This is a genomic window from Salipiger mucosus DSM 16094, from assembly GCF_000442255.1.
Taxonomy (GTDB): Bacteria; Pseudomonadota; Alphaproteobacteria; order Rhodobacterales; family Rhodobacteraceae; genus Salipiger; species Salipiger mucosus.
Genome location: NZ_KE557282.1, coordinates 98,336 through 207,321, shown reverse-complemented (window position 1 = coordinate 207,321; position 108,986 = coordinate 98,336). Strand labels below are relative to the sequence as shown.

The 108,986-nt window shown below is 69.7% G+C and carries 105 protein-coding genes, 3 pseudogenes and 1 riboswitch (1 of these 109 cut by a window edge); of the genes and pseudogenes, 48 read left to right on the top strand and 60 right to left on the bottom strand.

The window, feature by feature from the left end; genetic code table 11:
* Positions 1-234 precede the first annotated feature (234 nt).
* From cobU to SALMUC_RS22340, 16 genes and pseudogenes are all read left to right on the top strand, one after another.
* Positions 235-753, top strand: a complete 519-nt coding sequence (cobU, locus tag SALMUC_RS22415; RefSeq protein ID WP_020039413.1) for a bifunctional adenosylcobinamide kinase/adenosylcobinamide-phosphate guanylyltransferase — start codon at positions 235-237, stop codon at positions 751-753.
* Positions 750-1,766 carry a nicotinate-nucleotide--dimethylbenzimidazole phosphoribosyltransferase gene (cobT, locus tag SALMUC_RS22410; RefSeq protein WP_020039412.1) on the top strand — a complete coding sequence of 339 codons (1,017 nt, stop codon included), beginning with the start codon at positions 750-752 and terminating at the stop codon, positions 1,764-1,766. The genes cobU and cobT overlap by 4 nt, the downstream gene beginning before the upstream one ends.
* Positions 1,763-2,521, top strand: a complete 759-nt coding sequence (gene cobS / locus SALMUC_RS22405) for an adenosylcobinamide-GDP ribazoletransferase (RefSeq protein ID WP_020039411.1) — start codon at positions 1,763-1,765, stop codon at positions 2,519-2,521. The genes cobT and cobS overlap by 4 nt, the downstream gene beginning before the upstream one ends.
* A gap of 163 nt (positions 2,522-2,684) precedes the next feature.
* Entirely contained in the window at positions 2,685-3,116 is a 432-nt protein-coding gene (locus SALMUC_RS22400; protein ID WP_021120832.1) for a MarR family winged helix-turn-helix transcriptional regulator, read from the top strand.
* 207 nt (positions 3,117-3,323) lie between these two features.
* Positions 3,324-5,247 (top strand): annotated as a pseudogene (locus SALMUC_RS22395) (FAD-dependent monooxygenase).
* 161 nt (positions 5,248-5,408) lie between these two features.
* Positions 5,409-5,870: a (R)-mandelonitrile lyase gene (locus SALMUC_RS22390; RefSeq protein ID WP_020039408.1), complete on the top strand. Its 462-nt coding sequence runs from the start codon at positions 5,409-5,411 to the stop codon at positions 5,868-5,870.
* Positions 5,860-6,891: a PQQ-dependent sugar dehydrogenase gene (locus SALMUC_RS22385; protein WP_021120830.1), complete on the top strand. Its 1,032-nt coding sequence runs from the start codon at positions 5,860-5,862 to the stop codon at positions 6,889-6,891. Before SALMUC_RS22390 ends, SALMUC_RS22385 begins: the two co-directional genes overlap by 11 nt.
* A gap of 77 nt (positions 6,892-6,968) precedes the next feature.
* Positions 6,969-7,865, top strand: coding sequence for a LysR family transcriptional regulator (locus SALMUC_RS22380; protein ID WP_020039406.1), 897 nt, complete (start codon positions 6,969-6,971; stop codon positions 7,863-7,865).
* A gap of 103 nt (positions 7,866-7,968) precedes the next feature.
* The gene (locus SALMUC_RS22375; protein ID WP_156883618.1) at positions 7,969-8,733 is read left to right on the top strand and encodes a carboxymuconolactone decarboxylase family protein; all 765 of its coding nucleotides are present in this window, start codon (positions 7,969-7,971) and stop codon (positions 8,731-8,733) included.
* A gap of 96 nt (positions 8,734-8,829) precedes the next feature.
* Positions 8,830-9,465: an NADPH-dependent F420 reductase gene (locus tag SALMUC_RS22370; RefSeq protein WP_020039404.1), complete on the top strand. Its 636-nt coding sequence runs from the start codon at positions 8,830-8,832 to the stop codon at positions 9,463-9,465.
* A gap of 29 nt (positions 9,466-9,494) precedes the next feature.
* Entirely contained in the window at positions 9,495-9,890 is a 396-nt protein-coding gene (locus tag SALMUC_RS22365; RefSeq protein WP_020039403.1) for a (R)-mandelonitrile lyase, read from the top strand.
* A gap of 189 nt (positions 9,891-10,079) precedes the next feature.
* The gene (locus SALMUC_RS22360) at positions 10,080-10,784 is read left to right on the top strand and encodes a dihydrofolate reductase family protein (RefSeq protein WP_020039402.1); all 705 of its coding nucleotides are present in this window, start codon (positions 10,080-10,082) and stop codon (positions 10,782-10,784) included.
* Complete coding sequence (locus tag SALMUC_RS22355) at positions 10,777-12,144, top strand: MFS transporter (protein ID WP_020039401.1); 1,368 nt, start codon at positions 10,777-10,779, stop codon at positions 12,142-12,144. Before SALMUC_RS22360 ends, SALMUC_RS22355 begins: the two co-directional genes overlap by 8 nt.
* 166 nt (positions 12,145-12,310) lie before the next feature.
* Positions 12,311-12,757, top strand: a complete 447-nt coding sequence (locus SALMUC_RS22350) for a (2Fe-2S)-binding protein (RefSeq protein WP_020039400.1) — start codon at positions 12,311-12,313, stop codon at positions 12,755-12,757.
* A gap of 3 nt (positions 12,758-12,760) precedes the next feature.
* Positions 12,761-14,956, top strand: a complete 2,196-nt coding sequence (locus tag SALMUC_RS22345) for a xanthine dehydrogenase family protein molybdopterin-binding subunit (protein ID WP_020039399.1) — start codon at positions 12,761-12,763, stop codon at positions 14,954-14,956.
* A 191-nt stretch (positions 14,957-15,147) separates the two neighbouring features.
* Positions 15,148-16,041: a sulfotransferase domain-containing protein gene (locus tag SALMUC_RS22340; protein WP_020039398.1), complete on the top strand. Its 894-nt coding sequence runs from the start codon at positions 15,148-15,150 to the stop codon at positions 16,039-16,041.
* 131 nt (positions 16,042-16,172) lie between these two features.
* Here the strand turns inward: SALMUC_RS22340 and SALMUC_RS22335 are convergent, their stop codons facing one another.
* Positions 16,173-17,036: an aldo/keto reductase gene (locus tag SALMUC_RS22335; protein ID WP_020039397.1), complete on the bottom strand. Its 864-nt coding sequence runs from the start codon at positions 17,034-17,036 to the stop codon at positions 16,173-16,175.
* Positions 17,037-17,358: 322 nt separating this feature from the next.
* Between SALMUC_RS22335 and bktB the strand changes: the two genes are divergently transcribed.
* Positions 17,359-18,543, top strand: coding sequence for a beta-ketothiolase BktB (gene bktB / locus SALMUC_RS22330; protein WP_020039396.1), 1,185 nt, complete (start codon positions 17,359-17,361; stop codon positions 18,541-18,543).
* A 10-nt stretch (positions 18,544-18,553) separates the two neighbouring features.
* Here the strand turns inward: bktB and ligD (SALMUC_RS22325) are convergent, their stop codons facing one another.
* Genes ligD (SALMUC_RS22325) through SALMUC_RS22275 form a run of 12 tightly spaced genes read right to left on the bottom strand, consistent with a single transcriptional unit; the run spans position 18,554 to position 27,977 of the window.
* Positions 18,554-19,444 (bottom strand): non-homologous end-joining DNA ligase, encoded by an 891-nt coding sequence (gene ligD / locus SALMUC_RS22325; RefSeq protein WP_020039395.1) that lies wholly within the window; start codon positions 19,442-19,444, stop codon positions 18,554-18,556.
* Positions 19,441-20,433, bottom strand: coding sequence for a non-homologous end-joining DNA ligase (ligD, locus tag SALMUC_RS22320; protein WP_020039394.1), 993 nt, complete (start codon positions 20,431-20,433; stop codon positions 19,441-19,443). The genes ligD (SALMUC_RS22325) and ligD (SALMUC_RS22320) overlap by 4 nt, the downstream gene beginning before the upstream one ends.
* Positions 20,430-21,035 carry a DNA polymerase ligase N-terminal domain-containing protein gene (locus SALMUC_RS22315; protein WP_020039393.1) on the bottom strand — a complete coding sequence of 202 codons (606 nt, stop codon included), beginning with the start codon at positions 21,033-21,035 and terminating at the stop codon, positions 20,430-20,432. Before SALMUC_RS22315 ends, ligD (SALMUC_RS22320) begins: the two co-directional genes overlap by 4 nt.
* A gap of 54 nt (positions 21,036-21,089) precedes the next feature.
* Complete coding sequence (locus tag SALMUC_RS22310; RefSeq protein ID WP_020039392.1) at positions 21,090-21,485, bottom strand: CBS domain-containing protein; 396 nt, start codon at positions 21,483-21,485, stop codon at positions 21,090-21,092.
* A complete protein-coding gene (locus SALMUC_RS30655; protein ID WP_020039391.1) occupies positions 21,478-21,654 on the bottom strand; it encodes a hypothetical protein in 177 nt (58 codons plus the stop codon). Before SALMUC_RS30655 ends, SALMUC_RS22310 begins: the two co-directional genes overlap by 8 nt.
* A gap of 4 nt (positions 21,655-21,658) precedes the next feature.
* Positions 21,659-22,645 carry an FAD:protein FMN transferase gene (locus SALMUC_RS22305; protein ID WP_020039390.1) on the bottom strand — a complete coding sequence of 329 codons (987 nt, stop codon included), beginning with the start codon at positions 22,643-22,645 and terminating at the stop codon, positions 21,659-21,661.
* Positions 22,646-22,648: 3 nt separating this feature from the next.
* Positions 22,649-23,869, bottom strand: a complete 1,221-nt coding sequence (gene nqrF, locus SALMUC_RS22300; RefSeq protein ID WP_020039389.1) for an NADH:ubiquinone reductase (Na(+)-transporting) subunit F — start codon at positions 23,867-23,869, stop codon at positions 22,649-22,651.
* Positions 23,866-24,477, bottom strand: a complete 612-nt coding sequence (nqrE, locus tag SALMUC_RS22295; protein WP_020039388.1) for an NADH:ubiquinone reductase (Na(+)-transporting) subunit E — start codon at positions 24,475-24,477, stop codon at positions 23,866-23,868. Before nqrE ends, nqrF begins: the two co-directional genes overlap by 4 nt.
* Complete coding sequence (locus tag SALMUC_RS22290) at positions 24,474-25,139, bottom strand: NADH:ubiquinone reductase (Na(+)-transporting) subunit D (RefSeq protein WP_021120829.1); 666 nt, start codon at positions 25,137-25,139, stop codon at positions 24,474-24,476. Before SALMUC_RS22290 ends, nqrE begins: the two co-directional genes overlap by 4 nt.
* A 3-nt stretch (positions 25,140-25,142) precedes the next feature.
* Positions 25,143-25,943, bottom strand: coding sequence for an FMN-binding protein (locus SALMUC_RS22285; RefSeq protein WP_020039386.1), 801 nt, complete (start codon positions 25,941-25,943; stop codon positions 25,143-25,145).
* The gene (locus SALMUC_RS22280; protein WP_020039385.1) at positions 25,936-26,712 is read right to left on the bottom strand and encodes an RnfABCDGE type electron transport complex subunit D; all 777 of its coding nucleotides are present in this window, start codon (positions 26,710-26,712) and stop codon (positions 25,936-25,938) included. The genes SALMUC_RS22285 and SALMUC_RS22280 overlap by 8 nt, the downstream gene beginning before the upstream one ends.
* Positions 26,709-27,977: a hypothetical protein gene (locus SALMUC_RS22275; RefSeq protein WP_020039384.1), complete on the bottom strand. Its 1,269-nt coding sequence runs from the start codon at positions 27,975-27,977 to the stop codon at positions 26,709-26,711. The genes SALMUC_RS22280 and SALMUC_RS22275 overlap by 4 nt, the downstream gene beginning before the upstream one ends.
* Positions 27,978-28,093: 116 nt before the next feature.
* Between SALMUC_RS22275 and SALMUC_RS22270 the strand changes: the two genes are divergently transcribed.
* Complete coding sequence (locus tag SALMUC_RS22270) at positions 28,094-29,281, top strand: hypothetical protein (protein WP_020039383.1); 1,188 nt, start codon at positions 28,094-28,096, stop codon at positions 29,279-29,281.
* An 81-nt stretch (positions 29,282-29,362) separates the two neighbouring features.
* On the opposite strand, the gene SALMUC_RS22265 is transcribed toward SALMUC_RS22270, so the two are convergent.
* Together SALMUC_RS22265 and SALMUC_RS22260 are read right to left on the bottom strand one after the other, a co-directional pair.
* Entirely contained in the window at positions 29,363-30,427 is a 1,065-nt protein-coding gene (locus SALMUC_RS22265) for an FAD-binding oxidoreductase (protein ID WP_020039382.1), read from the bottom strand.
* Positions 30,428-30,432: 5 nt separating this feature from the next.
* Entirely contained in the window at positions 30,433-31,665 is a 1,233-nt protein-coding gene (locus SALMUC_RS22260; protein WP_020039381.1) for an aromatic ring-hydroxylating oxygenase subunit alpha, read from the bottom strand.
* A 146-nt stretch (positions 31,666-31,811) separates the two neighbouring features.
* Between SALMUC_RS22260 and SALMUC_RS22255 the strand changes: the two genes are divergently transcribed.
* The gene (locus SALMUC_RS22255) at positions 31,812-32,693 is read left to right on the top strand and encodes a LysR substrate-binding domain-containing protein (protein ID WP_020039380.1); all 882 of its coding nucleotides are present in this window, start codon (positions 31,812-31,814) and stop codon (positions 32,691-32,693) included.
* Here SALMUC_RS22255 and SALMUC_RS22250 read toward each other — a convergent pair.
* Positions 32,618-33,361: a TetR/AcrR family transcriptional regulator gene (locus SALMUC_RS22250; protein WP_084514055.1), complete on the bottom strand. Its 744-nt coding sequence runs from the start codon at positions 33,359-33,361 to the stop codon at positions 32,618-32,620. The two genes, SALMUC_RS22255 and SALMUC_RS22250, sit on opposite strands and share 76 nt — an antisense overlap.
* A 114-nt stretch (positions 33,362-33,475) precedes the next feature.
* Between SALMUC_RS22250 and SALMUC_RS22245 the strand changes: the two genes are divergently transcribed.
* Positions 33,476-35,512, top strand: a complete 2,037-nt coding sequence (locus SALMUC_RS22245; protein ID WP_020039378.1) for an NADH:flavin oxidoreductase — start codon at positions 33,476-33,478, stop codon at positions 35,510-35,512.
* Between the two features lie 16 nt (positions 35,513-35,528).
* Here the strand turns inward: SALMUC_RS22245 and SALMUC_RS22240 are convergent, their stop codons facing one another.
* Together SALMUC_RS22240 and SALMUC_RS22235 are read right to left on the bottom strand one after the other, a co-directional pair.
* Entirely contained in the window at positions 35,529-36,347 is an 819-nt protein-coding gene (locus SALMUC_RS22240; RefSeq protein ID WP_020039377.1) for an alpha/beta hydrolase, read from the bottom strand.
* 38 nt (positions 36,348-36,385) lie between these two features.
* On the bottom strand, positions 36,386-38,491 hold the full coding sequence (locus tag SALMUC_RS22235) for a TonB-dependent siderophore receptor (protein WP_020039376.1): 2,106 nt from the start codon (positions 38,489-38,491) through the stop codon (positions 36,386-36,388).
* Positions 38,492-38,620: 129 nt separating this feature from the next.
* On the opposite strand from SALMUC_RS22235, the gene SALMUC_RS22230 reads away from it, so the two are divergent.
* The 6 genes from SALMUC_RS22230 (at position 38,621) to SALMUC_RS22205 (ending at position 44,448) form a co-directional block, all read left to right on the top strand.
* Positions 38,621-39,553: a helix-turn-helix transcriptional regulator gene (locus tag SALMUC_RS22230; protein WP_020039375.1), complete on the top strand. Its 933-nt coding sequence runs from the start codon at positions 38,621-38,623 to the stop codon at positions 39,551-39,553.
* Between the two features lie 152 nt (positions 39,554-39,705).
* Positions 39,706-39,813: riboswitch (guanidine-I (ykkC/yxkD leader) on the top strand.
* A 97-nt stretch (positions 39,814-39,910) separates the two neighbouring features.
* The gene (locus tag SALMUC_RS22225) at positions 39,911-40,975 is read left to right on the top strand and encodes a putative urea ABC transporter substrate-binding protein (RefSeq protein WP_020039374.1); all 1,065 of its coding nucleotides are present in this window, start codon (positions 39,911-39,913) and stop codon (positions 40,973-40,975) included.
* A gap of 68 nt (positions 40,976-41,043) precedes the next feature.
* On the top strand, positions 41,044-41,856 hold the full coding sequence (locus tag SALMUC_RS22220) for an ABC transporter permease (protein WP_020039373.1): 813 nt from the start codon (positions 41,044-41,046) through the stop codon (positions 41,854-41,856).
* Positions 41,853-42,644: an ABC transporter ATP-binding protein gene (locus SALMUC_RS22215; RefSeq protein ID WP_020039372.1), complete on the top strand. Its 792-nt coding sequence runs from the start codon at positions 41,853-41,855 to the stop codon at positions 42,642-42,644. Before SALMUC_RS22220 ends, SALMUC_RS22215 begins: the two co-directional genes overlap by 4 nt.
* A gap of 90 nt (positions 42,645-42,734) precedes the next feature.
* Positions 42,735-44,000, top strand: coding sequence for an agmatinase family protein (locus SALMUC_RS22210; protein WP_021120827.1), 1,266 nt, complete (start codon positions 42,735-42,737; stop codon positions 43,998-44,000).
* Positions 43,990-44,448: a hypothetical protein gene (locus SALMUC_RS22205; RefSeq protein WP_020039370.1), complete on the top strand. Its 459-nt coding sequence runs from the start codon at positions 43,990-43,992 to the stop codon at positions 44,446-44,448. Before SALMUC_RS22210 ends, SALMUC_RS22205 begins: the two co-directional genes overlap by 11 nt.
* Before the next feature lie 45 nt (positions 44,449-44,493).
* Here the strand turns inward: SALMUC_RS22205 and SALMUC_RS22200 are convergent.
* The 10 genes and pseudogenes from SALMUC_RS22200 to SALMUC_RS22155 form a co-directional block, all read right to left on the bottom strand.
* Positions 44,494-45,578: pseudogene (locus tag SALMUC_RS22200) on the bottom strand (ABC transporter ATP-binding protein).
* Positions 45,579-45,581: 3 nt separating this feature from the next.
* On the bottom strand, positions 45,582-46,367 hold the full coding sequence (locus SALMUC_RS22195; RefSeq protein WP_020039368.1) for an ABC transporter permease: 786 nt from the start codon (positions 46,365-46,367) through the stop codon (positions 45,582-45,584).
* Positions 46,364-47,350 (bottom strand): ABC transporter permease, encoded by a 987-nt coding sequence (locus SALMUC_RS22190; protein WP_020039367.1) that lies wholly within the window; start codon positions 47,348-47,350, stop codon positions 46,364-46,366. The genes SALMUC_RS22195 and SALMUC_RS22190 overlap by 4 nt, the downstream gene beginning before the upstream one ends.
* A 94-nt stretch (positions 47,351-47,444) precedes the next feature.
* Complete coding sequence (locus SALMUC_RS22185; RefSeq protein WP_020039366.1) at positions 47,445-48,551, bottom strand: ABC transporter substrate-binding protein; 1,107 nt, start codon at positions 48,549-48,551, stop codon at positions 47,445-47,447.
* Between the two features lie 41 nt (positions 48,552-48,592).
* A complete protein-coding gene (locus tag SALMUC_RS22180) occupies positions 48,593-49,693 on the bottom strand; it encodes an NAD/NADP octopine/nopaline dehydrogenase family protein (protein ID WP_020039365.1) in 1,101 nt (366 codons plus the stop codon).
* Positions 49,690-50,277 carry a peroxidase-related enzyme gene (locus tag SALMUC_RS22175; RefSeq protein WP_020039364.1) on the bottom strand — a complete coding sequence of 196 codons (588 nt, stop codon included), beginning with the start codon at positions 50,275-50,277 and terminating at the stop codon, positions 49,690-49,692. Before SALMUC_RS22175 ends, SALMUC_RS22180 begins: the two co-directional genes overlap by 4 nt.
* The gene (locus tag SALMUC_RS22170) at positions 50,274-50,753 is read right to left on the bottom strand and encodes a hypothetical protein (protein WP_020039363.1); all 480 of its coding nucleotides are present in this window, start codon (positions 50,751-50,753) and stop codon (positions 50,274-50,276) included. The genes SALMUC_RS22175 and SALMUC_RS22170 overlap by 4 nt, the downstream gene beginning before the upstream one ends.
* Positions 50,750-52,222 carry an NAD(P)-binding domain-containing protein gene (locus SALMUC_RS22165; RefSeq protein WP_020039362.1) on the bottom strand — a complete coding sequence of 491 codons (1,473 nt, stop codon included), beginning with the start codon at positions 52,220-52,222 and terminating at the stop codon, positions 50,750-50,752. The genes SALMUC_RS22170 and SALMUC_RS22165 overlap by 4 nt, the downstream gene beginning before the upstream one ends.
* A 38-nt stretch (positions 52,223-52,260) precedes the next feature.
* On the bottom strand, positions 52,261-53,598 hold the full coding sequence (locus SALMUC_RS22160) for an MFS transporter (protein WP_020039361.1): 1,338 nt from the start codon (positions 53,596-53,598) through the stop codon (positions 52,261-52,263).
* A 2-nt stretch (positions 53,599-53,600) separates the two neighbouring features.
* Entirely contained in the window at positions 53,601-55,052 is a 1,452-nt protein-coding gene (locus SALMUC_RS22155) for an aminotransferase class V-fold PLP-dependent enzyme (RefSeq protein WP_020039360.1), read from the bottom strand.
* Between the two features lie 122 nt (positions 55,053-55,174).
* Between SALMUC_RS22155 and SALMUC_RS22150 the strand changes: the two genes are divergently transcribed.
* Positions 55,175-55,639, top strand: a complete 465-nt coding sequence (locus SALMUC_RS22150; RefSeq protein WP_020039359.1) for an Lrp/AsnC family transcriptional regulator — start codon at positions 55,175-55,177, stop codon at positions 55,637-55,639.
* A 9-nt stretch (positions 55,640-55,648) separates the two neighbouring features.
* On the opposite strand, the gene SALMUC_RS22145 is transcribed toward SALMUC_RS22150, so the two are convergent.
* The 8 genes from SALMUC_RS22145 to SALMUC_RS22110 all read right to left on the bottom strand — a co-directional run bounded on the left by SALMUC_RS22145 (position 55,649) and on the right by SALMUC_RS22110 (position 66,098).
* Positions 55,649-57,124 carry an aldehyde dehydrogenase gene (locus tag SALMUC_RS22145; protein WP_037372669.1) on the bottom strand — a complete coding sequence of 492 codons (1,476 nt, stop codon included), beginning with the start codon at positions 57,122-57,124 and terminating at the stop codon, positions 55,649-55,651.
* A 37-nt stretch (positions 57,125-57,161) separates the two neighbouring features.
* Positions 57,162-58,319 carry an acyl-CoA dehydrogenase family protein gene (locus SALMUC_RS22140; RefSeq protein WP_020039357.1) on the bottom strand — a complete coding sequence of 386 codons (1,158 nt, stop codon included), beginning with the start codon at positions 58,317-58,319 and terminating at the stop codon, positions 57,162-57,164.
* Between the two features lie 39 nt (positions 58,320-58,358).
* Entirely contained in the window at positions 58,359-60,443 is a 2,085-nt protein-coding gene (locus tag SALMUC_RS22135) for a hydantoinase/oxoprolinase family protein (protein WP_020039356.1), read from the bottom strand.
* The gene (locus SALMUC_RS22130; RefSeq protein ID WP_020039355.1) at positions 60,440-62,074 is read right to left on the bottom strand and encodes a hydantoinase B/oxoprolinase family protein; all 1,635 of its coding nucleotides are present in this window, start codon (positions 62,072-62,074) and stop codon (positions 60,440-60,442) included. Before SALMUC_RS22130 ends, SALMUC_RS22135 begins: the two co-directional genes overlap by 4 nt.
* Positions 62,071-63,021, bottom strand: coding sequence for an aminotransferase class IV (locus SALMUC_RS22125; protein ID WP_020039354.1), 951 nt, complete (start codon positions 63,019-63,021; stop codon positions 62,071-62,073). Before SALMUC_RS22125 ends, SALMUC_RS22130 begins: the two co-directional genes overlap by 4 nt.
* A 1-nt stretch (position 63,022) precedes the next feature.
* Positions 63,023-64,549 (bottom strand): tripartite tricarboxylate transporter permease, encoded by a 1,527-nt coding sequence (locus tag SALMUC_RS22120; protein WP_020039353.1) that lies wholly within the window; start codon positions 64,547-64,549, stop codon positions 63,023-63,025.
* A gap of 17 nt (positions 64,550-64,566) precedes the next feature.
* Positions 64,567-65,085, bottom strand: a complete 519-nt coding sequence (locus SALMUC_RS28490; protein WP_020039352.1) for a tripartite tricarboxylate transporter TctB family protein — start codon at positions 65,083-65,085, stop codon at positions 64,567-64,569.
* A gap of 62 nt (positions 65,086-65,147) precedes the next feature.
* Positions 65,148-66,098: a Bug family tripartite tricarboxylate transporter substrate binding protein gene (locus SALMUC_RS22110; RefSeq protein ID WP_020039351.1), complete on the bottom strand. Its 951-nt coding sequence runs from the start codon at positions 66,096-66,098 to the stop codon at positions 65,148-65,150.
* A gap of 146 nt (positions 66,099-66,244) precedes the next feature.
* Between SALMUC_RS22110 and SALMUC_RS22105 the strand changes: the two genes are divergently transcribed.
* Together SALMUC_RS22105 and SALMUC_RS22100 are read left to right on the top strand one after the other, a co-directional pair.
* Positions 66,245-67,063 carry a putative hydro-lyase gene (locus SALMUC_RS22105; protein WP_020039350.1) on the top strand — a complete coding sequence of 273 codons (819 nt, stop codon included), beginning with the start codon at positions 66,245-66,247 and terminating at the stop codon, positions 67,061-67,063.
* On the top strand, positions 67,060-67,827 hold the full coding sequence (locus SALMUC_RS22100; protein WP_020039349.1) for an HpcH/HpaI aldolase family protein: 768 nt from the start codon (positions 67,060-67,062) through the stop codon (positions 67,825-67,827). Before SALMUC_RS22105 ends, SALMUC_RS22100 begins: the two co-directional genes overlap by 4 nt.
* 16 nt (positions 67,828-67,843) lie before the next feature.
* On the opposite strand, the gene SALMUC_RS31915 is transcribed toward SALMUC_RS22100, so the two are convergent.
* The 4 genes and pseudogenes from SALMUC_RS31915 to SALMUC_RS31595 form a co-directional block, all read right to left on the bottom strand.
* Positions 67,844-68,161, bottom strand: coding sequence for a thiamine pyrophosphate-dependent enzyme (locus SALMUC_RS31915; RefSeq protein WP_425414326.1), 318 nt, complete (start codon positions 68,159-68,161; stop codon positions 67,844-67,846).
* A 37-nt stretch (positions 68,162-68,198) separates the two neighbouring features.
* Positions 68,199-69,446 (bottom strand): annotated as a pseudogene (locus tag SALMUC_RS29220) (thiamine pyrophosphate-binding protein); the annotation flags it as partial.
* Between the two features lie 231 nt (positions 69,447-69,677).
* Complete coding sequence (locus tag SALMUC_RS31600; protein ID WP_281168877.1) at positions 69,678-70,253, bottom strand: amidase family protein; 576 nt, start codon at positions 70,251-70,253, stop codon at positions 69,678-69,680.
* Positions 70,202-71,077, bottom strand: a complete 876-nt coding sequence (locus tag SALMUC_RS31595; protein ID WP_021120819.1) for an amidase — start codon at positions 71,075-71,077, stop codon at positions 70,202-70,204. Before SALMUC_RS31595 ends, SALMUC_RS31600 begins: the two co-directional genes overlap by 52 nt.
* A 116-nt stretch (positions 71,078-71,193) precedes the next feature.
* Here SALMUC_RS31595 and SALMUC_RS22080 point away from each other — a divergent pair, with 116 nt between their 5' ends.
* A complete protein-coding gene (locus SALMUC_RS22080) occupies positions 71,194-71,877 on the top strand; it encodes an SDR family NAD(P)-dependent oxidoreductase (RefSeq protein WP_245584732.1) in 684 nt (227 codons plus the stop codon).
* Positions 71,878-71,906: 29 nt separating this feature from the next.
* Here SALMUC_RS22080 and SALMUC_RS22075 read toward each other — a convergent pair whose 3' ends face one another.
* A complete protein-coding gene (locus SALMUC_RS22075) occupies positions 71,907-72,674 on the bottom strand; it encodes a maleate cis-trans isomerase family protein (protein ID WP_020039346.1) in 768 nt (255 codons plus the stop codon).
* A gap of 70 nt (positions 72,675-72,744) precedes the next feature.
* The gene (locus tag SALMUC_RS22070) at positions 72,745-74,862 is read right to left on the bottom strand and encodes an acetate--CoA ligase family protein (RefSeq protein ID WP_020039345.1); all 2,118 of its coding nucleotides are present in this window, start codon (positions 74,860-74,862) and stop codon (positions 72,745-72,747) included.
* Between the two features lie 183 nt (positions 74,863-75,045).
* Between SALMUC_RS22070 and SALMUC_RS30650 the strand changes: the two genes are divergently transcribed.
* Entirely contained in the window at positions 75,046-75,810 is a 765-nt protein-coding gene (locus SALMUC_RS30650; protein WP_020039344.1) for a GntR family transcriptional regulator, read from the top strand.
* Here SALMUC_RS30650 and argE read toward each other — a convergent pair.
* Both argE and SALMUC_RS22055 read right to left on the bottom strand, forming a co-directional pair.
* A complete protein-coding gene (argE, locus tag SALMUC_RS29205) occupies positions 75,717-76,994 on the bottom strand; it encodes an acetylornithine deacetylase (RefSeq protein WP_021120818.1) in 1,278 nt (425 codons plus the stop codon). The genes SALMUC_RS30650 and argE overlap by 94 nt on opposite strands.
* Positions 76,995-77,018: 24 nt before the next feature.
* A complete protein-coding gene (locus SALMUC_RS22055) occupies positions 77,019-77,504 on the bottom strand; it encodes a flavin reductase family protein (protein WP_020039342.1) in 486 nt (161 codons plus the stop codon).
* A gap of 91 nt (positions 77,505-77,595) precedes the next feature.
* Between SALMUC_RS22055 and SALMUC_RS22050 the strand changes: the two genes are divergently transcribed.
* Positions 77,596-78,543, top strand: a complete 948-nt coding sequence (locus SALMUC_RS22050) for a LysR family transcriptional regulator (protein ID WP_020039341.1) — start codon at positions 77,596-77,598, stop codon at positions 78,541-78,543.
* An 18-nt stretch (positions 78,544-78,561) separates the two neighbouring features.
* Here the strand turns inward: SALMUC_RS22050 and SALMUC_RS22045 are convergent, their stop codons facing one another.
* The 9 genes from SALMUC_RS22045 to SALMUC_RS22005 all read right to left on the bottom strand — a co-directional run bounded on the left by SALMUC_RS22045 (position 78,562) and on the right by SALMUC_RS22005 (position 87,368).
* Positions 78,562-79,236: a DUF1028 domain-containing protein gene (locus SALMUC_RS22045; protein ID WP_020039340.1), complete on the bottom strand. Its 675-nt coding sequence runs from the start codon at positions 79,234-79,236 to the stop codon at positions 78,562-78,564.
* 4 nt (positions 79,237-79,240) lie between these two features.
* Positions 79,241-79,666 carry a RidA family protein gene (locus SALMUC_RS22040; protein WP_020039339.1) on the bottom strand — a complete coding sequence of 142 codons (426 nt, stop codon included), beginning with the start codon at positions 79,664-79,666 and terminating at the stop codon, positions 79,241-79,243.
* Positions 79,667-79,694: 28 nt separating this feature from the next.
* Positions 79,695-80,993, bottom strand: a complete 1,299-nt coding sequence (locus SALMUC_RS22035) for a flavin-containing monooxygenase (RefSeq protein WP_021120817.1) — start codon at positions 80,991-80,993, stop codon at positions 79,695-79,697.
* Positions 80,994-81,112: 119 nt separating this feature from the next.
* Positions 81,113-81,721 (bottom strand): 3,4-dihydroxy-2-butanone-4-phosphate synthase, encoded by a 609-nt coding sequence (locus tag SALMUC_RS22030; RefSeq protein WP_020039337.1) that lies wholly within the window; start codon positions 81,719-81,721, stop codon positions 81,113-81,115.
* Positions 81,705-82,229: a flavin reductase gene (locus tag SALMUC_RS22025; protein WP_020039336.1), complete on the bottom strand. Its 525-nt coding sequence runs from the start codon at positions 82,227-82,229 to the stop codon at positions 81,705-81,707. Before SALMUC_RS22025 ends, SALMUC_RS22030 begins: the two co-directional genes overlap by 17 nt.
* Positions 82,230-82,345: 116 nt before the next feature.
* Entirely contained in the window at positions 82,346-83,080 is a 735-nt protein-coding gene (locus SALMUC_RS22020; protein ID WP_020039335.1) for a class II aldolase/adducin family protein, read from the bottom strand.
* Positions 83,081-83,084: 4 nt separating this feature from the next.
* The gene (locus tag SALMUC_RS22015) at positions 83,085-84,848 is read right to left on the bottom strand and encodes an ABC transporter permease subunit (RefSeq protein WP_020039334.1); all 1,764 of its coding nucleotides are present in this window, start codon (positions 84,846-84,848) and stop codon (positions 83,085-83,087) included.
* A complete protein-coding gene (locus tag SALMUC_RS22010) occupies positions 84,841-86,205 on the bottom strand; it encodes an LLM class flavin-dependent oxidoreductase (protein ID WP_020039333.1) in 1,365 nt (454 codons plus the stop codon). The genes SALMUC_RS22015 and SALMUC_RS22010 overlap by 8 nt, the downstream gene beginning before the upstream one ends.
* Positions 86,206-86,300: 95 nt before the next feature.
* Complete coding sequence (locus tag SALMUC_RS22005; RefSeq protein WP_020039332.1) at positions 86,301-87,368, bottom strand: ABC transporter substrate-binding protein; 1,068 nt, start codon at positions 87,366-87,368, stop codon at positions 86,301-86,303.
* 384 nt (positions 87,369-87,752) lie between these two features.
* Here SALMUC_RS22005 and SALMUC_RS22000 point away from each other — a divergent pair, with 384 nt between their 5' ends.
* Positions 87,753-88,841, top strand: coding sequence for an ABC transporter ATP-binding protein (locus SALMUC_RS22000; protein WP_020039331.1), 1,089 nt, complete (start codon positions 87,753-87,755; stop codon positions 88,839-88,841).
* Between the two features lie 105 nt (positions 88,842-88,946).
* Complete coding sequence (locus SALMUC_RS21995; RefSeq protein WP_020039330.1) at positions 88,947-90,098, top strand: muconate cycloisomerase family protein; 1,152 nt, start codon at positions 88,947-88,949, stop codon at positions 90,096-90,098.
* Positions 90,099-90,101: 3 nt separating this feature from the next.
* Here the strand turns inward: SALMUC_RS21995 and SALMUC_RS21990 are convergent, their stop codons facing one another.
* Positions 90,102-90,992, bottom strand: coding sequence for a LysR substrate-binding domain-containing protein (locus SALMUC_RS21990; protein ID WP_020039329.1), 891 nt, complete (start codon positions 90,990-90,992; stop codon positions 90,102-90,104).
* A 100-nt stretch (positions 90,993-91,092) separates the two neighbouring features.
* Entirely contained in the window at positions 91,093-91,968 is an 876-nt protein-coding gene (locus tag SALMUC_RS21985) for a dioxygenase family protein (protein WP_020039328.1), read from the bottom strand.
* Positions 91,969-92,164: 196 nt separating this feature from the next.
* On the opposite strand from SALMUC_RS21985, the gene SALMUC_RS21980 reads away from it, so the two are divergent.
* Genes SALMUC_RS21980 through SALMUC_RS21970 form a run of 3 tightly spaced genes read left to right on the top strand, consistent with a single transcriptional unit; the run spans position 92,165 to position 94,220 of the window.
* Entirely contained in the window at positions 92,165-92,551 is a 387-nt protein-coding gene (locus SALMUC_RS21980; RefSeq protein ID WP_020039327.1) for a hypothetical protein, read from the top strand.
* Entirely contained in the window at positions 92,548-93,384 is an 837-nt protein-coding gene (locus tag SALMUC_RS21975) for an alpha/beta fold hydrolase (protein WP_020039326.1), read from the top strand. The genes SALMUC_RS21980 and SALMUC_RS21975 overlap by 4 nt, the downstream gene beginning before the upstream one ends.
* Positions 93,381-94,220 (top strand): 3-oxoadipate:acetyl-CoA acetyltransferase, encoded by an 840-nt coding sequence (locus SALMUC_RS21970; protein ID WP_020039325.1) that lies wholly within the window; start codon positions 93,381-93,383, stop codon positions 94,218-94,220. Before SALMUC_RS21975 ends, SALMUC_RS21970 begins: the two co-directional genes overlap by 4 nt.
* Here the strand turns inward: SALMUC_RS21970 and SALMUC_RS28475 are convergent.
* Entirely contained in the window at positions 94,208-94,939 is a 732-nt protein-coding gene (locus tag SALMUC_RS28475) for an IclR family transcriptional regulator (protein ID WP_020039324.1), read from the bottom strand. The two genes, SALMUC_RS21970 and SALMUC_RS28475, sit on opposite strands and share 13 nt — an antisense overlap.
* A 121-nt stretch (positions 94,940-95,060) precedes the next feature.
* On the opposite strand from SALMUC_RS28475, the gene SALMUC_RS21960 reads away from it, so the two are divergent.
* The 11 genes from SALMUC_RS21960 to SALMUC_RS21910 all read left to right on the top strand — a co-directional run bounded on the left by SALMUC_RS21960 (position 95,061) and on the right by SALMUC_RS21910 (position 105,036).
* Positions 95,061-96,617, top strand: coding sequence for a 4-hydroxyphenylacetate 3-hydroxylase N-terminal domain-containing protein (locus SALMUC_RS21960; protein WP_020039323.1), 1,557 nt, complete (start codon positions 95,061-95,063; stop codon positions 96,615-96,617).
* 66 nt (positions 96,618-96,683) lie between these two features.
* The gene (locus SALMUC_RS21955; RefSeq protein WP_020039322.1) at positions 96,684-97,313 is read left to right on the top strand and encodes an FAD synthetase family protein; all 630 of its coding nucleotides are present in this window, start codon (positions 96,684-96,686) and stop codon (positions 97,311-97,313) included.
* The gene (locus SALMUC_RS21950) at positions 97,300-97,794 is read left to right on the top strand and encodes a flavin reductase family protein (protein ID WP_020039321.1); all 495 of its coding nucleotides are present in this window, start codon (positions 97,300-97,302) and stop codon (positions 97,792-97,794) included. Before SALMUC_RS21955 ends, SALMUC_RS21950 begins: the two co-directional genes overlap by 14 nt.
* A 230-nt stretch (positions 97,795-98,024) precedes the next feature.
* Complete coding sequence (locus SALMUC_RS21945) at positions 98,025-99,023, top strand: ABC transporter ATP-binding protein (protein ID WP_020039320.1); 999 nt, start codon at positions 98,025-98,027, stop codon at positions 99,021-99,023.
* Between the two features lie 54 nt (positions 99,024-99,077).
* A complete protein-coding gene (locus SALMUC_RS21940) occupies positions 99,078-100,340 on the top strand; it encodes an ABC transporter substrate-binding protein (RefSeq protein WP_020039319.1) in 1,263 nt (420 codons plus the stop codon).
* Positions 100,337-101,284: an ABC transporter permease gene (locus SALMUC_RS21935; RefSeq protein WP_020039318.1), complete on the top strand. Its 948-nt coding sequence runs from the start codon at positions 100,337-100,339 to the stop codon at positions 101,282-101,284. Before SALMUC_RS21940 ends, SALMUC_RS21935 begins: the two co-directional genes overlap by 4 nt.
* 6 nt (positions 101,285-101,290) lie before the next feature.
* The gene (locus SALMUC_RS21930) at positions 101,291-102,166 is read left to right on the top strand and encodes an ABC transporter permease (protein WP_020039317.1); all 876 of its coding nucleotides are present in this window, start codon (positions 101,291-101,293) and stop codon (positions 102,164-102,166) included.
* Positions 102,166-102,873, top strand: a complete 708-nt coding sequence (locus SALMUC_RS21925) for an aspartate/glutamate racemase family protein (protein WP_020039316.1) — start codon at positions 102,166-102,168, stop codon at positions 102,871-102,873. The genes SALMUC_RS21930 and SALMUC_RS21925 overlap by 1 nt, the downstream gene beginning before the upstream one ends.
* Positions 102,870-103,709 carry a GNAT family N-acetyltransferase gene (locus SALMUC_RS21920; protein ID WP_020039315.1) on the top strand — a complete coding sequence of 280 codons (840 nt, stop codon included), beginning with the start codon at positions 102,870-102,872 and terminating at the stop codon, positions 103,707-103,709. Before SALMUC_RS21925 ends, SALMUC_RS21920 begins: the two co-directional genes overlap by 4 nt.
* A 23-nt stretch (positions 103,710-103,732) precedes the next feature.
* On the top strand, positions 103,733-104,152 hold the full coding sequence (locus SALMUC_RS21915) for a nuclear transport factor 2 family protein (protein WP_020039314.1): 420 nt from the start codon (positions 103,733-103,735) through the stop codon (positions 104,150-104,152).
* Positions 104,149-105,036 carry a polysaccharide deacetylase family protein gene (locus SALMUC_RS21910; RefSeq protein ID WP_020039313.1) on the top strand — a complete coding sequence of 296 codons (888 nt, stop codon included), beginning with the start codon at positions 104,149-104,151 and terminating at the stop codon, positions 105,034-105,036. Before SALMUC_RS21915 ends, SALMUC_RS21910 begins: the two co-directional genes overlap by 4 nt.
* A gap of 17 nt (positions 105,037-105,053) precedes the next feature.
* Here the strand turns inward: SALMUC_RS21910 and SALMUC_RS21905 are convergent, their stop codons facing one another.
* From SALMUC_RS21905 to SALMUC_RS21890, 4 genes are all read right to left on the bottom strand, one after another.
* Complete coding sequence (locus tag SALMUC_RS21905; protein ID WP_020039312.1) at positions 105,054-106,121, bottom strand: ABC transporter ATP-binding protein; 1,068 nt, start codon at positions 106,119-106,121, stop codon at positions 105,054-105,056.
* Between the two features lie 52 nt (positions 106,122-106,173).
* Entirely contained in the window at positions 106,174-107,013 is an 840-nt protein-coding gene (locus SALMUC_RS21900; protein ID WP_020039311.1) for a carbohydrate ABC transporter permease, read from the bottom strand.
* On the bottom strand, positions 107,010-107,885 hold the full coding sequence (locus tag SALMUC_RS21895) for a carbohydrate ABC transporter permease (RefSeq protein WP_020039310.1): 876 nt from the start codon (positions 107,883-107,885) through the stop codon (positions 107,010-107,012). The genes SALMUC_RS21900 and SALMUC_RS21895 overlap by 4 nt, the downstream gene beginning before the upstream one ends.
* 79 nt (positions 107,886-107,964) lie before the next feature.
* Positions 107,965-108,986 carry the 3' portion of an extracellular solute-binding protein gene (locus SALMUC_RS21890; RefSeq protein ID WP_021120814.1) on the bottom strand. The gene runs 223 nt beyond the window's last position, so only the last 1,022 of its 1,245 coding nucleotides appear in the window; its start codon lies beyond the right edge, outside the window — the gene reads right to left on this strand; it ends in the stop codon at positions 107,965-107,967.

The following is a 108,986-nucleotide window of genomic DNA, read 5'->3' as shown; positions in this document are numbered from 1 at the left end:
CGGCAGCGCCGCGCCGGGCTCGAAACCGCGATGCACCCCGCGAGCAGCGCCCGCAGCGGCGCCAGTTCGGCCGCCCCCGGAACCTGCGCGGCCACGTCCCGCCGGCCGCAGAGCCGCCCGCCGTGATCGGCCGGCGCGTGGCGGATCAGCAGCAGTTCGCCGCGCGCGATCTGGGTCAATTCCCTCGTCCTTCCCTCTGGCATCCCTTCGGGTTTTCTGGAATGTCATGGGGCCATGGGAAAGTCGATCATGATTACCGGCGGCGCCCGCTCGGGCAAGAGCGGGCTTGCGGAGGACATGACCCTGTCGCTCGGGCGGCCCGCGATCTACATCGCCACGGCCGAGGCGCACGACCCCGAAATGGCCGACCGCATCGCCCGCCACCAGGCCCGCAGGGGCGCCGAATGGCAGACCCTCGCCGCGCCGCTCGACCTTGCCGGCGCGCTGCGGAACAGCGACACCGACGACGGCACGCCGCGGCTGGTCGATTGCCTGACGCTCTGGCTCAGCAACCTCCTGCTCGCCGGGGAGGACTGGGAAGCCGCGGCCGACGCGCTGGTCGCGGAGCTGGCCCGGCAACGCGCCCCGGTCGTCTTCGTGACCAACGAGGTCGGCGCCGGCATCGTGCCGGAAAACCGTCTCGCCCGGACGTTCCGCGACGCCGCCGGGCTGGTCAACCAGCAGGTCGCGAGTGCCTGCGACGAACTCTGGCTCTGCGTTGCAGGCCATCCGCTCAAGGTGAAACCGCAATGACCCGTACGCCCGTTCCCGACAGCCTCGGCGCGATTGCCGCGCTGGCCGAAACGCTCCCGCAGCGCGACGACGCAAGCGCACGCGCCGCCCGCGCGCGGCAGGACCAGCTGACCAAGCCGCCGGGCTCGCTGGGGCGGCTGGAAGAGCTCGCCGTCTTCCTCGCCGGCTGGCAGCAGCGCGAGCGCCCGGCCATCGCGCGGGCCCAGGCGCTGGTCTTCGCGGGCAACCACGGCGTCTGCGCCCGTGGCGTCAATCCCTTCCCGCAGGAGGTGACCGCGCAGATGGTCGCCAACTTCGAGGCCGGCGGCGCCGCGATCAACCAGCTCTGCCGCGAGGCGCAGGCCGACCTCTCGGTCGTCGCGCTCGACCTCGACCGCCCGACCGCCGATTTCACCGAAGGCCCCGCCATGTCCGAGGCCGAGACCCTCGAGACCATGAACCGGGGCGCGGCGGCGGTCGATCCGGGCGCCGACCTGCTGGTGCTGGGCGAAATGGGCATCGGCAATTCCACCGTCGCGGCGGCGCTGGCCAACGCGGCCTTCGGCGGCGCGGCCGGGGACTGGGTCGGGCATGGCACCGGCTCGGACAGCGCAGGCCTCGCGCTCAAGGCCCGCGTCGTGGCCGAGGGAGTCGCCCGCCACGCGGCCCTGCCCGCCATCGCGCAGCTCGCCGCGCTCGGCGGCCGCGAACAGGCGGCGATCTGCGGCGCGGTGCTGGCCGCCCGCACCGCGCGCATCCCTGTTCTGCTGGACGGTTTCATCTGCACGGCCGCCACCGCGCCGCTGCACGCGACGGCGCCCGCGCTGCTGGATCACTGCCTCGTGGGCCACGCCAGCCGCGAGCCCGGCCACGCCCGCCTCTGCGATGCCATGGGCAAGGAGCCGGTGCTTTCGCTCGACATGGCCCTTGGCGAGGGCTCGGGCGCGGCGCTGGCCCTGATGATCCTGCGCGGCGCGCTGGCCTGCCACGACGGCATGGCCACCTTCGCCGAAGCCGGCGTCGCGGGCGGATGAGCCTCGGGCACCGGGTCGACGAGGCGCGCCTCGCGCTGGCGATGCTCAGCCGCCTGCCGGTGGGCCGCCTGCGCGACCCGGCACCCGGCCTCGGGCAGGCCAGCTGGGCCTATCCGCTCGCCGGACTGCCGCTCGGGCTGATCGGCTGGGCCGTGCTGCACGCGGCGCTGGCGATCGGCCTCGCCCCGCTGGCGGCGGCGCTGCTCTGCGTGCTCGCGATGGTCATGGCGACCGGGGCGCTGCACCACGACGGGCTGGCTGACTTCGCCGACGGCATCTGGGGCGGGCACGACCGCGCGCGGCGCCTCGAGATCATGCGCGACAGCCGCATCGGCAGCTACGGCGTCATCGCCCTCGCCCTCGCGCTCGGGCTGGAGGCCGCGGCGCTCGGTCAGCCGCATGCCCCGTCGCTGGCGACCTTCCTCCTGGTGGCCGTCGCCAGCCGCCTGGCGATGCTCGCCCTGCTGCTCCGCCTGCCGCCCGCGCGCAGCGACGGGCTGGGACACATGACGACGCAGGCCTCTCCGGCGGCCATCCTGCCCGGCGCCCTGCTCGTCCTTGCCCTCGCCTTCGGCGCCGGACCGGCCTCGCCCGTGATCCTGGCCGTCATGGCCCTGCCGCCGCTGATCGTCGCCCGTCTGGCGATGCGGCGACTCGGCGGACAGACCGGCGACGTCCTCGGGGCCGCGCAACTCGTGGCCGAGGTCGCGGGATGGCTGGCATGGTCCGCGCTCCTCGCCGGACCGGCCACCTGATCCCGCAGGACATGCGCCGCCTGTCTCCCCACGACCGGCAAATGTGCATCCCCGCTTCCGGCCCGCCGGAAAGGTAGCATGACATATCATTTGCCCTGCCGTGCCGGCGGCGAATGACCTAGGATGGCGGCCAGCGCGTAGAGCCGGCGAAGGGGACAGCGACGTGGAAATCTACGACATGGCGGGCCACCTGATCCGCCGGTTGCACCAGAGCTCGACGCATGTCTTCGCCCTGCGCACGAAGGAGGCGGGGCTCGACGTCACGCCCGTCCAGTTCGCGGCCCTGAACGCCATCCGCGAGACCCCCGGCATCGACCAGGCCGGTGTCGCCGCCCGGATCGCCTACGACCGCGCCACCATCGGCGGCGTCATCGACCGGCTCGAGCAGAAGGGCTGGATCACGCGCGAGATCAGCCCGCGCGACCGGCGCGCCCGCGTCCTCGCGCTGACCGAAACGGGCGCCGCGATGTACGGCCGCATCCTGCCCGTCGTGCGCGAGCTGCAGCCCGAGATCCTGCCCGGCCTCACCGACGAGGAACGCGCCGCCTTCCTCGCGCTTGCCCGCAAGGCGACGGACCAGGAGCCCCGCTCCTGAACGCCGACCGGCGCGTTTTCAGAATCGCCGCTGCATCGAGATCGCGCGCCGCACCTTGATCCGCACGCGAACAAACTCAAAATATCTCAGACTGTTACGCCTCATAATATGTATACATATTTATTCGTTGACCGAAAATAATAAGCATAGATATTATACGCCCTGGCCGAGCAGGCCCTCACGCCTGCGTGGCAAGGAGGAGCGACGATGCAATACTACCTCGACGGCTTTCGCGGCGGCGATCCCGACCTCGCCGATGCGGCCCCCTGCCGCCGCGAATATGGCCCCCTCGCGCCGCTGCCGGACAAGGTCGACGTGCTCATCGCCGGCTGCGGCCCGGCGGGCCTCTGCCTCGCCGCGCAGCTTTCGCGTTTCCCCGAGATCGACGTCATGATCGTCGAGCCCAAGCCCGGCCCGATGGAAAAGGGCCAGGCCGACGGCGTGAACACGCGCACGATGGAGATATTCCAGGCCTTCGGCTTTGCCGAGCAGGTCAAGCGCGAGAGCTACTGGGTGAACCAGACCGCCTTCTGGACGCCGGACCCCGAGACGCCCGGCCACATCCGCCGCATCGGCCGGGTGCAGGACGTTGCCGACGACTCCTCCGAGATGCCGCACACGCTCATCAACCAGGCCCGCATCCACGAGCTCTTCCTCGACGTGATGCACAAGTCGCCCCGGCGGATCGAGCCCGACTACGGCTGGGCGGTTCAGGACCTCGTCATCGACGCGACCACCGACGATCACCCAGTGACCGTCACGCTGGAGAACACGGGCGTCAACGCGGGGACCACGCGCACGGTCCGCGCCAACTACGTCGTCGGATGCGACGGCGCCCGCTCGAAGGTGCGCAGGGCCATCGGCGGCGAGCTGCACGGCGACGCGGCGCACCAAGCCTGGGGCGTCATGGACATCCTCGCCAACACCGATTTCCCCGACGTCCGCCAGAAGTGCATCGTCGCCTCCGCGACCGCGGGCAACATCCTGATCCTCCCGCGCGAGGGCGGCTACCTCTTCCGCATGTACGTCGAGCTGGACAAGCTCAATCCCGACGAGCGCGTCGCCAGCCGCAACCTCACCTCCGGGCACATGATCGCGGCGGCGAACCGCATCATGCGGCCCTATACCATCGACGTGAAGGAGGTCGTCTGGTGGTCGGTCTACGAGATCGGGCACCGGCTGACCGACCGCTTCGACGACGTCCCCGAGGCCGGGAAGCAGACCCGCGACCCGCGCGTCTTCACCGCCGGCGACGCCTGCCACACGCACAGCCCCAAGGCCGGCCAGGGGATGAACGTCTCGATGCAGGACAGCTTCAACCTCGGCTGGAAGCTCGCACATGTCTTCCAGGGCCGCGCCGCGCCCTCGATCCTGCGCAGCTACTCCGCCGAACGCCGGACCGAGGCCAAGCGGCTCATCGACACCGACCACGCCTGGGCGCGCATCATGTCGGCCCCGCCGGGCGAGTCCGAGCTCGACGGCTCGGACATGCCCCGCCGTGCAGAAGCAGTTCATCGAGAACCTCGAGTTCACCGGCGGCCTCGCGGTGAAATACGACCGCTCGGCGCTGGTGGGCGCGCCCACACACCAGGCGCTGGCGCGTGGCCTCGAGATCGGCCGCCGTTTCCACTCGGCCCCGGTGGTCCGCCTCGCCGATGCCATGCGCATGCAGCTCGGCCACGTCGCCGAGGCAGACGGCCGCTGGCGCATCTACGCCTTCGCCGGCCGCGACGACAGCTCCGCCCCGGGCTCGGCGATCCACGCTCTGGCGGATTGGCTCGAGACCGACCCCGCGTCGCCCGTGCTGAAATACACCCGCAAGGACGAGGACATCGACGCCCTCATCGACCTGCGGGCCATCTTCCAGCAGACCTTCGACGCCCTCGCCGTCGAGGAGATGCCCGCCCTGCTGCGGCCCGCAAAGGGCAGGCTCGGCCTGCGCGACCACGAGAAGGTCTTCTGCATCGACCACAAGGGCGCGGGCGACATCTTCGAGATGCGCGGCATCGACCGCGCGCGCGGCTGCATGGTGGTGGCCCGCCCGGACCAGTACATCGCCCAGGTCCTGCCGCTGGACGGCCACCGCGCGCTGTCGGAGTTCTTCGCCGGCATCCTGCGCCCGGCCACGTGACGCACCCGCGTCCACGCGCTCATGAGCCAGTTTCATGAACGCGTCCCGGCCCCCGGGCATTATTCGCGGGCTTCGCGCACCTATCTCCTGTCGCACCGGCCGGGAACGCGTCCCGGTCGTGGGCCGCATGGCCGCCTCACTGCGAAAGGAGACGACCCGACATGAAACGCACCCTCACAGCAGCCGCCCTCGTGCTGGCCGCCGCGCCCGCGGCCATGGCACAGGAGATGACCGTCACCAAAGCCGAGGATCTCGGCGGACAGCTCGGATCCGAGGATGTCTTCACCGGCACCGCCTACGTCGCGCCGGTCTTCGGCCCCGACATGAACGACGTCAGCGCCGGCCACGTGACCTTCCTGCCCGGCGCCCGTTCGGCCTGGCACACCCACCCCGCCGGCCAGAAGCTGGTCGTGACCTCGGGCACCGGCTGGACCCAGGAACGCGGCGAGGAAAAGCACATGATCCAGGCCGGTGACGTGGTCTGGTGCCCGCCGGGCGTCGAGCACTGGCACGGCGCCACCGACACCACCGCGATGTCGCACTACGCCATCCAGGCCAACGTCGACGGCTCCGCCGTGACCTGGGGCGAGCATGTCACCGACGAAGAATACCATGGCGACTAAGCGCGCCATGGTGCGGCGCGGCCTCTACGGGGTCGCGCTGGTTTCGGTCGTCGCCGCCGCCTCCTCCTTCTCCCGTGCGGTGGCGGCCGAAACCGTTCTGGACGGGCTGAACTATCCCTGGGACATCGAGGCCCACGACGGCGAGATCTACCTCACCGAGAAGGCCGGCACCCTGGGCGTTTTCTCCGGCGGCGCCTTCACGCGCCTCCCGGTCGAGACCTCGGCCCCGATCCTCGACGACCGCGGCGGGGGCCTGCTGGGCCTCGCGCTGCGGCCCGACTTCGCCGAGAGCCGCCGCGTGGTGCTCTACCAGCACACCGGCACACCGCAGGCCCGCGAGAACCGCGTCATCGAGGCCGAGCTGCGCGACGGCGCCTGGCACGAGACGCGCGTCCTGCTCGACGGCATCCCCGGCCATCCGCTCTACAACGGCGGCCGCGTGGCCTTCGGGCCCGACGGCATGCTCTACGTCACCACCGGCTGGACCGAGAACCGCGACCGCCCGCAGGACATGGACAGCCTCGCGGGCAAGATCCTCCGCCTCACGCCGGACGGCGCCGTGCCCGAAGACAACCCCGTCGCGGGCTCGCCGGTCTGGTCGCTGGGCCACCGCAACCCGCAGGGCATCGCCTGGGACGACGAGGGGCAGCTCTACGCCGCCGAGCACGGCCAGTCCGGCCACGACGAGGTCAACCGCATCGATCCCGGCGCCAACTACGGCTGGCCGCTCATCCAGGGCGACGAGACGCGCGGCGACATGCGCCCGCCCCTCGCCCACTCCGGGCGCAGCACATGGGCACCCTCCGGCCTTGCCTGGGACGGCGACCGCCTGCTGCTCGCGGGGCTGCGCGCGGGCGCGGTGCTCGAGGTCGCGCCGGACGGCACGGTGACCGAGGCCTTCGATGTCGGCGAGCGCATCCGCGACGTGCTGGTCACCGACGGCGGCGTATTCGCCATCACCACCAACCGCTCACCGCGCCGCGACGGCGCCTCGCGCGACCGTCTCATCAAGATCCGGTGACGGGCCCGCATAATACGTGGAATGCATGAGCACGGCGCATATATGCTGTGGGGAGACCACAACATCGGCGCCCGCTCATGCTTCGCGAAAACATCAACGACCTCATCGCCCTCGCCGCCGTCGCCGAAGAGCGCAGCTTCACGCGTGCGGCGGCCCGGCTCAACGTCTCGCAATCGGCGCTGAGCCACACCATCAAGAGCCTCGAGACGCGGCTCGGCCTGCGCCTGCTCACCCGGACCACCCGTTCGGTCGCACCGACGATCGAGGGCGAGGACCTGCTCGCCACGATCAATCCCTGTTTCGAAACCATCGAGGCGCGGCTGCGCGCGCTCAACGACTCGCGCGACGAGCCCACCGGCACGGTGCGGATCGTCGCCGTGGAATACGCCATCGAGTCCATCCTCTGGCCCAAGCTCTCGCCAGTGCTGACGCAGTACCCAGCGGTCAACGTCGAGTTCGTGATGGACTACGGCTACACCGACCTCGCCGCCTCGCAGTGCGACGCCGGGGTGCGCTACGGCGACCAGGTCAGCGACGGCATGATCGCCATGCGCATCGGCCCGGACGAACGCATGATCTGCGTCGGCGCGCCGGACTACCTCGATGCCGCCGGCACGCCCGAGACCCCGCATGACCTGAGCGAGCACCGCTGCGTGAACCTGCGCCTCTCGACCCACGGCGCGCTCTACTCGTGGGAATTCGAGGACGCCGAGGGCAACGAGATCCGCGTCAAGGTCGGCGGCCAGGCCTGTTTCAACACCATCAACCCGGTGCTGCGCGCCGCGATCGACGGGCACGGCCTCGCGCTGGTCCCCGAACGGCTCGCCACCGAGCACGTCGAGGCCGGCCGCCTGCGCACCTGTCTCGACGGGTACTGCCCCTACTTCTCGGGCTTTCACCTCTACTACCCCAGCCGCCAGCGCCCCTCCTCGGCCTTCCAGGTCGTGCTGGACGCGCTGCGCGAACGCGGCTGACCATTGATGAGGGCAGATCATGAGTGGGTTCGATCACGCCGCCATTTTCACGGCTGACGTCGGGGCCACATGAGTCGGGCGAAGACAGCAAATGGAGACTCTCGTGAAAAAGCATCTCGCCGCATCCGCTCTCGCCCTCACCGCAAGCGCCGCCTCGGCGCAGGACGCCTCCGAAACCCTGCCCTCCGCAATCGGCCAGGTCGCGCCCGCTCTCGAATCCTACTCCACCGACGGCCTTGTCGGCTCGGTCTGGGAGGACGAGGCGCTCTCGATGCGCGACCGCGCGCTCGTGACCTTCGCCGCGCTGATGACCCGGCACGAGACCGAGAACCTCGGCCCCTACGTCGAACTCGCACTCGACGCCGGCGTGACCCCTGCCGAGCTGTCCGAGACCATCACCCATCTCGCCTTCTACACCGGCTGGGGCAACGCGACCGCCGCCGCCGAGGCCATGGCCCCCGTCTACGAAGAGCGCGGCATCACCGAGGACCAGCTGCCCGCCACCGATCCCGAGCTGCTGGACTACGACGAGGAAGCCGAGGCCAGCCGCCAGGAGTTCGTGCAGAGCACCTACGGCAACGTCAGCCAGGGCGTCGTCGACAACACCGAGCAGATGCTCTTCCTCGACCTCTGGCGCCGCCCCGCGCTCGAGCCGCGCGACCGCAGCCTCGTGACGGTGGCCGGCCTCATCGCCGGCGGCCAGCCCGAGCAGATGACCTTCCACCTCAACCGCGCGATGGACAACGGCCTGAGCCAGGAAGAGGCCGGCGCGATGCTCTCGCACCTCGCCTTCTACGCCGGCTGGCCCAAGGTCTTCTCGGCCATGCCGGTCGCGAAGGACGTCTTCGAAAGCCGCGCCGGCGAGTAAGCCGCGCGGCACCCCGGCGGGCGCCCGCGCCCGCCGCACGACTGGCACCACCCCGGCCGGGCACGCGCCCCGGCCGGCGACGACAAGGAGAGACAGATGAAGATCGGCATTCTCGGATCGGGCCTCATGGGCGGCAAGCTCGGAAGCCACTGGGCCGCCTGCGGTCACGACGTCACCTTCTCCTACTCCCGCAGCGCATCGAAGCTCGACCGCCTCGCCCGCGAAAGCGGCGGCACCGCCGGCTCCGTCGCAGCGGCGGTCGAAGGCGCCGACGCCCTGCTGCTCGCCGTCCACTGGTCGCGCGTCGACGACGTGCTCGAGCAGGCCGGCGATCTCGACGGCCGCGTCGTGCTCAATTGCTGCGTCCCGCTCGACGCGCAGGACCGCGACCTCGTGGTCGGCACCACCTCCTCGGGCGCCGAGGAACTGGCCCGCAAGCGCCCCGGCGCACGCTGGGTCTCGTGCTTCAACACCACGCCTTCGGAAAGCTTCGCACCGGTCTTCGCCCGCAAGGGACAGTCCCCGGCGCCGCAGGTGCTGACCTACGGCGACGACGCCGGCGCCAAGGAGATCGCGGGCGGGCTCATCCGCGACATCGGCTTCGAGCCGCTCGAGTGCGGCGGCCTGCGCAACGGCCGCTACGTCGAGCCCTTCGCGATGGCCACCGTGGAACTGGCCTACGTCCAGCCCGGCGGCCCCGCCCTCACCTACCGTTTCGACAAGCTGCGCTAAGACGCGCGGCAGGCAGAAGGAGACCCACCATGAAGATCACCCGCGCAGGCACCAATCCCTCGGGCCCCGGTCCCGAGGACTACTTCACCGGCACCGTGCGCATCGACCCGATGTTCGCCGCCGAGGAACCGGGCCGCACCAGCGGCGCCCATGTCACCTTCGAACCCGGCGCCCGCACCGCCTGGCACACGCACCCGGCGGGCCAGACGCTCATCGTCACCTTCGGCCGCGGCCGCGTCCAGCGCCTGGGCGGCCCGGTCGAGGAGATCAGCCAGGGCGACATCGTCTGGTTCCCGGCCGGTGAAAAGCACTGGCACGGCGCCGCGCCCGACACCGCGATGAGCCACATGGCCATCCAGGAGAGCATCGACGGCACCCCCGTCACCTGGATGGAAAAGGTCTCGGACGAAGACTACAACGGCTGACCGGCCCCCGCCCCGCGCCGGATCACGGCGCGGGGCCCGCCAGCCCCCCGACCGGCGCGCTCATGACGCCCGTTCATGAGTGGATGCCGAGACCGGGGCATTCCGCCGCCGCCCGCCCCGCGGTAGCGAGGCGGCGCAGGCCAGGGGCCTGCACCCTCCCCCGACACAACGCCCGCCCCGAAGGCCCCCATGACACAGCGCCCCGAAATCATCTGCCACATGATCACCTCGCTCGACGGACGGCTCCTTACCCAGCGCTGGCCCGCCGCGCCGGACGAGCTGCTCGAAGTCTACGAGGGCACCGCCGACCGGCTCGGGGCCGACGGCTGGATCGTCGGGCGCAACACAATGGCCGACTTCCTCCCCTCGGGCGAGCCGCAGCCCGCCGAGCCCGCGCGCGAGCGCGCGGACCGCATCGCGGGCGCGCCGGGCCGGCCGCTCGCCATCTGCTTCGACCGTGCCGCCCGGCTGCGTCCCGAAAACGGCGAGATCGAGGGCGATCACCTCGTCCTCGTCCTGCCAGAGACGACCCCCGAGGCGCATGTCGACCAACTCGCCGCGCGCGGCGTCTCGGTCGTCTTCGGCGGCCCCGACGGCATGGCCATCGCCCCGGCGCTCGCCCGCATCGCGGCGGCCTTCGGCACCTGGCGCCTCCTTCTGGAAGGCGGCGGGCAGATCAACGGCGCCTTCCTCGCGGCGGGCGTCATCGACCAGGCCAGCACGCTGGTCTTCCCGGTCGTCGACGGCCAGGGCGGCGTCGCCGCGATCTACGACCACGGCGCGACGATCCCGGCGCGCCGTCTCGACCTGCTCTCGGTCGAGACGCTCGACTGCGGCACCGTCTGGATGCGCCACAGCCTGCGACGCGCGAACGAGACGACCGCCGATGCCTGAGCGCGCGCCCTCGCCGATGCCGCTGGCCATCGTCGCGGCGGCTACCTGCCTCGCGCTGGTGATCTTCACGGCGCCGCTCACGACGCTCGAGCCGATGACCGCGGGGCTGGGGCTCGGCCCCGCCCTTCAGGCCTGGGTCATGAGCGGCACGCCGCTGGGCTCCGCCTGCGGGCTGCTCACCGCCGGCGCCCTCGGCGACACGCTCGGCCGCCGCCGCACCTTCGTGGGCGGGCTCTGGCTTGCGGCGCTTTCCTCGGTGCTGGCGGCGCTCTCGCCCGACGGGCTGATCCTCGTCGCCGCGCGTATCCTGCAGTGGCTGGCCAGCGCCGGAATCATGGCCTGCGGACTGGGCCTGCTGGGACAGGTCTACTCCGGGCCCGCCCGGCGCCGCGCCTCGGCGATCTGGGCGGCGGCCCTCGGCGGCGGCGTCGCCGCCGGCCCGCTCATCGCGTCGGGCATGCTGCCGCTTGCGGGCTGGCAGGGCATCCACTGGCTCCTCACCCCGGTCTCGGCCGCGCTCGCGCTCGCCGCCACCGCACGGCTGCCCGAAAGCCCCCGCACCGGCCAGCGCATCGACGTTCCGGGCAGCCTGCTGCTCATCACCGGGCTGGGCTGCCTGCTCTCGGCACTGATCGAGGTCCGCGTGGGCGGCCCCGGCCTCGTGGCCGGCCTCCTCGCCGCCGCCGTCCTGCTCCTCGCGGTCTTCCTCCGACAGGAGGCCCGAAGCCCGAACCCGATTCTGCCGCTGGACCTCTTCCGGCACGCGGACTTCTCGGGCGCGACGCTCGCGGCCTTCGCCTCGGGCGCAGGGGTGCTGGCGCTCATGTCGATGGTGCCCACCGTGCTGGTGCGCGGCCTGGGCCTCTCTCCGCTGGGCGCGGCCGTCATCCTGCTGGCCTGGTCCGGCCTGACCGTGCTCTCGGCCCTCGGCGCCGGCCGCCTGCCCGACGCCCTCTCGTCCCGCACGCGCATCCTCGTCTCGATCTGCGGCTGCGCGGCGGGGCAGGCCCTCATGCTGCGGGCCGACGCGGGCGCGGGCTGGGCGGCGGTGCTGCCCGGGCTGCTCGTTGCCGGTCTCTCAAACGGCGTCCTGAACGCCGCGCTGGGACACGAGGCGGTCCAGACCGTGCCGCCCGAACGCGCGGCCATGGGCTCGGCCGCCAACAACACCGCGCGTTACACCGGCTCGGCGCTGGGGATCGCCCTAGTCTCCGTGCTGATCGCCCGCGCCCCGGGCGACGGCTTCTTCGCCGGCTGGCACCAGGCCGTCGTCGCCTCGACCGCGCTCAGCCTGCTCGGCCTCGCCGCCATGCTGCTGCTCTCACGCGGCAGCCGGGGGCACGCGCCCACCCGTCCATGACGCGCCATTCATGAAACCCGATCATGAAACCTATCTGGAACTGACCCTATGAATCGGCCTCCCCCATGCCGATACTCGACCCCATGACGCAGGCCCGCCGGTTTCCCGAGGCAGCGGCCGCGACCCCGCAACAGCCACACAGACCCTGTCCGACAAGGAGCAGACCATGCAGCTTAACATCAATGGAACGACGCAGGACGTCGACGTCGAACCCGATACCCCGCTTCTGTGGGTGATCCGCGAGGAACTGGGCCTGACCGGCACGAAATTCGGCTGCGGCATCGCCCAGTGCGGCGCCTGCACGGTGCTGGTCGACGGCGTGCCCACGCGCTCCTGCCAGACCCCGGCGGACAGCGTCACCGGCACCGAGATCCGCACCATCGAGACCGTCGAGGAGACCGAGACCGGCCGCCGCGTCGTCGAGGCCTGGGTCGCCAACCAGGTCCCGCAATGCGGCTACTGCCAGTCGGGCCAGGTGCTCTCGGCCACGGCGCTGCTGACCGACACGCCGAACCCCAGCGACGAGGACATCGAGTACGCGATGGTGAACCTCTGCCGCTGCGGCACCTACAACAAGATCCGCGCCGCGGTGCGCGATGCCTCGGAGGCCTGATCCATGACCCTGATGCAGAAACTCTCCCGCACCCCCGTCAACGTCTCGCGCCGGGGCTTCCTGCGCGGCGCCGGCGCGCTGGTCCTCTCGACCACCCTGCCCGTGCGGCCCGGCCGCGCGCAGCAGGACGGCGAGGCCGCCTCCGGCCCGGCCGTGCCCGCCTTTCTCGAGTTGCACGACGACGGCACCGCGAAACTGCTCAGCCCCTTCATCGAGGGCGGCCAGGGCATCTACACCACCTTCGCCCAGACCGTGGGTGAAGAGCTCGACCTCGCGCCCGAGAACTTCTCGGTCGAGATCGCGCCCGCCGGCCCGCCCTACGACGTGATGGGCGGCTTCCGCCTGACCGGCGGCAGCGCCTCGACGCGGACCTCCTACAACCTGATGCGCCAGCTCGGCGCCTCGGCCCGCGCCATGCTGATCGAGGCCGCCGCCCGCGACTGGGACGTGCCCGCCTCCGAGCTGACCACCGAGCCCGGCGTCGTCCTGCACCCGGCCACCGGCCGCAGCGCGCCCTACGGCATGCTCGCCAAGGCCGCGATGGACCTGCCGGTGCCCGCCGACGTGCCCCTGCGCGATCCCGCCGACTTCCGCTGGATCCGCACCCCGGTCCCGCGCATCGACGTGCGCGACAAGTCGACCGGCCAGGCCAAGTACTCGATCGACTTCGAGGTCGAGGGCATGCTCCTCGCAGCGGTGCGGCACGCCCCGCGCCTCGGCCTCGCGCCCGCCTCGGTGAGCAACCAGGCCGAGATCGAGGCCATGCGCGGCGTCGACTCGGTGCACCTGCTGGACGGTGCCGTCGCGGTCGTGGCCGAAAAGTACTGGCAAGCCGTACGAGCGGTACAGGAAGCGCAGATCGAGTGGACCGAGGGCGAGGCGCAATACCCGATGCCCGCCGACTTCTCGTCGGACGCCTTCCGCGAGACGCTGGCCGCCACGCAGGGCGACCTCGCCGAGGTCGAATCCACCGGAGACGCCGAGGCTGCGCTGCAGTCCGCCGAGACCGTGATCGAGGCCACCTACGACGCGCCCTTCCTCGTGCACGGCCAGATCGAGCCGCCGTCGGCCACCGCGCGCTTCAACGAGGACGGCACGCTCGACGTCTGGACCACCTGCCAGGCCCCAGAGATGTACCAGGGCACGGCGGCGCAGGTCGCAGGCCTCGAGCGCGACCAGGTCAACATCCACTCGCAGATGCTGGGCGGCTTCTTCGGGCGGCACTTCCTCTATGCCACGGCCAATCCCTTCCCGCAGGCGATCCAGCTTGCCAAGGCGGTCGGCCGGCCGGTCAAGCTGATCTGGACCCGCGAGGAGGACTTCCTGCGCGACGCCCCGCGCCCGCTGGGCCTTGCCCGCTTCCGCGGCGCCGTGGGCCCCGACGGGCCCGTCGCGCTTTCGGCCGAGGTCGTCGGCGAAGGCCCCACCGGCCGCTGGTACGACGCGCCCGCCGGGCAGGACGCCTCGGCGACCGAGGGCATCTCGGGCAAGAGCTATGCCATCCCGAACACCTTGATCGGGCAGGTCTTTCACCCCAACCCGGCGGTGATCGGCTACTGGCGCGCCGTGGGCCACTCGATGCATGACTTCATGTACGAGGGTTTCCTCGACGAGATGGCCGAGGCCGCGCAGCAGGACCCCTTCGAGATGCGCCGCGCGCTGCTCTCGGGCAACGAACGGCTGAGCACCCTGCTCGAGGCGGTCGGCACGCTGTCCGGCGGCTGGCAGCCCGGCCCCTACGCGGCCGAGGACGGCAGCCAGCGGGCGCGCGGCGTGGCCATGGCCTCGCCCTTCGGCTCCGAGGCGGCGGCGATCTCCGAGGTCTCGGTCGACGGCGGCGAGGTGCACGTGCACCGCGTCTGGGTCGCCATCGACCCTGGCCAGATCGTGAACCCGGCCATCGTCGAGGCGCAGGTGCAGTCGGCCGTGGCCCTCGGCGTCTCGCAGACGCTGGTCGAGGAACTGACCTACGAGAACGGCGAGCCCACCGCGCGCAACTTCGACCGCTACTCGATCCTGCGGCCGGACCAGATGCCCGAGGTGCAGGTCGAGATCGTCGAGAGCGGCGCCCCCATGGGCGGCGTGGGCGAGCCCGGCCTGCCGGCCGTCGGCCCCTCGATCGTCAACGCGGTCGCACGTCTGACCGGCCAGCGCGTGCGCAGCCTGCCGCTCTCGCGCCACGACTTCGGCGGCGCCTGACCCGGCCCGCCCCCGACCCCGCCCGTCCCGGGCGGGGTCATGCGCCGGCAGCGCGGCACCTGCCTCCGGACCCCTTTCAAATCAAAATCTTACCCGACCCCGCCGGCATCCGATCTCGGTCTCGCCGGTCGGTGGTTGACGCCATCCCGCCCGGCCCGCGATACTCCCGGGCAACCGCAAGAGGCGTCATCATGGTCCACGACATCGCACCCGCCGCGACGACCTACCGGGGCGCGCTGACGACGCCCGAGCGCTGGGAGACCTGGCACCCGCGCGAGGGCGACATCCTGGTCTGCACACCGCCCAAGAGCGGCACGACCTGGACCCAGACCATGCTGGCGATGCTCCTGAACGGCGGCCCGGAGCTGCCGGACACGCTCGGCGCGATTTCGCCCTGGGTGGACGCCGACCTCGGCGTCGGGGCGGACGAGGTCGCCCGGACCATCGCGGCCCTGCCCGGCCGCCGCGTGCTGAAGACTCATACCCCCGCGGACGGCTTTCCGATCCGGGACGGGGTCACCGTCGTCGCGGTCTACCGGCACCCGCTCGACATCTTCTTCTCGCTGCGCAAGCACATCGCCAACCGGCACGTCGACGATACACACCCGATGAAGGCGCCTCTCCCCGAGGCGCTCGCCGCCTTCCTCGCGGCGCCCATGGACCGCGACGCCTTCGACAACGACTCGCTCGCGACCATCGCCCATCACTACCGGCAGACCGCCTGCTCGGGCCGTGTGCCCGGCCTCGTGCTGATGCACTACGCCGACATGATCCGCGATCCGCGCGCCACGCTGCGCCACCTCGCGGAGCGCGCGCGGATCGAGGCCGGCGCGGCGCTTGTCGATGCGGTCGCCCGGGCCAGCGACATCACCCGGATGCGCGTCCGGGCCGACCGATACGCCCCCGTCGGCGGCACCGGTTTCTGGAAAGACGATGCGGCCTTCTTCGCCACCGGGGGCACCGGCAACTGGGAAGGCAGCCTCGCCGAGGCCGACCTCGCGGCCTACCGGAGGCGGCTGGCCGAGCTGGTGCCCGACCCGGACGCATGCCGCTGGCTCGAGGAGGGAACGGGCAAGGCGCTCTGATCCGCGCCCCGCTCTTGACCCGTTCTTCCCCGGAGCAGACACGAAAAAGGCCGCGAACACCGTCCGCGGCCTGTTCCCTGCCAATGCGCCGGCCCGCCGCCTGTGGCGGCGAGAGGCCGGGCGATATCGTCTCAGGCCTGCTTTGCGTAGACCGGGAAGACGCTCGCGTCGCCGTAGTCCTTGATGGTCTCGACGTTCTTGAGCGCCTCCATGTCGGCCTCGGAGATCTCGAAGTCGACGTCCGCGTTGGACTTCATATGCGCCGGGTTGCCGGTCTTGGGCAGCGCTGCGAGGCCCAGCTGCAGCACGTAGCGGATGCTCAGCTGCGGGACGCTCACGCCGTACTTCTCGGCGATCGCCGCGATCTCGGGGTTGTCGAGGATCTTGCCGTGACCGATGGGCGAATAGGCCTCGGCCAGCAGGCCCTGCTCCTTGATGTAGTCGATCAGCGCGAAGGGCGTGTTGCTGACGTGGGCCAGGATCTGATCCACCATCGGCTTGACCTTCGCGTTCTCGATCAGGTTGGCAAGGTCCTGCATCTCGAAGTTCGACACGCCGATCGAACGGACGACACCGGCCTCATAGGCATCTTCCAGGGCGCGCCATGCCTCGAGGTTGCCCTCGAAGAAGCGCTCGTTCGTGTCGAAGTGCTCCCAGGGCTGCGGGCTGTGGATGATCATCAGGTCGATGTAGTCCAGCCCCATGGTCTCGAGCGACCCTTGGATGGCCGCCTTGGCCTCGTCGTAGCTCTTGATGCCGGCGTCGAGCTTGGTCTGCACGAAGAGCTCGTCACGCGCCACGCCGCAGTTGCGGACGCCTTCGCCGACGCCGCGCTCGTTGCCGTAGGCCTGCGCGGTGTCGATGTGGCGATAGCCGAGCTTCACGGCCTCGACCACGGCTTCGGCGACCTTGTCGTCGTCGATCATCCAGGTGCCAAGGCCCAGCTTCGGGATCGCCACGCCATTGGGGAGGGTATAGGTTTCTTGCAGGATCATTGGTCTCTCCTTTGCGTTCTCGGCTCCGAAGAGCCGTGGGGTCCGGATCCGGCCCCCTGGGGCCCGTTCCGATCCGTCATGGGCGATATCTAGGATCAGGCCCCGGGCGAGACTACCGGCGCCATATTGCAGGCACTCATGAACAGGCTGCATGAAACCTGCCGCGACCCCGGGCCGCGGCGTCGCGGCGTCGCGCTTGCGCCCGCCGCGTGAAGAGCGGACATTCAGGTCCGAGTGGAACGGCGCTGGCCTGCCGACAGGGACGGCGCAGAGACGACAAAGCCCCGCGGCGGGACGGCCGCGGCGACACCCGGAGGACCCCATGACCAAAGACATCGTGATCCTGAGCGCGGTCCGCAGCGCGATCGGCACATTCGGAGGCTCGCTCGCCGGCATCGCGCCCTGCGACCTCGCCACCGGCATCGCGGGCGAGGCGATCTCGCGCGCAGGGATCGAGGGCGCCGAGATCGGCCAGACCGTGATGGGCAACGTCATCCATACCGAGCCGCGCGACATGTACCTCTCGCGCGTCACCGCCATCGGCGCGGGCGTGCCCGAGACCAGCCCCGCGCTCACGCTCAACCGGCTCTGCGGCAGCGGGCTGCAGGCGGTGGTCTCGGCCAGCGAGGCGATCATACTGGGCCACTGCGAGGCCGCGCTCGCCGGCGGCGCCGAGAGCATGAGCCGCGCGGGCCACCTGCTCTCGGCGCGCTTCGGGGCCAAGATGGGCGACGTCAAGGCCGTCGACATGATGATCGGCGCGCTCAGCGATCCCTTCGGCAACGGCCACATGGGCATCACCGCCGAGAACGTGGCCGAGCGCGACGGCATCTCCCGCGAGGCCCAGGACGAGATGGCCGCCGCCTCGCACCAGCGCGCGGCCAGGGCCCAGGCCGAGGGCCGTTTCGACAGCCAGATCCTGCCAATCGAGGTGCGCAAAGGCCGCAAGACGGAAGACTTCGCGCGCGACGAGATGGTCCGCGCCGACGCCACCGCCGAGGGTCTCGCGGGCCTGCGCCCGGCCTTCCGCAAGGACGGCTCGGTGACCGCGGGCAACGCCAGCGGCATCAACGACGGCGCCGCCGCGCTGGTGCTCGCGAGCGCCGACAAGGCCGCGGCGCAGGGCCTCGCGCCCATGGCCCGCATCGTCGCCTCGGGCCTCGGCGGCGTCGCCCCCGAGGTCATGGGCCTCGGCCCCGTGCCCGCCACCCGGCAGGCGCTCGAGCGCGCGGGGCTGTCTGTCTCGGACCTCGACGTGATCGAGAGCAACGAGGCCTTCGCCGCGCAGGCCTGCGCGGTGACGAAACAGCTCGGGCTGGACCCGGCGAAGGTGAACCCCAACGGCGGCGCCATCGCGATGGGCCACCCGATCGGCGCCTCGGGCGCGATCATCCTGACCAAGCTGCTCCACGAGCTCGAGCGCACCGGCGGCCGCTACGGCCTTGCCACAATGTGCATCGGCGGCGGCCAGGGCATCGCCCTCATCGTCGAGAACCTCAAACGCTGAGCCCTACGCCCTACTCCGCAAGCCGGGCCGCCTCCAGCGGCTCGGCGTCGATCCCGGCCCAGGGGTCCTCGACCTGCGCGAGCCGGCGAAAGATCGTCGCGACGGTGTAGCGGTCGGGCGCCATGTCCGAGCCGAAGGCCTCGTCCCAGCGCAGCGGCGTCGCGACCGGGGCGCCGGGCCGGGCCCGCACCGCGTAGGGCGCCACGGCGGTCTGCGCATAGGCCGTGCGGAAGGTGTCCGCCAGCACGCGGTCGCCGCGCTGCGCCTTGCGCTGCTCGACGGTGGCGAGCTTCGGATGCGCCTCGGCCACCTCGGCGGCAAGACCGCGAGCGAAGGGCCGCAGCGCGTCGATCTCGGCCGAGGCATCCAGCGACAGCACGATGTGAAACCCGCGCGAGCCGGTGGTGGCGACGAAGCTGGGCAGATCCCGCGCGTCGAGCGCCGCCTTCACCGCGCGGGCGACCTCCTGCACCTTGCCGAAGTCGTCGTCGGAGGGGTCGAGATCGAAGACCATCCGGTCCGGGTAGCCCGGCCGGTCGGCACGCGACAGCGCAAGATGCGGCGTGATGCAGCCCTGGTCGGCGAGATAGACCAGCGTCGCGGCTTCGTTTGCAAGGACATGCGTGACGGTGCCGCCCTCCTTCGGCAGCTCGACCCGCTTGATCCAGTCGGGGAAATGGTCCGGCACGTTCTTCTGGAAAAAGCCGTCCTCGCCGATACCGTCGGGAAAGCGCTGCATGGTCAGCGGCCGGTCGCGGTAGTGCGGCAGCGCGGTCTCGGCAATGCGGGCGCAGTACTGCGCGAGGTCCAGCTTGGTGATCCCGTCGTCGGGGAAAAGCACCTTGTCGGGGTGCGAGACCTCGATATTCCGCCCGCCCGCGCTGACGATCGTTCCGCTCATGATCCCTCCGCCCGTTCGCGCCGCACCTCACTGGCGGGCTTGTCGCGCCGCAAGCCGAGGAACCGCGGATGGCGCAGCTTGCCGGCGCCCGTCCACTCGGTGAAGCCGATCTCGGCCACCTGGTCAGGCTCGACCCAGGTCGCCGCCTCGTCCACCGGCTCGTCGAAGGGCGAGGTCTCGCGCCGCCGCGCCTCCAGCGTCTCGCGGAAGCTCTCGAGAAAGGCGTCGTCGAAACCGGTGCCCACCTTGCCCGCGTAGCGTAGCGCGCTGTCCTCGTAGTAGCCCAGCAGCAGCGCGCCGAAGCCCTTCCGCGTGCCCTCGGGCGCGGTGAAGCCGCCGATCACCAGTTCCTGCCCTTTGCCGCACTTGAACTTGAGCCAGTCGCGCGAGCGGCCGTGGGTGTAGCCCGCTCCGGCATCCTTGGCGATCAGCCCCTCCCAGCCCTTGCCGCAGGCCTCTTTGAAAAAAGCCTCGCCATCGGCGTTGCGGTGGGGCGTGTAGCGCAGCGGATCCTCGAACCGAAGCGCGCGGCGCAGCGTCGCCTTGCGGTCCCGCAACGGCAGGCCTGCCAGGTCGTGCCCGTCGAGGCGCAGCAGATCGAAAAGGTAGAGATAGACCGCGATGCCGCTCTCGCGTGCCTTGGCGGGATCCTTGACGTGCATCCGCCCCTGCAGCCGCGAAAAGCTGCTCACCGCGCCGTCGAAGGCCACGACCTCGCCATCGGCCACGAGTTCCTGCGCCGGCTGGCCGGCCAGCGCCTCGGCCAGTTCCGGGTAGGTGTCGTTCACCACGTTCCGGTTGCGCGTCATCAGCCGCAGGCGGTCGCCGTCGCGGAAGATCAGCAGCCGCTCACCGTCGAGCTTGCGCTCGAAGACCCAGTCCGGATCGGAAAAACGGTCGTCGGTCAGCACCGCCAGCATCGGCGACATCCAGTCGGGATGCCCGCTTTTCGGCAATGCGTCCACTGCCTCGATGCCCGTGCCGCTCATGATCCCTCCTCCTTCGCGATCTCGTCCAGGTCGCGGCCAGAGACGGCAGACAGCGGTTCGGTCGAGACAGGGTTGCGCCGGGCATCGGCCGCCTCGTCGTCCATCTTGACCATGAGCCACTGGTCCTTCTCGTCATCGATCCGCTGGAAGGCATAGCCACCCGAAAGCTTCTCGCCCTCGAGCCACACCAGCGCGTGCCCGGCCTCCAAAGCCTCTGACATCGGGCGCAGGCCGTCCTCCTTCTCGGTGATGTTCTCGTAGGGGCCGCGATCCCAGATCAGCACCGTGCCGCCGCCGTAGTCGCTTTCGGGGATGACCCCCTCGAAGTCGGCGTAGTCGAGCGGATGGTCTTCGGTCGCGATCGCGAGGCGCTTTTCGCGCGGGTCGGTGGACGGGCCCTTGGGCACCGCCCAGCTCCTGAGCACGCCGTCCACCTCGAGCCGGACATCGTAGTGCAGGCTGCTGGCGTCGTGCTTCTGGATCACGAAAAGCGGGCGGTTCGACCCGCCACCCGCGCTGCCGCGCGGCTCGGAGCTGCGCGAGAAATCCCGCTTGTCGCGGTAGCGCGAGAGTTTGTCGTCGTCGTCGGATGCCTTGCCCATGGGTCAAGTCTATGCCGCGCGGCCATCGGGGCAAGGCAACCGGCCGCTCTGGCGCTACCCGAAGGCGATGAACGCGGCGAGCAGGTCGGCGCGGCTGAGCATGCCGACGAGGCTGCCGCCCTGCGTCACCGGGAAGGCCCGGAAGGGCTCGCCATGAAAGATCTCGGCCGCCGCGATCAGCCCGCAATGCGCGTCGAGCGTCCGCACCTCGGCGGTCATGAAGCGCGCGACGGTGTCGGGCCAGCTCTGGTAGTAGGCCGATTGCAGCGCCGGGGCGAAGCAGTCCTTCTGCGTGAAGATCCCGACCAGGTGCCCCGAGTCGTCGACCACGGGCGCGGCGGACTCGCCGCTCGCCAGCAGTTCGGCGATGGCGCGGCGGATCACCGTGTCGGGGTGCAGGCGCAGGAACTCGGTGCGCATGTAGGGCTCGATGGTGCCGGCGTCAGTCATCGCTCCGCTCCCTTGCTGCCGCGCGCTTCGGGCAGGCGTCGCAGCGCCCGCCGCCGACGCAGGCGATCCCGTCGCAGGCGGTTCGCGGCGGGCGGCCGGTCAGCAGCAGCCCGGCGCAGAGCCCGCCGACGGCGAGCAGCACGATGCCGATGCCCAGGAGCAGCTCCATCCGCCTACCCCCGCTCGAGCGCGAAGCGCCCGGCCACCTCGGCGCGCAGGGCACCCGCGCCGCCGAAGAGAAACAGCGCATCCACCCCGTTCTGCCGCGCCACCCCCGGCCCGCCGTCTCCTGCGGCCATCAGCGCGGTCGCCCAGCCGTCGGCCTCCATCGCGGTGCGCGCACGCACCGAGACCGAGAGCAGATCACCCGCCACGGGACGCAGGGTGCCACTGTCGATGATATGGCTGTAGCGCCGCGCGCCCAGGAGGTAGCTGTTCGCCTTGATCCCCGAGGTGGCGATGGCCGCATCGGCCAGCGCGACCCGGCCGTAAAGCCCTGCGTCTCCGGGCAGCGGCTGCTCGACACCCACGCGCCAGGCCCGGCCGGATGGGTGACGGCCCGCCGCCAGCACCTCGCCGCCGAAGGCGATGAAATGCGCCTCCGCCCCCTCGGCCGCCAGATGCGCGCCCATGCGGTCCAGCGCGCGCCCCTTGGCGATGCCGCAGAGGTCGAGCGTCAGTGCGCCCTCGGCCTTGTGCAGGTCCTCGCCGTCCAGCAACAGGCCGCGCCAGCCCGTTTCGGCCGCCGTGTCGATGGGCCCGAAGCCCCAGCGGGCCACAGCCGGCCCGAGGGTCGGATCGAAGAGCCCGCCGGTCGTCTCGGCCAGGCTCAGCGCGGCGCCGGTCACGGTGGCAAGCTCCGGGCCGATCCCCTGCGCCCCTGCCCCGGCACGGTTGAGCGCGCTCAGCGTGCTGTCCGCCCGCCAGGGCGACATCTCGCGGTCGATCCCAGCCAGCAGCGCCGACAATTGCCGCCCCAGCCCCGGACGGGCCGCCCCCCCTGGCAGGCTCACCGACCAGTCGGTCCCGAAAGCCCGGCCGCGCAGCGTTTCCGTGGCCGGCGCCCCCGCGATCAGCGGCGCGCCGAGGCCGGAAGCCAGCGCGGCGCAGCCGCCCAGCAGGACGCGGCGTCTATCGGGGTGAGATCCAGCCTGTGCCATGGCTCATGCTCCGAAATCGTCGTTGAAGATCGACTGGCGCTCGACGCCCAGCCTGTCCAGCATCGCGAGCACCGCCGAGATCATCATCGGCGGGCCGCAGAGGTAGTATTCGCAGTCCTCGGGCGCCGGGTGCTTCGAGAGCGCCGCGCGCACCGTCTCGTGGATGAAGCCCGTGGCCCCCGTCCAGCGGTCGCCCGGCGCGGGATCCGACAGTGCGGGCGTCCAGGTGAAGTTGGGATGCGCCGCGGCGATGGCGTCGAATTCCTCGGTATAGAACAGGTCGATCCCCGAGCGCGCGCCGTAGAAGTAGGACATGCGCCGCGTCGTCCCCAGCGCGATCTGCTCGTGGATCATCGCCCGCAGCGGCGCCATGCCCACGCCGCCGCCGATGAAGACCATCTCGCGCTCGGTCGGCTGCACGCGGAAGTCGCCGAAGGGACCCGAAAGGTCCAGCCGGTCGCCCGCCGAGAGCCCGAACAGGTAGGAGGAGACCAGCCCCGGCGGCACCTCGTGCTCGCGCCCCGGCGGCGGTGCGGCGAGGCGGATGTTGAAGACCGCACGCCCGGCGTCCTCGGGGCGGTTGGCGATGGAATAGGCGCGCGTCACCGATTTTGTCGCGCGCGCCTTCATCATCCGCCAGCCGGCGTCGGTCCATGTCTCGGCAAAGGCCTCGGGAACCTCGATGTCGCGGAAGTCCAGCTCGTAGGGCGGCACGGTGATCTGCATGAAGCTGCCCGCGCGGAAATCCATGTCCTGCTCCTCGGGCAGATCGACCACGAGCTCGCGGATGAGCGGCGCCACCATTCGGTTCGAGACCACGGTGCAGGCCATGGTCTCGACCGAGAGCAGGTCGGTCGGCAGCGAGACCTCGACCGGCCCGCGCAGCGTGACCTGGCAGGCGAGACGCACGTGGCTGCGCCGCTCGGCAGCCGAGACCACGGCCTTTTCCGTCGCCTGCGGCTCGCCCGCCCCCACGCCCTCGGCGGTGACGCGGCAAAGCCCGCAGGTGCCGCTGCCGCCGCAGCCCGCCGGGATGCCGATGCCCGCGCCATGCAGGACCGAGAGCAGCGTCTCGCCGCGCCGGGCACTGATCTGGCGGCCCTCGTTGACGGTCACGACGACGGCCCCCTGCGGCACCAGCCGCTGCCGCGCGACCAGCAACATCAGGCTCAGAGCCACGAGCAGCGCGACGACGATGATGGACCCCAGCGCGATCTCGATCATGGCGCCACCATCTGTCCGAACGAGGAAAAGCCCATCGACATCATCCCCGCGAGGATGAAGGTGATGCCCAGTCCGCGCAGCCCGGCGGGCATGTCGGCATAGGCCAGCCGCGACCGGATCGCGGCCAGCATCACCACCGCGATGGCAAATCCCGCGCCGCTGCCCAGGCCGAAGACCACCGCCTCCGGCAGGTCGTAGCGGCGTTCGACCATGAAGAGGCTCCCGCCCAGGATCGCGCATTGCACGGTCAGCAGCGGCAGGAAGACCCCGAAGGCGGCATGGATCGCCGGAAAGAAGCGCTCGAGCAGCATTTCGAGCAGCTGCACGAAGGCCGCGATGAGCCCTATGAAGGCCAGCAGCGACAGGTAGGACAGGTCGATGTCCGGCCGCCCGGCCCAGGCCCAGGCGCCGGGGGCGAGCAGCCCGGTGTAGATCACCTGGTTGAGCGGCACCGTGGCGCCCATCACCCCGATCATGGCGACCCCCAGCCCCACCGCCGTCTCCGGCCGCTTCGACAGCGCGAGAAAGGTGCAGAGCCCCAGGAAGAAGCTCAGCGGCATGTTCTCGACGAACATCGCACGGAAGAAGAGGGCCGCCAGATCGCTCACGGGCGCGCCTCCTCGACCTCGGGCGGGGTCGTCTCGCGGGCCTCGGCCTGCTCGGGCAACAGGCTGCGCACCGCCCAGACCAGCCCGCCCAGCAGGAAGAAGGCGCTTGGGGCCAGCAGCATCAGGCTCAGCGGCGTGAACCAGCCGCCCTGGTCCACCGTCTCGAAGACCTGCAGGCCCAGCAGCGTGCCCGTGCCGAAAAGCTCGCGGATCGCACCGATCGTCACCAGCACCAGCGAATAGCCCAGCCCGTTGCCCAGCGCGTCGGCCATGGAGGCCAGCGGCGGGTTGGAGCGGGCGAAGGACTCGGTCCGTCCCAGCACGAGGCAGTTGGTCGTGATGAGCGCCACGAAGACCGACAGCCGCTGGCTGATGTCGAAGAAGTAGGCCTGCAGGAACTGGTCGATGACGATCACCAGCGAGGCGACGATGACGATCTGCACGATCAGCCGGATCGTGCCGGGGATATGCCGGCGGATCGTGCTGACGATGAGCGACGAGAGCACCAGCACCACGGTCAGCGAGACCGCCATGGTCAGCGCCGTGTCGAGCGAGGTCGTCACGGCCAGCGCCGAGCAGATGCCGAGGATCTGCAACGTGATCGGGTTCTTCGCGACCAGCGGCGCGATCAGGGCCGAGCGGAGGCGCGGGTCGGCGGCCATGGCTCAGAACTCCCCGTCGCGGACGGACTCGATCAGCGGGCCGTAGCCCGTCGGCCCCAGCCAGAACCGCACGATCCGCGTCATGGCGTTGCTCGTGCGGGTGGCGCCGGTGATGCCGTCGACCTCGTAGTCGCTGGTGCTTGGGCCGTGCGCGACCGCAAAGCGCATCTCGCCGCTGTCGTCGACATAGCGGGTGCCGGCGAACTCCGCCTGCCATGCCGGTTCCTCGATCCGCGCGCCCAGGCCCGGCGTCTCGGACTGGTCGGTGACCGTCATCCCGGCGATGGTTTCCATGTCGCCGCGCAGCGCGATCAGCGCCTCGATGCGCCCGTTGTAGCCCGCGCCGAAGATCGGCAGCACCAGCAGCTCGACCTCGTCCGCCTCGCGCAACATGTAGACCCGCACGAAGTCGGGCCGGTTGCCGATGTCCGCGAGGTCCTGCTCGGGCGTGAGCGCGGTCCAGTTCGCCGTGTCCAGCAGCGCGGTCTCGAGCGTCTCGGGCGTGACGTCCTTTGCCGCGTGGCCCGTGTCGAGGTTCACCACGACCGAGACCAGCGTCGCGTCCTCGGCCTCGTCCAGCAGGTCGGCCATGCCCGGGATCGCCGTCAGCAGCGCCTCGAGCCGGACCTGCACCTCGGCGGCGCGGTTGGCCGCCTGGATGGGTCGCAGGATCACCGTTGCCGCGCTCACTACCACGGCGCAGACCACCGCCGTCAGGAAAGCGACGAACAGCGTCTTGGTGCGGCTTTCGTTTGGCAGCACGAGCAGGCGCCGCCAGGCCGAGATCGGGTTGAGATCAGCCAAACCGTTTCCTCCGTCGTCTGACCCAGAGCGCGATGGACAGCTCGTCGAGCAGCGGCGCGGCGAGCGAGGCGAGCAACGCCGCCGAGACCATCGCCTGCACAGGCGCCGCGCCGCTCCAGTGTGCCGTGAAAGCCGCAGCCAACGCGCCGAAGAGCGCGCCGTTCAGCCAGCGGCCCAGCCGCGTCGCGGCGCTGGCCACGGGATCGCAGACCAGCAGCACCAGCACCACGGCGACTGCGGTGCCGGTCTCGGCATAGTCGACACCCAGCACCGCCCCCACCGCAAGCGCCAAGACGGTCGAAACCACCAGCGGCGCCGCGATCACGCCCGTTGCCATGCCGATCAACGCCGCGGGCGCAGCGGCCCAGCCCAGCTGCACCGCGAGATCCGGCCAGGGCGCCACCGGGTAGCCGAAGCCCATGAAGGCCAGCGTCACCGTCGCCGGGTTGAGCACGTTGCGCCCCCAACCGCCGAAGGCGAGCTCGGCCATGACCACGCCGAAGCTGGTCGAGAGCAGCAGCGCCACCAGCCCCAGCTCGCGCGGCGCTAGCATGGCGAGGCAGATGGCCGTCATCGCCCCCGCGATCGAGGGCGGCTGCGCCCGCGCCAGCATCCAGATCACGTGCCAGACGCCCGCGACCACGAGGAAGAAGAGCAGCCGCGCGACGGCCTCCAGCCCCTCGGCCATGACCCAGAGCGCGACCACGGGAAAGATCGCGATCAGTAGCATCATGGCGACGGTTTCGCGGTCCCAGAGCCCCCGGATCATGCGATGCCCTCCGCCTCGATCCGCTCCAGCAGGCTGTCCAGCATTCGCGAGAGCCGCGGCTCGGCGCGGGTGACGTAGTCGGCCAGGGCGAGATCCTCAGCGAGCAGCGACAGCGCGCCCAGCCGGATCAAGCCCTCTGCGTCGCCCGCCGAAAGCGCGCGCAGCAGCGGCACCGCCGGGATCTCGCCGCCGAGCGCCCGGTCGAGCGCCGCGCTGGGGATGAGCGGCAGCGGGCGCGAGGCGCCGCGCAGGGCCCGCAGGAACCAGTGATCCACCGGCGCATGGTCTTCGGGCGTCAGCACCGCCGCCTGACGGTCGCCCGGCCGCAGCCAGCGGGCCTTGCGGCCGTCGAGCGCAGAGCCCGACAGGATCACATGCGGACCGGGCCGGACGTGGCCCTGCGCCAGCCCGCGCAGATCGGCCCAGGGCTGGCAGCGCACCAGCACGGGCGTGCGCATGGCGCTGCCGGTGACGGAAACCAGTCGCGTGTCGCGCAGGTAACCGGTCCCGAGCAGCTCGCCCAGTGCGGTCACGTCCTCGGCGGCGACGTCCCAGACGGGCCGGCCCGGCGCGGCGGGGAAATTGCGATGGATCTGCAGCCCGGCAAGCCCCCAGGGATGCACCGCCTTGCTCTCGAGGATGCGCAGACCTTGGACCGCCTCGCTCGCGGGAAGGAGATCCGCCCCCTGCTCCTGGCAGAGGAAGACCGCCTCCGAGGCCAGCGCTCCCAGCGCTCGCAGGCCCCTTGCGAAAGCAGCCTCGTCGCCCGCGAGGGCCGTGGCGGGCGATGGCGCCCCGGGCCGCGTGTCGAGCGCCATGACGAAGATCGCCGCAGGCCTCTCGTCGGGCGCGGGCACATGACCGAAAGGGCGCGAGCGCAGGCTGCGCCAGAGCCCGCTGGTCTGCAGCAGGGCGCGCAGGGCGGCGGCGTCCGTCTCGTCACCGGGCGGCTCGTGGCGGTGGCGACCGGCGTCCGGCTCGTGAAACAGCTCGATCCGCTCCAGCCGCTGCCCCGGCCCGAGGTCGAGATGCGCGATGCGTCCCGGCATCGGTGCGGTGATGACCAGCCCATGCGCGCGCCGCAGCCGCAGCAGTGGCGCGCCCTGCGCCACGGTGTCGCCCTCGGAGACGAGCGGTTCGACGCGCAGATCGTCCCGCGCGGTGGCCGTCAGCGTTGCCTCGGCAGTGATGACCCGCTCCGGGGCCGACGCCGCGTCGGCAACTCGGCCCTGAAGGGGCAGGCCGGTCGTCCAGAAAGCAGACACGGTGTATCCTCTACCGCTCGATATGCCGCCCGTTTTGCTCACGACGCTTGCGAGACTCACGAGGCGCCCATACGATCACGATATCGTGTGAAGCCAATTCATCAAGCCAGATCGCCATGTCCAGAATTCGCCATTTCGTCACATGCCTCTTTCATGGTCTCGCCGTCGCGGCGGTGACCACCATCGGGCTGACCGCGGCTCCTCCGGCGGCCGCTCAGTCCTCGAACAGCATCGACTCGGTCGAGGGCCTGCCGACCTTCGTGATGCCGCCGAGCGGGCCGTTCTCGCCAAACGAGATCACCATTCCCAACGCCCGCGCCATCGCGGCATGGGTGCGCTCGGGCCACTCGGATGCCTCGTCCGAGGCCTTCACGCACTGGGACGAGGAGGGCAGCATCCCGCCGGTCTGCGCGACCTGCCACTCCGGCGCCGGATTCCGCGCCTTCCACGGCCTCGACGGCAGCGCCCCGGGCCTGCCCGAACAGCCCGTGCCGACGGGCGGCGTGGTCGACTGCGAGACCTGTCACAACCGCAACCTCGGCGCGGTCGAGCAGATCACGCTGTCCTCGGGGGTCGATCACCCCGTCATCGTCGGCGAAGCGGCCTGCGTGACCTGCCACCAGGGCCGCGCGGCGGGCAGTTCCGTGACGAAGGCTGTGGACGAGCTGCCCGAGGATTCCCCGAACGAGGACCTGGGCTTCGTCAATCCGCACTACGCGCTCGCCGCGGCCAGCTCGCTGGGCGGCTACGGCGGGCTTGGCTACCAGTATCCGGGCAAGACCTACACGGGCCGCTTCCTGCACGCCAAGCCGGTCTCGACCTGCCTCTCGTGCCACGATCCGCACAGCCTCGAGGTGACGCAGGACACCTGCCTGATGTGCCACCAGACCGGCGATCCGGCCGAGATCCGCATCTCGCGCCAGAGCTATGACGGCAGCGGCAACACATCCAAGGGCATCCGCAGCGACATCGAGGCGAACTCCGAGCTGCTGATGTCGCTGATCTCGGACTACGCCGCAGAGGTGGCGGGCACGCCGATCGTCTACGACGGCGGGCACTATCCCTACTTCTTCGCCGACGCCAATGGCGACGGGCTGGCCGACGAACGCGACGGGTCGCGCATCAAATACGCAAGCTGGACCCCGCGCCTTCTGAAAGCCGCCTACAACTGGAAATTCGTGAACGCCGATCACGGCATCCACGTGCACAACCCGCACTACGCGCTGGAGTTGATCTACGACTCGGCCGAGGACCTCGCCGGTCAGCTCGACACGGACTTCGCCTCGCTCAACCTGCTGCGCTGAAAGGACCCCGCCGCCGGCTTCTCACGTGCCGGCGGCGGGTGTCGCGGTGCCGCGCCCGCCTTGTCGGCAGGCAAGAGGCAGTCAGGCCTCGATCTTGACCTTGCCCATCGGGTTGGAACAGCAGGCGAGGATGTAGCCCTCCTCGATGTCCTCCTCGGTGATGCCGCCGTTGTGCACCATGTGCACCTGCCCTTCCGTCTTGCGCACCTTGCAGGTTCCGCAAACGCCGAAGGTGCAGCCCGAGGGGATCACCAGCCCGGCCGAACGCGCGGCCGCCAGCAGCGTCTCGGTCTCGGCACACTCGATGGTGAGACCCGACGCGGTGAACTCGACCTGCGCCTTGATGTCGTCGTCGAGCGTGATGCCCTCGGGCACCTCCTCGGTCGACCCCACGGGGGCGTGGAAGCTTTCCTGGTGGTAGCGGTCCATGTCGTAGCCGAGACCCGCCAGCGCCTCGCGCACCGCCGTCATGAAGGGCTCGGGCCCGCAGCAGAAGACCTCGCGGTCGAGGTAGTCCGAGGCCGCAAGCCCCAGCAGAAGCTGGTTGAACTGGCCGCGGAAGCCCGTCCAGGGCTGGTAGCGGTCGGTGTCCTGCACGACCCAGGCGAGCTCGATCCCGGTGATGCGCGAGGCCATGTGCTCGAGCCGCTGGCGGAAGATGATCTCGGAGGGGCGCCGCGCGCAGTTGATGAAGACGATGTCCGGATCGCGGCCGCCGTCGAACATGTAGGTCGTCATCGACATCATCGGGGTGATGCCCGAGCCGGCCGAGATGAAAAGGTATTTCTCGGACGGGTGGTTCAGGTGGGAAAAGGCCCCGCCCGGTCCCGTCGCCCGCAGCCGCACGCCGGGACGCAGGTTGTCGAGCATCCAGCGCGTCCCGAGCGAGCCCTCCTGCGCCTTGACTGTGATCGTCAGCGCCGTCGGCCGCGAGGGCGAGGACGAGATCGTGTAGGTCCGGTGCAGCGGCCCGCCCGGCACCGGCAGCTCCAGCGTGATGAACTGCCCCGGCTTGAAGCGGAACAGCGCGCCCGAGGGCGCCTGGAAGGTGAAGGTGACGACGTTGGGCGCCTCGGGCAGCGACGAGACGCATTCCAGCGGCTCGTCGTCGGTCCAGAACGCAAGCGTGGGGGTCATGGCGGTCATCGCGTTCACTCCGCCGCGACGGCGCGCGGCGCCAGCCGGCTCTGCATGGTCCGCACGTACCAGTCGATGAACTGCTCGACGCCCGATTCCTGCTCGGGGCTGTAGGGGCCCGGCAGGTAGGCGGGCGAGTTGATGCCCTGCTGGTTGCCCTCGACGATCTCGCGGTCCTCGTCGTTGGTGGCGATCCAGACCTCGGTGAGGCGCTTCAGGTCGTAGTCGACGCCCTCGACGGCGTCCTTGTCGACCAGCCAGGTGGTCGTCACCTCGGTCTCCTGCGGGCCGATGGGCGTGACCCGGAAGGTCAGCGAGATGTCGGGCAGGAAGTGGTTCCAGGTCGACGGGTAGTGGAACTTCAGCAGAGAGCCGGCGTCGGGCAGCGCGACACGGCCCAGCGGGCGGCGCACGGCGGCCTTGCCGTCCATGGTGTAGCTGACGGCGGTCTCCTGCAGTGGCATCCGCGCCAGCCGGTACTGCCCGGCAAAGCCCGCGAGCTGGAACTGCGCGGGCGCACCCGCCGCCGCGCAGCGGTCGAAATGCGCCTGCAGCCGCGGCGAGATGCTGCCGTCGGCCGACACGCCCGCCACCTCGGGATCGAGCGGGAAGGACCGGCAGAGCGCAGGGTGCGTGCCCCCGCAGTGATAGCATTCGCGGTTGTTCTCCCAGACCAGCTTCCAGTTGCCCTTCTCGACGATGGACGAGCTGTAGGCGACCTTGGCGCGCTGCAGGTCGTGCACCTCGAGATAGGGGCGCGCCAGCTCGGCGAAGGCCTCGAAGTCCGGAGCCTCGTCGGCAAGGCAGATGTAGATCAGCCCGCAGAGGTTGCGCAGGTGCACGGGCCGCAGGTTGTATTTCGCCGGATCGAATTCCGCCCCCATGTCGCGGGCCCAGATCAGGCGGCCGTCGAGATCGTAGGTCCACTGGTGATAGGGGCAGACCAGCTTGGCGACCTGCCCGTCGCGCGCCTTGCACAGCACCGAGCCCCGGTGCCGGCACGAGTTGTGGAAGGCGCGGATCTCGCCGTCGGCGCCGCGCACGACGATGACGTTGTAGGCACCAACCTGGATGCGGGCATAGGCGCCGGTCTTGGTCAGCTGGCAGGCCGGGATCGCGTAGAGCCAGTCGCGGTAGAAGATCTGCTCGAGATCCTGCGCGTAGATCTCCGGGTCGGTGTAGAAGTCGCGCTCGAGCGAGAACCCGGGTTCGCGGCGGGCGAGCATATCGGAAAGAAGGTCGGTCACGATGCGGCCTCTCTGGCGTGGACGGCGTGAATTCACCTGAGGCATTGCGCGTCGAATCGGCTTGCCTCAACGGCAAAATTTCTCACCTTAGATTAGCTGAATTCACCTGTCGCCTTTGCGACTCCTGCTGGACGGAAAACGACCGCATGGCCCGCCCCTACGATCTTCCCTCGATGACCGCGCTCGTCTGCTTCGAGGCGGCTGCCCGAAATTTGAGCTTCAAGGCCGCCGCCTCCGAGCTCAACGTGACCCCGGCGGCGATCAGCCACCAGGTCAAGGCGCTCGAGGCCGAGCTGAGCGTGCCGCTCTTCCGCCGCCAGCACCGGGGCGTCGATCTGACGGAAACCGGGGCCTATCTCTTCGTGGCGCTGCAACGCGGGTTCGAGGGGATCTCGGACGCGGTCGGCGAAATTCGCGGCCCCGCCGAGACCGAGGACGTGATCGTGCAGGCCACCACCGCCGTCAGCGCCTTCTGGCTCACGCCGCAGATCGCCGCCTTCTGGCAGACCCGCCCCGAGATCGTCGTCTCGCAGATCGTCAGCGATATCGCCGCGCCCTCGGGCCGGGCCGATCTCAGCATCCACTACGGCACCATGCCGGCGGACGACCCCGACTGCCGGCTGCTCTTCCACGACGAGATCGTCGCCGTGGGCACTCCCACCTACGCCCGGGCGCAGGGCATCGCCTCGGTCGAGGACCTGCTGCCGGCGCCGCTGATCCACATGCAGGCGGACGAGACCGACTGGACCGGCTGGCCCGACTGGCTGGGCGCGCTCGGGTGGCCGCCACCGGGCGGGCGGCGCATCGCGGTCAACAACCACATGATCGCCCTGCAACTCGCCCGCGACGGGGCCGGGGCCGTGCTGGGCTGGACCGGCCTCATCGGGCCGCTTCTCGACAGCGGCGAACTGGTCCAGCTGGTGCCCGAACGGGTGCCCTCGCCGCAAGTCTTCTACCTGCGCACCCATCCGCGCGCCTCCGGCCGGGCCCGGATCTTTCGCGACTGGCTGGTGGCCGCGCACCGCTGAGCTAGCCCTCCGCCCCGCCCCGGGGCTCGTAGCCCCAGCCGGGCGCGGAACCGCGCCAGCTCCGACTCGGTCGCCGCCTGCCCTGCGAAGGTCTTCACGTAGGCCGGGATGCGCACCATACGCTCCTCGAGGCTCTCCTGCGTCTGCAGGGAGATATAGCCGACCTGCACGAGATAGACGGTGCGCGCGCGCACGTCGGCCTCGGCGGCATCGAAGCCGAAGCGCGCGAACATCGCCCGGATCGCGTCGAGCCGGCGAGCATCCGCCGCCGCCACCCGCGCCATCACGGCGTCCGAGCGATGCGCCCAGCCGCGCACGGCAAGATCGAAACGAGGCTCGAACCGCGTCTCGTCGAGGAAGACGCCGATCACGTTCAGCACCGCCTCGGAGACGGTCTCGGCATAGGCCTCGCAGCCCGCGACAAGCGCCTCGGTGTTGGTCTCGTCCCAGCTGTCCAGCAGCGCGCCGAGGATCGCCGCGCGGTCCTTGAAGAACCAGTAGAAGCTGGTGCGCGACAGGTTCAGGCGCGCGGCCAGCGGCTGGATCTTCACCGCCTCGAGTCCGCTGTCGAGAAAGGCCGCCTTGGCCGCATCCAGCCACAGCTCGCGCGAGCCGCGCCAGCCCTTGCGGTCCTCGGTCTCCGCGTCCTGTGCATCCGTTGTCGTCATGGCCGCATCCTATCGCCGCGCCCACCGGGCGACAACAGGAATATACATCGATGAACGCATACTTGACACCGATGAACATTTTGTGGAATCCGGAAGGCGACAAGGGAGACCGCCATGACCAACGATCCGCTCCTCCAGCCCTACCGGCTGAAACATCTGACCCTGAAAAACCGGCTGATGATCTCGAGCCACGAACCCGCCTACCCCGAGGACGGGATGCCCAAGGAGCGGTACCGGGCCTATCACGCGGAGCGGGCGCGCGCCGGCGTCGCGCTGACCATGACCGCCGGATCGGCCAGCGTCTCGCGCGACAGCCCGCCGGTCTTCAACAACATCCTGGCCTGGAAGGACGAGGTCGTCGGCTGGATGAAGGCGCTCACCGACGAATGCCACGACCACGGCTGCGCGGTGATGATCCAGCTCAGCCACCTTGGCCGCCGCACCCGCTGGGACAAGGGCGACTGGCTCCCGGTCGTCTCTGCCGGGCACGAGCGCGAGGTGGCGCACAGGGCTTTCCCGAAGATGGCCGAGGACTGGGACATCGCCCGCATCATCGAGGACTACGCCGATGCCGCCGAGCGGATGCAGGCCGCCGGGCTCGACGGGATCGAGCTCGAGGCCTACGGGCACCTGATGGAGCAGTTCATGTCGCCGCTGACCAACGCGCTCGACGCGCCCTGGGGCGGCGACCTGGACGCGCGGCTGCATTTCACGATGGAGGTGCTGCGCGCCATCCGGGCCCGCGTGGGCGACGACTTCATCGTCGGGGTGCGCTACTCGGGGGATGAATGCCTGCCCGGCGGCAACGGCCCCGAGGAGGGCATGGCCGTGTCGCACCGCCTGAAGGACTGCGGCATGGTCGACTTCCTCAACGTGGTACGCGGCCATATCGACACCGATCCCGGCCTGACCGACCTGATCCCCGTGCAGGGCATGCGCAGTGCCCCGCATCTCGATTTCGCGGGCCGGATCCGCGCCTCGACCGACTTCCCGACCTTCCACGCCGCCAAGATCCAGGATGTCGCCACCGCCCGCCACGCCATCGCGAGCGGCAAGCTGGACATGGTCGGCATGACCCGCGCCCACATGGCCGATCCGCATATCGTCGCCAAGATCATGCGCGGCGAGGAAGAGCGCATCCGCCCCTGCGTCGGCGCCAACTACTGCCTCGACCGCATCTACCAGGGCGGCATGGCACTCTGCCTGCACAACCCCGCCACCGGGCGCGAGCTGGAGCAGCCGCACGAGGTGCCCGCCGCCGCCGGGGAACGCCGCGTGGTGATCGTGGGCGCCGGGCCCGCCGGCCTCGAGGCGGCGCGTGTCGCGGCCGCGCGCGGGCACGAGGTGATCGTGCACGAGGCCGCCAACGACCCCGGCGGCCAGGTCCGCCTGACCGCGCAGACTCCGCGCCGCCACGAGATGATCCAGCTGATCCAGTGGCGCTTCGAGGAATGCACCCGGATGGGCGTGACCTTCCGCTTCAACAGCTTCGCCGACGCCGAGACCGTCGCGGCCGACGCGCCGGACGTTGTCATCGTCGCTACCGGCGGCCTGCCCCATACCGAAGTGCTGGAAAAGGGCAACGACCTCGTGGTTTCGGCCTGGGACATCCTGTCGGGCGACGCGCGGCCCGGATCGAACGTGCTGATCTACGACGACGCGGGCGACTACCCCGCGTTGCAGGCGGCCGAGGCGATCGCCGCCACAGGCGCCTCGGTCGAGGTCATGACCCGCGACCGCGCCATCTCGCCCGAGGTCATGGCGATGTCGCTGACGCCTTCCATGCGCGAGCTGCAAAAGCAGGACGTGACCTTCACCGTCTCGTGGAAGCTCGACGCCGTGCACCGCGAGGGCAACGCCCTGCGCGCCACCATCGGCAGCGACTACGGCGGCGTGACCCGCACGCGCGAGGTCGACCAGGTGGTGGTGAACCACGGCACGCGCCCGCTCGACGACCTCTACTTCGACCTGCGCCCCGCCTCGTCGAACCTTGGCGAGGTCGACTACGAGGCGCTGATCGAGGGCCGCCCGCAGGCGGCCACGCGCAACCCCGAGGGCACCTACAGGCTGTTCCGCATCGGCGACGCGGTCGCCGCGCGCAACACCCATGCGGCGATCTACGACGCGCTGCGGCTGGTCAAGGCGATCTGAGCCGCGCGGGTTGGGATCACCCGGCCTGCCAGAGAAAGGCCACCGCCCGCGCGAGGAAGGCGCTAACGGACGAGCCATGCGTTTCGCCCGGGAAGGTAACGAATTTTGCCCCCAGCGCCTCGGCCATTTGCCTCGCGCGGCCCGTCATATCGCGCTCGCGCAGCCGCGCGACGCGATCCGGGGGCTGGTTCGCGGCCTCGGCCGCCGCCGGGGCCTCGAGCCCGCCGATGGTGACGAGCACCTCGGCCCCGTTCGGGTCCGGCTCGCCGAGCAGGCCTTCGGGGTCCGTCCAGATCGAGGGGCTGCCCGCCGCCACGTGCGAAAAAAGGCCCGGCCGCCGCGCATGCGCCGCCAGCGCGAAGGCGCCGCCGAAGCTGTGACCCAGCAGCATCCTGCGGGCGGGATCGACGGGCAGACGGTCCTCGATGGCCGGGATCAGCTCGGTCTCGATCACCTCCAGCGTGGCCTCGGGCCCGCCCCCCTGCGGCGGCCGTGCCACGAGGTCCGGGCCGCGACGGTCGAGGTCCACGAGGCTCGCACCCGGCCAGCCGATGCCGACGATCACTGTCGGGGTCGCCGTGCCCTGCGCGCCGCCGAGCGCACGCAGCCCGACCACGTCGCGCAGCGTGCCGAAGGTCCAGCCCGCGTCGAGCGCGTAGATGACGCCGTAGCCCTGCGCCGGCGGCTCGGCCGAGGGGACGGAGACGAGCACCCGGAACCGGTGCTCCGGCGGCCCCACCTCGAACTGCGCGGTGTCCGCCGGTGTCCAGGCCGCGCCGAGGTCTTCGGCGCGCGGGGCGGGGTCGGCAACCGCCGCGGCACCGAGGCTCAGCATCGCGACACAGGCCGCCGTGGCTGCAAGGCCCGGACGCATCAGAACGAGCGGGTCAGCGACACGTTGAAGGTGCGCGGCTCGCCCCGGAAGTTGAACACCGTCGTGCCGCCGACGCGGCTGTAGTAGTCGCGGTCGAAGGCGTTATCGATGCCGACCCGCAGTTCGAGGTCGTTGGCGAAGGTCCGCGAAGCCGTCAGGTCGACGACGCCATAGCCCGGCGCCTCGATCCCGCGCGAGGAGAACTCCGACATCCAGGTCAGCCGGCCGCCAAGGCTCCAGCCTTCGAGCGCGCCGGAGGTCACGTCGTAGGCGCCGGTGAGCTTGAACATGTGCTCGGGCGTGTAGGTCGAGAAGGCATCGCCCTCGTTGTCGCCGTTGAGATACTCGGTATCGGTGTAGGTGTAGCCCGCCGCCAGGTGGACATCCGGCGCCACCTCGCCCGCGACCTCCAGCTCGAACCCGCGCGAGACGACCTCCTCCTCGGCGACGTAGTAGTCCTCGCCCACGACGGAGACGGGCCGGTTAACCTCGCGCAGGTCGAAGAGCGCGGCCGAGACATCCAGCCCGTAGCCCAGCCGGGCCTTGGCCCCGATCTCGACCTGGCGCCCCTCGACAGGTTCCAGCAGGTCGCCGTCGTCGTCCAGTTCGGACTGCGGGATGAAGATTTCGGAATAGCTGGCGTAGAGCGTCGCGTTGTCGGTGATGTCATAGGTCAGGCCGGCAAAGGGCGTCACCTTCGCCTCGACATCGTAACGCGCGGTCGAGACCTCGCCGGTGGCCAGCGTCCTGGAGTCGACGGTGCCGTCATACCAGCTCAGCCGCGCGCCCCCGATGAGCGTCAGCGCATCCACCGGCGACAGGCGCACCTGCGAGTAGAGCCCGGTCGAGGTCGTCTCGGTGTCGGTGCGGCTGGTGTAGCTTGCATCCGGCCGGGCAACGCCGCCGTCCCAGTCGTCCAGATCCCAGCTGCCCGAGATCGCCCCGCGCGCCTGGTGCCGGGTGCTGTCGACCTTCTGCCAGTCGGCGCCGAGGATCGCGGTGCCGGTCCAGCCGGCCAGCGCGAAAGGCATCTCGGCGTGCACGTCGAAGGCAAGGCTGTCCTGTTCGAAGTCCTGCGCCAGCCAGGACAGCCGCGAGATCATGTTGTTCTCGTCGGCGGTGGACCCGGAATAGCCGTAGAGGAAATCCGCTTCCTGCCGCGACTTGCGCATCGAGAACTTCACCCGCGCGCCGTTGGCGAGGAAATGCTCGGCCGCCAGCACGGCGTCGGTCGTGGCGTTCTCGAAATCGTTCCAGTCGGGCCCCGTGGTGGCAGAGACATCGGTCCAGATCAGGTCGCCGTCGTCATCGGTCGGCAGTCCGTTGAAAGGCGCGATGTCGCGCTGCATGTGGCTGAGCGAAAAGGTCAGCTCGGTGTCCGGCGTCACGTCCCAGGCCAGCGTGCCGTAGAGCGAGCGCACGCCGTTCTCCACGCCGTCGACGAAATCACCGCCATCGCCATAGGCCCCCACCACGCGGCCGCGCAGCGTGCCCTCCTCGTTCAGCGCGCCCGAGACGTCGACCTCGGCCCGTGCCTGCCCGTTGGAGTCGCCCGACAGGGTCGCGTAACCCTTGGGCTCGGTCGCCGTCGCCTGCTTCAGACGCATGTTGATCGACCCCGCAGGCTCGCCCGTGCCGATGAAGAGGCCAGCGGGGCCCTTGAGCACCTCGATGTGGTCCACGATCGAGAGATCGGGCTGCGTGCCGTAGATCGAACTCACCGGCGCCGGCAGGCCGTCGAAGTAGAGGTAGTCGAACTCGTAGCCGCGCGAGAAGATCGACGACCGGCCGGTGTCGTTGTTGAGGATCATGATCCCCGGGGTATCGGCCAGCGCCTCTTCCAGCGCGGTGTAGCCGCCGTCGTCGATCTGCTTGCGCGTCACCACCGAGGTGGACTGCGGCACCTCGCGCGGGCTCATCGTGGCCTTTTCCCCGACCGAGACCAGGTCGGTCGAGTAGCTGTCGCTGTCCTCGGTCTCGTAGCTGGCGCCGTCGATGGTGATCTCGCCAAGGTAGACGGGCTCGTCCTGCGCCAGCGCGGGGCCGGTGAGCGCGGTGGTGACCAGAAGGGCCAGGCGTGTCGGGCGGGGCACGGAGGGCGTCATGCGCGGGATCCTCTTTAAATCTGACTATTTTTATAGATTTTTATCGGGTAGAGAGGGGCCGAACCAGCCAGCGACCTTCGCACGCCGTTCGGAAAGCTTTTCGAAAACGCCAAAATGCGGAGAGAGGCCATGGCGCCGGCCGGAATCAGCCTTCAAGACATCACGCGTTCGCTGCGCACGGGAATCCGGGATCACGGCGCCACGCTGCCGCCGGACCGCATCGTCCTGCACGGCGGTCGCGCCACGGCCACGCTGCCCTCGGGCCTGACGGTCAACCTGCAGGACACGCGCGCCGCGGCGGATTTCGAAACGTACATGACGCGGCCCGCAAACGTACTGCTGCACGTCGTGCTCGAGGGCCGGGTCAGCGCCCGGCTCGGCGACGAGGCGCTGGAGATCGGACGCCGGCCCGGCGCGCCCGTGCGGATCGTCTTCAGCGCGCTCTCCAGCCCGCTGCCCTTCCGCCGCAGCGCGAGCCGGGGCGAACGCCTGCGCAAGCTCACGGTGGGGCTGTCCTGGGACTGGCTCGCGGCGCGCGCCGTCACGCGAGAGGACATCCTGGCGGGCCGCACCCACCGGCTGGAAAGCTGGGTGGCTCCGCCCGGCGTCATCGCGCAGGTCCGCGCGTTGCTCGATACCCCGGACCCGGGGCCGTCGGGCACCTTCGCCAAGGAGGCCCTCGCATTGGCGCTGCTGCGGGATGCGATCGAGAGGCTCGTGCCGCACGGCAATGGCCTGAGGCCGGACGAACGCGACCGGCTGGCCCGGATGGAGGCCCTCGCGGACCGGCCCGGGCCCATCCCCGCCTTGGAGCGGATCGCCGCCGCCGGGGGCACGAGCGTCTCGACCATGCGGCGACTCTTCCGCCGGGCCTATGGCGAGCCGGTCATGACCTGCCTGCGACGGCGGCGGATGGAACAGGCGGCGGCGGCTCTGCGGCGCGGTGCCACGGTCTCCGAGGCGGCGCGGCTGGCGGGATACGAGACCCCCACCGCCTTCGCGACCGCCTTTCGGCAGGCCACCGGCGACAGCCCCTCGCGATTCCGTCGGCAGGCGGGTTGAGCCTCCACTGCGCGCTCGAGGCGACTGCGGGAGCATGAATTCGGGGGTCCGCGCCCGCCCTGGCTGCACAATTCGAGTGCATTCCCGGCGGGCATCCCGAGCAGGCTCACATTTTTCTTTGCCATGATCGCCGCCGCCGGGGCTGACTGAAGGGGCAGCGTGCTTAGGGTTCCGTTCGCCACGGCGAAGCCTGGTCCGAGAAGCACAACCTGCCCGGCAAATTCCGGGCGGGCACACGGCGGGCCAAAATCCCGGGAGATACACTGCGCAGGTCTCGTCCGCGCCCTTGTCTCCTTGTTCCGCCAGCGGGCTGACCGAAAACCAATATCGGCGGGACGCTTGCCAACGGGGAAGACCATGACCAGACAGACCCTCCTGACAGCCACGGCGCTCTCTCTGGGCGTTCTCGCAGCCACCGGCCCGGCGATGGCGCAAGAAAAGACCGACTTCCGCCTCGCCTGGTCGATCTACGTGGGCTGGATGCCCTGGGGCTATCTCGACGACAGCGGCATCATGGACAAGTGGGCCGAGAAGTACGGCATCACCGTCGATATCGTGCAGATCAACGACTACGTCGAATCCATCAACCAGTATACCGCGGGCGAATTCGACGGTGTCTCTGCCACCAACATGGACACGCTCTCGATCCCTGCGGGCGGCGGCGTCGACACCACCGCGCTGATCATCGGCGACTATTCAGACGGAAACGACGCGGTCATCCTGAAGGGCGAGGGATCGCTCGAGGATCTCGCCGGCAAGCCGGTGAACCTCGTGGAGCTCTCGGTCTCGCACTACCTGCTCGCGCGCGGGCTGGACAGCGTGGGCCTGTCCGAGGCCGACCTCGACGGCGTGGTCAACACCTCGGACGCCGACATGATCGCCGCCTATGCCGCGCCCGAGGTCGAGGCCGTGGTGACCTGGAACCCGCTCGTCTCGGAAATCCTGTCCTCGAACCCGGATGCGACCAACATCTTCGACAGCTCTCAGATCCCGGGCGAGATCCTCGACCTCATGGTGGTGAACACCGAGACGCTCGAGGCGAACCCCGACTTCGGCAGGGCCGTCGCGGGCGCCTGGTACGAGGTCATGTCGCTCATGGCCGAGGGCGACGAGGAGGCGCTGACCGCCATGGCCGAGGCCTCGGGCACCGACCTCGAAGGCTACAAGGCGCAGCTCGCGGCGACGGAAATGTTCTTCGACCCGGCCGATGCCGTGGCACAGGCCGCCTCCGGGGACCTGCCCGAGACCATGACCAACGTCGCGAACTTCCTGTTCGACAAGGGCATCCTCGGCGTCAACGCACCCTCGCCCGACTTCGTGGGCATCGCCTACCCGGACGGGTCGACCACGGGCAACACCGACAACGTGATGTTCCGCTTCGACACGACCTACATGCAGATGGCCGCCGACGGCAGCCTCTGAGACCGGAGACCCGCGCGGCCCCGGCATGGCCCGGGGCCGCCGCGCCCCTTTCCGCGAAAGGCCCGACGATGCGCCTCATCAACCGACGCCCCTCGCGGCCGATGGCCGTCTTCCTCGCAGCGCTGCCCTTCGTGCTGTTCGCGGCGGCCTATGTCATCGGCTCGGACATCCGCCTCAGCGCGAACCCGCAGGACAAGCTGCTGCCGGCGCCCTCGACCATCGGCGACACGGCGCTGCGCCTCTTCACCGAGGGCGACCGCCGCACCGGCGCGATCCTGCTCTGGCACGACACCGCCGCCAGCCTGCGGCGGCTGGGCCTTGGCGTGGGCATCTCAGCGCTGATCTCGCTGGTGACGGGGCTGCTCATCGGCCTGCTGCCCTACGCGCGGCGCACCTTCTCGGACTTCGTGGCGGTGCTGTCGATGGTGCCGCCGCTGGCGCTGCTGCCGATCCTCTTCATCGTCTTCGGCCTGGGCGAGACCTCGAAGGTCGTGCTCATCGTGATCGGCATCACGCCCTTCCTGATCCGCGACCTCAGCCAGCGCGTGCTCGACATCCCGCACGAGGAGATCGTCAAGGCGCAGACGCTGGGCGCCTCGACCACGACCATCGCCACCCGCGTGGTCCTGCCGCAGATCCTGCCGCGCCTCATCGCCGCCGTGCGCCTCTCGCTGGGCGCCGCCTGGCTGTTCCTCATCGCCGCCGAGGCGGTCGCCGCCGACACCGGGCTGGGCTACCGCATCTTCCTCGTGCGGCGCTATCTCGCGATGGACATCATCCTGACCTACGTCATCTGGATCACCGCGCTCGCCTTCCTGATCGACTGGGGCCTCAAGACGCTGTCGCGCCGGGCCTTTCCGTGGATGGGGGCGGGACTATGAGCTTCGTATCCGTCCGAGACGTCTGGCAGAGCTACGGCGGCCGCCCGATCATCGAACGCGTGAACATCGACGTGGCCGAGGGCGAGTTCGTCTCGATCGTCGGAGCCTCGGGCTGCGGCAAGTCCACCTTCCTGCGGCTCCTGCTGGCCGACGAGCAACCCACCCGGGGCAGCATCACCATCGACGGCGGCGCGCCGGCCCGCGAGCCGGGGATCGAGCGCGGCGTCGTCTTCCAGCGCTACTCGGTCTTTCCGCACATGAGCGTGCGCGACAATATCGTCGCCGGGCAGAGCTTCCAGCGTCCGTTGGGCCGTTTCTTCGGCGCGCGGCTGCGGCAGGCGCGGGAAGAGGCCGACGCGACCCTCGCCCGCATCGGGCTGTCGCATGTCGCCGACAACTACCCCGCGACGCTCTCGGGGGGGATGCAGCAGCGGCTGGCCATCGGGCAGGCGCTGACGGCGCGGCCGCGCGTGCTGCTGCTGGACGAGCCCTTCGGCGCGCTCGACCCGGGCACGCGGCTCTCGATGCACGACTTCCTCACCGAGCTGCGGGCCGAGACCAGCATGACCGTCTTCATGGTCACCCACGACCTCGAGGAGGGCTTCAAGCTGGGCGACCGCGTGCTGGTCTTCGACAAGCCGCGCTGGGACCCGCAGGACCCGGGCCTCTATGGCGCCACCATCACCTACGATTTCGACGCCCGCGATCGCGGCATCCCGTATCAGAACATCCTCGACGGGCTGCCCTCGCTGGGCCCGGCCCCGGTGCCGGCCGACGCCACGGGCTGAGGCCGGCGCCTTCGCCGCGCGCGCCGCCGGGCCCCGCGCGCAGGCCGTCACCAAGGCCCGGAAGCCCCGGCCGTGCGCCGGACACGACACATGGAGACAGGAATGTTTTCGGAGTTCAGACAGAGGCCCTCGCACCATCCGCGCGATGCCGCCGCCCGCCATGCCCTGCGCGAGCGGCGCCAGCACCACCCGGACCTGACCAAGCTCGCCGGGTGGAAGGCGTTGCAGAAGGAGGGCGAGCTGCCCGAGGGCCGCTGGGACGAGGAGCGCCGCTGGGCGCTGCGCATGGGCCTGACCGGCGCCGAGAGCATCGACGACAAGTCCATCCCGACCTTCGCCCGGGGCGAGCTGCCGCACTACGCGGGCATCAACACCTTCCTCAAGGCGCCCTACGCCGAGGACGTGCTCGAGGTGGCCAACTACGACGCCACCGTGCTGGGCATCCCCTTCGATGGCGGCACCACCTACCGGCCGGGCACGCGCTTCGGCCCGCAGGGGGTGCGCAAGATCAGCGCGCTCTACACGCCCTACAACTACGAGATCGGCGTCGACCTGCGCGAGCAGATGACGATGTGCGACGCGGGCGACGTCTTCACGATCCCTGCCAACATCGAGAAGAGCTTCGACCAGATCAGCCGCGCTGTAAGCCACGTCTTCTCGTCGGGCTCGCTGCCCATCATGATCGGCGGCGACCACTCGATCGGCTTCCCCTGCGTGCGCGGCATCGCCGAGTGCACGAGCAAGAAGATCGGGATCGTGCACTTCGACCGCCACGCCGACATTCAGGAAAAGGATCTCGACGAGCGGATGCACACGACGCCGTGGTTCCACGCCACCAACATGCCCAACGTGCCGGCCAAGAACCTCGTGCAGGTGGGCATCGGCGGCTGGCAGGTCCCGCGCGAGGCGGTCAAGGTCGCGCGCGAGCGGCAGACCAACATCATTACCATGTCCGACATGGAGCGCATGGGCATCGACAAGACCGCCGAGATGGCGCTCGAGATGGCCTGGGACGGTGTCGACATCGTCTACATGTCCTTCGACATCGACAGCATCGACTGCGGGTTCGTGCCCGGCACCGGCTGGCCCGAGCCCGGCGGCTTCCTCCCGCGCGAGGCGCTGGCGCTGGCCTCGAAGGTGGCGGCACAGGGCATCTGCGGGATGGAGCTGGTCGAGGTCTCGCCGCCCTACGACACCTCAGACATCACGGCGCTCATGGGCACGCGGGTCATCGTGGACGTGCTCGGGGCCATGGTCTCGAACGGCACGCTGGGCAAGCACAAGCAGTTCATCGACAAGCCCGTCTCGGTGCCGCACGGCGAATTCGAGGGAAAGAGGTGGTCCAATGCCACATGATCACGGCCCGCACGGGCACCACCACCATCATCACCATCACCACCCGCACGACCACAACCACCCGCAGGACGGCGAGCACCTGCACAGCCACATGCACCACGCCGACGAGGCGGCGGACCTGCAGGTGCTGGCGACGCAGTTCATCGACGGCTTCCTGCAGGCCAAGGACAAGACGAGCTATCTCAAGCTCGCCGGCGTGCCCTTCGAGCGGGCCTCGGCCTCGGGGGCGACGGCACTGAAACTGGTGGATGTCGAGCTCACGACGGACTGGCAGGTGGGCACCGCCTCGCCGTCCTTCGGGTCGCGGGAGCTGAGCTACCTGCCCTTCCCCGGCGAGATGGTCCGCGAGCGCACCAACATGTCGCTGGTCTATGTCTCGATGGATGAAAAATCGGCCCTCGACATCCGCGACTTCCTGCGCGCGCGGAAGCACGAGATCGAGGGCTGAAGGGCGATCCCGGGCCGTCCGAAAGGGCGGCCCGGGCAACGGATCTCAGTCGCGCAGCACCGCCATGCTGTCTTTCCGTCCCAGCCGATCCAGACCGGGGCGTCGCCGACCGACTGGCCGGTTTCGGCATCGACATAGGCCTTGAGGTGCGCGCCCTGCGCGTCCTCGACCGTGAGGTCCACGGCCATGCGGCTGCCGAGGAAGGTCTTGCCGACCACCCGGCCCTGCACCGCGTTGGCGGTCGCCGGGCGCTCCTTGTGGAAGTCCAGCTTTTCCAGACGGACCGAGGCGGTGATCGGCGCGCCCTTGGGCGGCACGCCGGCCGGCGCGTGGCCGCGCAGGGTCTGGCCGAACCAGTCCATCACCACGGCATCGCCGTCGGTCCCGCGCAGCTCGCCGTTCAGCAGGTTCGTCTCGCCGATGAACTCTGCCACGAAACGGCTCGCGGGGTGGAAATACAGCTCTTCCGGCGTGCCGTCCTGCTCGACCCGGCCGTTGCTCATCACGACGATGCGGTCGGACATGGTCAGCGCCTCTTCCTGGTCGTGGGTCACGAAGAAGAAGGTCTTGTTGGTGCGCCGCTGGATCGACTTCAGCTCCTGCTGGACCTGCGCGCGCAGCTTGGCGTCGAGCGCGCCCAGAGGCTCGTCGAGCAGCAGCAGCGCCGGGTCCGGCGCCAGCGCCCGCGACAGCGCGACGCGCTGCCGCTGACCGCCCGAAAGCTGCGCCGGGTAGCGGTCGCCGAAGGCTTCGAGTTCGAGAAAGGCCATGATCTCGTCCTGGCGGGCGCGGATCTCGGACTTGCCCATGCCCTTGAGTTCAAGGCCGAAGCCGATGTTCTGGCGCACGGTCATGTGCGGGAAAAGCGCGTAGTCCTGGAAGACCATGTTCACGTTGCGCTTTTCCGGCGGACGCCTGGTCACGTCTTCGCCGCGAAGCAGGACGCGCCCTTCGCTGGGCTGCTCGAAACCGCCCAGGATGCGCAGCGTGGTGGACTTGCCGCAGCCCGAGGGCCCGAGGAAGGTGACGAATTCGCCCTGCGCGATGTCGAGCGTGAGGTTGTCCAGCGCCACGGTGTCGCCGAAACGCTTGGTGATGCCGTCGAGACGGACGAGAGGATCGTTGGCCATGGCTCAGCTGTCCTTGTTCATGCGGCGCGTGAAGCGCTCGGCCCAGACGCCGATCACGGCGGTGAGCACCAGCGCCACGGTCGCGATGGCGTTGATTTCGGGCGACATGCCCGACTTCAGCTTGGCGAAGATCAGCACCGGCAGGGTCGGCTCGTAGCCGCCGAGGAAGAAGGACCGGACAAAGTCGTCGAAGCTGAGAAGAAGGCAGAAGATGCTCGCCCCCATGATCGCGGGCACGAGGTAGGGAAAGGTGATCCGCAGAAAGGCGATCAGCGGGTCGGCGCCCAGGTCGCGCGCCGCCTCGATCTGGCTCTTCGGCAGGGTCGAGAGCCGCGCCATGACCACCAGCACCACGAAGGGCACGTTGTGCACCGCGTGGGCCCAGATGATCGCGCCCATGCCGGGCTCGATCCCGAGGTAGCGGGCATAGATGCGGAACGCGATGGCCGAGATGATGCCGGGGATCAGCGCCGGCAGCACGGTCATGCCGAAGACCACGGCGCGCCCCCAGAAGCTGCGCCCCTCGAGCAGCACCGCGATCCAGGTGCCGACGAGGATCGAGATCACCGTCGAGAGCACCGCGATGGCGACCGAGTAGACGAAGGCCGAGATGGTCTCGGCGTCGTCGAAGACGCCGGTGTACCACTCCAGCGTGTAGCTGCGGATCGGGAAGCCGATGAAGTTGCTGTCCTTGAACCCCATGAGCACCATGAGGATCAGCGGCACGAACACATAGGCGACGAAGGCCCAGTAGACGCAGGACAGGATGATGCGGTTCTTCCGGTTCATTTCGTGTCTCCCTTGCGCAGGGCGCTCATCAGCCGCTGGAACGCGGCCGAGATCCCCAGCGCGGCGAGGAACATGATCACGGCGAAGGCCGCACCCGTCGGCCATTCGTCACCCGCGACGTGGAAGAAGCCGGCGATGGTTTCGGCGAAGACCGTGGTCGAAGGGCCGCCCAGCAGCACAGGCGTCGCGTAGAAGCCGGTCGAGATCAGGAAGACCAGCGTGCACCCCGAGGATATGCCCTCCAGCGTCAGCGGCAGCGTCACCCTTCGGAAGCGCGTCCATGCGCCCGCGCCGAGGTCGGCGGCGGCCTCGTTCATGGATTTCGGCAGCTTTTCCAGCGCCGAGTAGAGCGGCAGCAGCATGTAGAGCGCGGTCAGGTAGACGATGCCGACACCCATGGAAAAGCTCGTGTACATGAAGGGGATCGGCCGGTCGATCAGCCCGATCCAGCGCAGCACGAGGTTCACCGCCCCGGTGTTGCCGAGCAGGATCATGATGGCATAGGTCCGCACGATCTCGCCCACCCAGAAGGGGATCAGCAGCAGCAGCAGGAAGAGCATCTGGTTCTTGCGGCTCACATGCCGGGCCAGGAAGTAGGCCACCGGGTAGGTCAGGATCAGCGTGCAGAAGGTGAACACCCCTGCAAAGATCAGCGTGCGGAAGAAGGGCATCCAGAACAGCGGGTCCTGGAAGAAGCGCAGGTAGCTGTCGAAGGTGAAATGCTGTTCGACGCCGGGCGCGACCGGGTAGGCATCGGTCAGCGACACGCGCAGCATCTGGAGCATCGGGCCAAGGTGCTGCGTCAGCACCCAGAGAATCGGGAAGATCGCGAGGATCAGGAACTGGCGCCGCGGCGAGGCGGTCGCCATTGCGGCGAGGGCCCGGTAGGGCGCCCAGGCAGAGAGCCGGCCCCAGAAGGTGCGGTCGGCCGGGGCCTTCTCGGCGGCGCCGCGTTCTTTCCGCGCGGATGCCTCGTAGGTCATTGTGTCGCCCTTTCGGAAGGAGACGTCGGGAAGGTGTCACAGCCCCTGCCCGGCCGTGTGGCGGCCGGACAGGGACGAAGGCGGGTCGGCCGGATCAGGCGGCCTTGATTGCCTCGACCGCGGGATCGACGAGACCGTATTTCATCTCGTTCGCCTCGGCGCGGAAGAACTGCAGGTTCGCCAGCTGCTCGTCCGGGAAGGAGGTCGAGGCCTTCTCGAGGTCGGTCAGGTATTCCGACGCGCCCTTGTAGGTCGAGATGAAGCCCGAGGCCTTGGTCATCGCCGCGCCGATCTCGGGCGATGCGAGGATCGCGTCGAGGAAGGTATAGGCGTTGTCGGGGTTCGGGCAGTTCTTGGCGATGTTGTAGGTGTAGACGAAGCCGTAGGAGCCTTCGTTCGGGATCGCCATGCCCAGCGGGAAGCCGTCGTTGATGAGCGCCGCGGCGGGGCCGTTCCACGAGTGGCCCAGCACGATGTCCTGGTTGACCATCATCTGCTGGAACTCGGCGCCGCCGTCATAGTACTTGCGCACGAGCGGCTTGTGCTCGATCAGGAAGTTCTTGGCCTCCTCGACGATGGCCGCGGCCTTGTCGGGGTCGTCCATGTATTCGACCATGTTGCCGTCGTAGCCCATCATCAGCATCACGATCGACATCATGTCCTGGATGATATAGGCGGTCCGGCCGCTGTATTCCTCGGAGAAGAGGGTGTTCCAGGTCAGCGCCTCCTCGGCCGAGACGTAGTCGGTGTTGTAGGCCAGCACCTCCATGCCGGACAGGATCGGCGCGCCCCACTTCTCGCCCTGGATGGTCGACCAGTCCGACTCCGAGAAGGTGGGGTTGATGTTGCCCCAGTTGCTGAGGCGGTCGGTGTCGAGCGGCGCCAGCAGGTCGCTGTCGATGAACTGCAGGAAGCGGTGGCCGGCCACCGTCATGATGTCCACCGAGGGGTTGGGCTGCTCGGCCGCCAGCAGGTTGAACTGCTTGCCCTGGTCGTCGACGAGGCGGACGTTGATCCTGATGCCCGTTTCGGCCTCGAACTGCTCCTTGAAGGCCTCGGGCACGAAGTCGTTGTAAGTCCAGACGTTGACCTCGCCGCCCTGGGCGTTGGCGCGGCGCAGATAGGCCGGGCTGGCCAGCGCCACGCCCGAGGCGGCGGCGGTGGTGAGCAGCTTGCGGCGGTTGAGGATGAGTTTCGACATGATCGCGTCTCCCTGTGGGTTTGGTCCGTATCTTTTTTGGATCACGACGCCGGTTCGGGCGTCTTCCGCAGCAGGCCGGTACGGGCGGCCTGGCGCAGATCGTCAAGGCTGAAGCCGTCGAGCTCCAGCGCGTTCAACAACTCGTTCTCGGCGGCGAAATCGCGACCGTACATGGCGGAAAAGATGCTGATGCCCGCCTCGTGCAGCTCGGCCCGGTGGCCGGTCAGCCGGCCAAGGACGGCGGTCAGCTGCAGCCCGTAGGGCACGTCCTCGGTGACGTAGCGGCTGTCGGCCGTGGCCGGTCCGGTGCCGCCGTTGCCCTGCGCGTGCATCTGCTGGTTCATCTCCGAGACGCTCGCCTCGGGCACGTGGAAGCTGAGGCTGAAATGCTCGAAGATCGTCTTGGTCTGCAGGCTCAGCGACTCCGCGATGGCCAGCCGCTCGGCGTCCAGCGCCTCGAGCAGCGCGCCCACCTTGGGGGTCACGTTCTGGCCCTGGCTCCAGGTCTCGCCGCGCTCCATCCGGGTGATGTTGCCCAGGGCGATACCGAGATGGTTCTGCGGGTTGAGATTCGACAGCGAGATCGCCAGCAGCCCCTCGCGGGGGACGAAGACATCGCCGAAGAGCCGCGTGCAGACCGCCAGCGCGCAGTCGCTGCGCGGCTCGGGCACGGTGCACAGATCGACCTTCTTGCGCACGGTGTTGACCTTGACGGTCGCGCCCTCGCCCCGGCGGCCGGTGACGGCGGTCGTGCCCCAGGCGGTGATCGGCGCCTGCACGCCGCGCGCCTCGAGCAGCTGCATCAGGTAGAGCGCGCCCAGCGAGGCGTGGCTGCTGACGATGATGTGCTGCCCGTCCCGGATGTGCGGCGCCAGCGCGTCGAAGACGGCTTTGTGCCCGTAGGCGGGCAGCGCGATCAGGATCGCGTCGTTCTCCTCGGCCAGCTGCTGCGCCGAGGTGGCGACGCGCGGCGAGAACTCCGCCTCGATGGCGCCCGTCGCGGTGAGCGGCGCGTCGGCCAGCACCCTGGTCGAGGCGCCCGAGGGCGACCAGAGCATCGGGTCGTGCCCGTTCTGGTGCAGCAGGGCGGCCGAGCCGAAGGCGATGGAGCCCGCGCCCGCGATGCCGACCTTGCAGCTCATGCCGGCACCTCTTCGCGGACGGGATCGCCAAGCACATGCATCAGCCGGTTCGCCCAGCCGAAGAGCGAGGACGACAGGATCAGGTCGAGGATCTCCTCCTCGGTCAGGCCCGCCTCGCGCAGCGTCGCCATGTCGTCCTCGGTCGCGCCGGTCGGCGCCTCGGACAGCTTGCGCGCGAAGTCGAAGATCGCGCGGTCGCGCTGGCTCAGGTCGGCGTTCTCGCCCTTGGCGAAAAGCTCGTCGGTGACGGTGGTGTCTTTCTCCAGCTTGGCGTGCCGGTCGGCGTGGACCGCCGCGCAGTAGATGCAGCGGTTGACCATGGAGGCCGCCAGCGCGCCGATCTCGCGCTCGGCGCGGGACATGCCGCCGGAGTCGTACATGATCGCGTTGAAGAGCGGCGAGCGCACCTTGAGGCTTTCCACGTCGTGCGCCAGCGTCAGCACATAGGCCGAGACCTTGGTGTTGGACGGCGTGACCTGGAGCGCCTCGAGCTGTTCCTTCGTGGCCTGCTGCAGGTCGACCGGCGTCACGCGCGGCTGCCAGGTGGGGACGGTGCGGGTGAACTTGTGAACGACGCGGCTCATGCGGCGGCTCCCTGCATCAGGCGCAGGCCGGCGACCACGCGCAGTTGGTAGGCGACGAAGGCGACCAGCTCGCAGATGCGCACGATGTCGGCATCCGCGACCCCGGCCGTCTGCAGCCCGGCGATGTCCTCGGCCGCGATGTTGCGGGTGTCGTTGGCGACCTTGTCGACGAAGGCCACGAGGTGTGAGAGCCCCTGGTCGGTGCCGTCCTGCGCCGGGTCGGCCAGCGCGGCGCTGGCGCCGGCACGGGCGGCGTGACGCTCGGCCAGCGCGGGCTCGCCGCCCAGCGCGGCCACGCGGGCGGCCAGAGCGGCGCGCAGCGGGTGCGGAAACGCGCCCGGATCGTTGGGCGCGAGCACGGCATCCTCGGCGGCCTGGGTCGCCTCCATGATGTTGGCCCGGGTCTCGACGGCGGCGCCGACGCGCCCGCCTGTCACACCGGCGGCGCCAAGGGTGGTGGTGTCGTAGATGGTCATGCGACCTGTCCTTCTTTCTTCTGTTGCGCCGGCTCCAGTTCGGTGGCTGTCCATTCGCTGCCGTCGAGCTCGGGCGTTTCGTAGTCCAGCATGGCCTGCCAGTGCGCCTCGAGGTCCTCCTGGTAGAGCGTCGCGGCCATCGAGCGCGCGAGCCACGAGGCCCCGTCCGAGACGCCCGGGATGTCGCCCGAGACTTTGCCCAGGCTCGCCGAGGCGCCGTAGTTGAAGCAGTAGACATTGCTCAGCCAGGGGTCCATGCCCGGCTCCTTCGGGCGGAAGGTGAAGTCCGGGTTCAGGTAGGGGAAGCGCCCCAGGTCGGCCTGCTCCTCGCCCTCGGGCGGGGTATAGACATCCTGCCACAACTGGATGCGGCCGGCGACCTCTCCGAACTCGGTGCGTGCCATCGGATCGATGACGAAGCCCGTGCCCAGGATCACGAAGTCGCAGACGTAGGAAGTGCCGTCGGCGAAGAAGATCTCGATCTCGTCGCCACGATCCTCGATCCGCGTGGTGGCCTTGCCGAAGTGGAAATACGCGTTGGGATGACGGCTGACGCGCAGGGTCGAGCCGTGCGGCGAGGGCGTCTGCGTCGAGAAGCTGTACTGCATGAAGCGCCAGCGCCATTCGTCGGGCAGTTCCGCGAAGCCGGCGGTGAAGCCGTAGCTGCCGATGCCCATCATCTTGTTGACCGTCGGCATCTCCTTGCGGCGCACGAGGTGGCGCACCTCGGCCGCGCCGTGCTCCAGCGCCTCGGCGGCGTTGTCGACGGCCGAAGCCCCCACGCCGATCACGCCGACGCGCTTGCCCTTGAGGCTGTCGAAGTCGATGTCGTCCGCGCTGTGCGCCCAGAAGCGGCGCGGCAGGTCCTGCACGAAGCCGGGGATGTTCGGCCCGCCGGTGCCGTCACGGCCGGTGGCGAAGACCAGCTTGCGGCAGAGGATGCTGTCCTCCTCGGCGCCGGACAGGTGCAGGCGCAGCAGGTCGCCCTCGGGTTCGACGCGGTCGACCGAGACGCCGTTCTCGACCGGCACGCCCAGTGCGTGGCGATACCAACGCAGGTAGTCCATCCACATCGCGCGCGGGATCTTGTCCAGCTCGTCCCAGGCGTGGGCGCCGAACTGCGCGCGGAACCAGGCCTGAAAGGTCAGCGCCCCGTGGCCGAAGGCCGGGCCGGTGAGCGTCTTGGGCGAGCGCAGGGTCTGCATCCGGGCGTAGTTGAGCCAGGGGCCCTCGTAGCCCTCAGGGCTGCGGTCGAGCACGCGGATGTTGCGCACGCCGCCGGTGGTCAGGCCCAGCCAGGCGACCATGCCGCACATGCCGCCGCCGATGATGACCACGTCGGTCACGCCATCGCGCTGCGGCACCCAGTCCTTGCCGGGGTAGCACAGGAACTCGAGATCCTCGCGCAGGCGGGCTTCGAGGGCCGGCAGGCCCTGCGCGTCGATGGGGGTGGGGTCATTCGTCTGCATACGAATCATCCTACGGGAAATCGTGTTGCGGTTCAGCATCAAGCGGGGCTGCGAACCCAGCTCGGATGCAGCTCGTCTATGTGGTAGGCATGCGCGTGGCCCTGCCGCGGGCCCTGACCGGGGTGGTCGCGCAGGTGCGGGTGGTCGGCCGGCAGGTCGGGATGCTCGTGAGACAGTTCGACCGGATCGTTCGCGGGCCAGACCCGCGTGGCGATCAGCGCGACCGTCGCCGACATCACGCAGAGCGTCAGCAGCGCGTGCTCCAGCGAAACGAAGCTCGCGAGCCAGCCCGCCAGCGGGTAGGCCACCAGCCAGCCCGCGTGGCTGAGCGAGAACTGCGCGGCGAAGACCGCCGCCCGGTCCGAGCGGTTGGCCGAACGGGTGATGACCAGCCCGCCGGGCGTCAGCACCAGCGAGGAGGCCAGGCCGAAGGCGGCCCAGACCAGCTCCAGCCCCGCCAGCGGCGGTTGCGGCAGCAGCGCAAAGGCCGCCCCTACGGTGGCGAAGGCGAAGATACCGGTGAGCATCGAGACGCGCTCGTTCGTGCGCCGCACGAGGCGCGGGACCAGCACCGCGCCCAGCGCCGCGCCGAAACCGTAGCCCGCCATGAGCAACGGATAGCGCCCCTCGGCATCGCCCAGTCGGGCGCCAGCATAGACCACGGTGTTGACCAGCACCCAGGCCATGGCAAGCGAGAGCGCGAAATTCAGCAGGAACAGCCCGCGCAGGCGCGGGGTGCGAGAGTAGATCGTCATGCCCTTGAGGGCGCGCTTGAGAAACGGCCCCTTGCCGGCGACATGGCCGCGCGGCGGGAAGGGCGTGGCCAGCAGGAAGACCACCGAGCCGACAAAGGACAGCGCCGCGCAGAGGAACAGGGCCTCTGGGGCCACGATCTTGAGCACAGCAGCGGCGATCACCGGGCTCAGCACCGACTCCAGCGTGTAGGCGATGCGCGACCAGGCGAGCGCGCGGGTATAGGTCTCTTCCTCGGGCAGCACGTCGGGAATGACCGACTGGAAGAGCGGCGTGAACCCTGCCGCCAGCACGAAGAAGACGAAGGCCAGCGCGCCGATCTGCCAGGTCTGCGTGACGAAGACCATCGGCAGCAGCAGCAACATGCGCCCGAAGTCCAGCCCGACCATCGCCCGCTTGCGCGGCACCGCCGACAGCAGGCTTTCCGCGAAAGGCGCGAGCCCGACGTAGGCCACCATCTTGAGCGCCAGAAGCAGTCCCAGAACGCGGCCGCCCGCCTCGGGTCCGCCGATGTCGTAGGCGGCCAGCGAGAGCGCCACCGTCAGCAGGCCCACCGCGAGCAGCGAGCAGACCTGCGCCGCAAAGAGCGTGCGGAACGAGCGGTTGGCGAGCGGGCTTGTCACGGTCAGGCGCTTTCCCTTTCGGTGTCATCAGGCGCGAAACGGGCGGTGCTGCCGTCCGCGCGATACTTCGGCCCGTAGTCTGCGGCGTCCCGGGCAAGGTTGTCCACCGCCGCCACGATCATATCAGCCTTGTCGTCTGTCATCAGCGCCGAGAGGTTCAATCGCACCCAGCCGGGTTTGGCAAGCTCGTCTCCGCCCTCAATGGCGGCTTCCGTCGCGGCCGATCCCGTTTCGTCGAGGCCCAGCAGACGGTGGGCGTAGGCCCCCGCACAGGCGCATCCGCCGCGCGCCTGGATGCCGTACACGTCGCTCAGCAGCCGGGTGAAGAACTGGTGGTGCACCAGCCCGCCCTGCCCGTCGCGCACGCGGAAGGAGAAGATCGGCAGCGCGTCGGGCTTCTGCAGCCCCAGCATCTCGATGCGCGGATTATCGCGCCACGCCGTCTCGGCCCGCGCGCGCAGCTCGCGTTGCCGCGCGGCCATCCAGCCGGCGCCCAGCGCTTCCTTGACCAGCATCACCAGCGCGACGCGGATGTCACCCACCACGTTGGGGGTGCCGCCCTCCTCGCGCGCGGCAAGGCTGCCGGAGTAGGTGTGCCCCCAGGGCGAGACGAAGCTGACAGTGCCGCCGCCGGGCAGCGTGGGCGTGTCGCGCCGCGCGATGTCGTCGCGCAGGACCATGGCGCCCGAGGCGCCCGGCCCGCCCGGAAACTTGTGCGGCGAGAAGACGATGGCGTCCTTCGCGGCATCGCCCTGCCCCATGCTCATGGGGATGTAGGGGGCACCGCCGGCATAGTCCCAGACAGCCACCGCGCCGTGGCGTTTCAGCAGGCGCGTCACCGCGTCGGTGTCGGTCAGGATGCCGGTGACGTTCGAGGCGGCCGAGAAGGCGCCGACGATCAGCTCCGCGCCCTGCGCCGCCGTCAGCTCGGCCTCGAGCCGGTCCATGTCGGGGCCGCCCTCGGCGCCCTCGGGGATCTCGATGACCTCGGCGCCGCTCTCGCGCCAGGGCAGCAGGTTCGAATGGTGTTCGTAGGGGCCGATCAGCACCACGGCCCGGCCGCCGCGCGCCACGGTGCCCGCGATGTCCAGCAGCCCCACGATGCGGTTGAGCCCCGCCGTGCTGCCCGAACCGGTGAAGACCACGCTCGTGCCCTCTCCGGCGCCGGTCATGCGGGCAATCTCGGCGCGTGCGGCCTCGCGCAGTTTGGTGCAGAAGGCGCCGCAGAACGAGGCCTGCGTGTGGCTGTTGGCGTAATAGGGCAGCACCCGGTCGCGGATGAAATCCTCGACCTGCGCCAGCGCCCGGCCCGAGGCCACGTAGTCGGCATAGACCAGCGGTTTCGGTCCGAAGGGGCCGTCGATCTCGACCCCGTCTCCGATCAGCCCGGCGCGCAGCCAGTCGAGCAGGTCCGGGCGCTTCAGGGATTGGGCAAAGTCGTCGAGGGGGGCCATGGCCGCTCCGTTGGGTTGGGTCGTTCGTTGCATGAGTTTCCGCAAAGCATGTCACCTCGATCTGAAAAATGTTCACAAATTTTCACCTTCATATTCCCTGAATTGGGTCATATGATCCGAAAATGCCCCGTCATCTCGATCAGACTGATTATCGCATCCTGCGCGAACTCCAGCGCGACTCGTCGCAGTCCCAGCGCGCCCTGAGCGAGCGTGTGGGGCTGTCGCAGAACGCCTGTTGGCGCCGGCTCAAGGCGCTTGACGCGGCGGGGATCATCGTCAATCACACGGTCACGCTCGACCGGAACCAGCTCGACGCGGGGCTTGTCGTCTTCGTGATGGTCAAGACGCGGCACCACTCGGCCGACTGGCTCAAGCAGTTCCGCAAGCATGTCTCGTCGATCCCCGACGTGATCGACTTCTACCGCATCGGCGGAGAATACGACTACCTGCTCAAGATCATCACCCGTGACATGAACAGCTACGACGAGGTCTACAAACGCCTCATCGAGGAGATCGAACTGGAGACCGTGACCTCGTACTTCGCGATGGAAGCCATCGAGGAGCAGCGCCCGATCCCGATGGGATGACGGACCCGGTCAGCGCCGGATGAAGGGATTGGCCACGACCTGGGGTTCGGCCAGCCAGACCGATTTCGGCTGCAGGTATTCCATGATCGCCTCGCGGCCGTTCTCGTGCCCGAGCCCGCTGCGCTTCCAGCCGCCGAAGGGGGTGGTGTAGCTGGTGGAGCGGTAGGTGTTCACCCAGACCGTCCCGGCCTGCAACCGGCGCGACATGCGCAGCGCGCGGTTGAGGTCGCAGGTCCAGACCCCCGCGGCGAGCCCGTAGAGCACGTCGTTGGCGATGGCGACCGCCTCGTGCTCGTCGCGGAAGGTGAGCACGCTCAGCACGGGGCCGAAGACCTCTTCCTGCGCGATGCGCATGTCGTTGCGCACGCCGTCGAAGATCGTGGGCTCGACGAAATAGCCGCCCGACCCTGCGGGCCGCGCCGAGTTTCCGCCAAGCACGCAGCGCGCGCCCTCGCCGCGCGCGGTCTCGATACAGGACAGGATCTTGTCGTGCTGCGCGGCGGTGGCCACCGGCGAGATGTTGGTCTCCGGGTCCATCGGATCGCCGAGCCGCGCCGCCTTGGCCAGCCCGACGAGGCGGTCGAGGAATTCGTCGTGAAGACTTTCGTGCAGCAAGAGCCGCGATCCGGCGATGCAGGTCTGCCCCGAGGCCGCGAAGATGCCCGAGACCGCACCCGGCACCGCCGCGTCGAGATCGGCGTCGTCGAAGACGATGTTGGGGGACTTGCCGCCAAGCTCGAGCGTCACCTTCTTGAAGTCGCGGGCCGCCGCCGCGTTGATCTCGCGCCCGGCCGCCTCGCCGCCGGTGAAGGCCACCTTGCGCACCAGCGGATGCGTGACGAGCGGCATTCCGGCCTCCTGGCCGAAGCCGGTCACGACGTTGACGACGCCCGGCGGGATGCCCGCCGCCTCGACCAGATGCATCAGCTCCACCGTCGAGGCAGTGGTGTATTCCGAGGGCTTGATGACCACGGTATTCCCCGCCGCCAGCGCCGGGGCGAGCTTCCATGCAAGCAGCAACAGCGGCGAGTTCCAGGGCGTGATGAGCGCGCAGACGCCCACCGGCTCGTAGGTCACCATGTTGACCACGCCGGGCTTGTCGATGGGCGGCACGCGCCCCTCGACCTTGTCCGCCATGCCGCCGTAGTAGGCATACCAGTTGGCCATGTATCGGCACTGGTTCGACATTTCGGCCAACAGCTTGCCGTTGTCGCGGACCTCGATCTCGGCCAGCCGGTCGGCATTCTCCGCGATCAGGCCCGAAAGACGCACCAGCGCCGCACCGCGCGCACTGGCGGTCCATCGCGGCCAGTCGCCCTCGGTGAAGGCCGCGTGTGCGGCCTGCACGGCGCGGTCCACGTCGCGGGCGCCGGCGCGCGGGAACCGGGCCCAGTCCTCGCCGGTGTAGGGATTGGCCGAGGCGAAGGTCTCGCCGTTTTCCGCGGGGAGCCAGTCGCCCCCGATCCACATACGGTAGTCCTGCATCAATGCCTCCGTCTGTTTCGCGCCGCGCCGGCCGCGCTCATCGCACGACCTCGGGGCGTTGCGGGAAGCGGCGCTCGAAGATTCCCTCGGCGATCCGGTTGCGCATCATCTCCAGCGACCCGCCCGCGATCTGCCAGCCCCGGGATTTCCGGAAGCAGTACTCGACAAGGCTTTCGTCGCAGAACCCGAGGCCCCCCATCGCCTGAAGCGCCTCGTTGCAGGCCTCGAACCCCGCGAGGTTGCAGGCCAGCTTGGCGAGCGCCGTCTGCTGCGCGTCGGGCAGGCCCCGGTCCGCACCGGCAGCGGCACGAAAGAGCAGCAGGCGCGCGGCCTCGAGCTTCATCAGGCTATCGGCGAATTTCCATTGCAGGCCTTGGAACTCGGCCAGCGGGCGGCCGAACTGCCGCCGCTCGTGCACGTAGTCCCGCGCCGTGTCGAAGGCGAAGCGCCCCAGCGCCTGGGCCCGTGCGGCGTTGCCGATCCGCTCGGCGTTGAAGCCGCTGATCTGCTTCTTGAACCCGCCGGGGCCGAGCAGCACGTTCTCGGGCGGCACGTAGACCTCGTCGAAGTAGAGCGCGCACCAGCGCTCTCCGTTCATGTAGGACGACGGCTCGCCGAAGAAGAAGCCCTCCATGCCCCGCTCGAGGATGACCGACCCGATGCCGCCCGTCCCGGGCCCGAACCGAAGGTAGACGAGAAAGGTGTCGGCATCGGCGGAGTGGCTGGTGAAGACCTTGCCGCCCGTGACCCGGTAACCCGCGCCGTCCGGTCGCGCTGTGGTCTGAAGGTCGGTCACGGCCGAGCCGGCGCCTGCCTCGGTCATGCCAAGTCCGATGACCGTCTCGCCCCGAAGAAGCGGGGCGAGGTACTTCTCGCGCTGCGCCGCCGTGGCGTATTCCGCGAGGGTGCGGATCGCGCCGAAGTTGCCAGCCTGGATGATGTCGGCGCTCTTGGGACAGACCAGCGCGATCTGCTCGATGGCGATCACGGCATCGAGCAGCGTGCCCCCCTGTCCGCCCTTCTCTTCGGGGATCGTGATCCCGAAAAGGCCGTTTTCGGCAAAGAGCCGCGCCACGTCGAAGGGATAGTCCGGCGCTCTCACGCGTGCGAGCGCGCCGTCCTTGAGATGCTGTTCGGCCAGTTTGCCGACGGTGCTCTGAAAGAGCCTGCGTTCCGTGTCGAGTTCAAAGTCCAAGGTCGTCTGCCTTCCAGGGGTCGTTAGGTTTCGGCGCGGTCAGCCGTCGAGGTCGATGATGAGGTTGCCGTGGTCGTCGACCGTGGCCGTGGAGTCCGGCGGCACGATGATGGTCGACTCCCGCTCTTCGAAGACCGCCGGACCGGCGATCGGCAGGCCCGGGACCACGCGGTAGCGATCGTGCACCGGGGTCTCGACAAAATCGCCGGCCTCGCTGAAATACACCTGGCGGCGGCCGGTCAGGCTGTCGCCCCCGCGCGGGGTCGACCGGGGCTCGAGGGCCGGCCGCGGCCCGGCGACGACGACCCGCCAAGAGATGATTTCGGGCTGCATGGTCTCGGCACGTCCGAAGAGGACACGGTAGCGGTCCTCGAAAAGACCGCGCAGGGCTGCGGTATCGCCCGCCTCGATCACCGACAGCGGCATGGCGACCTCGACCTCGAAGCCCTGCCCCTCGTAGCGCATCAGCGCGCTGATCGTGGTAGTGGCCGTCTCGGGCAACACCCCGGCCGAGGCCACGAGCGACAGGCCTTCCTTTTCGAGTTCGTCCACCATCGCGGCGACGCGCGCGAAATCGAGCCCCGCCAGCGGCTCCATTGCCGCACGCACGAATTCGAACGAGGTCGGCGAGGCGAGGAACCCGAAGGCCGAGGCCACCCCTGCCCCGAGCGGACAGATCACCCGCCGGACGCCCATGCGCCGGCCAAGGTTCGTGGCGTGCACCGGGCCCGCCCCGCCGATGGCCAGCAGGGCGAAATCCTGCACCTTGCGGCCGCTTTCCAGCGCGTGGATCGTCGCCGCCTGCGCCATGCTCTCGTTGACGGTCTCGTAGACGCCCCAGGCCGCCTCGACCACCGACAGGCCCAGCGGCTCGGCCAGCTCGCGGCGGATCGTCTCCTCGGCGGCGGCCTTGTCGAGTGCCATGTCGCCGCCCAGGAAGGAGCCCGCGTCGAGGTATCCCAGCACGAGGTCCGCATCTGTGACCGTGGGCTGCCGCCCGCCGCGCCCGTAGCAGGCCGGGCCGGGCTCGGAGCTCGCGCTTTCGGGGCCGACCTTCACGAGGCCCAGCTTGTCGACCTGCGCGATGGAGCCGCCACCGGCGCCGATCTCGATCATGTCGATGACGGGCACCTGCAGAGGCAGGCCGCTGCCCTTCGCGAAGCGGAAGACCCGCGCGACCTCGAAGGTGTCGCTCTTGAGCGGCTCGCCGTCCTGGATCAGGCAGGCCTTGGCGGTGGTGCCGCCCATGTCGAAGCACAGCAGGTCCTTTTCGCCCGCGAACTTGCCATAGATCGCGGCCGCCTGCGCGCCGCCGGCCGGACCCGACTGCACGAGCCGGATGGGGAACTCGACCGCCGTGTCGTGCCGCACGGTGCCGCCGTCGGCGAGCATGAGATAAAGGTCCTGCGGCAGGCTGCGCCGCCCCATCTCCGAGACCAGCCGCTCGACGTAGTTGCGGAAGATCGGCTGCACGAAGGCATTCGCGACCGCCGTCGAAGTCCGCTCGTACTCGCCGATCTGCGGCATCACCTCGAAGGAGGTGCAGACTGTCACCCCGGGCAGTTCCTCGGCGAGGATCGCCTTGACCATGCGTTCATTGGCGTCGTTGCGGAAGGCGTGCAGGAAGACCACCGCCACCGCCTCGACCCCGGCCTCCCGGAGATTGGCGGCCAGCGCGCGGATCTCGTCCTCGCGGGGGGCGCGCAGCACCTCGCCGTCGGCCTGCATGCGTTCGTCGATCTCGAAACGCAGGCCGCGCGGGACCAGCACCTCGGGCATGTCGATGAAGAGATCGTAGATCGAGTAGCGAAGCTCGCGCCCGATCTCGAGCACGTCGCGGAAACCGCGCGTGGTGACCAGCGCCGTCCGCACGCCCTTGCGCTCGATCAGCGCGTTGGCGACCAGCGTGGTGCCGTGGATGACGGTGCGGACCTCCTGCGCGGTGACCTCGTTCGCGCCAAGGATGCGCGTGACGCCGTCAAGAACGCCCTCGGCCGGGTCGCTGGGCGTGGTCAGGACCTTTTCGTTGGCCAGCCGGCCCGACCCAGTGTCGAGCATCACGACATCGGTGAAGGTCCCGCCGATATCGACACCGATGCGAAAGTGGGCGTCTACTGCGTTCATGTCTCGTATCCATACTTGGCGGTTGCGTGCTGCGGGCTGACCAGCCCGCTCGCGATATCTGCGCGGATCGCCTCGGGGTCGCGCTCGGAGGGCGCGCCCATGCCGCCCCCGCCTGGGGGCTGGAAGGTGATGACATCGCCGGGGGCGATCCGGGTCTGCGTCTTGGCCGGGATGCGCTCGCCGTTCAGCAGGTCGAGCCCCGCGGCCCCGGCTCCGCCGCCCAGCAGGCCGCGCGGCGGGTTGTCGACCCGCTCGTGCCGGATCGTCACGGTGACCGGCGCCTTGCCGATGTTGCGGAACGACAGGCGCTGCGCGTTGCCGCCGCGGAACCGCCCGGCGCCGCCGGTGTCGGGCACCAGCGCCTTTTCCTCGACCAGCAGCGGGGTCTGGTTCTCGAACTGCTCGATGGCCTGGTTCGACACGTTCGAAGGGAAGCTGAGGCAGCCCGGGCCGTCCTGCGTGGGCCGGGCGCCGTGGCCGCCGTTCATGAAGAACATCTTGACGAAGGGCCGGTCCGCCCCCTCGCGGCGACCCTTGAAATAGACGTTCCAGAGCGGCGAGCCGCAGTCGGCGATGATCTTGTCCGGCGCCACGGCCGAGAGCGCGCCGTAGACCACCGGCGGCATGTAGTGCCCGGTCAGGTGCCGCCCCCAGACCGGCGCCGGCCGCGACGGGTTCACGAGGCTGCCCTCGGGCGCGGTCACCTTGATCGGGCGGAAAGCGCCGTCGTTGATCGGCGTGCCCGGATCGAGCGCGCACTTGATCGCGTAGCAGCTGTATGCCTGCGTGAAGGTCAGGGGCGAATTGACCGGGTGGTCGATCTGGTCGCTGGTGCCGGTGAAGTCGACGGTGATCTCGGAGCCGCTCACCGTCAGGCTGCAGCGGATCGCGAGCGGATGCTCGAAGCCGTCGGCGGTCAGCTCGTCGGTATAGGTGCCGTCCGGCAGCGCCTCGATGGCGCGGCGCAGACTGGCCTCGGAGCGGTCCAGCGCCTCGTCGGCAAACGCCTCGAGATCGCCGAGGTCCTCCTCGTCCAGCAACCGGAAGAGCCGCGCCGCGCAGGTGTGATAGGCCGCGAACTGCGCGCGGATGTCGCCGAGCGTCTCGTCCGGCTCGCGCAGGTTGGCCTTCATGATGTCGACGATCAGCGCGTTCTCCTCGCCCTTCACGAGGATCTTCGAGGGCGGGATGTTGAGCCCCTCCTCGTAGCAGTCCCGCGCCGCCGGCGACGGGGCGCCGCCGATGTCCACCGTATGGAAGATCGACCCGATGAAGCCGAGGTGCAGCCCGTTGCGGAAGAGCGGCTTGATCATGGTGATGTCGTTGAGGTGCCCCGTGCCGAGCCAGCCGTCGTTGGTGATCAGCACGTCGCCGTCGTCCAGCGTCTCGACCGGGAATTTCTCGAGCATCGCCTGAAGGGTGCGCGACATCGTCCCGATGAAGGAGGGCACGCTGCGGCGGCTCTGCGCGATCTGGCGGCCGCGCGCGTCGAGCAGACCGATGGCGAAGTCGTAATTCTCGCGCACGACCGAGGAAAACGACGTGCGCACGCAGGTCTCGCCGACCTGGTCCATGAGGCCGCTCATGCGCGCCCAGACGATGCCGACCTTGACCGGGCTCAGTTCCGTCATTCCGTAGTCTCCCGTTGCGATGCGATAGGGGTAAGCCAGCCCCGGGGCGCGGCGGATGTGCCGCGCACCAGCGCGAAGTAGTCGTCCTGCAGGGCGCGCGAGACCGGACCGGGCCGGCCGTCACCCACCTCGAAGCGGTCGATGCCGACGACGGGGGTTACCTCCATGCCCGTGCCGACGAGCATGACCTCGCTCGCGGCGTGCAGTTCCGTGCGGTCGACCGGCCGCTCGATTACCTCGGAGACCGCCCTGCCCTGCCGCGCGCAGGCCAGCACCGTGTCGCGCGTCAGGCTCTCGAGGATGTCCGCCGTCACCGGCGGCGCGATCAGCACGCCGTCGCGGACGATCAGCACGCAGGCCCCCGGCGCCTCGGCCACCTCTCCGGCCTCGGTCAGCAGCAGGGCGGTGTCGTAGCCGTCCGCCTTCGCCTGGAGCCCGGCGAGGCGACCGTTGAGGTAGTTCGCCGCCGCCTTCACCCGCGCCGGGCTGGCGTTGTCCGAGATGCGCCGCCAGCTCGAGACCTGGCAGCGCAGGCCGTCTTGCAGCCGCGCGGCAAGCTGCGGCCTGGGGCGGGCGATCACGGCCACGCCGGTCGGGCCGCGCGCGGTCATCTCGCCGTCGCCGCCGACGTAGACCTGGATGCGGATGTAGCAGTCCTCCTGCGCGCCGGAACGCTCCAGCACGCCGAGCGTCGCCGCCTCCAGGTCCGCCACGTCCGGTATCTCGTCGAGACACAGCACCTTGCAGGAGGTGACGAGCCGCTCGAGGTGCTCGCGCATCCGGAAAAGCGCGAGATCACCGCCGTCGGCCCCGCGGTAGGCCCGGATGCCCTCGAAGACCGAGGCCGCGTAGGTCACGCCGGGCGCCAGCAGCGGCAGGCGCACGTCCTCGACCGGGATGAAGGCGCCGTCGAGGTAGCCGACGAAATAGGGAGCGCCGCCTGCCATCTCAGCCTCCCGCCATGTCGGCCGCGCGCATCGCCTGCCGGTCCCGCAGCAGACGGCGCAGCACGAGGATCAGCAGCAGCGCCATCGCGCCCAGCAGCGCGATGAAGGCCGGGCGGGCGAAGAAGTAGCCCAGAGGATTGGGCACCGACCCCGCGATCAGCATCGAGATGCGCAGGTTGCTCTCGAGGATCGGCATCAGGATGAAGCCGATGAGCAGCGGCACCGTCGGGAAGGCAAGCTTCGTCAGGCCCCAGCCCAGCAGGCCGAAGAGGAAGACAAGCTGGACGTCGAAGACCGAGCCGCGCATCGCGTAGGCGCCGGCGGCGGCGATCACGATGACCACCGGAAAGAGGATGCGCTTGGGCACCGTGACGACGCGGCGAGCCATGTGGACCAGCCCGTGCCCGAGGACGAGGTTGATCGCGTTCGCCAGCAGCAGCGCGGTGAAGACCGCGTAGATCGGCTCGGGGTTGTCCCGGAAGACCACCGGACCGGGCGTGATCCCCTGGATCAGCAGGGCGGACAGGATCAGCGCCGCGGCGATGTCACCGGGGATGCCGAAGGCCATCATCGGGATCAGGTTCGCGCCCGAAACCGCGTTGTTCGCGCTTTCCGGGGCCGCGATGCCGTCGAGCGCGCCCTTGCCGAAGGTCTCGGGGGCCTTGGAGGTCCGGCGCGCCTCGTTGTAGGCGAGGAAGGCCGCCACCGTCGCGCTGATGCCGGGCAGCGCACCGACGGCCGTGCCCAGAGACGAGGACTTCAGCAGCGTCGGAAGCACGCTGCGGAACTCGGCCCAGGACACGCGCCGGTCCTCGCGCTTCTCCGAGAAGGTCACCGCGCTGGTGGCCAGCTTCTCGACCGGGTGCTCCATCTGGCGCAGGACCTCGGCCACGGCGAGGAAGCCGATCAGCATCGGGATCAGGCCGATGCCCTCTTCCAGCTCGAGAAAGCCCATCGTCATGCGCGGAGTCGCCGTGACCGGGTCGAGCCCGATGATGCCCAGCAGCATCCCCATGCCCATGGCGACGATGCCCTTCCAGATCCGGGCGCCCGAGATGAACCCCATGGTGATCAGCGAGAAAGCCACCAGCAGCGTGTATTCCGCCGGACCGAAGTTCAGCGCAATGGCCGCGAGGAAGGAGGCGCCGAAGATCAGCACGATGTCCGAGAAGCTGTCGCCGAAGACCGAGGAATAGAGCGCCATCTTGCAGGCCTTCTCGCCCTTGCCCTGCTGCGCGAGCGGATAGCCGTCCATCACCGTGGCGGCGGCGGCCGGGGTGCCCGGCGTCTTGATCAGGATCGCCGTGACCGAGCTGCCGAAGAGCGAGCCCTTGAACATGCCGATCAGCATCGGCACGCCGACCCAGGGATCGAGGTAGTAGGTGTAGGGGATCAGGAGCGCGACGGTCATCGTCGCGGTGAGGCCGGGAACGGCGCCCAGGACCTGCCCGACCACGACCCCGGCCAGGACGGCCAGGAGCGATTGCCATGTCAGTGCAAGCTGCGCGCCCGCGATGATGCTATCCATGTGCTTGAACTCTCGATTTAATCCAGAAGGTCACCAAGCAGACCGCCGGGAAGGCGGACGCTCAGGAGACGGCCGAAAAGGAGGTAGACGAAGACCGCGCAGGCGACGCCGGTCAGCGCGACCATCCAGGGGCGTTGCTCGCCCAGGCGGCGGACCAGGTAGGCAACCAGCGCGATGCTGGCGAGGTAGAAGCCCGCGACCGGGATCAGCACGAAGGCGTAGAAATTGGTCAGCAGGTTCATGAAGATCCCGTTCCGGGTCTCGTCCGGAGTCCCGAGGTCTTCGCTGATGTCGTCCGTCATCTCGTCAAGGCCGCCCTTGGCCCAGGCCAGGGCCAACGACAGGATCCGGAGGATCGTCGCCAGGGCCATGATCGCGGCCAGAAGGTAGGGCGCGAAGCGCGGTGAGACCTCGCTGTCCGAGCCGAAGCCGGCCGGCACGTCGATGGAGAGCGGCACGTACCAGAAGGCGAAGGCCGCAAGGAGCAGCAGCATCAGGGCAATGATCAGCAGTTCCCGTTGCAGGTGTCGCGGCATCTTTCAGGCTCCGTCGGCTGGATGTCCGGAGGCCGCGAGGGCCTCCGGAACGGTTGCGGGGATCACTCGGCGAGCCCGTAGGTTTCGGTCGCCTCGCCCATGGCCTCGAAGTCGCCGCGCACCCGCGCGGTGAAGTCGGCCGAGTTCAGGTAGGCACCCTCGGCCTTGATCCGCTCCATGAGCTGGGCGAACTGCTCGGTCTCCGAGATCTGCGCGAGCGTGTCGTCCCAGACCGAGATCACCTCGTCCGGAAGGCCTGCCGGCGCGGCCAGCGCGAAGAAGCTCGCCAGCTCCAGCGGGTAGCCCAGCTCGCCCAGCGTGGGGGCATCGGGGGCCTGCGGGTTCCGGCCCGGGCTGGTCTCGGCAAGGATCTTGATCTCGCCGTTGTCGAGCGCGGGCCCGTAGTCCGAGATCACCGCGAGGTCGATCGTGCCCGAGAGCAGGTTCGCCAGTTCGATCGCGCCACCCTTCGAGGGCAGGAAGGTGGTCACGGCTTCCTCGGCACGGAACATCGCCTCGGTCGCGAGGTGCGGACCGCCGCGCGGCACGGCCGCCGACCATCGCAGCTGGCCCGGGTTCTCCTTGGCGAAGGCGATGACGTCCTCGATGCTGTCGTACTTGCCGTCGTTGCGCACGATCACCGGCTGCTTGGACAGCATGTACTGCCCGAGGTAGGACAGGTCGGTCATGGGATCGTAGGGCGCCTCGATGACATGCGGACGCACGGTGATCGGGCTCGTCGAGATGAAGCAGATCGTGTAGCCGTCGGGATCCGCGTTGGCGCAGCTGTTGATCCCGATGAAGGCCCCGCCGCCGGCGCGGTTCTCGACCACGAAATTCACGCCCAGAATGTCGCTCGCCTGGTCGGCGATGAAGCGCGAGGTGATGTCCCCGTTTCCGCCCGGCGAATAGGGCACGATCAGCAGGATCGGCTCCGATGGATAGTCCTGTGCGGCGGCCGTTCCCGCCGATAGCGCGAGCGCGAGGGCGCCCTTGACAAGTTTGTCGATCATCCTCTTCTCCTGTGCTGGTAGTCGCGCCCCTGGCGCATTTCTTGCGCTGAAGCGGCCCGCGGCACGCTCCGGAACAGCGCTCTTGCAATGCCGGAGGGGGACGGGACTGTCCGTCCGCTCCCGGCACTGAAGACGGAGAGTCCGGCATGGCCGAACCCATTCTCGAAGACCTTCGCAACGAGCTTGCCCAGGGCCCCGCCCGCGCCACCCGCGAGGCGATCCGCGCGGGGCGCTGGACCGGCACGACGCATGGCCTTGCACGGGGTCACGTGCAGGCGAACCTCGCCATCGTGCCCGAGGCTTATGCTCTTGATTTCATGCGGTTTTGCCACCGGAACCCCAAACCCTGCCCGGTGCTCGACGTGACCGACACGGGCAGCCCCGAGTTCGCACAGATCGCCCCCGGATCGGACGTCCGGAGCGATCTTTCGCGCTACGTGATCTACCGCGACGGGCAGCGCGCCGAGGAGGTCCCCGACCTGCGCGAACACTGGCGCGACGACCTCGTCGCCTTCGCGATGGGCTGCTCGCTGTCCTTCGACCAGGTGCTGCTCGAGAATGGGCTCGACGTCGCGCACCTGCGGCGACCGGGCGGACGAATCGCGGTCTACACCTCGGGCATCGAATGTGCTCCGGCCGGCCCCTTTGCCGGGCCGATGGTGGTCTCGCTGCGGCCGATCCCGAAGGATCAGCTCGACCGGGTCATCGACGTGACCCGCCGCTATCCCGCGACCCACGGCGCCCCGGTGCACGTGGGCGATCCCGCCGAGATCGGCATCCACGACGTGAACGCGGTCGACTGGGGCGCCCCGCCCGAGATCGGCGACGACGACGTGCCGGTCTTCTGGGGCTGCGGCGTGACCCCGCAGGCCATCGCGATGGCCGCCGGCATACCGCTGATGATGACCCATGCGACCGGTCATATGCTGCTCACCGATCTGACCATGAAGGACATCGCCCAATGACCGTCAGCCTGCGCGATCGCCTCGCCGAACGTCCCTGCTTCGGGATGAGCTGCCGCCTCACGCGTACCGCGGACATCGCCATGATGCTGCGCGACGCCGGCTACGACTGGATGTTCCTCGACCTCGAGCACGGACCGCTGGGTTTCGACCAGGTCTGCCAGCAGGCTCTGGCGGGCGTCGCTGCCGGCGTGACGCCGATGGTCAGGGTGCCCGACCCGTCGCCCGGACCGATCCACCGGGTGCTGTCGAACGGGGCGATGGGCATCATCGTGCCGCACGTGGACGACCCCGAGACCGCCGCCCACATCGCCCGCCAGTGCCGCTTTCCGCCGCTCGGCGACCGCTCGGTGCCCGGCCTGCTGCCGCAACTCGGCTACACGCCGATCACCTTCCGCGAGGCGGCCGAGAAGCTCGATCCGCTCACACTCTGCACGGTGATGATCGAAAGCGCCCGCGCGGTCGAGGCCGTCGACGAGATCGCCGCCGTGGAGGGCGTCGACATTCTCTTCGTGGGCGCCTCGGACCTGACCTTCCAGCTTGGCGTGCCCAGCGCCTACGACGATCCCCGCGTGGTCGAGGCCATGACCCGCGTCGCGGAGGCCGCGCGCCGTCACGGCAAGATCGCGGGCTTCGGCGGTGTCGCCGACGCCGCCATGGCCCGCCGCTACATCGAGCTGGGCATGCATTTCGTGCTCGCGGGCAACGACACCACGCTCTTCATGCAGGGCGCACGGGCGCGTCTCTCCGCGCTGCGGGACGGATGATCTCGGGAGCATCGCGCTAGCCCCTCGATGCCTTGAGCTGGGCGGCATAGCCCGAGGGATCGACCACCACGTCGATCAGTGCCCGGCCCCTTCGTGGCGCGGGCGGCAACGGAGGGCGGCCTCGTAGTCCTCGGGCGTCTCCCACCCGCCAGGCCGCCGCGCCGAAGCCCCGGGCCACCGCCGCGAAATCCGAGGACGGCCAGCGCACCCCGGCGGTCTTCATCCCCCGTTGCTGCTGCTTGAGATCGATCAGGCTGAGCGCGCCGTCGTTGAAGACGATCACGGTCACGTCGGCGCCATACTGCACCGCCGTCGCCAGCTCGCCGACGCACATCATCAGCCCGCCGTCGCCCAGTGAAGGCCAGGACGGGCCGCTCGGGCTCGGCCAGCGCGGCCGCGATGCCCGCCGGAAGCGCGTAGGCCATGGAGGCCAGCCCGTTCGAGATCTGCACGTCGCAGGGCCGCTGCGCGGGCCAGAAGGCCATGGCGCTCAGCATGTGCGCGCCCGCATCGACCGTCGCGCGCGAGGTCTCGCCAAAGACGCCCGCCGCATGCTCCACGATGCGCTTCGGATCGAGCGAGCCGCGCGCAGGAAAGCACAGCCCCGCGTGCATCGCGTCGCGCAGCGCCGCGATCTCCCCGGCCTCCCAGGCGCCCGCGCGGTTGCGCGCGGCCAGCGCGTCGAGCGCAGGCCCGAGCGGGCCGTAGACGCCCGCCTCGGCCTCGACGTAGTGCGGCCTGTGCGGCACCGTCGCGATGTCGAGCACGGGGATGTCGTAGCGCCAGGGCTGCAGGATCAGTTCCACCGGATCGAGCCCGACCAGCACGACGAGATCCGCCTGCTCGACCGTCGGGGCCTCGGCCGCGCCGCCGGTGAAGAGACCGACGCGCGCGGGATGATCCTCGGGCACGACGCCCTTGGCCTTGTAGGTGGTCAGCGCCGGGCAGCCCAGCGCATCGACGAAGCGCCTGACGGCGTCCGACACGCCCGTCGCGCGCGTCTCGAGGCCCAGGACGACCACCGGCCGTCGCGCCTTCGACAGAAGGTCATGCGCCTCCGCGAGTTCCGGCAGACCGGGCGATCCGGAACCCGAAGCGGCAAGGCCGGGGGCCGCCGGGCGGCGCGCGGCGACGCCGGTCAGCTCGACATGCACCGGCCCCTGCGTCGGGGCCAGGGCAAGATCCAGAAGCCGCTCGATCTCGTCTCCCGGCGCGTCACCATCGAGACGGCTATGCCCCTTCACGACCGGCGCGCTCATCGCCGCCTGGTCGAAGACCTGATGCGTCACGTAGGAGGCGAGCGTCTCGCTGAACCCGTCGGTCACGAGCACCACCGGCGACCGGTCGAGCGCGGCATGCGCGAGCCCGTTCATCGCCTGCGCCAGCCCCGGCCCCTTGGTGGTCAGCGCGGCGCCGGGGGTGCCGGTCATGTCGGCATCGGTCGCCGCCATCATCACCGCCGCGTTCTCGGTCCGGGCCAGCACGAAGGTCATGCCCAGCGCCTCGGCCGCGGCAATCAGGTCGAGGCTGGAGCCCCCTCCGGGCACCCCGTAGATGCGTCGCGTGCCGCGCAGGTGAAGCGCCTCCACGAGCCGCTCGGCGACGGTCCCTTCGGTCATCGGACACCCGGCACGGAGCCGGCCGAAACATGAATCGCAGATACTTGGGCAGTCATACGCATCGGCTCCACCCCAGACAGGTATTGTTTAGATTTAATACAATTCCTGTATTTAACTTGAGTCATATCAAGCAAAATCGGAGGTTTGGCTCTCCCGGGCCGCGCGAAACCGCGAAACTGCCCGCCGCTGCGCCATATTTGTGCTCCGGCCCGCCCCGGGGCCGGCCGCGTCTCAGTGCCGGAGATCCGGCGAATCGCACCGAAGGCGCGCGGTGTCGGCGCGCGGCGCCGGCTCATTGGCGCCGGTCTCGATGACAGGGTTGTCGAATTCCGGCGTCGCGGCCTCGTAGGCATGGGCGATCTTCAGCACCGCCCTGTCACCCGAACGCCGCCCCATCACCTGGAAGGCCGCCGGGAAACCGGCCTTCGAACGCCCGCATCTCACCGAGGCCGCGGGACCGCCGGAGACGTTCGGCGGCACCGACAGCATCGGGCGGCGCAGGTAGTCGAGGGCCCGGATCTTGGCGACGCGCGGCGGGTCGCCCGGCACGGCCGGCCAGATCAGCGCGCCGAACCCCGCCATTGCCGCCTCGGTCGCGCGGGCCAGCGCCTTGCGGGTCTGCCGGGCTTCCTCGCCGTCCGAGGGCCCCAGCCGCGCGCCCATCGCGAGGCGCGTCCGCGTGATGCGGCTGACCCGGCCGATCGCCCGGCGGGCCTGCACGCCGACGAGTGGCCAGGATTCGCTCAGCATCAGCGTCATCTGGCAGCGGGTGAAGGCCGCAAGATCCGGCAACGTGACCTCCCGCACCTCGGCGCCCAGCGCGCGCAGCAGGTCGAGCGCCGGTGGTCCGGCGCGACGCCGCCCTGGTCGCAGAACCCGGCGACGTAGCCCAGCCGCATCCCGTCCAGCCGCTCGGTCAGACCCCGCACATGCCCGCTCGTGCCATCCAGCGCGTCGAGCAGGAAGGCGCAGTCACGCGCGGAGCGCGCCATGGGGCCGACCTGGTCCAGCGAGGGCGCCAGCGGATAGAGCCCCTGGGCCGGCACGCGCCCGTCGGTGGGCTTCAGCCCCGAGACGCCGCAGAAGTCCGCCGGAATACGGATCGACCCGCCGGTGTCGCTGCCAAGCGCCGCCGGAACGAGGCCCCGGGCCAGCGCCACGGCCGCACCGGAGGAGGAGCCCCCCGGCGTGCGCGCAGCGTCGAGCGGGTGGCGCGGCCAGGGAAAGGCATCGTCACTTCCCGGCGCACCGAGGCAGAGTTCGGCGCAGTGCAGCTTGCCCATCAGCACCGCCCCGGCCTCCCGAAGGCGCTGCCAGGCGACCGCGTCGGTCGACGGGAGACGCCCGGCCAGCAGTCGCGAGCCCACCTCGGTCGGGATCCCGGCGGTATCGAGCGCGTCCTTGAGGCCCACGGGGATGCCGTGCAGCGGGCCACGCCATGCGCCCCGCGCGATCTCGCGATCCGCGGCGCATGCCATCTCGCGCGCAAGCTCGAAGGTCGGCGTGACGAAGACGCCCGGCACCGCCTCGGCGCGCGCGATCAGCGCGTCCGTCAGTTCGAGCGCCCCGAGCTCGCGCCGCGAGACGAGCCCTGAAAGCTCGTGGATCGACAGCTCGTGCAGACCGCTCACCGAAGCAGCCCCGCTGCCACGCCATCCGCTTGCGCATCCCCGCGCCCGATCCTAGCCTTCGGCCATTCCAGTGAAAGGACCGCGACTTGGGCAGGCTCGGTGGTAAGACGGCAATCGTGACCGGGGCCGCGCGCGGCATCGGTCGCGCGATCGCGGAGCGGTTCGAGGCGGAAGGCGCGCGCGTCGCCCGCCTGGATCGAAGCGCCGAGGCCGGCATGCTCGCGGTCGACGTGACCGACGAGCGGGCCGTCGAAGACGCCATCGCGCAGGTGCATGACCGCTTCGGCCGGATCGACGTGCTCGTCAACAATGCCGCGGCGCTGTCCACCAATGCCCCGGTTGCCGATCTGACGCTCAAGGACTGGCGCGCCAGCATCGATGTCAACCTCACCGGTGTCTTCCTGGTCAGCCGCGCCGTTCTGCGGCTGATGCGGACGCAAGGCGCGGGCGTGATCGTCAACGTCGCCTCGCAGCTCGGCAGCGTCGCCGTGCGCAACAACGCGGCCTATTGCGCCTCCAAGGGCGGTGTCCTGCAGCTGACCCGCGCGATGGCGCTCGACCATGCCGGGGACGGCATCCGCGTCAATGCGCTCTCGCCCGGTGCCGTGATGACCGAGCGGCTCCGCGCCGCCTACGGCTCGGAAGAGGCCACGAGCGCCGCGCTCGCGCCGAAGCATCCCATCGGCCGCATCGGAGATGTCGCCGAGATCGCGGGCGCGGCGGTCTTCCTTGCCTCGGACGAGGCCGGCTTCATGACCGGCAGCGACATGGTGGTGGACGGCGGCTATACCGCGCAGTGACGGCCGCGCCTGGTCGCGCTCAGGCCGGGTCATGGCCGGCGGTCCCTTGTCACGTAGCGCGCCGCCCAGGCGCTGCCGTCGGTCCAGGAGGCAAGGCTGGCGGGCGTCGGTGTCTCCTGCCGCAGGGTGCAGACGGTCAGCCAGGCCAGCGCGAGGTTCGGCGTCAGCACCGGGACGGCCCCGCCGCGCGCCGCCAGCAGGGTGTCCAGCGTCGGCAGCCCGGTCCCCAGGATCGCGACCGCGTCGAGACCATCGGTGTCGACGGCCGCGAGCCCCTTGCGCGACGCCTCGCCCGACAGGCCATAAATCGCGTGGAAGGCGCTGTCGTCTCCGGCGAGCCGCACGGCCTGCCCGATCTCGAACCCGAGCTTCGACCAGTAGCGCAGGCCCTCCTCGTGCAGTGCATCGCCGTAGGGCGACACGATCCCGATACGCCGCGCCCCGAGCGTCTCGAGCGCGGTGCGCAATGCCTGGGCGGCGGTCAGCACCGGGTAGCCGCGCGCGTCGCAGATCCGCGACGCCGCCTCCGCCTCGCGCGCCGGGTCGACGAGGTAGGACATGCCCGTGCAGGCCACCGCGACGGCCCCGAGCGGCGCGTTGGCAAAGCGGTCCACGGTCTCGCCAAGCCGCTCGGCGTAATCCACGAGCCGCGCCTCCATGCCCGGCTTGCCGCTGGTCATGCGCGCGGTCAGCGGCAGCATGCCCGGCGGACAGAAGACGCGGAACTCGGCCTCGACCGTGGTGTTCGCCTGCGGGGTCAGCAGGCCGAACAGTCCGTCGGGGGCATATTCGGTCATCGCTCACGGTCCTCCCTTCGCCGTGCATGGTCCTGCGCCGCACCGGGCGCGGACATGATCGTGGCCCCGGTCATGGCCGCTCCGCGGCCACGACGAGCGCATCGAGCGCAAGCCCGCCCGCGCCCTCGGCACCGATCAGAAACGGATTGATCTCGGCCTCCGCGACCTCGGGGCAACGGGCCAGGCGCGACAGGGAAACGACGGCCCGGGCGACGGCCTCGAGGTCGCCTTTGGGCGCCCCGCGATACCCGGCAAAGGCCCGGAACATGCGCACCTCCGCGATCATCTCGCGGGCCGTATCCAGATCGACGGGCGCGACGCGAATCGCGATGTCGTCCATGACCTCGGCCAGCACGCCGCCCGCCCCCAGCATGACGAAGGGGCCGGACTGGGGATCACGGCGGAAGCCGATCAGCGCCTCGCCGACGCCGCGGGCCATCTTCTGAATGAGCACACCCCGGAGGTCCGCGCCCGGATGCGCCGCCCGCTGCGTCTGCAAGAGCTGCGCGACCCCGCGCGCGGCCGCCTCGGGCGTGTCGATACCAAGAAGGATGCCGCCGCTGTCGGACTTGTGGGGGATGTCGGGCGACACGATCTTCAGCACCGCCGCGCCTCCCAGCTCGGCGAAGGCCGCCCGCGCCTCGTCCGGCGTCCGGACGCAACGGCCCGGCGGACCCTCGATGCCCAGCAGGTCGCAGATGCGGCGCGAGGTCGGCTCGTCGAGCGCCGCGCCCGCGGCGCCCGCCACCTCTGCCGCCACCCGTTCGGCAAGGCCCTCTGCAGGCGTCGCCGGCACGTCACCCGGCGCGCGGCGCTGCAGCCTCGCGCGCAGGCCCTCGGCGCAGGACTCGGCCGTGCGGAACACCGCCAGCCCCTCGGCGGAAAGCATCGCGCGCGAGCGTTCGGCCGCGGGCACGAGATGGATGGCCAGCGGCTTGGGGCTTTCGGCCAGCCCGTGCAGCGGCGCGACGGCAAGGTCGGGCCGGAACTGCGCCGAGGAGCCGATAACCATGGCAACGGCATCGACGCCCTCAGCGGCCATGAGCAGGTCGAGCACGTCGCGCACGACCTCGGGGCCCGTCCCGGCGAGCGTCAGGTCGATCAGGCCGCTCTGGCCCACCGACACGCCCTGCCGCTCCAGCCGCGCGCGGACCGTGGCCGGAACGGCGGCGATGTCGAGTCCGTTCGAGGCCAGCGCATCGACCACCAGAGCGCCACCGCCGCCGGTCGTGGTCACCACGGCCACGCGGCCGCCCTCGGGCCGACCGGAACCGAAGAAAAGCGGTGGCGCCTCGTAGAGCGTTTCGAGCATGTTCACTCGGGCGATCCCGAGATGCCGGAACAGCGCCTCGGCCGAACGGTCGTCGCCTGACAGCGCGCCGGTATGCGTCGCGGCCAGCGCCTGTCCCGCCGTCGAGCGGCCGAGCTTGCAGGCCAGCACGGGCTTCCCCGCGGCCTCGGCCGCGCGGGCGAATCGGGCCAGCGCCGCGCGGTCGCGGATCGCCTCCAGGAAAAGCAGGATCGCGGTGCAGCGGGGGTCCGCCAGCATGAGCTCGCCGATCTCTCCGACCGAGAGATCGCATTCGTTGCCCACCGAAACGAGGCTCGAGAACCCGATCCCGCGCGCCGCGCCCTGCGACAGCAGCGCTCCGATCATGCTGCCGCTCTGCGAGATCACGCCGTATCCCGCGCGCGGCAGCTCCGGCATCTCGAGCGCGGCGTTGGCGCTGCAGGCAAAGCCGTCGGTATCCACCACGCCGATCGAGTTGGGGCCCAGCAATCTCACGCCGTGCGCGCGGGCGGTCTCGACCAGCGCGCGCTGGCGGGCCAGCCCCTCGGGGCCGGTCTCGGCGAAGCCGTCGCTCAGCACGGTCACGCAGCGCACGCCGGCCTCGGCGCAGGCGCGCACCGCCGCGGGCACGAGAGGCGCCGCGAGCAGGATGAAGGCGTGGTCGACCGGCTCGGGCACGGAGGCGAGGTCCGGATATGCCGTTGTCCCGCCGACCGTCGCGGCGGTCGGATGGATGGGAAAGACCCGCCCCTCGAAGCCGTGCTTGCGGAGGTAGCGCAGCGGCCGCGCCGTGGTCTTGCCCGGGTCGGAGGAGGCGCCGATGAGCGCAACCGCGCGCGGGGCGAACAGCGCACGCGCCAGGCTGCCGTCTCCGAGGACGTCGGCGGCGCGGGTCACGGGCGGCCTTCGGCGGCGCCGAATGCGCCCCGCTGGAGAGTGTCGAAGATCGTCCGCATCCACCTGCCCTTCGCATATTGTCTGGTTGACTTTACTTTAATACAACTTTGTGGCCAGCCATTTCGCCCGCGTCGGATGTTTTTCCTCGCGCAGACTGCCACAGCGCTTAAGAATCGGACTGCCATGCATGACCCGACGCCACTCTACCACCGGATCTACATCGTCCTGCGCGAACAGATCCTCGGCCACCGGTTCCCGCCGGACCGGCCGATGCCCAGCGAGCCCGAGCTGTCGCGGACCTTCTCCGTCTCGCGGGTGACCCTGCGGCGGACCCTCGAGCGGCTGGAAAGCGAGGGGCTGATCCGGCGCGAGCGCGGGCGCGGCACCTTCGCGACGCCGCCGGCCCAGGCCGCCGCGCCGCAGGCCGATATCCGCGGGCTGGTGGACAACCTGCTGGCGATGGGGCTGCGCACGCGTGTCGAGGTGCTGGCCTTCGACTACGCGCCCGCGCCTCACGACATAGCGCAGGACATGAAGATCGCGCCCGGCACTGTCGTCCAGCAGGCGACGCGCCTGCGCTCGGTGGACGGCATCCCCTTTTCCCACGCGATCACGCATGTGCCCGAGGACATCGGGCGGACCTTCGAGGCCGAAGACCTGACCCGCACCCCGCTGCTGCGTCTCATCGAGGCGTCGGGCGCACGCATTTCAGGCGCGCATCAGCGCGTCACGGCCAGCGCGGCCGATGCCGAGGTCGCCGCCCTGCTGCAAATCGGCGTCGGCGCGCCGCTGCTCTGCATCACCCGGGTCGTCCGCGATGCCGACGGCCGGGCGCTGGAGCGCATCCGGGCGCTCTACCGGCCGGACATGTACGAATTCGAGCTCGACCTCGCCCCCGACAAGGGGCCGGAGGGGACCACCTGGCAACCGAGGACCGGCGAGCTCTGACCGCCAATGCGGGCGAGGGCCCGGGCTGCTACCGCATGCGGAGCACCTCGGCGCCGCCGCCGGCAAGCTGCCGGATCAGCCCGAGGATCATCTCGTGCGCGGCCTCGAGTTCGCTTTCGAGGATGTATTCCTCGGGTTTGTGGGCGCGCCCCATGTCGCCCGGCCCGGCAGAGCACCGCCGGCATGCCCGCCGCGCGGAAGAGCCCCGCCTCGGTGCCGAAACTGACGGCGCTCTGCGCCGCGTTGCCGGAAATCCCCTCGACCAGCCGCACGAGCGGCACCTCCGCCTCCTGCGCGAGGGGCGGATAGGCTGCGAGGATCTCGGCCTCGACGTGCTCTGTCGCGGCGACAAGGTCCAGAACGGGCCGCAGCACCTCGAGCGGATCGGCGCCGGGCAGGACGCGCGCCTCGATCCGCGCCTCGGCGTGATCGGGCAGCACGTTCAGCGCCTCGCCGCCGGACATGGTGCCGACCTGCATGGTGTGATGCGGCGGCGCGAAACCGTCGTCGAAGGGGCCCTCGGCGGTCAGCCGCGCGGCCTCCTCGGCGACACGGGCGAGCGCGGGCAGCAGCGCGTGGATCGCGTTGCGCCCGAGGTCGGGGCGCGCACTGTGCCCGGCGATGCCCCTGGCCACGAGCCGCACCGCTGCCTTGCCCTTGTGGCTCAGCACCGGGGCGAGGCCCGTCGGCTCGCCCACGATGCAGCCCAGCGGCGGCGGACAGAGCTCGGGCAGACGGTCGATCATGTGCCCGACGCCCCGGCATCCGGCCTCCTCGTCGTAGGACAGCGCGATGTGCAGGGGCGTCTCCAACTGCGTCTCCGCCATAGCCGGCACCGCCGCGAGCACCGCCGCGACAAAGCCCTTCATGTCGCAGGCGCCGCGCCCGATCAGCCGGCCCGCCTCGGCGCGCAGCACGAAGGGGTCGGCCTGCCAGCCGGGCTCCTCCGCCGGCACCACGTCGAGATGCCCCGACAGGATCAGGCCGCGCCGGTCCTCGGGACCGATGGTGGCGAAGAGGTTCGAGCGGTCGCCCTCCGGCCCAGGCAGGACCTGGACGCGCGCGCCATGCGCCTCGAGATAGTCGGCAACGAAATCGACCAGGGCACCGTTCGGCGTGCCAACCACGGTTGCGTGGGCGACCAGCCGTTCCAGCATCGCGGCGGGGGTGAAATGTGTCGTCATGTGCTCTCCGGGATGTCTTGCGGCTCAGTCCGACAGGAACTTGCCGCGGAAGAAGACCAGCGGCTCGCCCTCGCCGGCGGCGCGGACCGCGCGGACGCGGCCGATGACGACGGCGGTGCCGTCCAGATCGACGACCTGCTCGACCTCGCAGTCGAAGACGCCGAGCGCGGCTGCAAAGACCGGCGCCCCGGTCGCGAGCGTGGTCCACTCCTCCGGCGCGAAGGGCTTTTCGCCCTTGCCGCCGAAAGCCGAGGCCAGTGCCGCCTGCCCCTCGGGCAGGATGTTGATCGCGAAGTGGCGCTGTTCCAGCACGCCGTCCAGCGCAGAGGTCTTGCGGTCGATCGAGACCAGCATCCGCGGCGGGTCGGCCGAGACATGCGCCGCCGAGAGCCCGAGAAAGCCGCGCGGCCCCTCGGCGCTGTCTGCCGTCACCACCGTCGCGCCGATGGCGCGCTCGCCCAGCGTGCGCCAGAAATCGCCCACCGTGATCTCATCCCTTGCGCTGTTCATGCGCCCTCCGTGCCATTGCTGTTGGCGCAGCTCCGCGCGCGAAGCCAAAAGGCCCCTTGCCAGTCACGCGCGACCGGCGGAGATTGGCGTCATGCGATACACGCTGCGCCAGATCGAATACTTCATCGCCACCGCCGAGCTTGGCTCGATCACGCTCGCCTCCGAGCGGATCAACATCTCGCAGCCGTCCATCTCGACGGCGATCTCGCAGCTCGAGACGGAACTGGGCGCGCAGCTTTTCCTGCGCCGCCACGCGCAGGGGCTGTCGCTGACGCCGGTGGGGCGCGAGCTGCTGGTCGAGGCCAAGCAGCTGGTCGACCAGGCCGAGCGGCTCTACCAGTCGGCCTCGGAGGCGACCGAAACGGTGCGCGGCACGCTGGCGCTGGGATGCCTCGTGACCTTCGCGCCGATGGTGCTGCCCGAGATCACGCACAGCTTCGCCTCGGAACACACCGGCGTCCGGGTGCTGCCCGAGGTGGCCGACCAGGGCACACTGCTCAAGAAGCTGGAGCGTGCCGAGCTGGACGTGGCGCTGAGCTACGACCTCGAGGTGCCCGACGAGTTCGAGTTCGTGCCGCTGGCCGAGCTGCCGCCGCACGTGCTGGTGGGCGAAAGCGATCCGCTCGCCGCGCAGTCGGCGGTCACGCTCGAGGAGATGGCCGACCGGGACTTGATCCTGCTCGACCTGCCGCTCTCGCGCGACTACTTCATGGGGCTCTTCGCCCGCGCCGGGGTGACGCCGCGCATCACCGCCCGGCTGCAGCAGCAGGACGTGATCCGCACGATGGTCGCCAACCGCTTCGGCTATACCATCGCCAACATCCGGCCGCGTTCGACCACGGCGCTCGACGGGCGCAAGCTGGTGCGCCTGCGCATCGCGGGCGAGCACAAGCCGATGCGGCTGGGCCTCCTGCGCGTGGCGCGGCAGCAGCCGACGCGGCTGGTCTCGACCTTCATGGACCACTGCGGGACCTTCATCTCGAACAGCTACATCCCGGGCATGGAAGCGCCGATCATGGAGCCTCGCCGGATCTCCTGAGCGCGCGGCACGGCGCATTCACTCGTCGCCCGGCACGCCGTAGGACGGCGCCTCGCGCGGGTCGAGCGCGCGTTGCACGTAGGCGCGCAGCTGCGGCTTGTAGACCTCCCAGGCGGTCGCGACGGCCTCGACCGGGCAATCCTCGGTCCAATCGCAGCGCAGGTCGGCCACCGGCCAGGCCACGTCGTCGACGATCAGCATGCCGGCGGAATGCACCGGCCCGGCCTCGCCGCCCGCCGCCAGCCCGGCGCGCAGGGCCGCGATCAGGCGGTCACCGATATGGCCCGCGGCGCCGAGATAGCCATCGACGATGGCCTGCGGCACGCCCTCGTTGGCCAGCAGGTTGCCCCCCGAGGCGACATCCGTCGCCCGCGCCTCGGTCCAGAGGCCCAGCGAGTTCGGCCCCGAGTGGATCGCGGTGCCGCCACGGGCATCAACCGCCAGCACCTGCCTGTACTCGATGAAGGGCGCGGTCTCGCGGATCTCGGCCACGGCCTCCTCGGCGCTCATGCCGCCCTGCATGAGGTCGAGCGCGCGCGGCCCCAGCGTGGGGTCGGTCACGTTCTGCGAGGAGACCGCCCCCACGCCCGCGCGGACATAGGCGCAGCGCGCCGCCACGGCGGGCGAGGACGAGGAGATGGCAACGCCGAACATGCCGGTGTCCGGGCAGCGGGCGACAAGCGAGAAGGTCATGCGCTCAGCCCTCCTCGTCGGGGATGACGGCTGTGCCGTCGATCTCGACCAGCCACTCGGGCCGCGCCAGGGCCTGCACCACCAGCCCGGTCGAGACCGGGTGCACGCCGCGGATGTACTCGCCCATTGTGCGGTAGACCGCCTCGCGGTGGCGCACGTCGGTGATGTAGACCACCACCTTCACGAGGTGCTCCATGCGCCCGCCCGCCTCTTCGATGAGCTGGCGGATGTTCTGCATGACCTTGTGGGTCTGCTCCACGGGATCGTGGCTCTCGATGTTCTTCGCGTCGTCCAGGTTCTGCGGGCATTGCCCGCGCAGCCAAACGGTGCGCCCCCCGCGCGTCACCACCGCCTGCGCGAGGTCGTTGTCGAGGTTCTGCTCGGGGTAGGTGTGGCGCGTGTTGAAGGTGCGGATGCGTTCGTGGGCCATCTCGGTCTCCGTATTCCTGGGGCCGGGCTCAGCCGCGGCCCTCGGCCAGCGGCGGCACGGCGGTTTCGCGCTGACGGGCCTCGTCGTGGTAGGCGTCGTACTTGCGGCGCCCGGCGATGTGGTCGGCAAGGTACTTGGCGTCGTGCCAGACGCCCCAGATGAAACTCGATCCGCGCCGGGTCTGCCATGGCAGGCCGAGGAAATAGACCCCCGGTTCGGCGGAAATCCCGCGGCTGTGGTTCGGCCGCCCCTCGGCGTCGAAAGCCTCGACCTGGAGCCAGCCGAAGTCGAGCTCGTAGCCCGTGGCCCAGATGATCGTCCGCACGCCCGCCGCCTCGAGATCGAGCGACGCCAGGGGATGCGTCACGCAGGCCGGGTCCGGGCCGAAGCGGCGCGCCTCGGGCTCCTCGGGCAGATCGAGCCCGTAACGCGCGACATGGGCGTCGGCCTCGTCGAGCAGCGAGAGGTAGTTGGCATCGCCCCGCGCGATGGTCTCGGCCAGCGTGTCGGCAAAGCGCACGACCCCCTCGGAATAGCTTTCCGTCCGGCCGACCAGCGTGATGCCCTGCGCCGCGAGCCGGCGGAAGTCGATGGTCTCGCCGCCGCGCGCGCCGCTCACCGCGATGGTGACATGCTCGCTGCCCTGGTCCTGCGTCTCGGCATCCCACTTGCCGAGCACGCCCAGCCACCAGACGAAATCCCGGCCGCGATAGCTGCGCGGGGGCCGGTCGTGCGGCCCGACCGAGAGGTAGACGTCGCGACCCGCGCGCGACAGCTCGTCCGCGATCTGCACGCCGGACGAGCCCGCACCGACCACCAGCACGCCGCCCTCGGGCAGCTGGCCGGGATTGCGATAGCCGCGCGAGTGGATCTGGAGGTAGCCGCTTTCAGCCGGCACGACGGGTGGGATCACGGGCTTCTGGAACGGTCCGGTTGCAGCGACGACATGCGCGGCCTCGATCGTGCCCTGCGAGGTTTCGGCCCGGAAACCGGCACGCCCCTCGAGGCGCTTCACCGACTCGACCTCGACGCCGCAGCGCAGGGGCGCGTCGATCATCCGCGCGTAGGCGGCGAAGTATTCGGCCACCGCCTCCTTGCCGACGAAGGCGTCCGGGTCGGCGCCGGGGAACGCCATGCCCGGGAAACGGTCGTGCCAGGCGGGGCCGTTGGCCACCAGCGAATCCCAGCGCTCGCTGCGCCAGCTTTCCGCGACGCGCGCCTTTTCCAGCACGAGATGCGGCACGCCCATCCGGCCGAGGTGCTCGCTCATCGCGATACCGGCCTGGCCGCCCCCGACGACAAGCGTATCCGTTCGTTCCGTAGTCATCTTCGTTACCTCTTGTTCGCGGTGCAAAGGCGCGCACGCCTCGCCCCGGCCAGTCCCCTTCTACCGCCGCCCAGCATTCGGGGAAATTATAGTTGTATTCATCAGTGATTAGCCTCCGCCTATTCGCCGCCCCCGGCATCGGTGCAGCCCAGGCCAAGGCGATCGGCCAGAGCCCGCGCCGCCGCCGACCCGGCGACGTTGCCGGAGGCGTCGAGCATGGTGCAGATCACGGCCACGGGCGCCCGGCCCGCCGTCTCGACCAGGCGCAGCGCGCAATCGCCGGCCCCGGTGCCGCGCCCGTCGCAGACCTGCGGAAAGATGTGCCCGGGCGTCACGATGTCCGCGGCACCGCCGAAGACCGCGGCGCGGATGGTGATCGCGCGCTCCTCTGCGGAGATGCCGGTGGTCGTGCCCTGCGCCGCCTCGATCGAGAGCGTGTAGTCCGGCCCTGACTTCCAGCCCCGGCGCGGCTGCGGCTCCAGCCCCAGCGCATCGGCGCGCGACGCGCGCAGGGCGATGCCGACGAGGCCGCGCGCATGGGTCGCCATGAGGTTCACCACCTCGGAGGTGACCGTCTCGGCCGCCGCGAGCATGAAGGGGCCGCCGGACACGCCGGTCACGACCACGACTTCGCCGTCCGCGATGCGGTCGGTGATCTCGGGGGCGACGTCGGGGGTCATCGATACGGGGGAAAGATCGTTCGGCATGGCGTCACCCTTCGAGGTCATGGAAAGTCCGGCCGAAGTAGGCCAGCCCGGCCGCGCCGGGGCGGCTCTGGATGCGCAGGATCTCGCAGAACAGCACCTCGTGCGTGCCTTGCGGGCTGCGCTCGCGCACCCGGCAGTCGAAGGACACGACCGCCCCCGCCAGCACCGGCGCGCCCGAGGGGCCGGTGCCCCAGTCGGCCCCGGAGAAGCGCTCGGCCATCGGGGTCTTGCCGCCGAAGAGCATGGCCGTCTCGCGATGATCCGGGCCCACCGTGTTCACGCAGAGGGCCTCGTTCTCGAGGAAGGCAGGGCCAGCCGATGACCCGCGGTTCACGCAGACCAGCAGCGTCGGCGGCTCGTCGGTGACCGCGCAGACCGCCGAGGCGGTGAGCCCCGCGCGCCCGCCCGGCCCGTCGGTGGTGACGATGTTCACCGCCCCGGCAAGGCAGGCCATCCCGTCGCGAAAGGCCTCCCGCGTGATCTCGGTCGCGCTTTCGGCGCCCTGAGGGGCCTCGGCAATTGCTGTCATCTCTCGTCCTTTCCCTGTCCCCGGGGCGCACGGAGGCCCGGCCGTCCCCGCGGGGACAGTCTTCCATGTGCCGTGCGCGGCGCGCGAAAGCCGCGCCCCGCGGGTGTCGTGTCGGTTCAGTCGCGGTAGTCCGGGCACTCGGCGTCGAGGATGCATTTCATCTCCTCGAAGTGCCGGATCGAGAAGTCGCGGATCGACAGCCAGTCCTGCGCCGTCTGCTCGGCGGTCTCGTCGTCGAGCACCTTGAGCGGCCGCCCGGTCGACATCGCCGCCACCACGATCTGCGCGGCGCGGTCGAAGGTGTAGATGTCGTCCCAGGCCTCGCCCATGGTCTCGGCGGCGATCATCACGCCGTGGTTGCCCATCAGCAGCCGCGACTTGTCGCCCAGCAGCTTGGCCAGGCGCGCGCCCTCCTCGTCCGAGTTGGCCATGCCGCCGAACTGCAGGTCCACCGCCACGCGGTTGAAATAGCGCGCCGAGTTCTGGTCGATGGGCGGCATGCCCGGCGGGTCGATCGAGGCCAGCGCCGTGGTCGAGATCGGGTGCAGGTGCATCACGACCCGCGCCGAGGGGCAGAGCCGGTGCACCTGGCCGTGGATCGCCATGGCGGTGCGGTCGACGTTCTCGGGTTCGCCCGCGTTCGTGTCCACCAGCACGAGGTCCGAGGCCCGGACCCGCCCCCAGTGCATCCACTTGGGATTGATGAGGAACCGCGAGCCGTCGGCGCTGAGCGCGATGGAGTAGTGGTTGGCGACCGCCTCGTGCATGTTGGCGCGCGCCGTCATCCGCAGCGCGGCGGCAAGGTCGATGCGCGCCTGCGTCTCGTCGATGGTGTCGGTCTTCATGTCCATTGATTCAGCCTTTCGTTGCGGTCCTGCGGCGCATCTGCGCCAGTTCCATCGCGCCGAAGAACAGCAGCACGATGACCAGCACGAGCACGGATGCCGCCGCGATGATGGGGGTGGCCTGCAGGTTGATGCTGTCCCACATCTGCCGGGGGAGCGTCGTCTTCAGTCCGCCGCCCACGAAGAGCGCCACGGTCAGCTCGTCGAAGCTCTGCAGGAAGCCGGTGACGAAGCCCGCGATCAGCCCGCCCTTCATCAGCGGCAGGGTGATGCGGCGCCAGCTCTGCAGGCGTGAGGCGCCCAGTGTCAGGCTCACGTCGTTGAGACGCCAGTCGTAGCCCTTGAAGGTGGTCAAGAGTACCACGAAGACGATGGGCATGGCGATGACACAGTGGCCGATGATGATCCCGAGGTTCGTGGCCACCAGCCCGATCTGGGCGAAGAGGTAGAACATCGAGACCGCCAGCGCGATCGGCGGAATGATCATCGGCGTCAGGAACAGCAGGAAGATCGGCGTCGCCGCCTTGCCGCGCCCCTGCACCAGGGCCAGTGCCGCCAGCCCGCCGATGACCAGCGTCAGCGCCGCCGTCGCCAGCCCCACGCCAAGCGAGCGCAGGATGGCCGAGCGCCAGACCGGCGCCTCGAAGAGCTCGGCGAACCAGCGGGTCGAGAGCGTCTCGGGCGGGAAGTAGAGGTTCACGCTGTCCTCGAAGGCCATCGGCACGAAGGCCAGCACGGGCACCAGCAGCAGGAAGACCATGACGCCCGCGAAGGTGTTGTGCACCCGCCGCGCCGTGCTTTCGGACATGCCGCCGCCCAGGCGCCGGGCGATCTTGCCCATGCCCTCGCTCATGCGGATGCCGAGCCGGCGCACGGGGTGATCGTGTCGTCGGGGCGCGCCGCTGCCGCCGGTGACCGACGAGATGCCGAACACCCGGTCGAAGACGAAGACCGCCACCAGCGCCGTGACCAGAAGCACCACGGCCAGCGCCGCGCCCTGCTGCCAGTTCTGCAACTGGTTGATCTGCATGATGATGAGCTGACCGATCATGGTCTGCTGCGGTCCGCCCAGCAGCGCGGGCGTGATGAAGAAGCCCAGCGCGGTGACGAAGATCAGCAGCCCCGCGGCCGAGATGCCCCGCATCGAGAGCGGCAGCATGACCGTCCAGAAGCCCTGCCCGCCGGTGGCGCCGAGCGTGGCGCTGGCCTGCAGCACCCGGCGGTCGACCTGCTGCAGCGCGGGCAGCATGGTGATGATCGCCAGCGGCATCAGCGTGTGGGTCATCGCGAAGATCACGGTGGTGTTGGAATAGAGCAGCGCCTCGGGCGAGAGGCCGATGCTCTCGGCCAGCCCCGCGACGAAGCCGGTGCGCCCCAGCAGCACCATCCACGAGAAGTTCTTGATGAGCGGCGAGGTCCAGAAGGGCAGCAGGATGCAGAAGGCGGCGAGATGCTGCGCCCGCCCCTCCATCCGCGCCAGCCAGAGCGCCAGCGGGTAGCCCAGCACCACGCACCACAGCATCACCTGCAGCGAGACCGAGAAGGTCATGCCCAGCACACGGGCGTAGAGCCCGGGCGCCATGGCCTTTTCCATGAAGCGCCAGGTGAATTCGCCGGAGGATTCGTGCACGGAGAGGTGGAAGATCTGCCCCATGGGCATGACCATGAAGAACAGCAGGAAGGCCACCCCCGGCGCGGCGAGCCACACCGGGTTGAAGCGCTTTTTCTCGCGCACCTTGCCCTCGCGGACCGCGGTGGCGCTCAGTTCAGCCATTCGCGACCACCTTGCCGCCGTCGGCGGAGGCCACGACATGACGGTTTTCCGGGCGCGGCAGGCCGAGGTGCTCGCGCAGGGTCGAGCCGGTGTAGTCCTCGCGGAAGATGCCGCGTGCCTGGAGGATCGGCACGACCTTCTCGACGAAGTCCTCGAGCGTCGAGGGGATCACCGGGAAGGTGATCATGAAGCCGTCGCAGGCCTCGCGGTCGAGCCATTCCTGCATCATGTCGGCGATTTCCTCGGGCGAGCCGAAGATCGTGACCTTGGAGCGGGTGTATTGCTGGCAGATCTCGCGCAGCGTCAGGCCGCGGCGGATCATGCCGGCGATCTCGTCGAAGTAGGCGCGGTGATGGTTGGCTTCGGCCGGGATGCGGTCCTCGGGCACCGGCTCGTCGAGCGGCAGGTCCGACAGGTCGGTCTCGATGTCCTGCTTGATGCGCAGCAGGCCCACGTCGGGATGGATGAGCGACTGCCAGTGGTCGAAGCGGGCCTTGGCCTCCTCGGCGCTGTCGCCGACGACGATGGTGGCGCCGGCCAGCACCTTGAGGTGGTCGGGGTTGCGCCCGTAGGCCGGCATGCGGCCCTTGAGATCCTTGTAGAAGGCGATGGCGTCCTCGATCCGCGTCGCCACGCCGAAGACGGCCTCGGCGGTCTGGGCCGCGAACTCCTTGCCGGTCTCCGAGGCGCCGGCCTCGAGGATGACCGGGTATCCCTGCGGCGAGCGCGCGATGTTGAGCGCGCCGTTCACCTTGAAGAACTCGCCCTCGTGATCGACCATGTGCATCTTCTCGGGCAGGAAGTTGTAGCCTTCTTCCTTGTCGTAGACGAAGGCGTCGTCCTCCCAGGTGTCCCAGAGCGCGGTGACGACGTCGTAGAATTCCTTGGCCTTGGCATAGCGCTTGGCATGCGGCGGCAGGCGGTCCGCGCCGAAGTTGCGCGCAGCGTAATCGTTGGCCGAGGTCACGATGTTCCAGCCCGCGCGGCCGCCCGAGATGTGGTCGAGCGAGGCATAGAGCCGGGCGAGGTTGTAGGGCTCGTAGAACGAGGTCGAGGCGGTCGCGGCCAGCCCGATTTTCGAGGTGGCACCAGCGAGCGCGGTCAGCAGGGTGATCGGCTCGAGCTGGTTCATGTACATGGGCGAGCGCGCCCAGGTCTCGACGTCCTGCGTGCGCGCGGCGGGCGTGTCGGCGATGAAGTAGAAGTCGAACTTCCCGCGCTCGCAGATCTGCGCGATGTTCTTGAAATACTCGATCTCGGTCGGCGCACCGGGCTCGGCCTCTTCCGCGAGCCAGGCGGCGGGATGCAGGCCGTAGGCCTCGATGAGCGTGCCGATGGCGAGTTGTTTCTGCGACATTGTTCTGGTCCTCGGGAGTCTTGGCAAATCGGTCGGGATCGGGCCGGCGCGGTCACCCGGCGCGCCCGTCTCGGGGCGCGCCGGGCCGGGTCAGGTCAGCCCATCAGGAGCCATTCGTTGAAGCGCTCGGCGAGCGCATCGTAGTTGGCGCCCCAGTAGTCGCTGTCCATCAGGCGCAGACCGTCGACGTTGCCGGGCGCGGTCGGCAGCACCGTGGCGCGTTCCTCGGAGATGAAGTCGTAGGCCTTCATGGCCGAGGGGCCGTTCGCCACGTTGGACGAGTAGATCGCCTGCTGCTCGGGACGGGCGCAGAAGCGCACGAATTCCTGCGCGGCTTCCATGCGCGGCGTGCCCTTGTGCACGGACCAGCCGTCGACGGAATAAAGGCCGTCCCAGACCATCTCGACCGGCGCGCCGGCCTCGTAGGCGGCATAGGCGCGGGCCGACCAGGTGTCGGTCATGTCGACCTCGCCGGACTGCAGGATCTGGGTGTTCTGCGCGCCGGCGGTCCACCAGACCGAGACGTGCTCGCGGATCTTGTCGAGCGAGGCGAAGGCCCGGTCGACGTCCAGCGGGTAGAGGTCCGCCGGCGCAACGCCATCGGCCAGCAGCGCCATCTCGAGCGTGCCCCAGGGCGAGCGGTAGAGGCCACGGCGGCCGGGGAAGTTCTCGACATCCCAGTAGTCGGCCCAGCTCTGCGGCTTGGCGCCGGGCAGCTGCGCTGTGTTGAGCGCCATGTTCACCGAGAAGACCGAGAAGCCCAGCCAGTTCGGCTTGATGGTGCCCGCGACGTACTCGCTTTCGTCGACGTCCAGCTCGAGCGGCGTGGTGTAGTCGGGGCCGGCCTCCAGCTGCTTGACGTGGTCCGGCGTCGTCATCGAGACGTCCCAGATGTAGCTCTCGGTATCCACCAGAAGCTTGATCTGCGTGACCGGGTTCGGCTCCTGCGCGACCGAGACGACCTTGATGCCGGTCTCGGCCTCGAAGGGATCGTAGAAGGCCTTGCGCAGCGCCGGGGCGATGGCGCCGCCCACGTCGGAAACGGTGATCTGCTCGGCGGCGGCGCGCGCGGCCGAAGACAGCAGCGCGGGCGCGGCCAGCGCCGCGGCCGAGGTCAGGCCGCCCTTCAGGACGGCACGGCGGGTGGGCTTGAAGGATGTCATGGTGGGGTCACTCCGTGTTGGTGGGATCCGGGCTCAAATCATGTCGTCCGGTTGGACCGGCTTCTCTGGACGCTGCAGCCGGGCAGGCCCGGGATGGGCAGGCCTGCAGGGGCGAACCGGATGCGGCGGTGAACGGCCGTGGCGACGACCTGTGCCGAAAGCAAGCATTGCCGCGATGCAGCGTAAAGTAGCAAAAACAGCACCACTGATTAGGCAGATCCTAACCTGCGATGATCGGATTAGGCTCCGGCTAAGCCGGAACTCTCATTTCCCTATTTTACGGGCAGCCCGGATTTGCGCTTAATCCCGGGAAACCCACGATCGTCGGCTTCGGCCGGATGTCCCGGCGTGCGGCCGGGACTCGACCAGACAGGAGGTGGCGCCATGCAGCCGCAGACCAAATTGCAGCCCGAGACGGTGGTCGCCCCGCAAAGCGCGCGCACGATCAAGCTCTCGGCGCGCGACCTGTCGCGCTACTACGGCGAGACGGTGGCGCTCGACCGCGTCGACCTCGACGTGCACGAGGGCGAGTTCCTCACGCTGCTGGGCCCCTCGGGTTCGGGCAAGACGACGCTGCTGCAGACCATCTGCGGGCTGAATCTGCCCTCGCGCGGACAGCTCATGATCGACGGCACGGATCACACGCACACCCGCCCCGAGAAGCGCGGCATCGGCGTGGTCTTCCAGAACTACGCGCTCTTTCCGCACCTGACCGTGGCCGAGAACATCGGCTATCCGCTCAACGTGCGCGGCATCGGCGCCAGGGAGATCGCACAGCGCGTCGGCCGCTCGCTCGAGACGGTGGGCCTCGGCCACGCGGGCAACCGCTTCCCGAACGAGCTGTCCGGCGGCCAGCAGCAGCGCGTCGCCCTGGCACGCTGCCTCGTCTACGATCCCTCGATCATCCTGATGGACGAGCCGCTCTCGGCGCTCGACCGCAAGCTGCGCGAACAGATGCAGATGGAGATCAAGCGCATCCACCGCGAGACCGACACGACCATCATCTTCGTGACCCACGACCAGGAAGAGGCGCTCGCCCTCTCCGAGCGCATCTGCCTGATGCGCGACGGACGCATCGTGCAGGCCGGCACGCCATCGGAGATGTACGACACGCCGAACTCGGTCTTCGTGGCGGATTTCATCGGCATTTCCAATATCTTCGAGGGCCAGGTCTCGGACGGCGCACTGGACACCCCGGACGGCCGCCTGCCCCTTCCGCCGGGACGCGACGCCGCCGGTCGCGGCTCGCTCGTGCTGCGGCCCGAGATGATGCGCATCGATCCCGACGGTCCGATCTCGGGCACTGTCACCGACACGATCTACGCCGGGGCCGAGACCCGGCTGCTGGTGACGACCGCCTCCGGCAAGGAGGTCATCCTGCGCGTCAGGAGCGGCCCGATCCCTGCCGTCGGCGCGGCGGTCCGGATCGGATGGGACCGCGAGCGCGGGCGTTTCCTGACCCGCGAGGTCTGACGCGCCGCCGCGCGCCGGGTATCGTCCGAGACCGTCCGAGTATTGGACTTGGGCAGCGCAAGGCCGGAAAATCGCACGAGATGACCTCGTGCACCGGAGACCGCCTTGCCCAAGATCGACCGCATCGAAACCACGCTCGTGGACCTGCCGACCATTCGCGGACACGTCCTGTCGATGGCGACGATGATGGTCCAGTCCATCGTGCTCGTCGAAATCCGGTTCTCGGACGGCTCCGTCGGCCTTGGCGAGGGCACCGCGATCGGCGGGATGAGCTACGGCGCCGAGAGCCCCGAGAGCATCAAGGTCGCCATCGACACCTACATCGCGCCGGTGCTCGACGGGCTGGACGGCGACCGGATCAACACCGCCGCCGACATCATGAGCCGCGCCGTGAAGGGCAACCCGATCGCGCGCTGCGCGGTCGAGACGGCGCTCTGGGACGGGCTCGCGCGGCGGCTGGGCGTTTCGGTCGCGCATCTCTTCGGCGGACCGGTGCGCACCGCGATGCCGGTCGCCTGGACGCTGGCCTCGGGCAATTCCGAGACCGACATCCTCGAGGCGCGGGAGATGCTCGAGACGCGCCGCCACGACATCTTCAAGCTCAAGATCGGCAAGCGCCCCGTGCGCGAGGACATCGCCCATGTCGCCGCGATCCGCGACGCGGTGGGCGATCGCGCCTCGATCCGGGTCGACGTGAACCAGGCCTGGTCGCTCGACGAGGCGCGCTGGGGGCTGCGCGGGCTGCAGGAGATCGGCGTCGACCTCGTCGAGCAACCCATCGGCGCGCGACACATGCGGCAGCTCAAGTCCCTGACCGACGGCTACGAGATCGCCGTCATGGCCGACGAGGCGCTGCAGGGCCCCGAGGACGCGATGGCCTGCGCGACCGACCGCGCGGCCGATGTGTTTGCGGTCAAGATCGCCCAGTCGGGCGGCCTGAAGAAGGGCGCCGAGGTCGCCGCCATCGCCCGCGCGGCGGGCATCGGCCTCTACGCGGGCACCATGCTCGAGGCCGGCGTGGGCACCGCCGCCGCGCTGCAACTCTTCTCGACGCTGCCGTCGCTCGCCTGGGGGACCGAGCTTTTCGGCCCGCTGCTGATGAAGGTCGACCTGCTGGAGCGGCCCATCCGCTACGCCGATTTCGCCGTGCACCTGCCCGATGGCCCGGGCCTTGGCGTCACGCTGAACCCGGACGTCGTCGCCCAGTATCGCCGCGACCGCCAGCCGGGTGTGCCGGGCATCGCGCTACCCGGCTGAGCCTCAGAACGACCGGCGCGCCACGGCCTGCGCGATCTTCACGAAGGCCCGGACGTGCGGGCCCTGCTCGTCCAGCCGGTAGTTGAGCGCGAGCGAGGTCTGCCCGATCTCGGGCTCGATCGCGTTGAAGCGGATCCCGTTGCGCTGCGCCGAGCCGACCGACGCCGGCACGATGCAGACGCCCTCGCCGATCGCGACGAGGCGCAGCGCGGTCTGCAGGTCCATCGTGAAGAGCTTGCGGTCGGGGTCGAGCCCGTGCGCGGCGCAGCTGTCGAGCACGAGGTCGGCGTAGGAGGGGCGCGGATACTCGGGGTAGAGAATGAAGTTCATGCCGCGCAACTCGTCGAGGGTGACGCGCCCGGGCCGCGCGGTGGCGACGCTGTCGGGCGTCGCGGCCACCAACGGCTCGTCGCCCAGCTGCACCGTCCGGAACTCGGCGTCGGTCAGCGCCGGGCGGGCGAAGGCCACGTCGATCTCGCGCCCGACCAGCCGGCGGTAGAGCTGCGCGTTGTTCATCGGCGAGAGCGTCAGGATCACGTCCGGGAAGTTCGCCCGGAACGACTTCACGATGGTCGGCAGGATGCCGAAGGTCGAGGAGCCCACGAACCCGATCCGCAGCCGTCCCTCGGCCCCCTCGCCAAGGCGGCGGACCTCGAGCTTCATGTCGTCGATGTCACGCATCAGCGTGCGGCCGCGCTCGAGCAGGCGCTCGCCCGCCTGGGTCAGGCTGACCGCGCGGCGCCCGCGGTTGAACAGCACCGCGCCGAGGTCGTCCTCGATCTGCTTGATCTGGCGCGAGAGCGGCGGCTGCGCCATGCCCAGCCGCTCGGCTGCGCGGCCGAAATGCAGTTCCTCGGCCACGGCGATGAAATAGGTCAACTGCTTGAGGTTCATCCGTCCCCGTCTCCTCCGGGTGCCAGTAGACGCATGCGGGCCGTCAAAAAGAAAGCCTCCCCGGGGGAGGCTTCCAGTCGATTCGCCAGGGAGGGCGGGGTTATTCCGCGGCAATCCGCTCGTTGGCGGCGTCGCGCTTGAGCACGAAGTCGAAGCTCACGTGCAAGTCGGTGTCGAGGTCCGGGCCCGCCTTGCGGAACTCGCCCACGAGGCTGTCCTTGACCGCAAACACGCTGTCGTTCTCGAGATACTCCGACCGGCTGTCGTAGATCTGGCTGATGAGCGGACGGAAGCCCTCCTTGGACAGGATGAAGTGCATGTGCCCGGGGCGCATCGGGTGGTGGCCCATGAAGCGCAGAAGCTCGCCCGCCGTCTCGTTGTCGGGGATCGGGTAGTCGACCGGGCGCAGGGCGCGGAAGGCGTAGTGCCCGTTCTCGTCGGTCTCGAAGCGGCCGCGCAGGTTGAACTCGGGCTGGTCGGGGTCGTGGTTCTCGTAGAGCCCGTTCGGCGCGTCTTCCCAGACGTCGATGGTCACCCCGGCCAGCGGCGTGCCATCGGCGTCGCGGACCTGGCCCTCGAAGTAGACCGTCTCCTGGTCGGGGTATTCCTTGAGGACCGTCGAGGCGCCCTTGGGCAGCACCGGCGGGTTCTCGCGGTAGAACGGGCCGAGCACGGTCGACTCGCTCTCGGTCCCGGTGACCGGGTTCGAAAGCATGTCGACCAGCACCTCGACGCCCAGGATGTCGCCCAGCAGGATGAATTCCTGCCGGCCGCCGTCGCAGACCGCCCCGGCGCGGGCGAGGTACTGGCAGGCCTCGATGAACTCGTGGTGCTGCAGCTTCACGTCCTTGCAGAAGCCGTGCAGGTGCGTGATCAGCGATGTCATGATCTCGCGCTGACGCGCGTCGATCTCTCCGTTCTGGCCAAGCGCGGCCACGACCTCGTCGGTGATGTTGTCGAGCGTGATCTTCGCCATGTCGGTCTCCTCCCCGTTTCGGCTGATGTCTCCTCGGGTCCAAGCGTTGCGCAACAACCGCGCCGCGCCAATGTCGCATTAGGTATCGCTCGATACCCGGCCCGTGGAGCGGCGGGTATCGCCCGATACCCTGCCCGGCATTGTCCGCCGCGCGCCCGCTTCCCATCCTCCGCGGCGAACGACGGAGGAAGAGACCATGCTGAGCGAGATCGAACGCCTGCCCGCGCAGGTCGCGGCGCGGCCGCACCTGTTGAGGCTGGGGCGGCTCTTTTCCGAAACGGTGCTGATCCGCGTGGACGACGTGGAACACTATCTCGTGTTCGACCGCGGGCGGATCGAGGCGGTGCTGCCCGGACCCTCGAAGAAGATCCCCTACCGCTTCGCCATCGCCACCGACGGCGAGGCCATCGCGAAGTTCTGGGAGCTCCTGCCCGAACCCGGATTCCACGACATCTTCGGCCTCGTGAAGACCGGCCGCGCGGAAATCCTCGGCGATATCCTCGCGCTGGTGAAGAACCTGCGCTTCTTCAAGGAGGTGCTTGCGCTGCCGCGCGGCGCCCGCGTCACGGGAGAGAGCGCATGAGCATCGAGCCGATCACCGGGCGCTACGTCACCCTGCAGCTTGGGGGGCGCCCGCACAGGATCTATTTCGAGGAAGCGGGCAGCGGCCGGCCGGTCCTCTGCCTGCACACCGCCGGCGCCCACAGCGCGCAGTGGCGGCACCTGATGAACGACGCCGACGTGACCGGGGGGCACCGCCTGATCGCCTTCGACATGCCCTGGCACGGCAAATCGCTGCCGCCCGAGGGATCGGAGACCGAGGAATACCTGCTCACGACCGAGGCCTACATCGAGACCGTCCTCGCGCTCATCGACGCGCTTGAGCTGGAGGCGCCGGTGCTTGCCGGCTGCTCGATGGGCGGGCGCATCGCGCTCCAGCTCGCGGCGCTGCACCCCGAGAGGTTCGCCGGGTTCATCGCCATCGAGGCCTCGGATTTCCAGCCGGCCTGGTACGACATCGACTGGTTCCACCGGCCCGACGCCCACGGCGGCGAGATGGGCGCGGCACTCGTCTCGGCCAACATCTCGCCCCACGCCCCGGCGGCCGAGCGCTGGAACACGCTCTGGATGTTCATGCAGTCGGGGCCCGGCGTCTTCCGCGGCGACCTGAGCTTCTACACGCAGGACGACAGCCTGATCGGGCGGCTCGGGCAGATCGATACCGCCCGAACGCCGGTGCACATCATCGTCGGCGCCTACGACCTGACCTGTACGCCCGAGGACGCCCGCCGTACGGCCGAGGCCATACCGGGCGCGACGCTGGCGGTCATGGACGAGCTCGGGCATTTCCCGATGAGCGAGCACCCCGAGGGCTTCCGGCCCTTCTTCCTCGAGGCGCTGGACAAGATGCGATGAGCACGCCCTGCATCATCTGCGTCGCGATCACCGGATCGGTCCCGACCAAGGCCGACAACCCGGCGGTGCCGATCACCGTCGAGGAACAGGTCCAAAGCACGCGCGAGGCCTTCGAGGCCGGGGCCACCATCGCGCATTGCCACGTCCGCGACGACGAAGGCCGGCCGACCTCCGACCCCGGCCGCTTTGCCGAGCTCAAGGCCGGGATCGAGGCCGCCTGCCGCGGCATGATCGTCCAGCTGTCGACCGGCGGGCGCTCGGGGGCGGGCAGGACGCGCGGCGGGATGCTGCCGCTCGGCCCGGACATGGCCTCGCTCTCGGTCGGGTCGAACAACTTCCCCACGCGGGTCTACGAGAACCCGCCGGACCTCGTGCAATGGCTCGCGGCCGAGATGCTGGCCCACGGGGTCAAGCCCGAGATCGAGGCCTTCGATCTCAGCCACATCTACCAGGCGCGGCTGATGGCGGATCGCGGAGAGATCGCGGGCACGCCCTACGTGCAGGTCGTCATGGGCGTGAAGAACGCGATGCCGGCCGACCGGCGCGTCTTCGACGTCTATGTCGAGACGGTCCGCACGCTTTTCGGAGAGGCGGCCCCGTGGTGCGCCGCCGGGATCGGCCGGCACCAGGCCGAGGTGAACGACTGGGCCGCCGGGGCCGGCGGACACCTGCGCACAGGGCTCGAGGACAACATCCGGCTCGACCGCAACAGTCTCGCGCCGTCGAATGCCGCGCTTGTGGCCCGCGCCGCCGAAATCGCGCGGCGCCACGGGCGCAGCATCGCCTCGCCCGCCGAAGCCCGCGCGATCCTGGGGCTGCGCAATCAGCCGGTGTAGCCCAGCGACCGCGACACGTCGCCCGCCGCGCGCAGCGTCACACTCCGGAACGCGCGCGGCTCGCGCGCGTGGCGGCTGGCCGGGACCGCGATGGAGAGGACCCCGGCGCTAAGCCCCGCGTGGTTGCGGATCGCGCCCGCGGTGAAGACCACGTCGTCGTCGCGGGCCAGCGGCCCGGCGGCATAGCCCTCGCGCCGCATCTGCGCCAAGGCCTCGTCCGAGGGCATGGGGACACGCCGTGCCGCCGCGTCCGCTCGGCGCCAGTAGGCCTCGCGCTGCGCGGGCTCCATCTCGGCCAGGTGCAGGCAGCCCGGCGCGCTTTCGTGCAGCGCAAGACCGGGCGTCAGCGCGTCCCGCGTCACCGTCAGCGTGCGCCGCCCGATCCGCGTGGCCAGCACCAGCAGACGCCCGTCGTCCTGCTGGGTCAGATGCAGCGTCTCCCCGTATTCGCCGGCGAGCCGGTCCATGACCTCGCGCGCGGCCTCGGCCACCGGCGCGGTGTCCTCGAGCACCGCGTTCAGCGTCGCCACGAGCGGCCCCAACCGGTAGCGCCCGCGCCCCACCCGCGCCAGCAGGCCGATCTCCGTCAGCCCGTCCGCCACGTCGAAGGTCCCGCTGGGCGAGGCCCCGAGCGCGCGCGCCAGCCCGCTCAGGCTGTGTTCGGGCGTCTCGGCCGTGAACAGACGCAGCACATCGCCGACCTTCCGGATGGTTTTCATCGCGCCCCACTCCGCATTTTCGGAATAACCGGAAAAACTCTCAGTATCATTCGATACCTTTCGATATTTCGGATCGCGCCGCAAGCTTGGCCTCGAGGAGACCGAAAAACGGGAGGACCCCATGAAGGACCGCATCGATACCGATGTCACCGCCCCCTACACGGGCGCGGAATATCTCGAGAGCCTGCAGGACGGCCGCTGCGTCTATGTCCACGGCGAGCGCGTCAAGGACGTGACCACGCATCCGGCGTTCCGCAACTCGTCGCGCATGGTGGCGCGCTGGTACGACCGGCTGCACGCGAAGAAGGACGAGATCGGCCGCACCACCGACACCGGTTCGGGCGGGTGGACGCATCCCTTCTTCAAGGGATCGAAGAGCGCCGAGGACCTTGTCGCGGGCCGCGACGCCATCGCCGACACGCAGCGCGTCGCCAATGGCTGGATGGGCCGCGCGCCCGACTACAAGGCGGCCTTCCTGGGCACGCTGGGCGCGAACGCGGGCTTCTACGGGGAATACGCGGACAACGCCCGCGCCTGGTATGCCCGCACGCAGGAGCGGCTCGACTACTGGAACCACGCCATCGTCAACCCGCCGATCGACCGGCACCTGCCCATCGAGGAGACGGGCGACGTCTTCATGCAGGTGGAGAAAGAAACCGACGCGGGGCTGATCGTCTCGGGCGCCAAGGTGGTCGCGACGGGCTCGGCCCTCACGCACTACAACTTCATCGCCCACTACGGCATCCCCATCAAGGAGAAGAAGTTCGCGCTGATCTTCACCGCGCCGATGGGGGCCGAGGGCGTCAAGCTGATCTCGCGCGCCAGCTACGAGCTCAACGCGACGGTCATGGGCACGCCCTTCGACTACCCGCTCTCCTCGCGCCTGGACGAAAACGACTCGATCCTCGTCTTCGACAAGGTGCTGGTGCCCTGGGAGAACATCTTCGTTTACGGCGACGTCGAGAAGATCAACGCCTTCTTCCCGGCCTCGGGCTTCGTGCCGCGCTTCACGCTGCACGGCGTCACCCGGCTGGCGGTGAAGCTCGACTTCATCTCGGGGCTCTTCTCGAAGGCGCTCGAGGCGACGGGCGCCGGCGGCTTCCGCGGCCCGCAGACCGCGGTGGGCGAGGTCATCGCATGGCGCAACCTCTTCTGGGGCATCTCGGACGCGATGGTGAAATCGCCCGTCCCGTGGGAGGGCACCGACGGCTTCAACCTGCCCAACATCAACTACGGCCTCGCCTACCGGGTCTTCGCGCCCATGGCCTACAGCCGGATCAAGGAGCTGATCGAGCGGCACGTGGCCTCGGGGCTCATCTACCTGCCGTCCTCGGCGCTCGACTTCAACTCGGACGAGATCCGGCCCTACCTCGACCGCTTCGTGCGCGGCTCGAACGGCATGCTGGCGGTCGACCGGGTGAAGCTGCTCAAGCTGCTCTGGGACGCCATGGGCTCGGAGTTCGGCGGGCGTCACGAACTCTACGAGAGCAACTACGCCGGCAACTACGAGAACATCCGCATCGAGACCATGCTGACGGCGCAGGCCACCGGCGAGTACGAGATGATGCAGCAGCTCGTCGAGGACTACATGGCCGAATACGACCTCGGCGGCTGGACCGTGCCGGACATGGTGAACCCCTGGGACATCAACCGCCTGAGCGGCGGCTTCCAGGGTTGATCCGCGCCGCCCGGGCGAGAGGCCTTGCCCGGGCGGACCACCTTCCACCAGATGCGGAGGCGTTCCATGTCCTTCCAGTTCACGGGCAGACCGACCCTTGTCGTCAGCGACCGCGACCTGTCGCTGCCCGCCTCGGTCGTCGCCATCGGCGCCTTCGACGGCGTGCACCAGGGCCACCAGCAACTCATTTCCGAGGCGGTGCGCGATGCGCGGGCCGAAGGCGTCCCGGCCATCGTCTGGACCTTCGACCCGCCGCCCAAGGTCTTCTTCGGCCGCGCCGCGCGGCTCTCGACGCTGGACGACAAGCTGGCGCGGATCGCGCGGCTGGGGCCGGACCTGATCGCCGTGGCCTCCTTCACCGCAAGTTACTGCGCGCGCTCGGCCGGGGCCTTTCTGGGCGACCTCGCGCGGATCGGACCGCGAAGGGTTCACGTCGGCGCGGACTTCCGCTTCGGCGCGAAACAGACGGGCGACGTCGAGCTGCTGGCGGCACGCTTCGAGACGCGCCTCGCACGGCCCGTGGTCTGCGCGGGCGGCGAGCCCGTGTCCTCGACCCGCATCCGCGCCCTGCGCCGCGCCGGGGACATCGCGGGCGCGGCCGTGCTGCAGTCCTGCCCCGGGCCGGCCGCCCTGCTGGCCGGGCGGCTCCAGATGCATGACACGAGATACGAGGAGGACCCCCATGTCCGACACTGACACCCCCATCGACCCGCGCGAGCTGCGCCGCGCCTGCGGCAGCTTCGCCACCGGCGTCACCGTCATCACGACGCGGACCGAGGAAGGCGACCACGGGATGACGGCCAATGCCTTCATGTCCGTCTCGCTCGACCCGCCGCTGCTGACCATCTCGCTCGACAAGGGATGCAGGATGCTGGGGCTCGTCCGGCGCTCCGGCCGCTATGCCGTGAACGTCCTGTCCGACCACATGGAGGACGTGGCGATGCACTTTGCCGGAAAGCCCGACCCGAAGCTGCGCACGGCGCGCGGCTCGCGCAACGGGCTGCCCGTCCTGCCCGACGCGCAGGCGGTCTTTCTCACGCAGGTCGAACGCGAGATCGAGGTCGGCGACCATGTCCTCTTCATCGGACGGGTGCACGACTTCGACTGCAAGGAGGCGCTCGCGCCGCTGCTGTTCTGCGGCGGCCGGTTCGAACGCCTCACGGCAGCGGCCGGCTGATCCCTCCCCAGGATCGCGTCTGCCCCGGCCTTGGCGCGGGGCAGACGCAAGGCGAGACCCTGACCGCAGGCGATTCATTTTTGCCCATTTTATGATCCAAAGCTCAGATTTCGCACAAATCATGATCGAATTTTCGGGCTCGCGGCGTGGCACCCCGCCTTTCAGGACGGCAAGGTTGAGCGCTCGGGCCGATCCATTTTTCGTCTCCGCATCCTGGGGGAGACTCGCTGATGTCCGACGCACAGATGGTGGAACTGGCTTCCGTCACCAAACGCTATGACGGCGCGCTGGCGGTCGATGCCATCAACCTGAAGATCAAGGCGGGCAGCTATTGCTGCCTTCTCGGCCCCTCGGGCTGCGGCAAGTCCTCGACCCTCAGGATGATCGCGGGCCACGAGGATGTCACCGACGGCGACATCATGATCGGCTCGCGCGTGGTGAACGACGACCCGCCGGCCGAACGCGGCACCGCGATGATGTTCCAGAGCTACGCGCTCTTCCCGCACCTGAGCGTCGCCGAGAACGTCGCATTCTCGCTGCGCATGAAGGGCGTCGGTCGCAAGGAACGGCTGGAACGCGCGGCGCGGATGCTCGACCTCGTGTCGATGGCCGAGTACGCCGACCGCACGCCCACCCAGCTTTCCGGCGGGCAGCAGCAGCGCGTCGCACTCGCGCGGGCGTTGATGACCGAACCCTCGGTTTTGCTGCTCGACGAGCCGCTTTCGGCGCTCGACCCGTTCCTGCGGGTGCGCATGCGCTCGGAGCTCCGGCGCATCCAGGCCGAGCTGGGCATCACCTTCATCCACGTCACGCACAGCCAGGAAGAGGCGATGGCGCTGGCCGATCTCGTGGTCGTCATGAACGACGGCCGGATCGCGCAGGCCGCGCCCCCGCGCGAGATCTACAACGCGCCGCGCACGCCTTTCGTGGCCCGCTTCATCGGCGGTCACAACATCATCGAGGACAACGGCCGGACCATCACCCTGCGCGCGGACGATATTGACGTCCTGCCCGCCGGGGATGCCACCGGGGCGCGCCGCCGCGCGCAGGTGAGCGAGATCGAATACCGGGGCCCCGACGTGCGCGTCGGGCTCGAGACCGAGGCGGGCGAGTCGCTGACCGCGGTCATGGGCGAGCGGGCCTTCTTCGACAGCCCGCTCTCGCCCGGCGCCAGCGTCGCCATCGGCTGGCGGCCCGAGGCCGCCCACGAACTGTCGCGCGACGCCTGAATTTCCGCGCGGCGGGAATAAACGAATTAAAACAAGACCAACAGGAGAGAGATCATGACCCGATTTCCCAAGACGACCCGACGTTCCGTCCTGAAGGGCGCCGCGGCGCTGGCCGGTTCGGCCGCCCTGCCCGCGCCCTTCGTCCACGCACAGGAGCGCGTCACGCTGCGCTACCTCTCGACCGCGGTGAACCAGTCGCCCGCGATCGCCGAGAAGGCCTCGGAAGATCTCGGCATCGACATCGAGTACATCGCCGTCAACACCGACGAGGTGCCGCGCCGGGTCATCACCCAGCCGAACTCCTTCGACCTCGTGGACTCGGAGTATTTCTCGCTGCCGAACCTCGTGCCCTCGGGCAACATGAAGGGCATGGACGCGAGCCGGATCGAGCGTATCGGCGAGCTGGCGAGTGTCATCTCCAAGGGCACCGTGAACGGCGAGGCCGTCGGATCGGACGGCACCGCACCGCACGAGGTGCTCTATCTCGAGGGGCAGGACTCGACCTCCTTCGCCTCCGAGCCGACCGACTGGATCACGCTGATCCCGACGACCTACAACGCCGACACGCTGGGTATCCGCCCCGACCTGATCGACAAGGAGATCACGTCCTGGGCCTCGCTGCTGGACCCGGACTTCGCCGGCAAGGCCTCGATCCTCAACATTCCCTCCATCGGCATCATGGACGCGGCGATGGCGCTCGAGGCGCGCGGCGACATCACCTACGGCGACAAGGGCAACATGACCCGCGAAGAGATCGACGCCACCATCGCGGCACTGATCGAGGCCAAGCGCGCCGGTCAGTTCCGCGCGTTCTGGTCGAACTTCCAGGAGTCGGTGAACCTGATGGCCTCGGGCGAGGTCGTCATCCAGTCGATGTGGTCGCCCGCCGTGACCGCCGTGCGCACGCAGGGCATCCCCTGCGTCTACCAGCCGCTCAAGGAAGGCTACCGCGCATGGGCCTCGGGCTTCGGCCTGCCGCGCACCATCGAGGGCCGCAAGGAAGACGCGGCCTACGAGTTCATCAACTGGTTCCTCTCGGGCTGGGCCGGCGCGCACCTGTCCAAGCAGGGCTACTACCCCGCCGTGCTCGACACCGCCAAGGAGTACATGGAAGCCTACGAGTGGGATTACTGGTACGAGGGCAAGGAAGCCGCGCAGGACATCCACGCCCCTGACGGCCGCCTGCTGGAAGAGGCCGGCGCCGTGCGCGACGGCGGCTCCTACTGGGAGCGCATGGGCTCGGTCGCCTGCTGGAACGCGGTCATGGACGAGAACCAGTACATGGTCCGCAAGTGGAACGAGTTCATCGCGGCGTGACGGACGCGCTGGATACCGCATCGGAGGCCCGGCCCGGCCGGGCCTCCGCACGCCGCCGCGGCACCGGCCGCGCGGGCGCCGCTCTTGCGCCCTACCTGCAGGCGGCGCCGATGGCGCTTGTCTTCCTGATCTTCTTCGTGGTCCCGCTCGCGGCGACCATCGCCGTCAGCTTCTGGCAGTACACGCAGTACTCCATCGAGCCCGCTTTCACGGCGCAGAACTACGGCGACGTCTTCTACGGCTGCGTGGCCAACCTGCCCCAGCTCTGCACGACCTTCCTGACCTACCTCTCGACGCTGAAATTCTGCCTTTCGGTCTGGTTCACGACGCTGGTGATCGGCTTCACCATCGCCTACTTCCTCGCCTTCCACGTCCGGACGCTGAAGGTGCAGGTGATCTGCTTCCTGCTCTGCACCATCCCCTTCTGGACCTCGATCGTGATCCGCATGATCTCGTGGATTCCGCTGCTGGGCCGCAACGGGCTGGTCAACCAGACCCTGATGTCGATGGGCCTGATCGACGCCCCGCTCGAAGGACTGCTCTATTCCGATTTCGCGGTGATCCTCGCGCTTACCCACCTCTACGCATTGTTCATGGTGGTGCCGATCTTCAACTCGCTGATGCGGATCGATCCCGCGCTGATCGAGGCCGCCCGTGACGCCGGCGCCTCGGGCGCGCAGACGCTGCGCTTCGTGATCGTGCCGCTGGCCCGTCCGGGCATCCTGATCGGCTCGATCTTCGTCGTCACCGTCGTCATGGGCGACTTCCTGACCATCGGCATCATGGGCGGCCAGCAGATCGCCTCGGTGGGCAAGGTCATCCAGACGCAGATGCAGTTCCTGCAGTTCCCGCTCGCCGCGGCGAACGCCGTGATCCTGCTGGCCGCCGTGCTGGCCGGGGTCTGGGCCCTGCTGAAACTCGTCGACATCCGGAAGGAGCTCTGAGGCGACATGACCGAACGCAGACCCAGGTCCTTCTACGTCCTCGCCTGTTTCTTCGGGCTGTTCCTGCTGTTCCTCTACGGGCCGATGATCTCGATCCTCGTGCTGTCGTTCCAGGGGCCCGAGGGCGGCCTGGTCTTCCCGATGACCGGCTTCTCGACGCACTGGTTCCAGCGGCTCTGGGAAGGCGGCGGACAGGTCGAGATCGGCTCGGCGCTGCGGCGGTCCTTCGCGCTGGCGCTCGTGGTCATGGTCCTGACGGTAAGCTTCTCGGTCCTCGCGGGGCTGGCCTTCCGGCGGCAGTTCCGGGGCGCGACGCTGCTGCTCTACGTGGCGATCGCGAGCCTGATCGTGCCCTCCATCGTGGTCTCGCTGGGCATCGCGCTGGAGTTCCGCCTGCTCGACGACGCGATCAAGGCGTTCGGCGCCTCGGCCGGGATCGACTGGATCACCAACGACTTCGTCTCGGCGCTCGGCCCCTTCACCTCGGGCCTCGGCGCGCATCTGACGTGGACGCTGCCCTTCGGCCTGCTTATCATGTTCGCCGTGTTCAACCGCTTCGACCCCGCCTACGAGGAAGCCGCCCGTGATCTCGGCGCGACGCCGTGGCAGACCTTCCGCCATGTCACGCTGCCGATGATCGCGCCATTCCTGATCGGCGTCGCTGTCTTCGGCTTCACCCTGAGCTGGGACGAGCTGGCGCGCTCGAGCCAGGTCATGGGCGCCGACAACACGCTGCCGATGCAGCTCGCGGCCAAGACGACGACCGTCACGGACCCCGAGATCTATGCGCTCGGCACCGCGACAACCGGCGGGTCGGTGCTGCTGGTGCTGGTGACCTTCACCCTCGTCAGCCTGATGCAGCGGCAGCGGCGCAAGGGCTGATGCGCCTGCACGTCGTCAATCCCAACGCCAGCGCGGGGATGACCGAAGGCATCCGCGCGGCGGCCGCCAAGGCCGCGCCCGCGGGCGTCGAGCTGATGGTCACCGGCGCGGCGGGCGGCCCGCCCTCGATCGAGGGGCCTGTCGACGGGGCCATGGCCGTGCCCTGGATGCTGAAGCGGATCGAGGAAGCCGAGGCCGCGGGCGTCGACGGCCACGTCATCGCCTGCTTCGACGACACCGGGCTCGACGCGGCGCGCTGTCTTGCACGGGGGCCGGTGGTCGGCATCGGCGAGGCGGCGGCGCATTGCGCGACGCTGGTGGCCGACCGGTTCGCCGTCGTCACCTCGGTGCCCGAGGCGCTGCCGGTCCTGCGCGGCAACCTCGCGCGCTACGGCCTCGCGTCGCGCTGCGCCGGGCTGCGCGCGGCGGGGGTGCCGGTGCTCGACATCGACGCGGGCACGCCCGAGGCGCTTGCCGCGATCCGGCGCGAGACGCGCGCCGCGCTGGACGAGGACGGCGCCGACGCCATCGTGCTGGGCTGCGCGGGCATGGCCGCGCTGGCCGCCGACCTCTCCGAGGAGTTCGGCTGCCCGGTGGTCGAGGGGATCACAGCCGGACTGTCGCTGGTCCACGCGCTGGCCACCTCGGGGCTGCGCACCTCCAAGCGCGGCGGCTACGCCACGCCGCGCAAGAAGACGGCGGAATGACCGACCCGGTGATCCGCACCATGAGCCGCGCCGAGCTCGACACCGTGCTGTCCTGGGCCGGGGCCGAGGGCTGGAACCCCGGCCTTGGCGATGCCGGAGCTTTCCACGCGGCCGATCCGAACGGTTTCCTGCTGGCCGAGGTCGAGGGCACGCCCGCGGCGAGCCTCTCCATCGTGCGTTTCGGCGACGAGACGGCCTTCCTGGGCCTGTACATCTGCGGCCCGGAATTCCGCGGCCAAGGCATCGGCTACGCGCTGTGGCAGGCCGGGATGGAGCGGCTCGCGCCGCGCACGACCGGGCTCGACGGCGTGCCGGACCAGCAGGCGAACTACGCCCGGTCGGGCTTCACCCTGTCCCACCGGAGCCTCCGCTTCTCGGGCCCGCTGGCACCCGAGGGCACCGACCGCACCGAACCGCTCGGGCCCGAGTACATGGAGGCCGCGCTGGCGCTCGACCGTACAGTCACGGGCTTCGACCGTACACGTTTCATGCGCAACTGGCTGACCGGCGACGCGACCCGGACCGCCCGCGTGCTGATCCGTGACGGCAGCCTTGCGGCGCTCGGCGTTCTGCGCCGCTGCGTTTCGGGCTTCAAGATCGGCCCGCTTTTTGCCGAGGACCGCGCCGCCGCCGAGGCGATGCTCGACGCCCTCGCCGCGCAGGCGGGCGGCGCGCCGGTCAGCCTCGACGTGCCGGCTCCGAACACCGCCGCCATGGCGCTTGCCGAGGCGCGCGGCCTGACAACCGATTTCGAGACGGCCCGCATGTGGCGCGGCCCTGCCCCCGTGCAGGACCTCGACAGCACCTTCGGTGTCACCACATTCGAACTGGGCTGACCCTTCCGACCGGAGACCGCAGCATGACCGACGACCCCGTCACCGAGGCCAAACGCATCGTGGAGGCCTACCTCGAACGCTCCATGGCCCGCGATGCCGAGGGGGCGCGGCAGTATCTCGCCCCCGATTGCGAGATCATCTTCACCGGCGGCCGCGCCATGACCGGCCCCGAGGACCCGCCCGCCTTCAACGCCAAGCGCTATGCCTGGGTGCAGAAACGCTTCCTGCGCACCGACGCGGTGCAGGACCCCGAGACCGGCGCCGTCCACGTCTGGAACACCGGCCATCTCTACGGCGAATGGCCGGACGGCACGCCCTTCGACGGCAACCGCTACGTCGATTTCTTCGCCGTGAAGGACGGGCTGATCCGGCGCACCGAGGTCTGGAACGACAGCGCCGAGATCCTGCTGGCCCGCGCCGGGCTGGCCGAGGCGCCGCTGTGAGCCTGCCCGGACACGACCGCTTCGACTACGTGCCGATCACGCGCCGGCCCGATTTCACCTGGCCCGGGGGCAAGCGGCTGGCGGTCTACTTCGGCATCAACCTCGAGCATTTCGCTTTCGGCGAGGGGCTGGGGGCCAAGCTGGCGCCGGGCGGACCAGAGCCTGACGTGCTCAACTTCGCCTGGCGGGACTACGGCAACCGCGTGGGGGCCTGGCGGCTGATCGAGCTCTTCGACAGCCTCGAGCTGCCCGCGACGGTGCTGGCCAACAGCACGATGTACGATCACGCGCCCGAGCTCATGGCGGCCCACCGCGCCCGGGGCGACGAGATCGCGGCGCACGGGCGCACGAACAGCGAACGCCAGTCCGACATGGAGACCTCGGAAGAGCGCGGCATGATCGCCGAGTGCACGCGTGTGCTCTCCGAGGCCGAGGGCACCCCGCCCGCCGGGTGGCTGAGCCCCTGGATCGCGGAATCCCGCGAGACGCCCGACCTGCTGGCCGAGGCCGGCTACAGGTATACCCTGAACTGGTGCATGGACGACCAGCCGGTCTGGATGCGCACCCGCGCGGGCCGCCTGCTGTCGATCCCCTACCCTCAGGAGGTGAACGACATCCCCTCGGTGGTCGCGCGGCAGGACTCGGCGGAAGTCTTTGCCGACATGATCGTCGACGACTTCGAGGAGCGGCTGGCGCAGTCCGAGCACCAGCCGATCGTCATGGGGATCGCCCTGCATCCCTACATCGTGGGCCAGCCCTACCGCCTCCGCCGCCTGCGACGCGCCATCGAGCGCATCACCGCGGCCCGCGACGACATCTGGCTGACGCGCGCCGGTGATATCAGCGCGCTCTGCCACGGCGCCCTGCGCGACGCGATCGTCTGACAGGTGCCGCCGCGGGGTCAGTCCCCGGCGATCCGCGCCTCGGTCTCGGGATCGAAGAGATGCACCCGCTCGGCCGGGACCGCGAGCGCGACCGCCTGGCCCTCCTCGATCGACAGCCGCTCATGGAAGACCGCCGTCACCTCGGTCCCCGAGACATCGAGGTTGACGTGCAGGTCGGCGCCCGTGGGCTCGATCAGCTTGATGGTTGCGGGGCTGCCATCTTCGGCGAGTGTCACGTCCTCGGGGCGGATGCCGAGGATCACCTCGCGTCCGGCGGCCGCGCCGAGCGGCGCGTCGAAGCGGATCGTGCCGCCCCCCGCAAGCTCGAAGGACCGGCCGTCGGCACCGATCCGGCCCGTCAGCAGGTTCATCGCCGGCGAGCCGATGAAGCCCGCGACGAAGACATTCGCCGGCGCGTCGTAGAGCGTCATCGGACTGCCGATCTGCTCGACGTGGCCGCCGCGCATGACGACGATCTTGTCGGCCATGGTCATGGCCTCGATCTGGTCGTGCGTGACGTAGACGATGGTCGTCTTCAGCGCCTTGTGCAGCGAGCGAATCTCGGACCGCATCTGCACCCGCAGCTTGGCGTCGAGGTTCGACAGCGGCTCGTCGAAGAGGAACACCTTGGGATCGCGAACGATGGCCCGGCCCATGGCGACGCGCTGGCGCTGGCCGCCGGACAGCTGGCGGGGGTAGCGGTCGAGCAGCGGGCCCAGGTCGAGGATGTTCGCCGCGTCCTCGACCTTCCGGCGCTGCACCTCGGCGCTCTCGCCGCGCATGCGCAGGGAGAAGCCCATGTTCTCGGCCACCGTCATGTGCGGGTAGAGCGCGTAGGACTGGAACACCATCGCGATGTCGCGATCCTTGGGGTGCAGGCGGCTCACGCCCTTGCCGTCGATCCGGATCTCGCCGGTGGTGATGTCCTCGAGCCCCGCGATCAGGCGCAGCAGCGTGGACTTGCCGCAGCCCGAGGGACCGACGAGCACGACGAACTCGCCGTCGTTCATGTCGATGTCGATCCCGTGCAGGACCTGCAGCCCGCCAAAGGACTTGGTCGCCTGCTGGATGGTCAAGGGTGCCATGTCGTCGTCTCCGTGTCGGGGCCTTCGGGCCGCGTGTCGTGCGTCTCGCGCCTCATCCCTTCACCGCCCCGGCGGTCAGGCCGCGCACGAGGTGGCGCTGCAGCAGGAGCATGACCACCACGATGGGCAGCATGATCCCGATGGCGCCGGCCGCCGAGAGCGACCAGGACGAGATGTCCTCGCCCCCGAAGGCGGCGATGGCCACGGGCAGGGTCTTGGTGTCGGTGCCGGTCAGCACCAGCGCGAAGAGGAACTCGTTGTAGGACAGCAGCAGGCTGAAGAGCGCCGCTACCGTCATGCCGGGCTTGGCCAGCGGCAGGATCACGATGCGGAAGGCCTGCCAGTTGGAACAGCCGTCGATCGCCGCCGCCTCGTCGAGATCGCGCGGGATCTCGAGGAAGAAGCCGTGCATCAGCCAGATCGTGAAGGGCTGGTTGATCGCCACCAGCGCCAGGATCAGCAGCGGGTAGGTGTCGATCATGTCGAGAAAGGTGCCCATCACGAAGAAGGGGATCGCCAGCAGCATGTGCGGGAACATCCGGATCGTGAAGAGCGCGCTCAGGATCGGCCCGGCGCTGCGCCGCGGGATGCGCGAGATCGCATAGGCCGCGAGGCTGCCCGCCGGCACCGAGATGAAGACCGTGCCGGCCGAGACGATCAGGCTGTTCATCAGGTAGAAGACGAAGTCGTTCTCGGTCCAGACCTCAATGTGATACTTCAGCGTCGGCTCGAAGATCAGCGTCGGCGGGATCGTGAAGGCGTCGCGCGGGTCCTTGAGCGAGGTCAGCACCGCCCAGAGCAGCGGCATCAGGTTGACGAAGGTGAAGAGGCACAGGCCAATGAAGATCAGCCAGGTGGTCCTCTGCCGTCCGGGATGGGACTGGGCGCTCATTGGTCACCTCCCCTGTAGGCCTTGTTGAGACCGCGGTTGATGGTCAGCAGCAGCGCCGCGACGACGATCAGCGTGATGACCCCGAGGGCCGAGGCCTTGCCGACCTCGAGCATGCGGAAGCCGAGCTGGTAGGTGTAGATCGTGATGGTCTCTGTCGCGGTGCCCGGCCCGCCGCCGGTCAGCACGTAGATCAGGTCGAAGAAGCGGAAGACGTCCATCAGCCGGATCGAGATGACGAAGATGATCGCCGGGATCAGCGCCGGCACGATGACGTGGCGCAGCGTGCTCCAGCTGCCGGCGCCGTCGATCTGCGCGGCCTCGATCAGCGAGGTGTCGAGCCCCTGCAGCGCCGCGTAGAGCACCATCATGATCAGCGGCGTGAAGACCCAGGCGTCGGCGAGAATGACGCTGACCTTGGCCCAGACCGGGCTGCCCAGCCAGTCCGGCGGCTCGATGTTGAAGGTCAGCAGCGTCGCGTCGACGAAGCCCCAGTTCGAGGCCAGCATCCACTTGAGGAACAGCGCCGCCACCACCGGCGTCACGATGTGCGGCAGGAAGAGCAGCACGGAAAAGACCTTGGCGCTGCGGTTCAGGCGGTAGAGCGCGAGGGCGAGCGCGAAGCCCACCACGAACTCCACCCCGACCGAGCCGAAGGCGATGAGGATCGTCGTCCACATCGAGTTCCAGAGCCGCGCCTCGGTCAGCAGGTCGGCGTAGTTGGCGAGGCCCACGAAGGTCCGCTCGCCCGAGCCGAGGTAGTAGTCGAAGAAGCTGAGGTAGATGGCATAGCCCAGCGGCCAGAGCAGCACGAGCGCGAGAAGCCCGAAGCTTGGCAGGAAGAAGAGCCACAAACCACGTTGCCAGCGCACCATGTCGGAAAGTCCCGTGTCAGAGCCTCAAGGTCGGCCCGCGGCGCCGGGGCGCCGCGGGCCTTGTCGCGGGAGGTGAGGGTCAGTCGTAGTAGCCGCGGCCGGCGAGCAGTTCCTCGGTCTCGGCGGCGGCCTGGTCCAGCGCCTCCTTGACCTCGGCCTCGCCCGTCACGGCGCGCAGGATGTGGCGCGTGACGATCTCGCCGACGTCGTTGAAGTCGGGCATCGCCGGGAAGGCCTTGCCGCTTTCCAGCGCGGCGCGGGCGGCCGGATACCAGCGGAACTGCTCGGCCAGCTCGGCGTTCTCCAGCACCGACAGCCGCGGCGGCATGGCGTATTTCGCGCCTTCCTGCATGCTTTCCTTGCTGGCGGCCTCGGCCATCATCTTGAACATCTCCTCGCGGTCGCCCGACGAGAAGGCCGAGATCGCGAAGCCGTCGTTGGCCACGCGCGCACCGCCGCCCGGGGGCGCCACCCAGTCGATCTGGTCCACGACGCGCGACTGCTCGGGATTGTCCATGGCGGCGGCGCGGGTGAACCACTGCAGGCCCATGGTCGCGAGGCCCTGCTGCAGGTTGATGGTGGATTCGTCGTTGGCATGCGCGGTGAAGCCGCGCGGCGCGTATTCCGACATTTCCTTGAGCCGGGTGATCGCCGCAACGCCCGCCTCGTTGTTGAAGATCGGCTTCCAGTCCTCGTCGAACCAGCCGTCGCCGATGGCGTTCATGTACCAGTGCGCCTCGTTCAGCGCGGCATCCACCGGCTTCAGCGACATGATCGTGCCGGCGCGGCGGGCCGAGTCCATCTCGGAGGCCGCGGCCATGTAGTCATCCATGGTCTCGGGCGGCTCGATCCCGGCCTCGTCCAGCAGGTCCTTGCGGTAGAAGAACAGCTCGGTGTTGGTCAGGATCGGCATGGCGTAGATGCTGCCATCGTAGCTGACCGCATCGATCACCGACTGCGGGAAGTCGTCGAGGTCGTACTCGTCGCTGTATTTCTCCCAGAGGTCGTCGATGGGCTCGAGCCAGCCGTTCGCGGCGAAGCGCTTGAAGGACGAGTCCGTGAGGTAGAGCACGTCAATGGCGTCGGATTCCGAGGACATGG

Bases quoted from the DNA above. Each gene is read 5' to 3' on its own strand.
- cobU (WP_020039413.1), top strand. From the start codon at position 235: ATGGGAAAGTCGATCATGATTACCGGCGGCGCCCGCTCGGGCAAGAGC.
- cobT (WP_020039412.1), top strand. From the start codon at position 750: ATGACCCGTACGCCCGTTCCCGACAGCCTCGGCGCGATTGCCGCGCTG.
- cobS (WP_020039411.1), top strand. From the start codon at position 1,763: ATGAGCCTCGGGCACCGGGTCGACGAGGCGCGCCTCGCGCTGGCGATG.
- SALMUC_RS22390 (WP_020039408.1), top strand. From the start codon at position 5,409: ATGAAACGCACCCTCACAGCAGCCGCCCTCGTGCTGGCCGCCGCGCCC.
- SALMUC_RS22385 (WP_021120830.1), top strand. From the start codon at position 5,860: ATGGCGACTAAGCGCGCCATGGTGCGGCGCGGCCTCTACGGGGTCGCG.
- SALMUC_RS22380 (WP_020039406.1), top strand. From the start codon at position 6,969: ATGCTTCGCGAAAACATCAACGACCTCATCGCCCTCGCCGCCGTCGCC.
- SALMUC_RS22370 (WP_020039404.1), top strand. From the start codon at position 8,830: ATGAAGATCGGCATTCTCGGATCGGGCCTCATGGGCGGCAAGCTCGGA.
- SALMUC_RS22365 (WP_020039403.1), top strand. From the start codon at position 9,495: ATGAAGATCACCCGCGCAGGCACCAATCCCTCGGGCCCCGGTCCCGAG.
- SALMUC_RS22360 (WP_020039402.1), top strand. From the start codon at position 10,080: ATGACACAGCGCCCCGAAATCATCTGCCACATGATCACCTCGCTCGAC.
- SALMUC_RS22355 (WP_020039401.1), top strand. From the start codon at position 10,777: ATGCCTGAGCGCGCGCCCTCGCCGATGCCGCTGGCCATCGTCGCGGCG.
- SALMUC_RS22350 (WP_020039400.1), top strand. From the start codon at position 12,311: ATGCAGCTTAACATCAATGGAACGACGCAGGACGTCGACGTCGAACCC.
- SALMUC_RS22345 (WP_020039399.1), top strand. From the start codon at position 12,761: ATGACCCTGATGCAGAAACTCTCCCGCACCCCCGTCAACGTCTCGCGC.
- SALMUC_RS22340 (WP_020039398.1), top strand. From the start codon at position 15,148: ATGGTCCACGACATCGCACCCGCCGCGACGACCTACCGGGGCGCGCTG.
- SALMUC_RS22335 (WP_020039397.1), bottom strand. From the start codon at position 17,036: ATGATCCTGCAAGAAACCTATACCCTCCCCAATGGCGTGGCGATCCCG.
- bktB (WP_020039396.1), top strand. From the start codon at position 17,359: ATGACCAAAGACATCGTGATCCTGAGCGCGGTCCGCAGCGCGATCGGC.
- ligD (WP_020039395.1), bottom strand. From the start codon at position 19,444: ATGAGCGGAACGATCGTCAGCGCGGGCGGGCGGAATATCGAGGTCTCG.
- ligD (WP_020039394.1), bottom strand. From the start codon at position 20,433: ATGAGCGGCACGGGCATCGAGGCAGTGGACGCATTGCCGAAAAGCGGG.
- SALMUC_RS22315 (WP_020039393.1), bottom strand. From the start codon at position 21,035: ATGGGCAAGGCATCCGACGACGACGACAAACTCTCGCGCTACCGCGAC.
- SALMUC_RS22310 (WP_020039392.1), bottom strand. From the start codon at position 21,485: ATGACTGACGCCGGCACCATCGAGCCCTACATGCGCACCGAGTTCCTG.
- SALMUC_RS30655 (WP_020039391.1), bottom strand. From the start codon at position 21,654: ATGGAGCTGCTCCTGGGCATCGGCATCGTGCTGCTCGCCGTCGGCGGG.
- SALMUC_RS22305 (WP_020039390.1), bottom strand. From the start codon at position 22,645: ATGGCACAGGCTGGATCTCACCCCGATAGACGCCGCGTCCTGCTGGGC.
- nqrF (WP_020039389.1), bottom strand. From the start codon at position 23,869: ATGATCGAGATCGCGCTGGGGTCCATCATCGTCGTCGCGCTGCTCGTG.
- SALMUC_RS22290 (WP_021120829.1), bottom strand. From the start codon at position 25,139: ATGGCCGCCGACCCGCGCCTCCGCTCGGCCCTGATCGCGCCGCTGGTC.
- SALMUC_RS22280 (WP_020039385.1), bottom strand. From the start codon at position 26,712: ATGATCCGGGGGCTCTGGGACCGCGAAACCGTCGCCATGATGCTACTG.
- SALMUC_RS22270 (WP_020039383.1), top strand. From the start codon at position 28,094: ATGTCCAGAATTCGCCATTTCGTCACATGCCTCTTTCATGGTCTCGCC.
- SALMUC_RS22265 (WP_020039382.1), bottom strand. From the start codon at position 30,427: ATGACCGCCATGACCCCCACGCTTGCGTTCTGGACCGACGACGAGCCG.
- SALMUC_RS22255 (WP_020039380.1), top strand. From the start codon at position 31,812: ATGGCCCGCCCCTACGATCTTCCCTCGATGACCGCGCTCGTCTGCTTC.
- SALMUC_RS22250 (WP_084514055.1), bottom strand. From the start codon at position 33,361: ATGACGACAACGGATGCACAGGACGCGGAGACCGAGGACCGCAAGGGC.
- SALMUC_RS22245 (WP_020039378.1), top strand. From the start codon at position 33,476: ATGACCAACGATCCGCTCCTCCAGCCCTACCGGCTGAAACATCTGACC.
- SALMUC_RS22240 (WP_020039377.1), bottom strand. From the start codon at position 36,347: ATGCTGAGCCTCGGTGCCGCGGCGGTTGCCGACCCCGCCCCGCGCGCC.
- SALMUC_RS22235 (WP_020039376.1), bottom strand. From the start codon at position 38,491: ATGACGCCCTCCGTGCCCCGCCCGACACGCCTGGCCCTTCTGGTCACC.
- SALMUC_RS22230 (WP_020039375.1), top strand. From the start codon at position 38,621: ATGGCGCCGGCCGGAATCAGCCTTCAAGACATCACGCGTTCGCTGCGC.
- SALMUC_RS22225 (WP_020039374.1), top strand. From the start codon at position 39,911: ATGACCAGACAGACCCTCCTGACAGCCACGGCGCTCTCTCTGGGCGTT.
- SALMUC_RS22220 (WP_020039373.1), top strand. From the start codon at position 41,044: ATGCGCCTCATCAACCGACGCCCCTCGCGGCCGATGGCCGTCTTCCTC.
- SALMUC_RS22215 (WP_020039372.1), top strand. From the start codon at position 41,853: ATGAGCTTCGTATCCGTCCGAGACGTCTGGCAGAGCTACGGCGGCCGC.
- SALMUC_RS22210 (WP_021120827.1), top strand. From the start codon at position 42,735: ATGGAGACAGGAATGTTTTCGGAGTTCAGACAGAGGCCCTCGCACCAT.
- SALMUC_RS22205 (WP_020039370.1), top strand. From the start codon at position 43,990: ATGCCACATGATCACGGCCCGCACGGGCACCACCACCATCATCACCAT.
- SALMUC_RS22195 (WP_020039368.1), bottom strand. From the start codon at position 46,367: ATGAACCGGAAGAACCGCATCATCCTGTCCTGCGTCTACTGGGCCTTC.
- SALMUC_RS22190 (WP_020039367.1), bottom strand. From the start codon at position 47,350: ATGACCTACGAGGCATCCGCGCGGAAAGAACGCGGCGCCGCCGAGAAG.
- SALMUC_RS22185 (WP_020039366.1), bottom strand. From the start codon at position 48,551: ATGTCGAAACTCATCCTCAACCGCCGCAAGCTGCTCACCACCGCCGCC.
- SALMUC_RS22180 (WP_020039365.1), bottom strand. From the start codon at position 49,693: ATGAGCTGCAAGGTCGGCATCGCGGGCGCGGGCTCCATCGCCTTCGGC.
- SALMUC_RS22175 (WP_020039364.1), bottom strand. From the start codon at position 50,277: ATGAGCCGCGTCGTTCACAAGTTCACCCGCACCGTCCCCACCTGGCAG.
- SALMUC_RS22170 (WP_020039363.1), bottom strand. From the start codon at position 50,753: ATGACCATCTACGACACCACCACCCTTGGCGCCGCCGGTGTGACAGGC.
- SALMUC_RS22165 (WP_020039362.1), bottom strand. From the start codon at position 52,222: ATGCAGACGAATGACCCCACCCCCATCGACGCGCAGGGCCTGCCGGCC.
- SALMUC_RS22155 (WP_020039360.1), bottom strand. From the start codon at position 55,052: ATGGCCCCCCTCGACGACTTTGCCCAATCCCTGAAGCGCCCGGACCTG.
- SALMUC_RS22150 (WP_020039359.1), top strand. From the start codon at position 55,175: ATGCCCCGTCATCTCGATCAGACTGATTATCGCATCCTGCGCGAACTC.
- SALMUC_RS22145 (WP_037372669.1), bottom strand. From the start codon at position 57,124: ATGCAGGACTACCGTATGTGGATCGGGGGCGACTGGCTCCCCGCGGAA.
- SALMUC_RS22135 (WP_020039356.1), bottom strand. From the start codon at position 60,443: ATGAACGCAGTAGACGCCCACTTTCGCATCGGTGTCGATATCGGCGGG.
- SALMUC_RS22130 (WP_020039355.1), bottom strand. From the start codon at position 62,074: ATGACGGAACTGAGCCCGGTCAAGGTCGGCATCGTCTGGGCGCGCATG.
- SALMUC_RS22125 (WP_020039354.1), bottom strand. From the start codon at position 63,021: ATGGCAGGCGGCGCTCCCTATTTCGTCGGCTACCTCGACGGCGCCTTC.
- SALMUC_RS22120 (WP_020039353.1), bottom strand. From the start codon at position 64,549: ATGGATAGCATCATCGCGGGCGCGCAGCTTGCACTGACATGGCAATCG.
- SALMUC_RS28490 (WP_020039352.1), bottom strand. From the start codon at position 65,085: ATGCCGCGACACCTGCAACGGGAACTGCTGATCATTGCCCTGATGCTG.
- SALMUC_RS22110 (WP_020039351.1), bottom strand. From the start codon at position 66,098: ATGATCGACAAACTTGTCAAGGGCGCCCTCGCGCTCGCGCTATCGGCG.
- SALMUC_RS22105 (WP_020039350.1), top strand. From the start codon at position 66,245: ATGGCCGAACCCATTCTCGAAGACCTTCGCAACGAGCTTGCCCAGGGC.
- SALMUC_RS22100 (WP_020039349.1), top strand. From the start codon at position 67,060: ATGACCGTCAGCCTGCGCGATCGCCTCGCCGAACGTCCCTGCTTCGGG.
- SALMUC_RS31915 (WP_425414326.1), bottom strand. From the start codon at position 68,161: ATGTGCGTCGGCGAGCTGGCGACGGCGGTGCAGTATGGCGCCGACGTG.
- SALMUC_RS22075 (WP_020039346.1), bottom strand. From the start codon at position 72,674: ATGACCGAATATGCCCCCGACGGACTGTTCGGCCTGCTGACCCCGCAG.
- SALMUC_RS30650 (WP_020039344.1), top strand. From the start codon at position 75,046: ATGCATGACCCGACGCCACTCTACCACCGGATCTACATCGTCCTGCGC.
- argE (WP_021120818.1), bottom strand. From the start codon at position 76,994: ATGACGACACATTTCACCCCCGCCGCGATGCTGGAACGGCTGGTCGCC.
- SALMUC_RS22055 (WP_020039342.1), bottom strand. From the start codon at position 77,504: ATGAACAGCGCAAGGGATGAGATCACGGTGGGCGATTTCTGGCGCACG.
- SALMUC_RS22050 (WP_020039341.1), top strand. From the start codon at position 77,596: ATGCGATACACGCTGCGCCAGATCGAATACTTCATCGCCACCGCCGAG.
- SALMUC_RS22045 (WP_020039340.1), bottom strand. From the start codon at position 79,236: ATGACCTTCTCGCTTGTCGCCCGCTGCCCGGACACCGGCATGTTCGGC.
- SALMUC_RS22040 (WP_020039339.1), bottom strand. From the start codon at position 79,666: ATGGCCCACGAACGCATCCGCACCTTCAACACGCGCCACACCTACCCC.
- SALMUC_RS22035 (WP_021120817.1), bottom strand. From the start codon at position 80,993: ATGACTACGGAACGAACGGATACGCTTGTCGTCGGGGGCGGCCAGGCC.
- SALMUC_RS22030 (WP_020039337.1), bottom strand. From the start codon at position 81,721: ATGACCTCGAAGGGTGACGCCATGCCGAACGATCTTTCCCCCGTATCG.
- SALMUC_RS22025 (WP_020039336.1), bottom strand. From the start codon at position 82,229: ATGACAGCAATTGCCGAGGCCCCTCAGGGCGCCGAAAGCGCGACCGAG.
- SALMUC_RS22020 (WP_020039335.1), bottom strand. From the start codon at position 83,080: ATGGACATGAAGACCGACACCATCGACGAGACGCAGGCGCGCATCGAC.
- SALMUC_RS22015 (WP_020039334.1), bottom strand. From the start codon at position 84,848: ATGGCTGAACTGAGCGCCACCGCGGTCCGCGAGGGCAAGGTGCGCGAG.
- SALMUC_RS22010 (WP_020039333.1), bottom strand. From the start codon at position 86,205: ATGTCGCAGAAACAACTCGCCATCGGCACGCTCATCGAGGCCTACGGC.
- SALMUC_RS22005 (WP_020039332.1), bottom strand. From the start codon at position 87,368: ATGACATCCTTCAAGCCCACCCGCCGTGCCGTCCTGAAGGGCGGCCTG.
- SALMUC_RS22000 (WP_020039331.1), top strand. From the start codon at position 87,753: ATGCAGCCGCAGACCAAATTGCAGCCCGAGACGGTGGTCGCCCCGCAA.
- SALMUC_RS21990 (WP_020039329.1), bottom strand. From the start codon at position 90,992: ATGAACCTCAAGCAGTTGACCTATTTCATCGCCGTGGCCGAGGAACTG.
- SALMUC_RS21985 (WP_020039328.1), bottom strand. From the start codon at position 91,968: ATGGCGAAGATCACGCTCGACAACATCACCGACGAGGTCGTGGCCGCG.
- SALMUC_RS21980 (WP_020039327.1), top strand. From the start codon at position 92,165: ATGCTGAGCGAGATCGAACGCCTGCCCGCGCAGGTCGCGGCGCGGCCG.
- SALMUC_RS21975 (WP_020039326.1), top strand. From the start codon at position 92,548: ATGAGCATCGAGCCGATCACCGGGCGCTACGTCACCCTGCAGCTTGGG.
- SALMUC_RS21970 (WP_020039325.1), top strand. From the start codon at position 93,381: ATGAGCACGCCCTGCATCATCTGCGTCGCGATCACCGGATCGGTCCCG.
- SALMUC_RS28475 (WP_020039324.1), bottom strand. From the start codon at position 94,939: ATGAAAACCATCCGGAAGGTCGGCGATGTGCTGCGTCTGTTCACGGCC.
- SALMUC_RS21960 (WP_020039323.1), top strand. From the start codon at position 95,061: ATGAAGGACCGCATCGATACCGATGTCACCGCCCCCTACACGGGCGCG.
- SALMUC_RS21955 (WP_020039322.1), top strand. From the start codon at position 96,684: ATGTCCTTCCAGTTCACGGGCAGACCGACCCTTGTCGTCAGCGACCGC.
- SALMUC_RS21950 (WP_020039321.1), top strand. From the start codon at position 97,300: ATGTCCGACACTGACACCCCCATCGACCCGCGCGAGCTGCGCCGCGCC.
- SALMUC_RS21945 (WP_020039320.1), top strand. From the start codon at position 98,025: ATGTCCGACGCACAGATGGTGGAACTGGCTTCCGTCACCAAACGCTAT.
- SALMUC_RS21940 (WP_020039319.1), top strand. From the start codon at position 99,078: ATGACCCGATTTCCCAAGACGACCCGACGTTCCGTCCTGAAGGGCGCC.
- SALMUC_RS21930 (WP_020039317.1), top strand. From the start codon at position 101,291: ATGACCGAACGCAGACCCAGGTCCTTCTACGTCCTCGCCTGTTTCTTC.
- SALMUC_RS21925 (WP_020039316.1), top strand. From the start codon at position 102,166: ATGCGCCTGCACGTCGTCAATCCCAACGCCAGCGCGGGGATGACCGAA.
- SALMUC_RS21920 (WP_020039315.1), top strand. From the start codon at position 102,870: ATGACCGACCCGGTGATCCGCACCATGAGCCGCGCCGAGCTCGACACC.
- SALMUC_RS21915 (WP_020039314.1), top strand. From the start codon at position 103,733: ATGACCGACGACCCCGTCACCGAGGCCAAACGCATCGTGGAGGCCTAC.
- SALMUC_RS21905 (WP_020039312.1), bottom strand. From the start codon at position 106,121: ATGGCACCCTTGACCATCCAGCAGGCGACCAAGTCCTTTGGCGGGCTG.
- SALMUC_RS21900 (WP_020039311.1), bottom strand. From the start codon at position 107,013: ATGAGCGCCCAGTCCCATCCCGGACGGCAGAGGACCACCTGGCTGATC.
- SALMUC_RS21895 (WP_020039310.1), bottom strand. From the start codon at position 107,885: ATGGTGCGCTGGCAACGTGGTTTGTGGCTCTTCTTCCTGCCAAGCTTC.